This window comes from Rhodococcus opacus B4 (assembly GCF_000010805.1).
GTDB classification, from domain to species: Bacteria; Actinomycetota; Actinomycetes; order Mycobacteriales; family Mycobacteriaceae; genus Rhodococcus_F; species Rhodococcus_F opacus_C.
Genome location: NC_012522.1, coordinates 4,461,227 through 4,576,569, shown reverse-complemented (window position 1 = coordinate 4,576,569; position 115,343 = coordinate 4,461,227). Strand labels below are relative to the sequence as shown.

95 protein-coding genes, 1 tRNA gene and 1 pseudogene (2 of these 97 running past the window's edge) are annotated in these 115,343 nt (G+C 68.8%); 49 read left to right on the top strand and 48 right to left on the bottom strand.

Features of this window, described 5'->3' with window-relative positions:
• Nucleotides 1-375 carry the 3' end of an HAD-IB family hydrolase gene (locus tag ROP_RS21035; protein ID WP_012691425.1) on the top strand. The gene continues 462 nt to the left of window position 1, outside the view, so 375 of the gene's 837 nt are visible here — the last part of the coding sequence; the start codon falls outside the window, past its left edge; its stop codon occupies nt 373-375.
• A 414-nt stretch (nt 376-789) separates the two neighbouring features.
• Here ROP_RS21035 and ROP_RS21030 read toward each other — a convergent pair whose 3' ends face one another.
• From ROP_RS21030 to ROP_RS21010, 5 genes are all read right to left on the bottom strand, one after another.
• The gene (locus ROP_RS21030; protein WP_012691424.1) at nt 790-1,539 is read right to left on the bottom strand and encodes a hypothetical protein; all 750 of its coding nucleotides are present in this window, start codon (nt 1,537-1,539) and stop codon (nt 790-792) included.
• Nucleotides 1,540-1,570: 31 nt separating this feature from the next.
• Complete coding sequence (locus ROP_RS21025; RefSeq protein ID WP_012691423.1) at nt 1,571-3,307, bottom strand: dipeptide ABC transporter ATP-binding protein; 1,737 nt, start codon at nt 3,305-3,307, stop codon at nt 1,571-1,573.
• A 5-nt stretch (nt 3,308-3,312) separates the two neighbouring features.
• The gene (locus tag ROP_RS21020) at nt 3,313-4,287 is read right to left on the bottom strand and encodes an ABC transporter permease (protein ID WP_012691422.1); all 975 of its coding nucleotides are present in this window, start codon (nt 4,285-4,287) and stop codon (nt 3,313-3,315) included.
• Nucleotides 4,280-5,206, bottom strand: coding sequence for an ABC transporter permease (locus tag ROP_RS21015; RefSeq protein ID WP_012691421.1), 927 nt, complete (start codon nt 5,204-5,206; stop codon nt 4,280-4,282). Before ROP_RS21015 ends, ROP_RS21020 begins: the two co-directional genes overlap by 8 nt.
• A gap of 123 nt (nt 5,207-5,329) precedes the next feature.
• Nucleotides 5,330-6,946, bottom strand: a complete 1,617-nt coding sequence (locus ROP_RS21010) for a peptide ABC transporter substrate-binding protein (protein ID WP_012691420.1) — start codon at nt 6,944-6,946, stop codon at nt 5,330-5,332.
• Between the two features lie 316 nt (nt 6,947-7,262).
• Here ROP_RS21010 and acs point away from each other — a divergent pair, with 316 nt between their 5' ends.
• Nucleotides 7,263-9,227, top strand: coding sequence for an acetate--CoA ligase (gene acs / locus ROP_RS21005; RefSeq protein WP_012691419.1), 1,965 nt, complete (start codon nt 7,263-7,265; stop codon nt 9,225-9,227).
• 51 nt (nt 9,228-9,278) lie between these two features.
• Here acs and ROP_RS21000 read toward each other — a convergent pair whose 3' ends face one another.
• Together ROP_RS21000 and ROP_RS20995 are read right to left on the bottom strand one after the other, a co-directional pair.
• Nucleotides 9,279-11,096, bottom strand: coding sequence for an adenylate/guanylate cyclase domain-containing protein (locus ROP_RS21000; protein ID WP_012691418.1), 1,818 nt, complete (start codon nt 11,094-11,096; stop codon nt 9,279-9,281).
• A gap of 74 nt (nt 11,097-11,170) precedes the next feature.
• The gene (locus ROP_RS20995) at nt 11,171-12,556 is read right to left on the bottom strand and encodes an MFS transporter (RefSeq protein WP_012691417.1); all 1,386 of its coding nucleotides are present in this window, start codon (nt 12,554-12,556) and stop codon (nt 11,171-11,173) included.
• Nucleotides 12,557-12,733: 177 nt separating this feature from the next.
• Between ROP_RS20995 and nhaA the strand changes: the two genes are divergently transcribed.
• Genes nhaA through ROP_RS20980 form a run of 3 tightly spaced genes read left to right on the top strand, consistent with a single transcriptional unit; the run spans nt 12,734 to nt 15,441 of the window.
• Nucleotides 12,734-13,969: a Na+/H+ antiporter NhaA gene (gene nhaA, locus ROP_RS20990; protein ID WP_043826726.1), complete on the top strand. Its 1,236-nt coding sequence runs from the start codon at nt 12,734-12,736 to the stop codon at nt 13,967-13,969.
• Nucleotides 13,966-14,493, top strand: coding sequence for a phage holin family protein (locus ROP_RS20985; RefSeq protein ID WP_012691415.1), 528 nt, complete (start codon nt 13,966-13,968; stop codon nt 14,491-14,493). Before nhaA ends, ROP_RS20985 begins: the two co-directional genes overlap by 4 nt.
• 9 nt (nt 14,494-14,502) lie before the next feature.
• A complete protein-coding gene (locus tag ROP_RS20980) occupies nt 14,503-15,441 on the top strand; it encodes an alpha/beta fold hydrolase (protein WP_012691414.1) in 939 nt (312 codons plus the stop codon).
• A 3-nt stretch (nt 15,442-15,444) separates the two neighbouring features.
• On the opposite strand, the gene marP is transcribed toward ROP_RS20980, so the two are convergent.
• From marP to nth, 4 genes are read right to left on the bottom strand one after another with little or no spacing between them, the layout of a single operon-like run.
• Nucleotides 15,445-16,635, bottom strand: coding sequence for an acid resistance serine protease MarP (marP, locus tag ROP_RS20975; protein WP_012691413.1), 1,191 nt, complete (start codon nt 16,633-16,635; stop codon nt 15,445-15,447).
• Nucleotides 16,632-17,393 carry an NUDIX hydrolase gene (locus ROP_RS20970; RefSeq protein WP_012691412.1) on the bottom strand — a complete coding sequence of 254 codons (762 nt, stop codon included), beginning with the start codon at nt 17,391-17,393 and terminating at the stop codon, nt 16,632-16,634. Before ROP_RS20970 ends, marP begins: the two co-directional genes overlap by 4 nt.
• A complete protein-coding gene (locus tag ROP_RS20965) occupies nt 17,390-18,046 on the bottom strand; it encodes a TlpA family protein disulfide reductase (RefSeq protein ID WP_012691411.1) in 657 nt (218 codons plus the stop codon). Before ROP_RS20965 ends, ROP_RS20970 begins: the two co-directional genes overlap by 4 nt.
• 12 nt (nt 18,047-18,058) lie before the next feature.
• Complete coding sequence (gene nth / locus ROP_RS20960; RefSeq protein WP_050785115.1) at nt 18,059-18,904, bottom strand: endonuclease III; 846 nt, start codon at nt 18,902-18,904, stop codon at nt 18,059-18,061.
• A gap of 21 nt (nt 18,905-18,925) precedes the next feature.
• Here nth and ROP_RS20955 point away from each other — a divergent pair, with 21 nt between their 5' ends.
• Together ROP_RS20955 and ROP_RS20950 are read left to right on the top strand one after the other, a co-directional pair.
• The gene (locus ROP_RS20955) at nt 18,926-19,198 is read left to right on the top strand and encodes a hypothetical protein (protein ID WP_012691409.1); all 273 of its coding nucleotides are present in this window, start codon (nt 18,926-18,928) and stop codon (nt 19,196-19,198) included.
• A gap of 219 nt (nt 19,199-19,417) precedes the next feature.
• The gene (locus ROP_RS20950; protein WP_005256089.1) at nt 19,418-20,092 is read left to right on the top strand and encodes a Crp/Fnr family transcriptional regulator; all 675 of its coding nucleotides are present in this window, start codon (nt 19,418-19,420) and stop codon (nt 20,090-20,092) included.
• Between the two features lie 64 nt (nt 20,093-20,156).
• On the opposite strand, the gene ROP_RS20945 is transcribed toward ROP_RS20950, so the two are convergent.
• From ROP_RS20945 to ROP_RS42710, 3 genes are read right to left on the bottom strand one after another with little or no spacing between them, the layout of a single operon-like run.
• On the bottom strand, nt 20,157-20,948 hold the full coding sequence (locus ROP_RS20945; protein WP_012691408.1) for an MBL fold metallo-hydrolase: 792 nt from the start codon (nt 20,946-20,948) through the stop codon (nt 20,157-20,159).
• A 4-nt stretch (nt 20,949-20,952) separates the two neighbouring features.
• Complete coding sequence (locus tag ROP_RS20940; protein WP_012691407.1) at nt 20,953-21,429, bottom strand: RidA family protein; 477 nt, start codon at nt 21,427-21,429, stop codon at nt 20,953-20,955.
• Nucleotides 21,430-21,434: 5 nt separating this feature from the next.
• Complete coding sequence (locus tag ROP_RS42710) at nt 21,435-21,599, bottom strand: DUF4177 domain-containing protein (RefSeq protein ID WP_012691406.1); 165 nt, start codon at nt 21,597-21,599, stop codon at nt 21,435-21,437.
• Nucleotides 21,600-21,654: 55 nt separating this feature from the next.
• Here ROP_RS42710 and ROP_RS20935 point away from each other — a divergent pair, with 55 nt between their 5' ends.
• The gene (locus ROP_RS20935) at nt 21,655-22,671 is read left to right on the top strand and encodes an ArsA family ATPase (protein WP_012691405.1); all 1,017 of its coding nucleotides are present in this window, start codon (nt 21,655-21,657) and stop codon (nt 22,669-22,671) included.
• The gene (locus ROP_RS20930; RefSeq protein WP_012691404.1) at nt 22,668-23,807 is read left to right on the top strand and encodes an ArsA family ATPase; all 1,140 of its coding nucleotides are present in this window, start codon (nt 22,668-22,670) and stop codon (nt 23,805-23,807) included. Before ROP_RS20935 ends, ROP_RS20930 begins: the two co-directional genes overlap by 4 nt.
• 67 nt (nt 23,808-23,874) lie before the next feature.
• Here ROP_RS20930 and ROP_RS20925 read toward each other — a convergent pair whose 3' ends face one another.
• Complete coding sequence (locus tag ROP_RS20925; protein WP_005248496.1) at nt 23,875-24,198, bottom strand: WhiB family transcriptional regulator; 324 nt, start codon at nt 24,196-24,198, stop codon at nt 23,875-23,877.
• A 259-nt stretch (nt 24,199-24,457) separates the two neighbouring features.
• On the opposite strand from ROP_RS20925, the gene ROP_RS20920 reads away from it, so the two are divergent.
• Nucleotides 24,458-26,803: a penicillin-binding protein gene (locus ROP_RS20920; protein ID WP_043825084.1), complete on the top strand. Its 2,346-nt coding sequence runs from the start codon at nt 24,458-24,460 to the stop codon at nt 26,801-26,803.
• A 57-nt stretch (nt 26,804-26,860) separates the two neighbouring features.
• On the opposite strand, the gene ROP_RS20915 is transcribed toward ROP_RS20920, so the two are convergent.
• On the bottom strand, nt 26,861-27,328 hold the full coding sequence (locus tag ROP_RS20915; protein WP_005248498.1) for a GatB/YqeY domain-containing protein: 468 nt from the start codon (nt 27,326-27,328) through the stop codon (nt 26,861-26,863).
• Between the two features lie 67 nt (nt 27,329-27,395).
• On the opposite strand from ROP_RS20915, the gene ROP_RS20910 reads away from it, so the two are divergent.
• The 3 genes from ROP_RS20910 to ROP_RS20900 all read left to right on the top strand — a co-directional run bounded on the left by ROP_RS20910 (nt 27,396) and on the right by ROP_RS20900 (nt 29,628).
• Nucleotides 27,396-28,367 (top strand): metallophosphoesterase, encoded by a 972-nt coding sequence (locus tag ROP_RS20910; protein ID WP_012691402.1) that lies wholly within the window; start codon nt 27,396-27,398, stop codon nt 28,365-28,367.
• A 54-nt stretch (nt 28,368-28,421) separates the two neighbouring features.
• Nucleotides 28,422-28,495: transfer RNA gene (locus ROP_RS20905), tRNA-Pro, on the top strand.
• 125 nt (nt 28,496-28,620) lie between these two features.
• Entirely contained in the window at nt 28,621-29,628 is a 1,008-nt protein-coding gene (locus tag ROP_RS20900; RefSeq protein WP_012691401.1) for an ABC transporter substrate-binding protein, read from the top strand.
• 1 nt (nt 29,629) lies between these two features.
• On the opposite strand, the gene ROP_RS20895 is transcribed toward ROP_RS20900, so the two are convergent.
• From ROP_RS20895 to ROP_RS20885, 3 genes are all read right to left on the bottom strand, one after another.
• Nucleotides 29,630-30,433 carry a metal-dependent hydrolase gene (locus tag ROP_RS20895; RefSeq protein ID WP_012691400.1) on the bottom strand — a complete coding sequence of 268 codons (804 nt, stop codon included), beginning with the start codon at nt 30,431-30,433 and terminating at the stop codon, nt 29,630-29,632.
• A gap of 292 nt (nt 30,434-30,725) precedes the next feature.
• The gene (locus tag ROP_RS20890) at nt 30,726-32,195 is read right to left on the bottom strand and encodes a catalase (RefSeq protein ID WP_012691399.1); all 1,470 of its coding nucleotides are present in this window, start codon (nt 32,193-32,195) and stop codon (nt 30,726-30,728) included.
• A 53-nt stretch (nt 32,196-32,248) separates the two neighbouring features.
• A complete protein-coding gene (locus tag ROP_RS20885; protein WP_012691398.1) occupies nt 32,249-32,752 on the bottom strand; it encodes a Fur family transcriptional regulator in 504 nt (167 codons plus the stop codon).
• An 85-nt stretch (nt 32,753-32,837) separates the two neighbouring features.
• Between ROP_RS20885 and ROP_RS20880 the strand changes: the two genes are divergently transcribed.
• Both ROP_RS20880 and ROP_RS20875 read left to right on the top strand, forming a co-directional pair.
• On the top strand, nt 32,838-33,149 hold the full coding sequence (locus ROP_RS20880; protein ID WP_012691397.1) for an ArsR/SmtB family transcription factor: 312 nt from the start codon (nt 32,838-32,840) through the stop codon (nt 33,147-33,149).
• Nucleotides 33,146-33,556 (top strand): SRPBCC family protein, encoded by a 411-nt coding sequence (locus ROP_RS20875; RefSeq protein ID WP_012691396.1) that lies wholly within the window; start codon nt 33,146-33,148, stop codon nt 33,554-33,556. Before ROP_RS20880 ends, ROP_RS20875 begins: the two co-directional genes overlap by 4 nt.
• 12 nt (nt 33,557-33,568) lie before the next feature.
• Here ROP_RS20875 and ROP_RS20870 read toward each other — a convergent pair whose 3' ends face one another.
• From ROP_RS20870 to ROP_RS20850, 5 genes and pseudogenes are all read right to left on the bottom strand, one after another.
• The gene (locus ROP_RS20870) at nt 33,569-34,219 is read right to left on the bottom strand and encodes a hypothetical protein (RefSeq protein ID WP_043825081.1); all 651 of its coding nucleotides are present in this window, start codon (nt 34,217-34,219) and stop codon (nt 33,569-33,571) included.
• Entirely contained in the window at nt 34,203-35,915 is a 1,713-nt protein-coding gene (locus ROP_RS20865; RefSeq protein ID WP_012691394.1) for an FAD-dependent oxidoreductase, read from the bottom strand. Before ROP_RS20865 ends, ROP_RS20870 begins: the two co-directional genes overlap by 17 nt.
• Nucleotides 35,912-37,402: a flavin-containing monooxygenase gene (locus ROP_RS20860; RefSeq protein ID WP_012691393.1), complete on the bottom strand. Its 1,491-nt coding sequence runs from the start codon at nt 37,400-37,402 to the stop codon at nt 35,912-35,914. Before ROP_RS20860 ends, ROP_RS20865 begins: the two co-directional genes overlap by 4 nt.
• The gene (locus tag ROP_RS20855; RefSeq protein ID WP_080512508.1) at nt 37,399-37,992 is read right to left on the bottom strand and encodes a TetR/AcrR family transcriptional regulator; all 594 of its coding nucleotides are present in this window, start codon (nt 37,990-37,992) and stop codon (nt 37,399-37,401) included. The genes ROP_RS20860 and ROP_RS20855 overlap by 4 nt, the downstream gene beginning before the upstream one ends.
• A 135-nt stretch (nt 37,993-38,127) precedes the next feature.
• Nucleotides 38,128-38,823, bottom strand: a pseudogene (locus tag ROP_RS20850) (multicopper oxidase domain-containing protein); the annotation flags it as partial.
• Nucleotides 38,824-38,939: 116 nt separating this feature from the next.
• On the opposite strand from ROP_RS20850, the gene ROP_RS20845 reads away from it, so the two are divergent.
• Together ROP_RS20845 and ROP_RS20840 are read left to right on the top strand one after the other, a co-directional pair.
• Nucleotides 38,940-39,878: a formylglycine-generating enzyme family protein gene (locus ROP_RS20845; RefSeq protein WP_012691390.1), complete on the top strand. Its 939-nt coding sequence runs from the start codon at nt 38,940-38,942 to the stop codon at nt 39,876-39,878.
• An 82-nt stretch (nt 39,879-39,960) separates the two neighbouring features.
• Nucleotides 39,961-40,866, top strand: a complete 906-nt coding sequence (locus tag ROP_RS20840) for a hypothetical protein (RefSeq protein WP_012691389.1) — start codon at nt 39,961-39,963, stop codon at nt 40,864-40,866.
• Here ROP_RS20840 and ROP_RS20835 read toward each other — a convergent pair.
• The 7 genes from ROP_RS20835 to ROP_RS20805 form a co-directional block, all read right to left on the bottom strand.
• Nucleotides 40,813-41,478, bottom strand: coding sequence for a GAP family protein (locus ROP_RS20835; RefSeq protein WP_012691388.1), 666 nt, complete (start codon nt 41,476-41,478; stop codon nt 40,813-40,815). The two genes, ROP_RS20840 and ROP_RS20835, sit on opposite strands and share 54 nt — an antisense overlap.
• A gap of 94 nt (nt 41,479-41,572) precedes the next feature.
• Nucleotides 41,573-42,694, bottom strand: coding sequence for an alpha/beta hydrolase family protein (locus ROP_RS20830; protein WP_012691387.1), 1,122 nt, complete (start codon nt 42,692-42,694; stop codon nt 41,573-41,575).
• An 80-nt stretch (nt 42,695-42,774) separates the two neighbouring features.
• On the bottom strand, nt 42,775-43,806 hold the full coding sequence (locus ROP_RS20825; protein ID WP_012691386.1) for an aspartate-semialdehyde dehydrogenase: 1,032 nt from the start codon (nt 43,804-43,806) through the stop codon (nt 42,775-42,777).
• Between the two features lie 2 nt (nt 43,807-43,808).
• On the bottom strand, nt 43,809-45,074 hold the full coding sequence (locus ROP_RS20820) for an aspartate kinase (protein ID WP_012691385.1): 1,266 nt from the start codon (nt 45,072-45,074) through the stop codon (nt 43,809-43,811).
• A 95-nt stretch (nt 45,075-45,169) separates the two neighbouring features.
• Nucleotides 45,170-46,141: a hypothetical protein gene (locus tag ROP_RS20815; RefSeq protein WP_012691384.1), complete on the bottom strand. Its 972-nt coding sequence runs from the start codon at nt 46,139-46,141 to the stop codon at nt 45,170-45,172.
• Nucleotides 46,142-46,180: 39 nt separating this feature from the next.
• On the bottom strand, nt 46,181-46,447 hold the full coding sequence (locus ROP_RS42705) for a hypothetical protein (protein ID WP_148222501.1): 267 nt from the start codon (nt 46,445-46,447) through the stop codon (nt 46,181-46,183).
• Between the two features lie 104 nt (nt 46,448-46,551).
• Nucleotides 46,552-47,889, bottom strand: coding sequence for a DUF1254 domain-containing protein (locus ROP_RS20805; protein WP_043825073.1), 1,338 nt, complete (start codon nt 47,887-47,889; stop codon nt 46,552-46,554).
• Nucleotides 47,890-48,030: 141 nt separating this feature from the next.
• Between ROP_RS20805 and ROP_RS20800 the strand changes: the two genes are divergently transcribed.
• Entirely contained in the window at nt 48,031-50,382 is a 2,352-nt protein-coding gene (locus ROP_RS20800) for an arylsulfatase (protein ID WP_012691381.1), read from the top strand.
• 51 nt (nt 50,383-50,433) lie between these two features.
• Here ROP_RS20800 and ROP_RS20795 read toward each other — a convergent pair whose 3' ends face one another.
• The 3 genes from ROP_RS20795 to ROP_RS20785 are packed head-to-tail and all read right to left on the bottom strand — an operon-like array spanning nt 50,434 to nt 54,253.
• Complete coding sequence (locus tag ROP_RS20795; RefSeq protein ID WP_012691380.1) at nt 50,434-52,101, bottom strand: SulP family inorganic anion transporter; 1,668 nt, start codon at nt 52,099-52,101, stop codon at nt 50,434-50,436.
• Between the two features lie 10 nt (nt 52,102-52,111).
• Nucleotides 52,112-53,818: a SulP family inorganic anion transporter gene (locus ROP_RS20790; RefSeq protein ID WP_012691379.1), complete on the bottom strand. Its 1,707-nt coding sequence runs from the start codon at nt 53,816-53,818 to the stop codon at nt 52,112-52,114.
• Between the two features lie 12 nt (nt 53,819-53,830).
• Nucleotides 53,831-54,253 (bottom strand): DUF7144 family membrane protein, encoded by a 423-nt coding sequence (locus ROP_RS20785; RefSeq protein WP_080512507.1) that lies wholly within the window; start codon nt 54,251-54,253, stop codon nt 53,831-53,833.
• A gap of 173 nt (nt 54,254-54,426) precedes the next feature.
• Here ROP_RS20785 and ROP_RS20780 point away from each other — a divergent pair, with 173 nt between their 5' ends.
• From ROP_RS20780 to ROP_RS20760, 5 genes are all read left to right on the top strand, one after another.
• Entirely contained in the window at nt 54,427-55,551 is a 1,125-nt protein-coding gene (locus tag ROP_RS20780) for an AI-2E family transporter (RefSeq protein WP_012691377.1), read from the top strand.
• Nucleotides 55,548-57,356, top strand: coding sequence for an alkyl/aryl-sulfatase (locus ROP_RS20775; protein WP_012691376.1), 1,809 nt, complete (start codon nt 55,548-55,550; stop codon nt 57,354-57,356). Before ROP_RS20780 ends, ROP_RS20775 begins: the two co-directional genes overlap by 4 nt.
• Before the next feature lie 159 nt (nt 57,357-57,515).
• Nucleotides 57,516-60,182, top strand: a complete 2,667-nt coding sequence (locus tag ROP_RS20770) for a LuxR C-terminal-related transcriptional regulator (protein WP_231868959.1) — start codon at nt 57,516-57,518, stop codon at nt 60,180-60,182.
• Nucleotides 60,183-60,272: 90 nt separating this feature from the next.
• Nucleotides 60,273-60,521 (top strand): hypothetical protein, encoded by a 249-nt coding sequence (locus ROP_RS20765; protein ID WP_005253439.1) that lies wholly within the window; start codon nt 60,273-60,275, stop codon nt 60,519-60,521.
• A 51-nt stretch (nt 60,522-60,572) separates the two neighbouring features.
• The gene (locus tag ROP_RS20760) at nt 60,573-62,372 is read left to right on the top strand and encodes a serine/threonine-protein kinase PknD (RefSeq protein ID WP_012691373.1); all 1,800 of its coding nucleotides are present in this window, start codon (nt 60,573-60,575) and stop codon (nt 62,370-62,372) included.
• A gap of 4 nt (nt 62,373-62,376) precedes the next feature.
• On the opposite strand, the gene ROP_RS20755 is transcribed toward ROP_RS20760, so the two are convergent.
• Nucleotides 62,377-62,712: a WhiB family transcriptional regulator gene (locus ROP_RS20755; RefSeq protein ID WP_012691372.1), complete on the bottom strand. Its 336-nt coding sequence runs from the start codon at nt 62,710-62,712 to the stop codon at nt 62,377-62,379.
• Nucleotides 62,697-63,701 (bottom strand): ROK family glucokinase, encoded by a 1,005-nt coding sequence (locus tag ROP_RS20750; RefSeq protein WP_012691371.1) that lies wholly within the window; start codon nt 63,699-63,701, stop codon nt 62,697-62,699. Before ROP_RS20750 ends, ROP_RS20755 begins: the two co-directional genes overlap by 16 nt.
• A 328-nt stretch (nt 63,702-64,029) precedes the next feature.
• On the opposite strand from ROP_RS20750, the gene ROP_RS20745 reads away from it, so the two are divergent.
• The gene (locus ROP_RS20745) at nt 64,030-65,109 is read left to right on the top strand and encodes an ABC transporter ATP-binding protein (RefSeq protein ID WP_012691370.1); all 1,080 of its coding nucleotides are present in this window, start codon (nt 64,030-64,032) and stop codon (nt 65,107-65,109) included.
• A gap of 2 nt (nt 65,110-65,111) precedes the next feature.
• Here ROP_RS20745 and ROP_RS20740 read toward each other — a convergent pair whose 3' ends face one another.
• Entirely contained in the window at nt 65,112-66,128 is a 1,017-nt protein-coding gene (locus ROP_RS20740; RefSeq protein ID WP_012691369.1) for a LacI family DNA-binding transcriptional regulator, read from the bottom strand.
• A 188-nt stretch (nt 66,129-66,316) separates the two neighbouring features.
• Here ROP_RS20740 and ROP_RS20735 point away from each other — a divergent pair, with 188 nt between their 5' ends.
• The 4 genes from ROP_RS20735 to ROP_RS20720 are packed head-to-tail and all read left to right on the top strand — an operon-like array spanning nt 66,317 to nt 71,194.
• Nucleotides 66,317-68,002, top strand: a complete 1,686-nt coding sequence (locus ROP_RS20735; RefSeq protein WP_012691368.1) for a glycoside hydrolase family 13 protein — start codon at nt 66,317-66,319, stop codon at nt 68,000-68,002.
• Nucleotides 67,999-69,264 (top strand): ABC transporter substrate-binding protein, encoded by a 1,266-nt coding sequence (locus ROP_RS20730; RefSeq protein WP_012691367.1) that lies wholly within the window; start codon nt 67,999-68,001, stop codon nt 69,262-69,264. Before ROP_RS20735 ends, ROP_RS20730 begins: the two co-directional genes overlap by 4 nt.
• 13 nt (nt 69,265-69,277) lie before the next feature.
• A complete protein-coding gene (locus tag ROP_RS20725) occupies nt 69,278-70,303 on the top strand; it encodes a carbohydrate ABC transporter permease (protein ID WP_012691366.1) in 1,026 nt (341 codons plus the stop codon).
• Between the two features lie 3 nt (nt 70,304-70,306).
• Nucleotides 70,307-71,194, top strand: a complete 888-nt coding sequence (locus ROP_RS20720) for a carbohydrate ABC transporter permease (RefSeq protein WP_043825069.1) — start codon at nt 70,307-70,309, stop codon at nt 71,192-71,194.
• 41 nt (nt 71,195-71,235) lie between these two features.
• Here ROP_RS20720 and ROP_RS20715 read toward each other — a convergent pair whose 3' ends face one another.
• Nucleotides 71,236-72,195, bottom strand: a complete 960-nt coding sequence (locus tag ROP_RS20715; protein WP_231869060.1) for an AraC family transcriptional regulator — start codon at nt 72,193-72,195, stop codon at nt 71,236-71,238.
• 192 nt (nt 72,196-72,387) lie between these two features.
• Between ROP_RS20715 and ROP_RS20710 the strand changes: the two genes are divergently transcribed.
• The 8 genes from ROP_RS20710 (at nt 72,388) to ROP_RS20675 (ending at nt 81,149) form a co-directional block, all read left to right on the top strand.
• Nucleotides 72,388-73,848 carry a flavin-containing monooxygenase gene (locus tag ROP_RS20710; RefSeq protein ID WP_012691363.1) on the top strand — a complete coding sequence of 487 codons (1,461 nt, stop codon included), beginning with the start codon at nt 72,388-72,390 and terminating at the stop codon, nt 73,846-73,848.
• Complete coding sequence (locus tag ROP_RS20705) at nt 73,845-74,771, top strand: alpha/beta hydrolase (RefSeq protein WP_012691362.1); 927 nt, start codon at nt 73,845-73,847, stop codon at nt 74,769-74,771. The genes ROP_RS20710 and ROP_RS20705 overlap by 4 nt, the downstream gene beginning before the upstream one ends.
• Before the next feature lie 198 nt (nt 74,772-74,969).
• Complete coding sequence (locus ROP_RS20700) at nt 74,970-76,616, top strand: MFS transporter (RefSeq protein WP_012691361.1); 1,647 nt, start codon at nt 74,970-74,972, stop codon at nt 76,614-76,616.
• 39 nt (nt 76,617-76,655) lie between these two features.
• Complete coding sequence (locus tag ROP_RS20695) at nt 76,656-77,861, top strand: low temperature requirement protein A (protein WP_043826722.1); 1,206 nt, start codon at nt 76,656-76,658, stop codon at nt 77,859-77,861.
• A 110-nt stretch (nt 77,862-77,971) separates the two neighbouring features.
• A complete protein-coding gene (locus ROP_RS20690; protein ID WP_012691359.1) occupies nt 77,972-79,222 on the top strand; it encodes a molybdopterin-dependent oxidoreductase in 1,251 nt (416 codons plus the stop codon).
• A 1-nt stretch (nt 79,223) separates the two neighbouring features.
• Nucleotides 79,224-79,736 (top strand): hypothetical protein, encoded by a 513-nt coding sequence (locus ROP_RS20685; RefSeq protein ID WP_012691358.1) that lies wholly within the window; start codon nt 79,224-79,226, stop codon nt 79,734-79,736.
• An 11-nt stretch (nt 79,737-79,747) separates the two neighbouring features.
• Entirely contained in the window at nt 79,748-80,392 is a 645-nt protein-coding gene (locus ROP_RS20680; RefSeq protein WP_043826721.1) for a class I SAM-dependent methyltransferase, read from the top strand.
• A gap of 88 nt (nt 80,393-80,480) precedes the next feature.
• Nucleotides 80,481-81,149, top strand: coding sequence for a hypothetical protein (locus tag ROP_RS20675; RefSeq protein WP_043826720.1), 669 nt, complete (start codon nt 80,481-80,483; stop codon nt 81,147-81,149).
• Between the two features lie 38 nt (nt 81,150-81,187).
• Here ROP_RS20675 and ROP_RS20670 read toward each other — a convergent pair whose 3' ends face one another.
• Nucleotides 81,188-82,600 carry a hypothetical protein gene (locus tag ROP_RS20670; RefSeq protein WP_012691355.1) on the bottom strand — a complete coding sequence of 471 codons (1,413 nt, stop codon included), beginning with the start codon at nt 82,598-82,600 and terminating at the stop codon, nt 81,188-81,190.
• A 20-nt stretch (nt 82,601-82,620) separates the two neighbouring features.
• Between ROP_RS20670 and ROP_RS20665 the strand changes: the two genes are divergently transcribed.
• From ROP_RS20665 to ROP_RS20645, 5 genes are read left to right on the top strand one after another with little or no spacing between them, the layout of a single operon-like run.
• Nucleotides 82,621-83,427, top strand: coding sequence for an S-methyl-5'-thioadenosine phosphorylase (locus ROP_RS20665; RefSeq protein WP_012691354.1), 807 nt, complete (start codon nt 82,621-82,623; stop codon nt 83,425-83,427).
• A complete protein-coding gene (locus ROP_RS20660) occupies nt 83,424-84,491 on the top strand; it encodes an NAD-dependent epimerase/dehydratase family protein (protein ID WP_012691353.1) in 1,068 nt (355 codons plus the stop codon). The genes ROP_RS20665 and ROP_RS20660 overlap by 4 nt, the downstream gene beginning before the upstream one ends.
• Nucleotides 84,484-85,146 (top strand): glycosyltransferase family 2 protein, encoded by a 663-nt coding sequence (locus tag ROP_RS20655; protein ID WP_012691352.1) that lies wholly within the window; start codon nt 84,484-84,486, stop codon nt 85,144-85,146. Before ROP_RS20660 ends, ROP_RS20655 begins: the two co-directional genes overlap by 8 nt.
• On the top strand, nt 85,143-85,817 hold the full coding sequence (locus ROP_RS20650; RefSeq protein ID WP_012691351.1) for a TIGR04282 family arsenosugar biosynthesis glycosyltransferase: 675 nt from the start codon (nt 85,143-85,145) through the stop codon (nt 85,815-85,817). Before ROP_RS20655 ends, ROP_RS20650 begins: the two co-directional genes overlap by 4 nt.
• Before the next feature lie 46 nt (nt 85,818-85,863).
• Complete coding sequence (locus ROP_RS20645; protein WP_012691350.1) at nt 85,864-87,033, top strand: alpha/beta fold hydrolase; 1,170 nt, start codon at nt 85,864-85,866, stop codon at nt 87,031-87,033.
• Here ROP_RS20645 and ROP_RS20640 read toward each other — a convergent pair.
• Nucleotides 87,002-87,931, bottom strand: a complete 930-nt coding sequence (locus ROP_RS20640) for a phosphatase PAP2 family protein (protein ID WP_012691349.1) — start codon at nt 87,929-87,931, stop codon at nt 87,002-87,004. The genes ROP_RS20645 and ROP_RS20640 overlap by 32 nt on opposite strands.
• Nucleotides 87,932-87,948: 17 nt before the next feature.
• A complete protein-coding gene (locus tag ROP_RS20635) occupies nt 87,949-88,734 on the bottom strand; it encodes a crotonase/enoyl-CoA hydratase family protein (RefSeq protein ID WP_012691348.1) in 786 nt (261 codons plus the stop codon).
• Nucleotides 88,735-88,824: 90 nt separating this feature from the next.
• Here ROP_RS20635 and ROP_RS20630 point away from each other — a divergent pair, with 90 nt between their 5' ends.
• The 3 genes from ROP_RS20630 to ROP_RS20620 are packed head-to-tail and all read left to right on the top strand — an operon-like array spanning nt 88,825 to nt 92,969.
• The gene (locus ROP_RS20630; protein ID WP_012691347.1) at nt 88,825-89,436 is read left to right on the top strand and encodes a TetR/AcrR family transcriptional regulator; all 612 of its coding nucleotides are present in this window, start codon (nt 88,825-88,827) and stop codon (nt 89,434-89,436) included.
• On the top strand, nt 89,433-91,118 hold the full coding sequence (locus ROP_RS20625; RefSeq protein WP_012691346.1) for an acyl-CoA dehydrogenase family protein: 1,686 nt from the start codon (nt 89,433-89,435) through the stop codon (nt 91,116-91,118). Before ROP_RS20630 ends, ROP_RS20625 begins: the two co-directional genes overlap by 4 nt.
• Nucleotides 91,119-91,145: 27 nt before the next feature.
• The gene (locus ROP_RS20620) at nt 91,146-92,969 is read left to right on the top strand and encodes a flavin-containing monooxygenase (RefSeq protein ID WP_012691345.1); all 1,824 of its coding nucleotides are present in this window, start codon (nt 91,146-91,148) and stop codon (nt 92,967-92,969) included.
• A 69-nt stretch (nt 92,970-93,038) separates the two neighbouring features.
• On the opposite strand, the gene ROP_RS20615 is transcribed toward ROP_RS20620, so the two are convergent.
• Together ROP_RS20615 and ROP_RS20610 are read right to left on the bottom strand one after the other, a co-directional pair.
• Nucleotides 93,039-93,473, bottom strand: coding sequence for an SRPBCC family protein (locus tag ROP_RS20615; protein ID WP_012691344.1), 435 nt, complete (start codon nt 93,471-93,473; stop codon nt 93,039-93,041).
• A gap of 9 nt (nt 93,474-93,482) precedes the next feature.
• Complete coding sequence (locus ROP_RS20610; RefSeq protein ID WP_005248611.1) at nt 93,483-93,782, bottom strand: DUF4193 domain-containing protein; 300 nt, start codon at nt 93,780-93,782, stop codon at nt 93,483-93,485.
• A 466-nt stretch (nt 93,783-94,248) separates the two neighbouring features.
• Between ROP_RS20610 and ROP_RS20605 the strand changes: the two genes are divergently transcribed.
• Nucleotides 94,249-95,265: an iron-siderophore ABC transporter substrate-binding protein gene (locus ROP_RS20605; protein ID WP_063721424.1), complete on the top strand. Its 1,017-nt coding sequence runs from the start codon at nt 94,249-94,251 to the stop codon at nt 95,263-95,265.
• A gap of 8 nt (nt 95,266-95,273) precedes the next feature.
• Here ROP_RS20605 and ROP_RS20600 read toward each other — a convergent pair whose 3' ends face one another.
• From ROP_RS20600 to ROP_RS20585, 4 genes are all read right to left on the bottom strand, one after another.
• A complete protein-coding gene (locus tag ROP_RS20600; protein WP_012691342.1) occupies nt 95,274-97,658 on the bottom strand; it encodes a glutamate--cysteine ligase in 2,385 nt (794 codons plus the stop codon).
• Nucleotides 97,659-97,795: 137 nt separating this feature from the next.
• Nucleotides 97,796-99,766 carry a gamma-glutamyltransferase gene (gene ggt / locus ROP_RS20595; RefSeq protein WP_043825067.1) on the bottom strand — a complete coding sequence of 657 codons (1,971 nt, stop codon included), beginning with the start codon at nt 99,764-99,766 and terminating at the stop codon, nt 97,796-97,798.
• Between the two features lie 37 nt (nt 99,767-99,803).
• Nucleotides 99,804-101,369 (bottom strand): FUSC family protein, encoded by a 1,566-nt coding sequence (locus ROP_RS20590; RefSeq protein WP_043826716.1) that lies wholly within the window; start codon nt 101,367-101,369, stop codon nt 99,804-99,806.
• Nucleotides 101,370-101,494: 125 nt separating this feature from the next.
• Complete coding sequence (locus tag ROP_RS20585; RefSeq protein ID WP_012691339.1) at nt 101,495-101,932, bottom strand: DoxX family membrane protein; 438 nt, start codon at nt 101,930-101,932, stop codon at nt 101,495-101,497.
• A gap of 85 nt (nt 101,933-102,017) precedes the next feature.
• On the opposite strand from ROP_RS20585, the gene ROP_RS20580 reads away from it, so the two are divergent.
• Nucleotides 102,018-102,692 carry a helix-turn-helix transcriptional regulator gene (locus ROP_RS20580; RefSeq protein ID WP_012691338.1) on the top strand — a complete coding sequence of 225 codons (675 nt, stop codon included), beginning with the start codon at nt 102,018-102,020 and terminating at the stop codon, nt 102,690-102,692.
• 76 nt (nt 102,693-102,768) lie between these two features.
• On the opposite strand, the gene ROP_RS20575 is transcribed toward ROP_RS20580, so the two are convergent.
• Nucleotides 102,769-103,551, bottom strand: a complete 783-nt coding sequence (locus ROP_RS20575; RefSeq protein WP_012691337.1) for a putative protein N(5)-glutamine methyltransferase — start codon at nt 103,549-103,551, stop codon at nt 102,769-102,771.
• Between the two features lie 347 nt (nt 103,552-103,898).
• On the opposite strand from ROP_RS20575, the gene ROP_RS20570 reads away from it, so the two are divergent.
• The 3 genes from ROP_RS20570 to ROP_RS20560 all read left to right on the top strand — a co-directional run.
• The gene (locus tag ROP_RS20570) at nt 103,899-114,482 is read left to right on the top strand and encodes a type I polyketide synthase (protein WP_012691336.1); all 10,584 of its coding nucleotides are present in this window, start codon (nt 103,899-103,901) and stop codon (nt 114,480-114,482) included.
• Nucleotides 114,483-114,576: 94 nt separating this feature from the next.
• Nucleotides 114,577-114,990, top strand: coding sequence for a DUF732 domain-containing protein (locus ROP_RS20565; protein WP_012691335.1), 414 nt, complete (start codon nt 114,577-114,579; stop codon nt 114,988-114,990).
• A 136-nt stretch (nt 114,991-115,126) separates the two neighbouring features.
• Nucleotides 115,127-115,343, top strand: the 5' portion of a protein-coding gene (locus tag ROP_RS20560; protein WP_012691334.1) for a pirin family protein. 749 nt of this gene lie beyond the right edge of the window; 217 of the gene's 966 nt are visible here — the first part of the coding sequence; it begins with the start codon at nt 115,127-115,129; the stop codon falls past the right edge of the window.

The following is a 115,343-nucleotide window of genomic DNA, read 5'->3' as shown; positions in this document are numbered from 1 at the left end:
ATGGCGGTCGCGGACGGGCTCTACACGGGCGAGGTGGAGTTCTACTGCTACGGCGAGGGCAAGGTCGAGGCGATGCGGCAACTGGCCGAAAAATTCCACTACGACCTGTCGGCATGTTACGCCTACTCCGACTCCGTGACCGATCTGCCGATGCTGACCGCGGTCGGCCATCCGACGGCCGTCAACCCGGACCGGGCGCTCCGGAAGGCCGCGGCCGGAAATGGTTGGCCCATATTGACTTTCTCGAATCCAGTCTCCCTCCGGGCGCGCCTCCAGGCGCCGTCCGCCACGACCGTCGCGACCACCGCCGCAGTGAGTATCGGGGCCCTCGTGGCGGGCGCATTCACCTATGGAGTGTTGCGCCGCAAGCGCTGACCGCCGCAACCCGCGACACGGTCACAAACCTAATTTGATACTTGCTGTGAGGGGGGTCACGGGGTACAAAGGAGTTACGGAAGAACGGAAGGCCAAGGTCGACCCAGAAGAGAAGGATCGATCTCCCGACCAGGATTCCCAGCACGGGCACTAGGTACCCACGCGAAGCATAAGCCACTATAAGGGCAAAAGCGTTGTGGGCCTGCGAGACTCGAGTCTTCACCGGCAAGGACCCTGCACCGGTTGCAAGGACGACCCGATGATATTCGGACTCTCGCCGAGGCCACCCACACAACCCACCATTGCACGCTTGGTAACCGGTTGTCCGTGCTAACGGGCGGCGAAGTCGACACCAGTCGGCAGCGCCGCCCGTTTCACATGTTCGGGAACGTGTTGCAGCGCAACGGCTTCGAGTTAACTCGCCGCGGCTTCCGCGATCGACGTTGCCTCGCGGGCGCCCGCCTCCAGGGCACCGCAGCAGAGGACGACCCAGCTCCCGACCCCCTCCGGCTCGCCCGAGGCGAAGGCGGCGGCCCCGTTGCGGTACGCCTGCTGCCGGCGTAGCCAGCTGACCTCCGGAACTCCGAGATTGTGGGGATCGAGCCCGCTCGACACCGAGACCAGACGGGACGCGGCGCGTGCGACGATACCGTCGCCCACCCCGAACGGCCTCAGCGTCAACAATTCCCCGTGCACCACGGCCGCAAGCACCGGCGCGGGCGCGGCCGTCCCTCCGGTCACCAGCTGAGCCAGACCGTCCAGGCGCTCCGCGACGCCGGACCCTGCTCGCGGCCTGCCGAGCAATTCCTGATCCTCCACGAGGTCGGCCGCCGCCAGCAGATGCAGCCGGGCGAGGGCCTGGAGTGGCGCACGCTGCCAGGTGGACTGCAGAAGCGTGAGAGCGTCACCGTCGAGAGCCTGCCCGACGCGCAGGGCACCCGACAGAATGGGGTCGCCGGCCTCGCCGGGGGCGGGCAGTTCGGTGCTGCCCCCGTCCAGCGACGCGGAGGCGCGGGCCGCCCGGACCGCCGCCTCGGCCGCCGTGGTCGGCCAGCCGCGCCGGTTGGTCTTGTGGCGGTGAACCGCGCCGAGCGCGTCGCGCGCACGGTCCGCGGCTTCGCGGACACCGGGAAGGTCGACGAGGGGCTGCAACGGGTCGCTCACGTATCGGAACGCTACCCGGCGCCGCCGCGGGTCAGGCGCCGAGCCGGATCGATCCGCCGGGAATCGCGTCCAGCAGCTTGCGCGTGTACTCCTCCTTCGGCGACGTGAAGACCTCGTCGGTGGTGGCTTTCTCCACGATCGCGCCCGCGGACATGACGAGCACGTCGTCCGCGATCTGCCGCACCACCGCCAGGTCGTGCGTGATGAACAGGTACGTCAGCCCCAGCTCCGCCTGCAGGTCGTTCAGCAGCGTGAGGATCTGATCCTGGACCAGCACGTCCAGCGCAGACACCGCCTCGTCGCACACCACCATCTCGGGCTGCAGCGCCAGCGCCCGGGCGATCGCCACCCGCTGCCGCTGGCCACCGGACAGCTCGTTCGGGAACCTCCGCATCACCGACGCAGGCAACGCCACCTTGTCCAGCAGGTCGCGAACCCGCGCTTCCCGCTCCGCCTTCGTCCCCACCTTGTGGGTACGCAGGGGCTCCTCGACGGTGCGGAAAATCGAGTACATCGGGTCGAGCGTGCCGTACGGGTTCTGGAAGATCGGCTGCACGCGCCGACGGAACGCGAGCGTCTCCCGACGGTCCAGCGTCGCGACGTCCTTGCCGTCGAACACGACCTTCCCCGCCGTCGGAGCGAGAAGTCCGAGCACCATCTGCGCGACCGTCGACTTTCCCGACCCGGACTCGCCGACGATGGCCGTGGTCGTCCCGCGTCGGACCGCGAACGAGGCGTCGTCGACGGCGGTGAAGTCGGTGGACTTCCGCAGCCCGTGGCGGATCTTGAAGACTTTGGTCAGCCCGGTGGCCACGACCACGTCGTCGGTGGCCTTGCCGAACTCGACGCCGATCTGCCCGTGCTGCTCGGCCTCGCCCACCACCTCGAGCGCGTGCTCCCGGATGTCCGCCCGGGCCAGCGAAGAACTCCGGCGTTGCGACGCCAGCGACGGCGCCGCCGCCACCAGTTTCCGGGTGTACGGGTGACGCGGCCGCTGGAGGATCTCCAGCGCGGGCCCCGCCTCGACCACCCGTCCCTTGCTCATGACGACCAGATGCTCGGCCCGCTCGGCGGCCAGACCGAGGTCGTGGGTGATGAGCAGGACCGCAGTGCCGAGTTCGTCGGTGAGCCCGTCGAGGTGATCGAGGATCTGACGTTGGACCGTGACGTCGAGGGCGGACGTGGGCTCGTCCGCGATCAGCAGTTGCGGGCGGGCCGACAGCCCGATGGCGATCAGCGCGCGCTGGCGCATGCCCCCGGAGAACTCGTGCGGATACTGGCCCAGCCGATTCTCGGCGTCGGCGAGCCCGGCCTCCTCGAGGAGTTCGGCGGCACGCGTCTTCGCGGCCTTGCCCTTCGCGATCCCGTTGGCCTCCAACGCCTCCTCGATCTGGAACCCGACCTTCCACACCGGGTTGAGATTGGACATCGGGTCCTGCGGGACGAGGCCGATCTTCTTACCGCGCAGTGCGACGAACTCCCGCTCGGACGCTTCCGCCAGGTCCTGCCCCTCGAACAGGATCTGGCCACCCGTCACCTTTCCGGTGCCGGGTAGCAGGTTGATGATCGCGTGGGCGGTGGTGGACTTGCCCGAACCGGACTCACCGACGATCGCCACCGTCTGCCCCGGATACACCGTGAGGCTGACCCCACGCACCGCGGGCACGAGCCCGGAATGGGACTGGAAAGACACCTCCAGGTCCCGGATCTCGAGCAGCGGCACCTCGTCGGCCGAATTCTGTGGCCCGGCCGGATCGTTCGCGGTCATCGCGTTCACCTCGTCCGGGCCCTGGGGTCGAGCGCGTCCCGGAGAGCGTCGCCCATCATGATGAAACCGAGGACCGTGATCGCCAGCGCGGTCGCCGGGTAGAACAGGATCGGCGACCCCTGACGCAGGGTCACCTGGGCGGTGCTGATGTCCCCACCCCACGAGATCTCGGTGGACGGCAGCCCGATGCCGAGGAACGACAGCGTCGCCTCGGCCACGATGTAGATGCCCAGGGAGATGGTCGCGATCACGATGATCGGGGCCAGCGAGTTCGGCAGCACGTGCCGGACGAGGGTGCGCACGTTCGAGACGCCGAGCGCCCGCGACGCCATCACGTAGTCGTTGCTCTTCGCCGAGATCACCGCGCCACGAGCGATTCTCGCCATCTGCGGCCACCCGAACAGGGCGAGGACGACGATCAGCGTCCAGATGGTGCGGTTGGTGAACAGCTGCATCAGGACGATCGCGGCGAGGATGAGCGGGATGCCGAAGAAGATGTCGGCGACCCGGGACAGCAGCGAATCCACCGCGCCGCCGTAGAACCCTGCGACCGAACCGAACACCACGCCCACCACCAGCACGATCGACGTGACGCCGACACCCACCAGCACCGACGCCCGCGCCCCGTGGATAGTGCGGGAGTAGATGTCGCAGCCCTGCTTGTCGAATCCGAACCAGTGCCCCGCCGACGGTCCCTGCATGCTGAACGCGAGATCGCAGAACCGGGGGTCGGTGCTGGTGAACAGGTCGGGAAACGCCGCCACCGCGACAACCACGACGATGATCACCGACGCGACCAGGAACAACGGACGCTTGCGCAGATCGCGCCACGCATCCGACCACATGCTCGTCGGCGGCTGATCGATGTGGACGGCATCGGTCTCCCCGGGCGCCGCCACTTCCTCGGGTGCCACGAAATGCGCCTGCCGGGTCTTCCGGTCACCCGTTCCGGCGGACTCGTTCTCCACTTTCTCAGACATAGCGAATCCTCGGGTCGAGCGCGGCGTACAGGAGGTCGACGATCAGGTTGGCGAGCAGATAGATGACGATCAGCACCGTCACGAAGGACACCACCGTGGGCGCCTCGCCGCGGGTGACCGCCTGATAGATCGTGCCGCCGACACCGTTGATGTTGAAGATGCCCTCGGTGACGATCGCGCCGCCCATCAGGGTGGCCAGATCGGCGCCGAGGAAGGTGACCACCGGGATCAGCGAGTTCCGCAGCACGTGCACCTGCACCACCCGGCGCCGTGAAAGACCCTTGGCCGTCGCGGTTCTCACGTAGTCGGCGGTGAGGTTCTCGGCGACCGACGTTCGCGTCAGCCGGAGCACGTACGCGAACGACACCGACCCGAGGACGAAGGCGGGCAGCAGCAGATTCTTGAAGCTGGTGTTACCCCCGACCGTCGGCGGCACCAGACCCCACTTCACGCCGATGAAGAACTGGGCGAGGAAACCGATGACGAAGATCGGGATCGCGATGATCACCAGGCTCACGAGGAGGACGGAACTGTCGAAGATGCCGCCCTTACGGAGTCCGGCGAACAGGCCGAAGCCGATCCCGAAGATCCCCTCGATCGCGAGCGCCATCAGGGACAGCTTGATGGTTATCGGAAATGCTTGCGCCAGAACCTCGCTGACGGGGCGACCGGAGAAGGACGTACCGAAGTCGAGCGTGAAGATGCCCTTCAGGTACAGGAAGTACTGCATCAGGAACGGCTGGTCGAGGTGGTACCGGGCGCGGAGCTGCGCCGCCACCGCCGGGCTGAGGGCCTTGTCGCCCGCCAACGCGGCGATCGGGTCTCCGGGCAACAGGAACACCATCGCGTAGATCAGGAACGTGGCCCCGAGGAACACGGGAATCATCTGAAGCAAACGGCGACCGACGTACCACAGCATCGGATCACCTCCTATTCGTCGGGGGCCGTGACGTCGGGAACCTGCGAGCCTCGGCTCGAATTCCCGAACGGGGCCGCGAACTGACAGCTCGCGGCCCCACCCGTCGGAGAAAACTCCCGTGCGTCAGTTCTTCTCGATGTCCGAATACATCGGGATGCCCTTCCAGTCGATGACCACGTTCGACACGTTCTCGGACCAGCCGCTCGCGGCGTTGCGGTACCACGTCGGGACCGCGGGCAGGTCGCGCAGGAGAACCTCCTGCGCCTGGTTCAGCAGGTCCTGGGCCTTGCCGGGATCGACTTCACCCGCCGAGGCGCGCAGCAGCCGGTCGAACTCGGGGTTCGAGTAGTCGCCGTCGTTGGAACTGCCGCCGGTCTGGTAGTTCTGCGCGAGGAAGCCGTACTGCTGCGGGTAGTCGCCCTGCCACCCCGAACGGAATGCGCTGGGGATGGTCCGGTTGGTGGCCTCCGTGCGGATCTGCGCGAACGTCGGATACTCCTTACCCTTGGCGTCGATGCCGAGGGTGTTGCGGATGTTGTTGGCGGTGGCGTCGACCCACTCCTTGTGGCCGCCGTCGCCGTTGTAGGCGATCTCGAAACTGCCCGACCACGGGGCGATGGCGTCGGCCTGGGCCCACAGCCTCTTCGCCGCCTCCGGGTCGTACTTCAGGTTCCCGTTGCCCACGAGCGAATCCGACCAGCCCTCGATGGCGGGACTGGTGAAGTCGAGCGCAGGGGTGCGGGTGTTGTTGTAGATCTGCTGGGTGATCTGGTCGCGGTTGATCGCCATCGAGATGGCCTGCCGGCGTAGCGTGCCCTCCTCGCCGCTGAAGTGCGGCAACCGGCCCGGGATCGTGAACGTCTCGATGGTCGCGGACGGCTGGTTCACGGTGCGGCCCGGCAGGTCGGTCTCGAACGTGGTGACCGCACTCGGCGGCACCTGATCGAGGACGTCGACGTTGCCCGCGAGCAGATCCGTGTACGCCGTGTCGAGGCTGTTGTACATGACGAAGTCGACGCCGGCGTTCTTCGGCTTACGGTTGCCGTTGTAGTCGGGGTTGACGACGGTGTCGATTCGCACGTTGTGCTGCCACGCCCCGGGTCCCGACATCATGTAGGGACCGTTGCCGACGGGATTCTCACCGAACGCGGCCATGTCCTGGTACGCCACCGCGGGCAGCGGGTAGTACGCGGCGAAGCCGAGCCGGTCCGGGAAGGCCGATTCGGGTTGCTTCAGTTCGATCGTGAACGTCGAATCGTCGACCACCTTCAGTCCCGACATGGTCTGCGCCGTGGGGTTCTCGGCGGCCACCTCGTCGTAGCCCTGGATCGGGTCGAAGAAGGATGCCTGGAGCTGCGCGTTCGTCGACAGGGCGCCGTAGTTCCAGGCGTCGACGAACGAGGCCGCGGTGACGGGCGTGCCGTCCGTGAACGTCCAGCCGTCCTTCAGTTTCACGGTGAAGTTCTTGCCGTCGGTCGTCTCGATCGACTCGGCGACCTCGTTCTGGACGCCACCGTCGGAGTCGTAGGAGACGAGACCCGCGAACAGCGAATCGACGACGCGGCCACCCTGATTCTCGCTGGTATTGGTGGGAATCAACGGATTCTGCGGTTCACCCGCCCAGGCGTTGACGATTCCGCTGCCACCGCCGCTCGTCGAGTCGCCGGACGAGCAGGCGGACAGCAGCCCCGCTGCCAGGCCGACCGCCAGAACGGCGGTTGCCACACGTGTGATGCGCAAGACGATCCTCCCAGATCTGCATGGTTCCGGGCAGCCGTGCCGGGCGCAGCCCGAACGATGGGATGACGATAAGTCAACGTTTCAATCTGTGTGGCCACGACGGGTGAAACTCGCGGAATCGGCATCCGATCGAAACATCGTCTGCGCGGGGGTCGCCACTCGTCGTCCGCGCTTGCCGTCCGTCGCGCCCATTCGACCGATCGTCGCAGAATATGGGCATGCAACCCTGTGCAACGGTGCGCTCGGGAGCCCTTGTGACTACCCTCACACGTGCTAGAAGTGCCGAACTCGAGACTGGAAAGAAGGCCGGCCCACAATGACCAGTGCAGCACAGGCGAGCGGAGCGACGGGGAAGTCGGAACAGTCTGACACCGTCCCGCAGGTGTACCCGCCGAGTCCCGCGTTCACCGAGACTGCCAACGCCGGTCCCGAACTGCAGGCCGCCGCAGACGAGGACCGACTCGCATTCTGGGCGACCCAGGCCGAGCGGCTGCACTGGCACACCCCCTTCTCCGAGGTCCTCGACTGGTCCGACGCCCCCGTCGCGAAGTGGTTCGTCGGCGGCGAGTTGAACGTCGCCTACAACTGCGTCGACCGCCACGTCCTGGCCGGCAACGGCGACCGCGTCGCCATCCACTTCGAAGGCGAACCGGGCGATACCCGCGACCTCACCTACAACGACCTGCTCACCGAAGTCAGCAAGGCCGCCAACACCTTCACCGACCTCGGACTCGTCGCCGGCGACCGCGTCGCCATCTACATGCCGATGATCCCCGAGGCCATCGTCACCATGCTCGCCTGCGCCCGCCTCGGCCTGACCCACTCCGTCGTCTTCGCCGGCTTCTCCGCCGCCGCGCTGCGCTCGCGGATCGACGACGCCGAAGCGAAACTCGTCGTCACCGTCGACGGACAGTGGCGCCGCGGCCAGGCCGCACCCCTCAAACCCGCCGTCGACGAAGCCGTGGACGGCGCCGCGTCCGTCGAGAACGTGCTCGTCGTCAAGCGCACCGGCATCGACGTCGACACCACCGAGGGCCGGGACCTGTGGTGGCACGAGACCGTCGACAAGGCGCCGGGCACCCATCAGGCGCAGCCGTTCGACTCCGAACACCCGCTGTTCATCCTCTACACCTCCGGGACCACCGGAAAACCCAAGGGCATCATCCACACCTCCGGCGGCTACCTCACCCAGGCCTCCTACACCCACCACAACGTCTTCGACCACAAGGCCGGCCAGGACGTGTACTGGTGCACCGCCGACATCGGCTGGGTCACCGGCCACTCCTACATCGTCTACGGACCGCTGTCCAACGGGGTCACCCAGGTGGTCTACGAGGGCACCCCCAACTCCCCCGACGAGCACCGCCACTTCCAGATCATCGAAAAGTACGGCGTCAGCATCTACTACACCGCCCCCACCCTGGTGCGCACCTTCATGAAGTGGGGCCGCGAGATCCCCGACGCCCACGACCTGTCCTCGATCCGGCTCCTCGGCTCCGTCGGCGAACCGATCAACCCCGAGGCCTGGAAATGGTTCCGCGAGGTCATCGGCGGAAACACCGCCCCCATCGTCGACACCTGGTGGCAGACCGAGACCGGCGCCATCATGATCTCCCCGCTGCCCGGCATCACCGCCACCAAACCCGGCTCCGCGATGGCCCCGCTGCCGGGTATCTCCGCGAAGATCGTCGACGACGACGCGAAAGAACTCGGTGCCGGCGGCTCCGGCTACCTCGTGCTCGACAAGCCGTGGCCGTCGATGCTCCGCGGCATCTGGGGCGACATGGACCGCTACCGCGACACCTACTGGTCCCGCTACCCCGATCAGGGCTGGTACTTCGCCGGTGACGGCGCCAAATACGACGACGACGGCGCCCTCTGGGTCCTCGGCCGCGTCGACGACGTCATGAACGTCTCCGGCCACCGCATCTCCACCTCCGAGGTCGAATCCGCCCTCGTCGGACACCACGGCGTCGCCGAGGCCGCCGTCGTCGGCGCCGCCGACGAGACCACCGGCCAGGGCATCGTCGCGTTCGTCATCCTCCGCGAGGGTGTCGAGAACACCGGCGACACCCTCATCGCCGAACTCAAGGCCGAGGTGTCCCGGGAGATCAGCCCCATCGCCAAGCCCCGCCAGATCACGATCGTCCCCGAACTCCCCAAAACGAGGTCGGGCAAGATCATGCGGCGCCTGCTCAAGGACATCGCCGAGGGCCGCGACCTCGGCGACACCTCCACCCTCGTCGACCCCAAGGTCTTCGACGCCATTCGCGGCAAGTAGGCCGCTCCGCGCATTGTGAGTGGGTGACGAGTCTCTGGACTCCTCACCCACTCACGGGCGGTGAAGCCGCCACAGCGTCTGCTCCTCGCCGATTCCCTTCAGCTCGGTGGTGAACATTTCGCACCGGTAGCCGGATGTCGCGAGCAGCCGCGCCACCCCCGGATCGTCGTGCACGGCCCGGGACAGGACGATGTCGCCGCCCCCGGCACAGCCCTGCACCCGCGCCGCCAGGTTGACCGTCGCCCCGAAATAGTCGACCCGGCCGTCGTTGTCGATCATCACCGCAGGCCCCTGGTGCAGCCCGACTTTCAGCGACACCGAGTCGTCCGCACCGAGATACTCGCGACGGAAGTCGTCCCAGCCGGACTGCATCGACGCCGCCGCCGACCAGGCCTCCCTCGCGTCGGCGAACGTCGCCATGACCGCGTCGCCCATCTGCTTGACGATTCCGCCGTTATCGCGGATCACCGCGTCACGCAGGTAACGGAAATGGCTCTGCACGAACGCGAACGCCCGGACGTCGCCGATACGCTCGTACAGGGCGGTCGAGCCGCTCAGATCCGTGAACAGCACCGCCAGGTTCGCGATCCCGATCTCGTCGCCCGGCGCCACCCCCTGGTCCGGGAACAGGTCCCGGAAACCGTCGAGCGACGTCACGAGCGCGCCGGTCGCCGCGGCGTCCTTCCACCGCTCCCGCTCCACCACCACCAGCGCCTCGCCGGGAAGTCGGTTCGCGACCTCCAGCAGGCAAGCACCGTCGGTGCCGGGCGCATCACGCACCCGGAGATCACCGGGCCCGCAGTCGACCCGCAGCGTTCCGCCCGCAGGACCGACCTCGCAGGCCACCGGGGTACCCACCTGATAGCACCGGAGCCGCAGCCATCCCGGGTCGAGTTCGAGCCGCTCGCAGCGCCACTCCCCCGGCTCGAGCCGCAACTGCGCCACCGCCGACGGTGAATTCGCCGGACCACCGATGCAGTACCGGGCCCGCTCCGCCCGGCGGACGGCCGGGTTGACGTCGAAGCGGATCTCCACCGACCGCGCGAGGTCCGTGTCGAACGCGATGTCGCAGGTGTCGCAGTGGACGCGGCTCGGCAACTGCCGAATCCGGCCGGCGTCCTCGCGGGCGGTCCGGCAGACCGGGCACAGCACGCTCCAGCTCAGGTCCAGCAGTCCGCAGTCCGCGGCGTGGAGGAAGACGTACAGCAGCTGCATCCGGTCGGCACCCCAGCGGTCCGCCAACTCGAACGGGCGCATGCCCGTCACCTCCAGATCGGACCCGGTCCGCAAGTGGGACTCCAAGCGCCCGATGAGGTTCGGAGCGTCGTGCGATCGAGACAGCTGCGCCGTCCGGAATTCCAGCCGGTCGGCGTCGAGTTGTTCCGGCGACGGCGGGGCGGGGACTGCGTGCGCCCGAGGGTCGCGGACATGTCGCTCCAGCGCGTGCGCGAGCGCCACCGTCTTCCGTATGCCCGTGCGCGCCAGCAGCGTTCGCGCCGCGATGGCGCCGAACCAGGTGCGGGGGACGATCCGGGCGAACACCTCGACCTCGGTCCCGTCGGCGGCCGGGCGGAGCCGGACACCCGTGGAGACCTCCTCGAGCGGGCCGCGGGAGAAGCGGCGAAGAACCTGATAGAAACGGCCCTCGACCCATTCGAACGGGAACTCCTCGTACCGCACCCGCCGCCCGTACGAACGTGTCTCCGCCGAATAGTGTCCCTTGCGGCGACGATCCAGCGTCGGGGCGAAACGCACCGGCGACAGGTCGATATTGCGATTGAGCCGATCGGTATCGGCGAGGAACGACCACAGATCCTGCGCCGGCAGCCGGATCCGGGCCGTCCTGGACAACAGCACGGCTTTCGCCATGCAAAGAACTATAGGCCGCTGCGCGGCTCGTGCGCCTTTCTGGCAGTTGGAACAACCAGAAAGGCGCACGGGCGCTACGCGCCTACGTCGTCGAGGGACTGGTCGCGCGTCTCGCGCATGACGAGCAGGGCGACGAACGTGAGCGCGGCGGCGATCAGCAGGTAGATGCCCACCCAGCCGACGCCGTACGTGGTGGCGAGCCAGGTCGCGATGAACGGGGCGACGGCGGCGCCGAGGATGCTGGCGGTGTTGTAGGCGATCCCCGACCCCGTGTAGCGCACGTTGGTCGGGAACAGCTCGGGCAGAACGGCGCTCATCGGCCCGAAGGTCATGCCCATCAACAACATTCCGACGGCCAGGAAGACGAGCATCCGGGCGTTGCCCATGCCGTCCTGGTTCAGCATGACGCCGAACGTGAGGCCGAACAGCATGATGAACCCGGTGATCGTGAGCAGCGTGATGCGGCGACCGTAGCGGTCGGCCAGCCACCCCGAGACGGGAACGGCGCCGGCGAAGAACAGGACCGCGATCAGCTGGAGGACCAGGAAGTCGGCGTACTGGAAGCCGGCTCCGGTGCCGCCCTGGGCCGGGGTCTTGCCGGTGCCGTAGCTGAGCACCCAGGTGGTCATGATGTAGAACAGCGTGTACGTGGCGAGCATGACGAACGTGCCGATGATCAGCTGACGCCAGCTGGTCTTGAACACCTCGGCCAGCGGGGTCTTCACCTTCTCGCCCCGCTCCACGGCGCGGGCGAACACGGGTGTCTCCTCGAGCTTGAGCCGCACGTACAGACCGATCATCACCATGATCGCGCTGAGCAGGAACGGGATCCGCCAGCCCCAGGTGAGGAACGCACCGTCCAGGTCGGGGCTGCCGTTGTCGTGGTCCAGGAACAGGGTGATGATCAGGAACAGACCGTTCGCGAGGAAGAAGCCGATCGGCGCGCCCAGCTGCGGCCACATGGCAGCCCACGCCCGCTTGCCCTTCTGGGCGGTCTCGGTCGCGAGCAATGCCGCGCCGCTCCACTCCCCACCCAGACCGAGGCCCTGGCAGAAGCGCATCAGCGCCAGCAGCGCGGGCGCGACGATGCCGATCTGGTGGTAGGTCGGCAGCAGACCGATCACGAATGTGGCGATGCCCATGGTGAGGAGGGAGCCCACGAGCGTCGTCTTGCGTCCGATGCGGTCGCCGAAGTGGCCGAACAGGATCGACCCGAGCGGCCGGGCGACGAACGCGAGACCGAATGTGGCGAGGGACGCCAGCAGGGCGGTGGTGCCATTTCCCTTGGGGAAGAACAGATGCGGGAACACCGACACCGCGGCGGTCGCATAGATGTAGAAGTCGTAGAACTCGATGGACGTTCCCACCATGCTCGCGACGACGATCCGGCTTCTGGGTACGCCGGCGACGGTGGCCCCGCCGTCCGGATCTGGTTTCGACGTATCGACGGCACTGCTCACTCGACTTACTCCTGCACGATGCTATTTCAACTATTGGGACGAGAGTCCATTCCTTAGGAATTGAACACCTCGTGTCTTTCGCTTGGCAAATTGGATAAGCTCTCCTCGGTGCGCCGGGAAGTCTGGTCGGCAGAGCATTTGCCGTACCCGGACCACATCGAAAGCGAGCACCCCCCGGTGACCCAGCCTCTCCGCTCCGAACTCTCCCGCTACCTCCGCACCGAGACGGTCGGCGGTTCGATCCTGCTCGCCGCCGCCGCGATCGCCCTCGTCTGGGCGAACTCCCCCGTCGCGGAGTCCTACTTCGCGTTGCGCGACTACCAGTTCGGCCCGGAGGCGCTCCACCTGAACCTGACGCTCGGCACGTGGGCGCAGGACGGGCTGCTGGCGGTCTTCTTCTTCGTCGCCGGCCTGGAACTGAAACGGGAACTGGTGGTGGGCGAACTCGCCGACCGCAAACGTGCGCTGCTCCCGATCATCGCGGCCTGCGGCGGCGTGGTGGTGCCCGCGATCATCGCCGCGACGATCGGCGCCGGCACACCCGGCATGGACCGCGGCTGGGCCATCCCCGTCGCCACCGACATCGCGTTCGCACTGGGTGTGCTGGCGCTGACCGGGTCCCGCATCCCGGCGAGCGCCCGCGTGTTCCTGCTCAGCCTGGCCGTCGTCGACGACCTCCTCGCGATCGTGCTCATCGCCGTCTTGTTCACCAGCTCGATCGCCCTGCTGTGGCTGCTGGGCGCCGCCGGGTGTCTCGTCGTCTACGCCGTCGCCCAGCACCGGCGCATCACCACCCCACTGCTCTACGTTCCGCTCGCCCTGCTCACCTGGTACTGCATGCACGACGCCGGAATCCACGCCACGCTGGCCGGCGTCGCCCTCGGCCTCCTCACCCGGGTGCGGCGCGACCCCGGCGAACGCGAATCCCCGGCCTCCCGCCTCGAGCACCGCATCCAGCCGCTGTCGGCGGGTGTCTGCGTCCCGCTGTTCGCCCTGTTCGCGTCCGGGGTCGCCCTCAGCAGCGAGCTCCTCGGGCAGCTGTTCACCAACCCCGTCTCGCAGTCCGTGATCGCCGGGCTCCTCGTCGGCAAGACCGTCGGCATCTTCGGTGTCTCCTGGCTCGCGATCCGCCTGGGTATCGCGAAGAAACCGCGTGCACTGGGGTTCCGGGACATGTTTGCCCTCTCAGTGCTCGGTGCGATCGGGTTCACCGTTAGCCTTCTCGTAGCGGATCTCGCGCTTGCGGGAATCGGTGACGGCAGCGCGGCCGAAATAGCTAAGGTCGCGGTGCTCGTGACATCGTTGACAGCGTCGCTGATCGGATCAGCGTTACTGTGGCGACGCGGTCGGGCCCATGCGGCCCGGCAGGATGACTCGGACGTGCAAGAGCTACCTGGAGGGGTCGACAAGTGAGCATCACTCACGGCAAGGGAGACAGCCCGCGTTACACGGGAGACGGGGTGCCGAACACGGTGTCGTCGATCCCGCTCACGGACGTGGACGCTCAGACACCCGGCGAGGCGAGCCTCGGCACGCTGGTCAAGCACGCGACCGCGCAGGTGTCCACCCTGGTCCGCGCCGAGGTCGAGCTCGCGAAGGCCGAGGTCACCGGTGAGGTCAAGAAGGGCCTGCAGGGCAGCCTGTTCTTCATCCTCGCGTTCACCGTGCTGCTGTTCAGTTCGTTCTTCTTCTTCTTCTTCCTCGCCGAACTCCTCGACGTGTGGATCGCCCGCTGGCTGGCATTCCTGATCGTCTTCCTGATCATGGTCGTGGTGACGGCGATCCTCGCCCTGCTCGGCTATCTGCGGGTTCGCAAACTCCGTGCCCCCGAGAAGACCATCGACTCCCTGAAGCAGGCCAAGACGGTCCTGCCCACGTCGTACTCGGATGCGGAAGCCCATCTCGCATCGTCCTCCACCGGACGTCACGCGCGGTAACTCGCTCCTGTGGCACCACCCGATCCGTCCACCGTCCGTTTCGACGGCCCCTGGATTCATCGCGACATCCATGCCAACGGAATCCGATTCCACACCGTCGAGGTCGGCGCATCCACACCGGATGCGCCGCTCGTCGTCCTGCTGCACGGGTTCGCGGACTTCTGGTGGTCGTGGCGCCACCAGCTGACCGCGCTGTCCGCGCAGGGGTACCGGGCCGTCGCCGTCGACCTCCGCGGCTACGGCGATTCCGACAAACCGCCGCGCGGCTACGACGGGTGGACGCTGGCCGGCGACATCGCCGGCCTGATCCGGGCGATGGGCTACGGCGAGGCCACGCTGGTCGGGCACGCCGACGGCGGCCTCGTCTGCTGGGCCACCGCGGTCCTCCACGCTCGGCTCGTCCGGTCGATCGCACTGGTCAGCTCACCGCATCCCCTCGCCCTCAAGCAGGCGGTCCTCCACGACCGCTACCAGCGCAAGGCCCTGCTGCCCTCGTTCGTCTCCTGCCAGGTGCCGTGGCGCCCCGAACGTCGCCTCACCCGGGACGACGGGTCGGAGGTCGAGCGGTTGATCCGCGAGCGCTCCGGACCCGGCTGGACGGAGAATCCCGAATTCGACGACGTGGTGTCACGGATGCGGTCGGCGATTCAGATCCCCGGCACCGCGCACTGCACCCTGGAGTACCAGCGGTGGGCGTTCCGCAGTCAGTTCCGGCCGGACGGCAGCCGGTTCATGGCGTCGATGGATCAGACGCTGCGGATCCCCGTCCTGCATCTGCACGGCGACCTCGACCCGTACGTGCTCGCGGACACCGTGCGCCGCAGCCACCGCTTCGCACCCACCCAGCAGATGCACACCGTCACCGGTGTCGGTCACTACGCGCACTGGGAAGCCCCGGAACGCGTCAACGCCGCCCTGCTCGACCTCGTCGCGCCCCGCACGGCCTGACCGTCAGAGAATGCACGCGCCGGTGTCCACGGCGACCGACGCCCCGGACGCCGCCTGCAACTGACGCGACACCTCGGCGGCGGTGAGGACGAACCCGGTGTCACTGTTGTCGACGGCTGCGCCGAACACCACCCCGAGCACTCGGCCGTCGCTGTCGACGAGCGGCCCGCCCGAGTTGCCCTGCCGGATGGAACCGCGGACCGTGTACACCTCACGCTGCACGGTTCCCGCCCGGTAGATGTCGGGGCCGCTGAGGTCCAGGATCTCCCGGACCCGCGCGGCGCTGGCCGTGTACGGCCCGCCGCCCGGGTAGCCGAGCACCAGCGCGTTGTCGCCGGTCTGCGCAGGCTCGGGCGCGAAGTTCAGGACGGGGGCGTCCAGCCCGGGCACCTCGAGGACCGCGACGTCGGCGGACGGGTCGAACAGCACGACCTCGGCGTCCATCGGCCCGTTCGCGGTGTCGACGACGATGCCCGCCGTTCCCGCGACCACGTGCGCGTTGGTCATCACCCGGTCGGATGCCACCACGAACCCGGACCCCTCCAGCGCCCGCTGGCAACTCGGGGCCACGCCCCGGATCCTCAGCACGCTCGACTGCAGCGAGGACGCGACGGGGCTCTCCAGGACACTGGCGTCCGGCGGGTCGACGGTCGTGATGGGGGTGCGCCCGAACGGCCCGATGACGTCGGGAAGCCCGGACGTGTCGAGCAGGGCGGTGAACTCGGTGGGCAGTTGCCGCATCCAGGCGGGCGCGATGTTGTCGACCGTCTCGAGGACGCTCGACCCGCGCACCGCCGCCGCGAGCTGGGGCTGGGACGAGGACGTGAGCGGAATCGCCAGCAGCCACGCCGCGATGAACACCGCGACAGCCTGCACGCAGGCGCCGATCACGCTGTCGACGGACCGCGCTACCGGGCTGTGCATGCTTCCCCGCGCGGCCCGGCCGAGGACCATGCCCGCGACCTCGCCGACGATCACCAGCACCACGATCAGGGCGATGCCGACCAGCACGCGACCGCGACCCTCGTCCACGTGCACCAGCACGTGCGGGGCGATCAGGATGCCCGCGACCGCACCCAGCACCACGCCGATGAAGGCGAGCACCGACGCCACGGCACCCTGACGCCAGCCCGACGTCGCGGCGACGAAGGCGATCAGGACGATGGCGAGATCGATCCAGTGCGACCCGGTCATCGCTCGGCCGCCGGGCGGCCGTGACCGTGGGTCAGGTGGTCGTCGTCGAGGTCGTTGTCGAGTTCGGCGAGGACCGTGTCGAGGTCCCGGATGTCGCGGCGGTCCCACTCCTGTTCCCAGCCGGAGACGGCGAACAGTGCGGCGAGGATGCCGGCGGTGAAACCCCACACGAGCATGCCGTCGGCGGCGAATGCGGGGCCCTGGTACCCGGCCGGGTGGCGCACCTGGAACCGGTTCCGCGGATCGATCAGGGTGTGGACGGGTACCCGGGCGACGCGTTCGGCCTCCGCGGGATCGACCACGCCGACCGCGCTGGGCTTCTCCCAGTACGCGAGGACCGGGGTGACGTCGAATCCGGACGGCGGGATGAAGATCTCCTCGAGCACGGCGAGCGGGCGGACACCGGACGGGTCGAGTCCCGTCTCCTCCTGGGCCTCCCGCAGCGCGGTGGCGATGGGTCCCTCGTCGCCGGGATCGCTGGCGCCACCGGGGAACGCCACCTGGCCACTGTGCTGCCGCATCGTGGACGCACGCTGGGTGAGCAGGATGTCGGCGTCGGCGGGCAGGCCCCCCGACATCAGCGGGTCCGCCGCGGCGGGGCCGCCGAACAACACGAGCACCGCCGCCTCACGGGTAGTCGCGCCGCGGGGCGCGCGCCGATCGAGGACGGGATTGATCCTGTGCGGGTCGGCCGGGGTCCGGTGCGCGACCCGGCGCAGCCAGGGCGGAACGGCGACGCCGTCCACGGAAGACGTCATGCCGCCACCCCCAGGTTCTGTTCGACGGCGTCCGCGATCTCGTCGACGCTGCGGAACGGCTGCGGCAGAACCTTCGCCACTGTGCCGTCGGGCCGGATCAGCACCGAGACGGGCAGGACAGGCGGGGCTCCGACCGCGGCGCGGACACGACCGTCGCCGTCCTGCACACCGGGCAGGGTGACGGAGTAATCGATGAGCCGCGACAGCGCGCTGGACTCGTTGGGATCGGTGTGCACCGTAAGCACGGTAACCGCGTCACCCGCACGATCCGAAAACTGCTGCATATAGGGCAGCTCCTCGGCGCAGGGGCCACACCAGTACGCCCACAGGTTCAGCATCGCCGGTTTACCACCGAGCGCGGCCGCCAGATCCACCTGACTGCCGTCGCCCACACATTCCAGTGTGATGCCGGCCAGCACCGGATCCGCCGGAGGCGCGGCCGCCGGCGGAGGACACGGAGCCAGGCGGGCCTGCGTCCTCAGCGCCGCGAGCGCGTCCGGATCGGCGGCCACCGACGTGGGGGCGGCGCCGCCCGCACCGAACCGGTCCTCGTACGACGGCGCCTCCACGTCGTCGCCCCGCGGCCAGATCGCGACCACGAGAGCCACCACGACCACGAGGGCGGCCAGACTCCACCGCGCTGCGCTAGACACTCGTATCTACCCTCACCTGCCGGCCAGACGCAGCAGATGCTCCGTCTCCGGTCCACGAACCAGTCCGGCGGCGACATCGGGGTCGATCGGGCCGAGCCCGTACGACGGACAGTCGCCTGCGAGCACACACACCCCGCAGGCGGGCTTGCGTGCATGGCAGACGCGTCTGCCGTGGAAGATCACCCGGTGCGAGAGCAGCGTCCACTCCTTGCGCTCGATCAGGGCGCCGATGGCGTGCTCGACCTTGACCGGGTCTTCCTCCTCGGTCCATTTCCACCGCCGGACGAGCCGCCCGAAGTGGGTGTCGACCGTGATTCCGGGCACATCGAACGCGTTGCCGAGAATCACGTTGGCCGTCTTCCGGCCGATCCCGGGCAGCGTCACGAGATCCTTCAGATTGCCGGGGACCTCGCCGTCGAATCGCTCGAGCAGAGCCTGCCCGAGCCCGATCAGAGAGTTCGTCTTGTTGCGGTAGAAACCCGTGGACCGGATGTACTCCTCGAGTTCGGTGCGCTCCGCCTCCGCATACGCCTTCGCGTCGGGGTAGCGGGCGAACAGTGCCGGCGTCACCATGTTGACCCGCACGTCAGTGCACTGCGCGGACAGGATCGTCGCGACGGCGAGGTCCAGGGGGGTGGTGAAGTCGAGTTCGCAATAGACGTGAGGGAAGGCCTCGGCGAGCCTGCGGTTCATCCGCCGGGCGCGCCGGACGAGTCCGAGCCGGGTCTCTTCCTGCTTCGCGGCCCGCGAACGGGTGCGTCCACGCACTTTGGAGCCGTCGCTGGGGGTCGCATGCACGGGATCAACTCTACGGATACCCGACCGATCCGAATTGCTGCTGTGTCGCTTCTGAGACATTTGCAGTGTTTACTTCCCGGTATGCAAGGTCTCGCTGTGGTCCTCTTCCCAGTGCTGCTGATGCTGTTTGCGCTGGCAATGGAGCGGGTGGAGTTCAGACTCCGCCGGCTCACGGTTCGTCAGCAAGAGGTGGAAGAGTTCCTCGACCAGGCAAGTCACGACGAAGTGGCCACCCTGGCCCACGAAGGTTTCCCCCACGCATTGGCACGCTTCCATCGACGTCGCAAGGGGCGGTCGGGCTTCGAATCCGACGACGCCGACATCACCGAAGTGGGCTCACGCCGCGCCAGCTGACCCGCGGGAAACCCCCGGAAAGACGCACCACCGGACGCATCATCCGGTTAACTTTTGCGACTTCCGTGGTATCGGTCACTCAGACCGAGCCGTCTCAACGTAGACTTCAGAGCCGTACCTGTTGCACAGCGACACGCCGCGGATCACCGGGGCATCGTCGACATGCAGCAAATCGCGCACAATATGCATACAGACGAACAATATTCCCAAGGAGCGCACGTGGACGACGTCCTGGCAAGAGCCGGCATCTTCCAAGGAGTCGAGCCCTCAGCGGTAGCGGCGCTGACCAAGCAGCTGCAGCCTGTCGACTTCCCCCGCGGACATGTCATCTTCAACGAAGGTGAGCCCGGTGACCGCCTGTACATCATCGTTTCCGGCAAGGTGAAGATCGGCCGCCGCTCGCCGGACGGCCGTGAGAACCTGCTGACGATCATGGGCCCGTCCGACATGTTCGGTGAGCTGTCCATCTTCGACCCGGGTCCGCGTACGTCCACCGCGACCACGGTCACCGAGGTCCGCGCCGTGAGCATGGACCGCGAAGCGCTCAAGGCGTGGATCGACCACCGCCCCGAGATCGCCGAACAGCTGCTGCGGGTTCTCGCGCGCCGTCTGCGTCGTACCAACAACAACCTGGCCGACCTCATCTTCACGGACGTCCCCGGTCGTGTCGCGAAGGCGCTGCTGCAGCTCGCACAGCGGTTCGGCACCCAGGAGGCGGGCTCACTGCGCGTCACCCACGACCTCACGCAGGAAGAGATCGCCCAGCTCGTCGGCGCGTCCCGCGAGACCGTCAACAAGGCGCTCGCCGACTTCGCGCACCGCGGATGGCTGCGCCTCGAAGGCAAGAGCGTGCTGATCTCCGACTCCGAGCGCCTGGCACGTCGCGCACGGTAGTTCCCCGCATCTACGAATTCGGCCACCCCCTCACGGCGAGGGGGTGGCCGAATTCGTTCGGTTGCTAGGCGCGGCTGCGCAGGTACGCGAGCTGCACGTTGACGGACTTCTCCGCCACCGGCCACAACTTCGGGTCGACGTCGGAGTAGACGTGCTCGACCACCTCGCGGACCGTCGGGGTGCCCCCGAGCGCACCGAGCGCGGCCCGCACCTGGTCGAGACGCTCCTCGCGGTGATCGAGGTACTGCTGCGCGACGACGTTCAGCTCGGGCAGTTCGGGTCCGTGGCCGGGCATCACCCGGTGGCCGGTCCCGAGGTCGAGCAGCCGGCGCAGCGACGACAGGTAGTCGCCGAGGTCGCCGTCCGAGTCGTCGAGCACCGTGGTGCCGCGTCCGAGGATCGTGTCGCCGGTGAGGACGGCGCCCTCACCGTCCACGGTGAAGGACACCGAGTCCTTCGTGTGCCCGGGCGTGGCGATCACCGTGAGGGTGAGCCCCGCGACGTCGATGGTCTCGCCGTCCACGAGGGGTTCGCCGCCGCCGCGGAGGAACTCGGGGTCCACCGAACGCACGGGTGCGCCGGTCAGTTCGAAGAACCGCTGCACTCCCCCGGTGTGGTCGAAGTGACGGTGTGTGATCAGCGTCAGGGCGACCGGTCCGAGTGCCGCGACGCGGGCGAGATGCTCCTCGTCGGCGTCACCCGGGTCGACCACCACACACTCGCCCCGGCCCGGCGCACGCAGAATCCACGTGTTGGTGCCGTCGAGCGTCATCATGCCGGGATTGTCCTCGAGCATCACCGAGACGATCGGGGTGACCTCCCGCACCTGGGCGTAGGTCGGATGGGCAAGCGTCATGGCACTACGACTCCGGTTGCACTTCGGCGATGAGTTCCACCTCGACGGGGGCGCCGAGCGGCAGCTCCGCGACACCGACCGCCGACCGGGCGTGGGCGCCGGCGTCCCCGAACACCTCGCCGAGGAACTCGGACGCACCGTTCACGACACCGGGCTGCCCGGTGAATCCCTCGGCGGAGGCGACGAATCCGACGACCTTGACGATCCGCACCACCGAGTCGATGCCGACGAGCGCGTCGACCGCGGCCAGGGCGTTGAGCGCGCAGGTGCGGGCCGCGGCCTTGGCGTCTTCGTCCGATACCCCGGCGCCGAGCTTGCCGGCGTGTGTCAGCTTGCCCTCGACGATCGGCAGCTGCCCGGACGTGTAGACGTAGTTACCGGTGCGCACGGCGGGCACGTAGGCGGCCACCGGGGGAACGACGGACGGCAGCGTGATGCCGAGTTCGGTCAGGCGGGTGGTCCAGTTCTGTGTCTGCGCCACTGCCCTCAGCCCTTCGGACGCTTCAGGTACGCGACGTGCTGCTCACCGGTGGGTCCGGGCAGAACCGTCACCAGTTCCCAGCCGTCGGTGCCCCACTGGTCGAGGATCTGCTTGGTCGCATGTGTGAGCAGCGGAACGGTGGCGTACTCCCACGTAGTCAATTCACTCATGCCGGTGAGCCTATCCCCCGCACATCCCGGCTCCCAGACTTATAGGCTCGACCCCGTGGTTGCATCCCCAGACCAGCTCACCCCGACGTGGCCCGAAAAGGCCGCGCGGGCCCGGCTGCACTTCGTCTCCGGAAAGGGCGGCACCGGAAAGTCCACGGTGGCCGCCGCGTTGGCGCTTGCCCTGGCCGAGGGTGGGCGCCGCGTGCTATTGGTGGAAGTCGAGGGCAGGCAGGGGATCGCTCAGCTCTTCGACGTGCCCCCGCTGCCGCCGCAGGAGACGAAGGTCGCGGCCGCCGAGGGCGGCGGGGAGGTCATGGCGCTGGCCATCGACATCGAGACCGCGTTCCTCGAATACCTCGAGATGTTCTACAACCTCGGTTTCGCGGGCCGCGCGATGCGCAAGTTCGGCGCCATCGAGTTCGCGACCACCATCGCACCGGGCCTCCGGGACGTGCTGCTGACCGGCAAGATCAAGGAATGTGTGGTGCGCTCCGACAAGTCGGGTAAGCGGGTGTACGACGCCGTCGTCGTGGACGCCCCGCCGACCGGGCGGATCGGCAACTTCCTCGACGTGACGAAGGCGATGGCCGACCTCGCGAAGGGTGGGCCGGTGCGCTCGCAGAGCGAGGGCGTGGTGCGCCTGCTGCATTCCGACGAGACCGTCGTCCACCTCGTGACGCTGCTCGAGGCGCTGCCGGTGCAGGAGACCACGGACGCCGCAGAGGAACTGGCCCGCGCCGACCTGCGGCTGGGCACCGTCGTCGTCAACCGCACCAGCCCGCAGTTCCTGCCCGCCGAGACCCTCGCCGACGTCGCGAAGGGCCGCATCGACGCCGAGGCCGTCCGGGCCGGACTGCACAAGACCGGGATCACCCTGGACGAAGCGGATTTCGCCGGGTTGCTCACCGAGACGATCGAACACGCGTCCGTCCTCGAAGCGCAGGAAGAGAGCGCCGGACAACTCAGCGAAGTGGACGGGGCGCGGCTGCATCTGCCGTCCCTCGCCGACGGTGTGGACCTGGGCGGGCTGTACGAGCTCGCGGAATATCTGACGGAACAGGGTGTCCGATGACCCAGACAGCTGAACACGAGCGTCGCCGCACCGCCTCCGCACTCGACGTCGCGGGGATTCTGGAGAACAGGGCCACGCGGATCGTCGTCTGCTGCGGCGCCGGTGGCGTCGGCAAGACCACCACGGCGGCGTCGCTGGCACTGCGCGCGGCGGAGCAGGGACGCAAGGTGGTCGTGCTGACCATCGACCCGGCACGCCGGCTCGCGCAGGCTCTCGGGGTGGCGGAACTCGACAACACGCCGCAGCCCGTGCAGCTCGGACCGGATGCGACGGGCGAACTGCACGCCATGATGCTCAACATGCGCCGCACGTTCGACGAGATGGTGATCGAGCACTCCACGCCGGAGAAGGCGGAGCAGATTCTCGCGAACCCCTTCTATCAGACCGTCGCGAGCTCGTTCTCCGGCACGCAGGAGTACATGGCGATGGAGAAGCTGGGGCAACTCGCCTCCAGCGACGAATGGGATCTGGTGGTCGTCGACACGCCACCGTCGCGCAACGCCCTGGACTTCCTCGACGCACCCCAGCGTCTGGGCGCCTTCCTCGACGGCCGCATGATCCGGTTGCTCACCGCGCCCGGCCGCGGCCTCACCCGGCTCGTCACCGGCGCGATGGGCCTGGCGCTGCGCGGCGTGTCCACCATCGTCGGCAGCCAGATGCTGTCGGACGCCTCGAGTTTCGTGCAGTCGCTGGACTCGATGTTCGGCGGCTTCCGGGAAAGGGCAACGCGCACTTACGAACTACTCCGGCAGCCGGGCACGAAGTTTCTGGTGATCGCCGCGGCGGAACCGGATGCGCTGCGCGAGGCGGCATTCTTCGTCGACCGGCTCGCAGGCGACGAGATGCCGCTCGCGGGCCTCGTCCTGAATCGGACGCACCCCACTCTCAGTTCCCTGCCGGCCGATCACGCGGCCACTGCCGCCGACCAACTCGGGGACCAAGACCCCCTCACCGCCGCCGTGCTGCGAATCCACGCCCATCGCGCGGTGATCGCCAAGCGTGAGGTCCAACTGCTGAGCCGGTTCACGGCCGCCCACCCTCGGGTGCCGATCGTCGGCGTGCCCTCGCTGCCGTTCGAGGTGTCGGACCTCGAGGCCTTGAGAGCGGTAGGCGACCAGCTCACCCGGACGAGCTGATCAGCTCGCTACCGGAGAACCGGTCACCCGCCTGTGTCCTGCCTGACTGCGAATCCGATCCCGATTCTCAGACAGCGGACTGGTGCTGCCGCTGAGCTTCGAAGAAATCGGACCATGATTCCACCTCGGGGTGCTGCTTGAGCAACGCCCGGCGCTGACGTTCCGTCATGCCACCCCACACGCCGAACTCGACACGATTGTCGAGTGCATCGGCCCCGCACTGCATCAATACCGGGCAATGCCGGCAAATGGTTGCGGCCTTGCGCTGTGCTGCGCCGCGTACAAAGAGTTGATCGGGATCGACTTCCCGGCAACGGGCCTGGGTGACCCAGGCGATTCGCGCTTCTGCTTGCTCGACGTCCAGACGGCTGGTTGGGGTGGTCATGTGCATTCGTTTCCCCTCTTCGAGTCTGCGCAAACCCAGCGCGTAGCACGCCGAGGCTGCACCACATAAGCGATGGGGTGTTATCTCCATCACACTGTTCCAACAATTTAGGTAAAGAAACCGCCACGCGCAAGACGAAGAACACGCTTTTTTGGTACGCCCGTCCATACCCCGTGCTCAGGGCTTTTTCCCGGCCGAAATCTGCGCCCAACCAGCGCACCCTCAGACCCCACGTAGTCTGTAGATCGTGTCGATTGCAAAAACAGTGGGGAAGCTCGCAGGATCCTCCGCCTTGGCAGGAGTGCTCCTCGCCGGCGTGATGTTTCCGCTCGCCGGAGGGTTCGGTTACGCCTCCAACCGGGCGGCTGACACCGTCGACAACGTCTCCGCCGAACTCGTCGAAGGAACGGTTCCCGCGGTCTCGACGATGGTCGACTCCGCGGGCAATCCCATCGCGTGGCTGTACGACCAGCGCCGCTTCGAAGTCCCCAGCGACAAGATCTCCAACGAGATGAAACTCGCCATCGTCTCCGTCGAGGACCGACGATTCCCGGAGCACAAGGGCGTCGACTGGCAGGGCACCATGCGCGCCTTCCTGACCAACACCACGAGCGGTGAGGTGCAGCAGGGCGCGTCGACACTCGACCAGCAGTACGTGAAGAACTACCAGCTGCTCGTCGTCGCCAAGACCGACGCCGAACGCCGGGCCGCGATCGAGACGACGCCCGCCCGCAAGATCCGTGAGATCCGGATGGCGTTGACGCTCGACAAGGAACTCACCAAGGACGAGATCCTCACCCGCTACCTCAACCTGGTTCCGTTCGGCAACGCCTCGTTCGGCATCCAGGACGCCGCGCAGACGTACTTCGGCATCGACGCGTCCGAACTGAACACCCAGCAGTCCGCGATGCTCGCGGGCATGGTGCAGTCCAGTTCCGCACTGAACCCGTACACGAACCCCGAGGGCGTCCTCGAACGCCGCAACGTGGTTCTCGACACGATGATCTCGAACATCCCCGAGCGCGCGGCCGAACTGCGGGAGCTCAAGGAGACACCCCTCGGCGTGCTGCCCGAGCCCAACCGGCTCCCGCGCGGGTGCATCGCCGCCGGCGACCGCGGCTTCTTCTGCGACTACGCCCTGCAGTACCTGGCGAACGCCGGCATCAGCCGGGAGCAGATCGACAAGGGCGGTTACCTGATCAAGACGACGCTCGACCCCGCGGTGCAGGCGTCCACCAAGGCGGCGCTCAGTGCGAAGGCCAGCCCCGGACTCGACGGCATCGCGAACGTCATGAACGTGGTCCAGCCCGGACAGGATTCACACCGCATCCTCGCGATGGGCAGTAGCCGCACCTACGGACTCGACGCGAACGCCAACGAAACCGTGCAGGCGCAGCCGTACTCGCTGGCCGGTCACGGGGCCGGGTCGATCTTCAAGATCTTCACGACGGCCGCCGCCATGGAGAAGGGCCTCGGCACCAACGCCGTCCTGGACGTCCCCGGACGGTTCGAGGCGAAGGGCATGGGTAGCGGTGGTGCCCGCGGATGCCCGGCATCGACGTACTGCGTCGAGAACGCGGGCAAGTACCCGGCGTCGCTGTCGGTGACGGACGCGCTCGCACAGTCGCCGAACACGGCGTTCGTCAAGCTCATCCAGGCCACCGGCGTCGCCCCCACCGTCGACATGGCGGTTCGGCTGGGGCTGCGCTCGTACGCCGACCCCGGCACGTCCGGATTCGACGACCGCAGCATGGCGGACTTCCAGAAGGATCAGAACCTCGGGTCGTTCACCCTCGGGCCGACCTGGGTCAACCCGCTGGAACTGTCGAATGTCGCGGCAACGCTCGCGTCACACGGCAAGTGGTGCCCGCCCACCCCCATCGATTCGGTCTTCGACCGTGAGGGCAAGCCCGTCTCGGTCACGCAGCAGGCCTGCGAGCAGGTGGTCGAACCCGGGCTCGCGGACACGCTCACCAATGCCATGAGCAAGGACGACAAGCCCGGCGGCACGTCCGCCGGGGCCGCGGGCAGCGTCGGCTGGACGCTCCCCATGGCAGGCAAGACCGGAACCACCGAGTCCCACATGTCCTCGGGCTTCCTCGGGTTCACCAACAACTTCGCCGCCGCCGTCTACGTGTTCGGCGACTCGCCGACACCCGGTGAGATCTGCTCGGGCCCGCTGCGGCCCTGTGGTGACGGAAATCTCTACGGCGGTAACGAGCCCGCCCAGACGTGGTTCGCCGCGATGAACCCCGTCGCCGGCAACTTCGGGCCGACGACACTGCCGCCGATCGACCAGAAGTACGCGCGGGGTTCGCAGAACGGTCAGGTCCCGGACGTCACCGGACTGAGCCAATCGGCCGCGACGTCGCGTCTGCAGGGCGCCGGATTCACCGTGAACGCGATCACCACCGCGTCGCAGGCCGCCAAGGGGACGGTCACGAGCTCGGCGCCGTCCGGTTCGGCGATTCCGGGGTCGACGATCACGATCTACGTCAGCGACGGATCGGTGAAGGCCGCTCCCCCGCAGGCCCCGGCTCAGGGGATCCCCGTTCCGCCCATCCAGCTGCCCGGCCTGCCGCCGATCCAGCTGCCGCCCATACCCCGGTAACCCGCAGGTGAGTGGGAAAGTGTGCGGGCGCACGCTTTCCCACTCACCTGCTGGGGGTCAGAGGCGGGACTTCACGGCGTGCGAGAGCCGCGAACCGTCCGCCTTGCCGCCGGCGAGTGCGCCGGCGGCCTTCATGACCTGACCCATCTGACGCATGCCGGGACGCTCACCGATCTCCTCCGCCACCTGGGCGATGGCGGTGTCCACCACGTCGACGAGTTCGGCGTCGGTCAGCGGCGTCGGGAGGTACTCGTCGATGATCTGCGCCTCGGCCCGCTCCTGCGCTGCCAGCTCGCCGCGACCGTTCTCGGTGTAGATCTCGGCCGATTCGCCGCGCTTCTTCGACTCCTTCGCGAGGACCTTCAGCACCTCGTCGTCGGTGAGTTCGCGGGCTTCCTTGCCGGAGACCTCTTCGGTCTGCACGGCGGCCATCAGCATGCGGATCGTGGCGGTGCGCAGCGAATCCTTGGCCTTCATGGCGGCCGTCATGTCGGAGCGCAGTCTTGCTTTCAGTGAATCTGGCATGGGCGAAACGCTACGCGCCCCGATTCGTGCACTGCATCTCGATTGCGCTCATCAGTATCCTGGAAGAGTGTCTGACGAGTTCCGCACCAACCTGACCCGCGCCGCCCTGGGTACGGCGGGTGCCGCCGCCCTGGGCATCGGCTACGCCTCGCTCATCGAGCGCAATGCGTTCGCGCTTCGTGAGGTCACGATGCCGGTGCTCGAACCCGGGTCGTCGACGCTCCGCGTGCTGCACATCAGCGACCTGCACATGATGCCCGGACAGCGGCTGAAACAGAACTGGCTGCGGGAACTCGACAACCTCGACCCCGACCTCGTCGTGAACACCGGCGACAACCTGTCGCACCAGCGGGCGGTGCCCGCCGTGGTCCAGGCGCTGGGGAATCTGCTCGCCCGCCCCGGACTGTTCGTGTTCGGCAGCAACGACTACTTCGCGCCGAAGCCGAAGAACCCGTTCGAGTACTTCAAAAAGGATCGCAAGCGCATCCTCGGCGAGCCGCTGCCGTGGGGCGACCTGCGGGCCGCGTTCACCGAACGCGGCTGGTTCGACGTCACGCACGTGCGCCGCGACCTCGAGGTGTCGGGGGTCCGGATCGCGTCGGCCGGCGTCGACGACCCCCACCTCCAGCGCGACCGGTACGACACCATCGCCGGTCCGCCCAACCCGCTGGCCGATCTGCGACTGGGCATCACCCACTCGCCCGAGCCGCGGGTTCTCGATCGGTTCGCGGACGACGGGTACGACCTCGTGCTGGCCGGCCACACGCACGGCGGTCAGCTGTGCCTGCCGTTCTACGGCGCGCTCGTCACCAACTGCGACATCGACCGCTCGCGGGTTAAGGGGCCGTCCAAGTGGGGGGCGCACACCCAACTGCACGTGTCGGCGGGGATCGGGACGTCGCCGTGGGCACCGGCCCGCTTCTGCTGCCGACCCGAGGCGACACTCCTGACGTTGGTCCCGGCTCAGCGTGGCGACGCGGACGCCGACACCGCGCGGGCGCGCGCCGAGTCGTCGGAGAGCACCGTTTTACGTAACTGACCAGGGGATTTAATGGTGACTGGCTGGGTAATGTAAGCTAGCCGAGGTTCAACACGGGGTGTGGCGCAGCTTGGTAGCGCGCTTCGTTCGGGACGAAGAGGTCGTGGGTTCAAATCCCGCCACCCCGACAGTGTGAGACACCGAGAAGAGGCCTCGACCGGTTCGCCGGTCGAGGCCTCTTCTGCGTGGTGGGGGCGTGTCCGGAGCCGGACCCCGCGACCACGGATGCGCGACCTCAGGCTAGCCTCACCTCATGTCATCGAGGCTCTACGTACGCGCCGGGCTGGTCGCCCTGGCCAGCGTTTTTCTCGCCGCCTGCGGCACCACCGACACCGGTTCGACCGCCGGCAACACCGACGTCGCCACCGGCGGCCGCCTGTTCGCCACGGCGGACGCCGAGACCGCCAAGCTCGGCACCGACGCCGAACCGGGCGTCTTCCCCCGGACCATCACCCACGCGCTCGGGGAGACGGTCATCGAGAAGAAGCCCGAACGCGTGATCGTCCTCGACGGCGGTGAACTCGACGACGTGCTGTCCCTCGGAATCACGCCCGTCGGACTGGCCAGCCCGGAGAGCGCCGCCGGTCAGCCGTCCTACCTGGCCGACAAGCTCACCGGAGTGCCGGACGTCGGGACCACCAACAACCTGAACCTCGAGGCGATCTCCGCGCTGCAGCCCGACCTGATCCTGGGCAGCAAGCTGCGCGCCGACAAGCTGTACCCGCAGCTGTCGTCGATCGCACCGACCGTGTTCGGCATCCGCCCCGGTTTCCCGTGGAAGGAGAACTTCCTGCTCGTCGCGGACGCCCTCGGCGAGGAGACCAAGGCGGAGGACGTGCTCAACGCCTACCAGACCCGCGCGGGCGAGGTCCGGGAGTCCATCACCGGCGAGCCGACGATCTCGCTGGTCCGGTTCATGTCCGGCAAGATCCGCCTGTACGGCAACCTGTCGTTCATCGGCGTCATCCTGCAGGACGTCGGGCTCCCGCGCCCGGCGGTGCAGAACGTCGACGAACTCGCCGTCGAGGTGAGCCAGGAGACGATCGGCGAGGCGGATGCCGACCGGATCTTCTACTCCAGCTACGGCGCGCCCGAGACCACGGACGAGTCGACCGTGGTCGGCGGCCCGCTGTGGAATCAGATGCAGGCGGTGAAGGACGGCAAGTCCGTGCACGTCAGCGACGAGACCTGGTTCCTCGCGCTCGGACCGACCGGGGCGATGCTCGTCCTCGACGACCTCGAGAAGATGCTCGCCGCCTGAGTCACTTCGGCACGGGCGTGAACGCGTCGTAGATTGCCTGCGGCGCACCGTCGATGGCCCAGATGACCATGAGCCCGACGGCCACCGTCAGGGCGGGCCCGAGCACGACCTTCTCGAAGGGCCCGCCCGCCCGGATGGACATGAATGCCGGGAGCCGGAACTCCCACCACCGTTCCTTGCCGAGCGTGAGGAACGGCGCGAGGAAGGGGACGCCTTCCTTGGTGATGGCGTCCCCGAGGCAGTGGGTGGCGCAGCCGAGGGCCACGGCGACGCCGAGCCCGGTCGAACCGGCCTCGGTGGGATACGACTGCCAGGTGAGCGCGGACAGCACCGCGGCGACCGCCGAAACCGCCAGCCAGCCTTTTTCTTTGGCCAGCTCACCGGCCAGCCCGCGCAGGGCCAGACCGAGGCAGACGAACAACGTCGCGATGATGGCGGGCTTGCCGAACTGGACGACCAGCGCGGACACCCCGGCCCCGATACCCGCCGCGAACAGGGCGGTGTGGGTGAGCGTGCGGTGCCCGCCGCGCCGCTTGCCGTCGCGTTTGCCCTTGGTGATCGTGTAGAAGCCCAGCGACACCGCGTCGACGCCCTTCGCGACGACACTGCTGACCGGACCGAACGAACGCGACACCGTGGACTGGCTCGTGTCGAGGTCCGGGAGCAGCGCCGCCCCGGCGCACACCGCCGCGAACGTGAAGGTCTCGGCGGTGGACGTGGGCCCGCCCCAGTCGAGCGGCAGCAGATCTGCGACCGCCAGACCGACGGCCGCACCGGACATTGCATGGGTGGGACCCATCACCATGGAAGACAGCACCTTTCGACCCCGACTCGGGACACGGTCATCCGAGCCGGTGTCCTGACACCGCCCAACCTAGCAACAACATCCGACACACCCGTCACACACCTGTGAGTACTTGTTAACCGCCGGCGGTTAAGAAGTACTCACGGGTGCGGAGCGCATGGTGGATGATGGAACTGTGCGATCGCATGCGATCGGGCGAAGGGAGGGTCGAATATGGAAACTGTGATCGTGTTCGTTCTCGCCGTGCTGATCTATTGGTGGGGCCTGCTCTGAGCCTGCCCCACCACTGACATCAGTTCCGGCCCTGCCCTTCCCGGACACCGATTTCCACTCGCTTGCCCAGGTCGGGGTCGACGCTCTTCCAGTAGTCGAACACCCGCAGCAGAACCGGTTCGCTGACTCCGCCGAGTGCGTGACCGACGATGTTGTCCACCAGACGGTCGCGTTCGTCGTCGCTCAGGACCTCGCGGACGAGGGTGCCCGCCTGGGTGAAGTCGCCGTCCTCGGCGTGCTCGACGTAGCCGGCGCGCACGGACTCACCGTCGAACGCCCAGAGACCTTCGTCGCCCGCGAGCGACGCGTCGGCGTGCGGTCCGCCATACGAGTTCGGCGCGTACACCGGGGTCTCGGGTGAATTGGTGGCGTACCGCATCGCGCCGTCCTGCGAGTACGAGTTCACCTGGTTCTTCGGGGCGTTGACCGGCAGTTGCGCGTAGTTGGCGCCGATGCGGTACCGGTGCGCGTCCGCGTAGGAGAAGACCCGCCCCAGCAGCATCTTGTCGGGCGAGAAGCCGATTCCGGGAACGACATTCGACGGTTCGAACGACGCCTGCTCGATCTGGGCGAAGAAGTTCTCGGGGTTCCGGTTGAGGGTCCACTTGCCGACCTCGATCAGCGGGTAGTCCTTCTGCGACCACACCTTGGTGAGGTCGAACGGGTTGAACCGGTAGCCCTCGGCCTCGTCGACGGGCATGACCTGGACCTTCAGCGTCCAGCTCGGGAACTCACCGCGGGCGATCGTGTCGTACAGGTCGGCGCGGTGATGGTCGGGGTCGGTGCCCGCGAGGGTGTCGGCCTCGTCCTGGGTGAGGAACTCGATGCCCTGGTCGGTCTTGAAGTGGTACTTCACCCAGAACCGCTCGCCTTCGGCGTTGACCCACTGGTACGTGTGCGAGCCGAAACCGTCCATGTGCCGCCACGTCTTCGGGATGCCGCGGTCACCCATCAGCCAGGTCACCTGGTGCGCGGACTCGGGCCGCAGCGTCCAGAAGTCCCACTGCATGTTGTGGTCGCGCAGACCGGAGCCGGGCAGCCGCTTCTGCGAGTGGATGAAGTCGGGGAACTTGATCGGGTCCTTGATGAAGAAGACGGGCGTGTTGTTGCCGACGAGGTCGTAGTTGCCGTCCTCGGTGTAAAACTTCACCGCGAATCCGCGCGGGTCGCGCCAGGTGTCGGGGCTGCCCTGCTCGCCGGCGACGGTGGAGAAGCGCACCAGCGATTCGGTCTTCGCGCCGGGCTGGAACAGCTTGGCCTTCGTGTACCGGCTCACGTCGTGGGTGACGACCAGTTCGCCGAATGCGCCGGCGCCCTTGGCGTGCACGACACGCTCCGGGACCCGCTCGCGGTTGAACTGCGCGAGCTTCTCGACGAGGTAGTGGTCGTGCAGCAGGATGGGACCCTGAGGCCCGGCGGTGAGCGACTCGTTGTCGCTGGCGACGGGAATTCCGGCGTTCGTGGTGGTCGCGCGCTGTGTTTCAGGCATGGCAAACCCTCCAGGTTGCAATCGGGTGAGGTGAATAGGCGCGGACGGACGGGTCAGGACAGGGCTGCTGCCGACCCGGTTCCGCTGTGCGCGTCGGTCTGGCCCTGCGAGCTCGTCTGGCCCTGCGAGCTCTGCGAGCCCGTCTGACACTGCGCGCAGAGGCCCCAGAAGACGACCTCGGCCTCGTCGATCTCGAAACCGTGGGCCTGCGAGGGGTCGAGGCAGGGTGCCTCACCGACGGCGCAGTCCACGTCCACGACGGTCCCGCAGCTGCGGCACACGAGGTGGTGGTGGTTGTCTCCGGTACGGGTCTCGAACCGTGCGGGCGATCCCGCGGGTTCGATGCGTCTGAGCAGACCGGCGGCGGTGCACGCCTTGAGGACGTCGTACACCGCCTGGGTGGAGACCGATCCGAGCTCGCCGCGTACCACGGCTGCAATGTCGTCGACGTCTGAATGCGGCCGTGCGGCAACCGCATTCAACACTGCAACGCGTGGTGCAGTGACACGTAGGCCCACGCCGCGCAGCTGCGCTTTGGGATCCGTGTCGTGTCGCATGCCTTCAAGTATCGCGCTTATTTGGAATTAGTCAAGAAAAGCGAGGATCTTGACGTGTCGGAATCCTCCGACATATTGTCGGGTCGTGTCCGACGACGACGTCTTCCTCGCCCTCGCGAACCCCGTGCGCCGGCGTCTACTGGAAATCCTGGCCGACGGACCGCTCACAGCCGGGGACCTCGCGGGCCGGTTCGACCTCAGCCGCCCCGCCGTCGCCGAACACCTACAGGTCCTGCGCAGGGCAGGACTCGTCCGCGACGAACCGTCCGGACGGCAACGGCACTACCACCTGACCGCCGAGCCGCTCGCCGACGTCGGCGACTGGCTGCACCCGTTCGAGCGGTTCTGGCGACACCGCTTGCGCACACTCGCCGACTTCCTCGAGGAGGACTCGTGACCGACCGCACCACCACCCAGATCTCCGTCGACCAGTTCGTCGCCGCGCCGCCCGCCAAGGTGTGGCGCGCCCTCACGGAGCCGGACCTGCTGGCCCGCTGGTGGGCCGCCGGCGACATCGCCGCCACGGTCGGGCACCGGTTCCACCTCGACATGCCCGGCTGGGGATCCGTGCCGTGCGAAGTTATCGAGGTCGAGCCCGAGCGGCGCTTCGTCTACACGTTCACCGAGAACTGGACGCTGGTGTGGCGCCTCGTTCCCGAGGGTGCGGGCACACGCCTGTTTCTCGACCACTCGGGCTTCGACCTCGACGACAAGCGCAGCCGCGACGCGTTCGAGCGGATGGGCCCGGGCTGGCGCGACACCGTGCTGCCGCGCCTCGCCGGCGTCGCCGCGGAGATCGCGTAGCCCGCCGGGCCGTCAGCGCTGTCGCGCGGGTCCGGTGGTCATCCGGCCGTCCGTGATCACGAGGCCGTGATGGGTTCCCGGGGTCAGCCAGTCGGCGAGGGTCGGCCCCTCGGCCACCACCTCCACGCGGGCGTACCGGAAGTGGCCCCGGAGCCGCGCGGACGCCGTCACGAGACCCCGTCCGTTCTCGGCCGGTTGCGCGAACCCGAGCGCTCCGGCGATCGGTAGCCGCGGTCCGCGCGGGCGTGTGCTCGTGGTGACGCGCCATGTCCCGGACGACACCCCGAAGTCGCGGTGCACGTCGCCGTCGAACTCGGCCGGCACCTTGGGCAGGCTCCAGTGCGCGCGTCCACCGTGCACGGACGGTTCCGAATCCACGGCGATGAACGGGACCGCCATGCGCGGCAGGACGCCGATGCGACGACCGGGCGCGCGGAGCACCGGGCTGGCGAGGATTTCGCGGTAGGGGCCGACGGGCGAGTCGAGATAGTCGACCATCATCGCGAGGGTCATCGGCACGGCGGCGCCGTCCGGTCCGAGGGCGCGGGCGGCCGCGGTGCTGCGGTGCCACCACAGTGTCGCGCGGACGGTCGCCGGCCACGGGGGCGGCGAGCTCTCGGGCCAGTCGGCGCGTTCGGTGGCCGATTCAGGCACGCTCCACATCGGTTGTCTCCCTTCGGTTCACGACCGTCAGTGGAAGCCGCAGCGCGCCGGGCGCGCCGGCGGGCACCACCGGACTCCGGGGCGGCGACGGTGCGATACGTACGTATGGCTTGCCGGGCTCGGGCCGAGTGTCCTTCTCGCCCTTGTTGGGCCACAGCGCGAATGCGCGCTCGGCCTGAGCGGTGATGGTGAGCGACGGGTTGACGCCGAGGTTCGCGCTCACCACCGACCCGTCGGCCACGTGCAGCCCATCGTGCCCGTATGCACGCAGGTAGGGGTCGACGACACCGGTGTCCGGCGAGTCCCCGATGGCGCATCCCCCGAGGAAATGCGCGGTCATCGGAATGTTGACGACGTCGGCGAACGAACCGCCCGGGTCTCCCCCGATCCGATCGGCCACCTTCCTGATCGCCGTGTGACCCTGCGGGATCCATTCGGGCGGCGGATCCCCGGGCCCCGGACGGCTGGTGACCGCGCGCCCGAACCGACCCTTCCCCTTGGCGAGTTCGAGCGAATTGTCGTCCGTCTGCATCACGAGCGCGATAACGGTGCGCTCCGACCAGTGCCGCACCGACAGGCTGCGGGCGAACGCCCCGGGGCGGCGCAGCGCGACGCCGACCGTTTTCAGCAACCGCGGCGTCCGGCCGCCGCCGTCGCTGAGGACGGTCTGCAACAGTCCGATCGCGTTGCTGCCCTTGCCGTACCGCACCGGCTCGATGTGGGTGTGATCATCCGGGTGGAACGAGGACGTGATGGCCACGCCCTTTGTGAAGTCGGTGTCGCGGTTCCTGGCCGTGGCCGCGAGCACCGCCTCCGAGTTGGTGCGCACCACCGACCCCAGCCGCGGCGACAACCGTGGCAGCGCACCGGATTCCTTCATCGCCAGCAGCAGCCGGGCGGTACCGTACGTGCCGGCAGCGACCACCACCTGGTCGGCGGTGAACGTGTGCTCCCGCTTGCGGATTCCGTCGGTGCGGCGGGTCCACAACTCGTAGCCGCCGCCAGGCCGGGGTCGCAATTCCTTCACCGTCGTCAGCGGATGGACCCGGGCGCCCGCCTTCTCCGCGAGATGGAGGTAATTCTTGACGAGCGTGTTCTTCGCTCCCACACGGCAACCCGTCATACAACTGCCGCACTCGGTGCACCCCGTCCGGTCGGGACCCTGCCCGCCGAAGAACGGGTCGGCCACCCGCGCCCCCGGTTCGCCGAAGAAGACACCCACCGGTGTGGACGTGAACGTCGCACCGGCGCCCATCTCCTCGGCGACCTCGCGCATGACGGCGTCGGCGGGGGTGAACGACGGATTGGTCGTCACCCCCAGCATCCGCTTCGCCTGCTCGTAGTACGGGGCCAGCTCCGCCTGCCAGTCGGTGATGTGCGCCCACTGCCGGTCCTCGAAGAATCGGCGCGGCGGCTGGTACAGCGTGTTCGCGTAGTTGAGCGAACCGCCGCCGACCCCGGCCCCGGCCATGACCAGGACGTCGGGGAGGAGGTGGATTCGCTGCACGCCGTAACAGCCCAGCCACGGCGCCCACAGGTAGCGCCGCAACCTCCAGCTCGTTTCGGGCAGTTCGTCGTCGGCGAAGCGCCTGCCTGCCTCGAGAACGCCGACCCGGTAGCCCTTCTCGGTGAGCCGGAGTGCCGCGACGCTGCCGCCGAAACCGGAGCCGACGACGACCACGTCGTAGTGCGTCATGCGACGCTCTCCCGCGCCGCCTTGCGCCGGGATACGTAGTTCTCCCGGTCGAAGCGCTGCAACTGCGAGCGGAACCTCCAGGTGAACGTCGGCCACTGGACGGAGTTCCGTCCCTCGGAGTCGTAGTACCAGCTCGAGCAGCCGCCCTTGTTCCAGACGGTGGTCCGCAGTTCGGACTGGATCCGGGTGTTGTATCGGCGCTGCGCCTCCTCGGTGACCTCGAACGTGGCGATTCCGCTGTGGCGCATCGCTGTCAACGCGTCGGCGATGTACGCCGACTGCGATTCGAGCATGTAGACGATGGAACTGTGGCCGAGATTGGTGTTGGGCCCGTACATCAGGAACAGATTGGGGAATCCGGCGACGGTGGTCCCCTTGTACGCACTCGGGCTTCCGCTCCAGTGCTCGGCGAGGGTGCGGCCGTTTGCACCGCGCAACGCATGCGCCACAGGCGGTTCCGTCGGTGTGAAGCCGGTCGCGAAGATGATGGTGTCGACCTTGTGCTCGTTGCCCACCGCATCGACGACGCCGTCCGGTGTGACCCCGGCGAGTCCGGCGTCGACGAGCGTGACGTCGGGACGGTCGAGGGTCCGGAGCCAGTCGTTCGACAGCAGCATCCGCTTGCAGCCGATCGTGAAATTCGGCGTGAGCCTCCGGCGCAAATCGGGATCCCGCACCTGCCTGCGCAGGTGCGCCCTGGCCACCATCTCGAATACCGGCAGCAGCCCGGTGGCGTGCGCGAGCACCCCGCCCAGTGCTTCCCGGAAGCTGTACACCGACCCGCGGACAGCCTTCTGCACCAGCGGAAATCGCCGGTAGAGAGCCTTTTCCGAGTCCGGCAACTCGCGGTCGAGCCGCGGGATCACCCACGCGGGGGTGCGCTGGAACACGGTGAGGTGCCCGGCGGCCGGTGCGATCTCCGGCACGAACTGCACCGCCGACGCGCCGGTGCCGATGACGGCCACGCGCTTCCCGGCGAGGTCGTGGTCGTGGTTCCACGTCGCCGAATGGAACGTGGTGCCGCCGAAGGTCTCGAGCCCGGGCATGTCCGGGACGCTGGGCGTCGACAGCGCACCGGTCGCGGCCACCACGACGTCGGCCGTCAGCGTCCCGCGGCTCGTCCGGACGGTCCACACGGCTTCGCCGTCGTCCCAGTGCGCTTCCTGCAGTTCGCAATCGGTGACCACGCGGGACCGGACACCGGTGTCGGCCGCGACCTTCTTCAGATAGCGATGGATCTCGGGCTGGCGGGCGAACGTGTGACTCCAATCGGCGCTGGGCGCGAACGAGTACGAGTACAGCGACGTCGGGACGTCGCACGCGCACCCCGGGTACGTGTTGTCGCGCCACGTGCCGCCGACGTCGTCGCCGCGCTCGATGATCAGGACGTCGGCCTGCGGCTGCGTCTGCAGGATGCGCGCCGCCAGTCCCATTCCGGCGAAACCCGCCCCCACGATGAGGGTGTGTACGTGCTGCGGAAGATTCACGACTTCTCCACCTTCGATTCCCACACGGGCAACAGCCGCGCGCGTAGTGACTGTTCGGCCTCGGGGGTGCGGAACAGCGCCGACACCGCCAGACCGCGAACCAATTCGATACTGAGCTCGATGGCGTCGGAGTCGAACCGATCGCCGAACACCTCCGCCGACCCGCGACGCAGCGCGTCGGTGACCTTCCGCTCCAGCGGGACCGTCGCCTCGAACAGGACCGGGTCGGTGCGGGCAGCCACCCACAGTTCGAGGGCGGCGTAGAACAGCGGGCCGGAGAACGCGTCGGCGAGCACCTCGACGCCGCGGCCGGCATCCACTTCGGCGGCGAGGATCTCCTCCATCCGCTTGTCCACGAGATGTTCCACCGCGGCCACCACCAGCGACTCCTTCGTCGGGAAATGGTGCAGCTGCGCTCCGCGCGACACCCCGGCCCGCCGCGCGATGCCCTGCGTCGTGGTGCGGGCGTATCCGAGCTCGACCAGGGAGTCGACGGCCGCGTCGAGCAGCTTCGTGCGCATCGCCGCGGTCCGCTCGGCCTGCGTGCGGGTCGGTTTGACTACTGCTGTGTCAGGTGTCACACCCAGCACTGTATGCGGAAAAAAGAAAACAGTCCAGACTGCTTTTAAGTTGCTGTGAGTACTTATCAACGTCGGGGGGTTAATAAGCACTCACGGGCCTACGGCACGTGTGGCAGTGCCACACGTGCCCTGCAGGGGATGCGCACGCAATACCAGCGGCAGCTCGAACTCGCCCGAGGGCAGCCCGAGCGGGTTGCCGGCCTGACCGGTGTCGCACTCGTCGCGCAGCAGGTACATCCCGGCCAGCCCGGCGTCGATGTTGAGCCGGGTGACGCCCATGGCGTGGTCGTGGTACCAGAGCGCGCAGGCGTCCTGCCGGTTGGGGAACTCGTGCACCATCCCCTGCCCCGGCCGCATGATGTCCTCGGGGTGTCCGTCGAACTCGGGTGGCGTCCGGCCGCCGTGCAGGTGCAGCGACGTCGGGACCTGGGTGCGGTCCTGCTCGCTCACGCCGTGGATCCGCGTGTCGACGTCGGCGGCCAGGGGGTTGCTCGTGATGTCGTTGCGATAGGTGAGCGTCGTCCGCTGTCCGACGTGCGCTTCGATGGTCGGACCCAGGTAGTCCATGCCGCCGGAGCCGAGGGCCGGCGAGGCGGGGAGGTCGGGATGGAACACGTGCATCGTGCTGCTCGCGTGCACCTCGACGGCGGTCCCGCCCAGCACCGGCAGCGGCGGCAATTGTTCCCGGAACGGCTGCAGCGGCGGTGAGGAGAAGACGACCGGCCGCAGCGGATCGATCCCGAACGGGTAGGCGCTCGCCGATCCCGCTCCGACGGCGCCCAGCCCGGCCGTCAACGCCAGACCACGCACGAACGACCTACGCGGAATTCGTCCATCCATACGGTGGAGCCCCCTGCACGATGCGAGTAGCCGAGGTACCCCTACCGTCGCCGTCCGCACCCGGTTTACGGGGGCGCACCGTCGCACCGCGGTCGCCGTCGTGCCAGTCTGACCCCATGACGCGTGCAGTTCCGAAGAACATGGCATGGATTCCCGGGGGCACCTTCTGGATGGGTTCGGAGGACTTCTACCCCGAGGAACGCCCCGTCCACCAGGTGACGGTCGACGGGTTCTGGATGGACTCACACCAGGTCACCGTCGCCGAGTTCCGGCGGTTCGTGAAGGACACCGGGCACGTCACGACCGCCGAGATCGCCCCCGACCCCGCCCAGTACCCGGGTGCGGATCCGGCTCTGCTCGTGCCCGGTTCGCTGGTGTTCACCCCGACCCCCGGCCCCGTGCCGCTCGACGACTTCACCCGCTGGTGGTCGTTCACGCCGGGCGCGGACTGGCGGCACCCGGAGGGTCCGGGCAGCAACGTCGGCGGACGCGAACGTCATCCCGTCACGCACGTGTCGTGGTTCGACGCCCGCGCCTACGCGGAGTGGGCGGGCAAGGACCTGCCGACCGAGGCCGAATGGGAGTTCGCGGCCCGCGGCGGCCTGGACCGGAAGCCGTTCGTGTGGGGCGACGAACACGAACCGGGTGGCAGGCCCGGCGGAAACGTGTGGCAGGGGCAGTTCCCGTGGGAGAACCTGCTCGAGGACGGCTTCGCCGGGACGTCGCCCGTCGGCCATTTCCGGTCCAACGGTTACGGACTCGGCGACATGGCCGGCAACGTGTGGGAATGGACCACTGACTACTTCACCGCCGACCACTCCGCGGGCGGCAAGAACGTGGCGCCGGCGAGTTCGTGCTGCATTCCGGCGAACCCCCGCATCGACACCGCGGCCGCCCCGGACCCGCACGAACCCTATGCGCGCCGCGTGATCAAGGGCGGCTCGCATCTCTGCGCGCCCAACTACTGCCTCCGCTACCGGCCCGCGGCCCGGCAGGGTGACACCGAGGAGACGTCGACCTGTCACATCGGGTTCCGGTGCATCGTCCGCCCGTGACGGTCTTTCTCACCTCACGGGGATGAAGACGCGCCGCGCCGGCTGGGGTTGAGTCGGTGGTGTGCGGTCCACCAAATTGTCTGTGGCGCTGGCCCGGGAAGCGCTGATCGCGCGGACCGAAACGGCCAACGGCTGGTTGCAGGGCACACCTCCCGGCCGCACGGTCCGGCGCGTCATCGACGGGCTGATCGACATCGAGCTCGTCGACCGGTCGATGACGCTCGCCGCGAGGATCTTCACGTCCGTCCTGCCCGTCATGATCGCTGCCTCGACGCTGAGCAGTTGGAACGTGACCGCCAGCACCATCAAGACCCAGTTCGGGTTCGACCCCACGGAGTTGTCGTCCACGTCCGGCACCGTCGACACCACCGACCCCTCCTTCGCGGCGTTCGGTGTGGTGGGTCTGCTGATGATCGCGATCAGCGGCACGTCGTTCGCCCGGGCCCTCGCCCGCATCTACGGAAAGATCTGGAACATCCCGTCGATCAACATCCGGGACGCCTGGCGGTGGCTGGTGGTCCTGTTCGCCGTTGCGATGTCCGGCACCGCGATCGGCTTGACCGGCGAGCTCACGAACGTCCGGTTCATCGGACCGCCCCTCGCACTCGCAGGGGAGTTCGCGGTGTGGATGGCCGTGTGGACACTCAGCCCGTACCTGTTGACGATGGGCACCCTCAGGGGCCGCGTGCTCTGGGCTACCGGGGCGCTGACCGCCGCCGCCCTGACCATCCTGCACACCGGTGGACGGCTCGTTCTGCCCCGGATCACCGCTGCCGCACAACACCAGTTCGGGTCGCTCGGCCTGGTGTTCACCGCGATCAGCTGGCTGTTCGTCCTGTCCGTCGTGATCGTGGGATCCGCGGTGATCGTCAAGGCCGTCGCGCTCGACGAAGGCTATGTCGGACGCTACCTCCGCGGACCGGACGCGGTCGCGTCAGAAAACGCCGCCGAAACCCTTCCCGAGAACGACGGCGCCCATCACGAGTAGCAGCACGCTCATCACCGCGGCGTTGTTGGCCTGCAGCCAGACCTTGAGGCTGTCGAGGGTCCCGCGCATTCTGTCGGCGGCGACGGCGTACGCGACCACCGGAACGAGGACGGTCGATCCGGCCAGCACGACATACACGACCAGGGCCACCACCTGCTCGCCGGCGCTCACCCCGGCGGTGCCGATCCCGACGCCCGCGGACACGCAGAGCAGCAGGTTCTTGGGGTTGATCGCCGCCAGCGCGAATCCGAGTCCCGTGGACTTCACGAAGTTGAGGTCGTCGATCGCCTGCATCCACTTCGGGGGTTCCGCGTCGGCATTGCGGCTGCGCCACTGCCGCCCCGCAAGCACGAGCAGCAGCACACCGAGAACGACTTTCACCCACGAGACCGTCGCGGACGGACCGTCGGAGCCGGAGGTGTCGACGCTGCCGGCGAGGAGCACGAAGATGCCGGTCGCGACGACGATGCCCAGGATCCAGCCGACACCGAAGCCCGCGCTCGCCCCGCCCGCACGCTTCGACAGCAACATCAGGATGACGGCGATGATCGGTATCGGCGAGATCGCGACACCCACGGCGAGCGGTAACAGTTCTCCGATGACTGAGCCCATGTTCGAACCGTAGGGTCGGGTGCCCGTGTCCGCCTCGCACGTGCCGGGTGAACCGCACGTGAGCGGCAAAGCGTGCCCGGGGACGCTTTGCCGCTCACCTGGGGGACAGCACGCGCGCCGCGAAGGCGAGGGACTCCGGCATCGAGGCCATCAGCGACCCGCGATGGTCCTCGCCGACGAGTTGCTGGAATTCGACGTTCACCCCGTGCTGCCGCATCTCGGCGAGCTGGGCCCACGTCAGCGGAATCGGCACCGACGCGTCGGACAGACTGTGCACCACCCGCAGGGGACGGTCGAATCCGTCGACGGGCACCTGCTGCATCTCCCGGAACAGCTCCCGGAACTGGTCGTTCCACAGAGGCGCGACGAACAGGTCCCCGACCGAAGTGGGATGGGCGAGCAGGTACCGGCCGATTTCCCGGCTGCACGTCACCTTCGCCAGTTCCATCAATTCGATCCCCTTCGGCGACAGGTACCGCCGAATGCCGACCTCGGGACGCTGGTCGTCGATACCGGCGAGAGTCAGCAACGCATAGTTCACGATTCCGCTGGTCGGCAGAGCCGGTATGGCCGGACCCGCGGCCGGGAAGAGCCGCTCGAGGTGCGTCGGCGCGGCCACGGCCACGGCGCCGCGAAAGTCGAGCGCGGGTGCCCGCGCGGTGGCCTCGCGGGCGGCGAAGTAGGTCGCCTGCCCGCCCTGCGACAGTCCGGCGACGATCCACCGGTCGGCGAGCACGTCGCCGTACACCTCGTGCGCGGCCAGGACGACGTCGACGGCGTTCGCGGCGGCCGCGGGACCGTCCAGGTACGCGTTGACGCCAGCTGTGCCGATGCCCGCGTAATCCGTTGCGGCGACGGCATACCCGGCCGCAAGCCACTGCTCGATCGCGGGCAGTTCGACGTAGTTGAACCCGGCGACGGACGGTGCGCACTGGTCGGCGACCCCGACCGTGCCGTGGGCGTAGGACACCACCGGCCAGCCGCCGGCGGGCGGGTCGCCGCGGGGAAGGAAGATCGATCCCGTGGACTCACCGGTCGCGGTCGCGGTGCGCAGGGTGGAGTACCGCACCCGGACGCTGTCGCCCGCCTGGGCGGGAACCGTGGCGACGGGCAGATCGTCCTGCGACAGCAGGATTCCGGGCGGCTGCGCGGAGACTTCGCTCGCGCCCGCGAGCAGCAGCAGGACCGCCGTCACCGCGACCCCGACCACTCTCATCGGCCCAGTATCCACCCGCAACCGACACGTGAGTGGCAAAGCGTGCGCGAGCACACTTTGCCACTCACGTGGGGAGGAGGTCAGACCAGCAGTTCGGCGATCTGAATGGTGTTGAGGGCGGCGCCCTTACGCAGGTTGTCGCCGGACACGAACAGCGCGAGGCCGCGGCCCTCCGGCACACCCGGATCCTGCCGGATGCGGCCGACCAGCGACGGGTCGCTGCCCGCGGCCTGGAGCGGGGTGGGGACGTCCACCAGCTGCACCCCGGGAGCCTTCGCCAGGATTTCCTGCGCGCGTTCCACCGACAGCGGTCGCTCGAACTCGGCGTTGATCGACAGCGAGTGCCCGGTGATGACGGGGACGCGCACGCACGTGCCCGACACCAGAAGGTCGGGCAGGCCGAGGATCTTGCGGCTCTCGTTGCGGAGCTTCTGGTCCTCGTCCGTCTCACCGCTGCCGTCGTCGACGATCGAGCCGGCCAGCGGCAGGACGTTGAACGCGATCGGTGCGACGTACTTGTTCGGGGCCGGGAAGTCGACGGCGCCGCCGTCGTGCACCAGCTTCTCCGCGTCGCCGATGACGGCGCGGGCCTGGCCCACCAGCTCCTCGACACCGGCGATGCCGCTGCCGGACACGGCCTGGTAGCTCGACACGATGAGGCGCTGCAGACCGGCCTCGTCGTGCAGGACCTTCAGCACCGGCATCGCGGCCATCGTGGTGCAGTTGGGGTTGGCGATGATGCCCTTCGGTGGGTTCTTCGCCTGCTCCGGGTTGACCTCGCTGACGACCAGCGGAACGTCGGGGTCCTTGCGGAACGCCGAAGAGTTGTCGACCACGGTGGCGCCGGCCGCCGCGAACCGCGGGGCCTGCTCACGGGACAGCGTCGCACCGGCCGAGAACAAGGCGATGTCGATGCCCTTCAGGTCTTCGTCGGACGTCGCGGACGCGTCCTCGACGACGATCTCCTCGCCGCGGAACGGCAGCTTCTTGCCCGCCGACCGCGCGGAGGCGAAGAACCGCACCTTGTCCGCGGGGAAATTGCGTTCCTCGAGGAGGGTGCGCATGACGATGCCGACCTGTCCGGTCGCACCGACGACAGCGATGGTGGTCATGATTACCGTCCCGTTCCTGCGTGCACGACAGCTTCTTCGTCGCCGCCGAGCTCGAATGCATCGTGGATCGCCTTCACGGCCTTGTCCAGCTCCACGTCCTTGACGAGCACCGAGATGCGGATCTCCGACGTGGAGATGAGGTCGATGTTGACGCCGGCCTTCGCGAGCGCCTCACAGAACGTCGCGGTGACGCCCGGGTGGCTCTTCATGCCTGCGCCGACGAGCGACACCTTGCCGATGTGGTCGTCGAACAGCACCTGTGTGAAGCCGATGTCGCCCTGCAGCTTGGTCAGCTTCTCGACCGCCCGCGGGCCGTCGGCCGTCGGCAGGGTGAACGTGATGTCCGTCTTGCCGGTCTCGACCTTCGAGATGTTCTGCAGCACCATGTCGATGTTGATCTCCGCCTCGGCGACCGCGCGGAAGACCTGCGCGGCGTAACCCGGGGTGTCGGGCAGGCCGACGACGGTGATCTTGGACTCGCCGCGATCGTGCGCGACTCCGGTGATGATTGCCTCTTCCACGGGGATGTCCTCCATCGATCCGGACACGATGGTGCCCGGCTTGGTCGTGTATGACGAACGGACGTGCACAGGCACGTTGTATCGGCGGGCGTACTCGACGCAGCGGAGCATGAGCACCTTCGCGCCGCACGCCGCGAGTTCGAGCATCTCCTCGAACGACACCGTCTCGAGCCGCTGCGCGTCGGGAACGATGCGCGGGTCGGCAGTGAAGATGCCGTCGACGTCGGTGTAGATCTCGCAGACGTCGGCCTCGAGGGCCGCTGCAAGGGCCACCGCGGTGGTGTCCGAACCGCCGCGCCCGAGGGTCGTCACGTCCTTGCTGTCCTGGCTGACGCCCTGGAACCCGGCGACGAGGACGATCGAGCCCTCGTCGAGCGCATCCCGGACGCGGCCCGGTGTGACGTCGATGATCTTGGCGTTGCCGTGAGCACCGGTGGTGATGACGCCCGCCTGCGAGCCCGTGAACGAACGGGCCTCCGCACCGAGCGAATGAATTGCCATTGCGACGAGAGAATTGGAAATGCGCTCACCGGAGGTCAGCAGCATGTCCATTTCGCGGGCGGGTGGGGCTGGGCACACCTGCTGAGCCAGATCTAGCAGCTCATCGGTGGTGTCCCCCATCGCTGAAACCACGACGACGACATCGTTGCCGGCCTTCTTGGTCTCGACGATCCGTTCAGCCACTCGTCGGATTCTCTCGGCGGTTGCCACCGAGGATCCGCCGTACTTCTGGACGACGAGAGCCACGCGTTTCTACCTCCAGGTCGATGAATCTGTACTGGTCCAGCTGTCGAGCTTACCGGCGGAGTCCAATCTGATCCCGGGTGAGTCCGTTCGGCGGCCTATCCGAACGCCGTGTTCGCGGCGTCCGCGACCCTCGCCACTGCGGCGCAGTTCGGGCCGTGAACAGTGACGACTGCGCCCGCGTGACCGAGCCTGCGGGTGAACTCGTCGACGCCCGCCCGAGGCCGTGTGATGTCGATCGGTTCGCCCATCGGGCTCGTCCACCGGCATCGGTCGCCGACCGTCTCCGGCTCGGCGGGAACGGGTGGTCTGTTTTCCTTGACGGGCGACATCGTGAACGACACGGTCACCTCACTCCCCGGCACCCGGCTCGGGTTCGGAAACAGGACGCAGTCGAACGGGGTGGGCGGCGACTGCGGGTCGACGACGCGTCCGCCGGCGGTGGTCCCCAGTACGTCGAGGACTTCGCACGGGTCGTGGAGCGCGATCGCCACCTGAGTCGAGGCCGCGGCGTCGCGGGCGGGCAGTCCCGACCGCATGCTGTCGATCGCGGAGTTCAGCACCGCGTCGGCCAGCGGGCAGGCGTCCTCGCCGGCGACGGTTCCGGCGCGAACGGTCGCGAGTCGCGGGTCCACGTGGTCCTGGAGTGTTCCGAGGTTCAGCCGGAAGACGCGTTCGCACGTCCCGCGGGCGAGGTCGGCACCCGGGCCGCGGTAGACGGTCACCCCGTCGACCGTCTCGGGCCCGGTCAGCGCCGTGTCGGACAGCAGCGACGGCAGCACGGACAGCTCCACGTAGGTGGTGGCGCCGTCGGGCCGGGCCACCAGCGCCGAGCACACCGGCAACTGGACGGCCGACCCGTACTGCTGAACCGTCCCGGCGGCGCGCACCACCGACTCGTCGAGCAGGCCGCACGGATCGGCGGCGCGCAGCGCGGCCTCGACGTGGACGTGCCGTTGCTGCTCCGGACTCAGTTCCTGCAGCGGGGACGCACCCGCGGTCCCAGACACGCTGTGCGCACACCCGGACGTGATGACGGCGCACAGCAGCGCCGCGGCTACCTTCTTCACCCGATCCCCCCTCGAATCGGCCCGAACACTACCGCTGATTCACACGAGCGCGAGCAGTCCCCGTAGCGCGAAGAGTGTGCCGAAACCGAAGAACACCGCGACCCCGAGCGCCCGGTTGTGCCGCGCCACCCAGGCGTGGTCGTTCGAGCTCGAGATTATGGCCATCCCGGACAGCACGATGAAGATGCTGGGATTGATCACGCCGGGGGCCAACGCTGCCGCGAACGCGATCCGCGGTGTAGCTGTCTCGGGTGTCGTCAGCCGTTTCGGCATCACACCCGCCGGTGCCGGTTTCCTCGTAAGCATGATCAAGGACACGACGAGGAACAGCACACCGGCGATCAACCCGACCCAGTCCGATCATCTCCGGGACGAGAAGTCAGATCAGATCGCCCATCGGTTCACCCCGGTCAGCCGACCTTGACGATCGGCGGTAGCGCGAACGTCCCGTCGAACACCTCCGGTTTCGGGCTGTACATCCGGAGCATCGGCCGGAATCCGGCTTGCGGCGTCGGCAGCCAGTTGGCGCGCGCGACCGGATCGGCCGGGGCGGTGGCGCCGAGCGTGATGGTCAGGGAACCGTCGCCGTCGAACACCAGTCCCGGGGTGCGGTCACCGATCGAGTAGCGATCGAGGGGATTGCCGGCGAGGAAGAACTCGGGGAGGTCGTACATGGTGATCGACCAGAACGCGTCCACCGGCGGGGTCGGCGCGAACGTGAGGGTATAGGTGTGTTCGCCGGAGAGTTCGTTGCCGTCGCTGTCGTGGTAGATCGGCGCGTACGCCGCCTCGTAGCCGTGGTTCCCCCACAGCCCCGCCATCGCGGCGGCGGCCCGCAGGCCCAGCGCCTTCGAACGGTCGTCGATCCGCCACTCGGGTGAGTTCACGGTGCCGACCTCGAAGAAGTCGTCGTTGTAGTCGAAGGCATGGTACATCAGCTGCCAGCCGTTGACGACAGCGGCGCCGGCACCCGATTTCAGTGCGGCGGTGAGCGATTGACGCCCCGACTCGGCCCCGGCCGTGAGCACGGACGCAAGGTCCGGCGGCGCCTCGAGGTACGGTGACGGCCCCGTCTCGAGCAATCCCAGTGGGGCGAACGCCTGTTGCGCGACGAGGTCCTGCGCGGCGGGCGGGTACGCCTGCGAGTACACCCGCAGCTTCTCCCAGAACCGCAGCTCCTCGGGGACGTTCGGGTCGGGTACAGGCAGCCCCTCCGCCGGTTCCTGGTCGCCGAAAGGCTCCAGCGTCAGAGCCGATTGCAAGCCTTTCACCCGTTCCAGGTCGTCCTCGCCGTCGCACGCCCAACGGCCGACGATGGTGCCGACCGCGGTCGGGAATGCGATCTGCGTCGCCCCGTCGGGGACCTCACCGGACCACCCCGGGCCGGTCAGCAGAAAACGACCGGCGGCCGTTCCCGTCGCGCGTTTGCCGACATACGCGAAATTGTCGGTCCATGCGTCGACGAATTGCAGGACGTAGTACGCCCCCTCGGCGTCGGGCACACTCAGCAACTGCGGTCCGTGACCGAGGTCGATCTGGGCGATCGAATAGATCGTGTCGTTGTTGACCGAGACGAAGGTGTCGCGCGGCCCGGCCAGGGAACGGGCGTGACTGAAACAGTTGAACGGTGCAGCCTCCAGGCTCCCCATCCCCTCCGCCACGAAGCGGTTCACCTGGTCGAGGTCGAAGACCAGCGGAAAACCGTACACCCACGCCTTGGCGGCGAGTTCCTGCAGTTGTATGCCCACGACTCTCTCCTGTCCCGCGGTCTCGGTCCATGCGACCACGCCGAGACCGGCCGGGGCTTCACCCGAAGCGTGTGAGCCGAAATTCTTCTCACCGTCCTAGCGTCAGCGGGGACTGTTTTGTCCAGCGAAAGGACGTACGACATGCCTGAGGAGCTTCCCGGGTCGATCCTCCCCGTCCCCGATCAGCAGTACCAGGGGCCGATCTACTTCGACGCCAGACACGCCACCGAGAAACTCCCGGCGATCACCGCGAAACGTCCCCCGGCCGGTGCCCCGAACGTGCTGCTGATCCTTCTCGACGACGTCGGGTTCGGGGCCTCGAGCGCCTTCGGCGGTCCCGTGAACACCCCCACCGCCGAACGACTCGCGGGCGGCGGACTGAAATACACCCGCTTCCACACCACCTCGCTGTGCTCGCCGACCCGGGCGGCGATGCTGACCGGCCGGAACCATCACGCGGTCGGGATGGGGCACATCACCGAGACCGCCACGCCGGCCCCCGGATACCGGTCGACGCGGCCGAACTCGTGCACACCGCTGGCCGAGATTCTCCGCCAGAGTGGTTACAACACAGCACAGTTCGGGAAATGCCACGAGGTCCCGGTGTGGGAGTCGGGGCCGACGGGACCATTCGACCACTGGCCGGCGTTCAGCGGGTTCGAACGCTTCTACGGATTCATCGGCGGCGAGACCAACCAGTGGCAGCCTGCGCTCGTCGACGGGGTGACCACCGTCCTCCCGCCCGACAACCCCGACTACCACCTCATGCCCGACTTGGCCGACAAGGCCATCGACTACATCAAGCAGCAGAAGGCGCTGACCCCCGACAAGCCGTTCTTCACCTACTTCGCGCCGGGTGCCACGCACACCCCGCACCACGTGCCGAAGGAATGGATCGCCAAGTACCAGGGCAAGTTCGACCGGGGCTGGGACGCCGTCCGCGACGAAACGTTCCGGAAGCAACTGCAACTCGGCGTCATCGGACCCGACTCCGATCTCACCGCACGCCCCGACGGCATCATGGCGTGGGACGACATCCCGGAGGAGCGGAAACCGATTCTCCGGCACCAGATGGAGGTGTACGCGGCCTTCCTGGAGTACGCGGACTTCCACGTCGGGCGCGTCGTCGACGCCGTCGAGGAGATCGGCGAACTGGACAACACGCTGATCCTCTACATCATCGGCGACAACGGCGCCTCCGCGGAAGGCGGCCTCGAGGGCACGTACATGATCACCACCGCGTCCAACGGTGGCGGCGAATACGAGACCGTCGAGTTCTGGAACGAGCACCTCGACAAGATCGGCGGCCCCGAGGCCTACAACCACTACGCCGTCGGCTGGGCGCACGCCATGTGCACGCCGTATCAGTGGACGAAGCAGGTCGCCTCGCACTACGGGGGCACCCGCAACGGCACGATCATGCACTGGCCCGGCGGAATCGAGGCCCGAGGCGAGATCCGGCACCAGTGGCATCACGTCATCGATGTCGCCCCGACCATTCTCGAACTGGCGGGACTTGCGCAGCCGCACACCGTCAACGGGGTCACCCAGGTGCCGATGCACGGTACGTCGTTCGCGTACACGTTCGACGACGAGAACGCCGACGAGCGGCACCGCACGCAGTATTTCGAGCTGATGGGCAATCGTGGCGTCTACCACGACGGCTGGACCGCCGTCACCAAGCACCGCACTCCCTGGGACGTGGTCGCCCAGGCCCCCGACTTCTCACTGGACGTGTGGGAGTTGTACGACACCACCACGGACTGGACGCAGGCCCACGACATCGCGGCCGACAATCCCGAGAAGCTGGCCGAGTTGCAGCAGCTCTTCCTGATCGAGGCTGTGCGGCACAACGTCCTCCCGCTCGACGACCGCGCCGCCGAACGCATGAATCCCGTGATCGCCGGGCGTCCGACTCTCGTCCGGGGCGACAAGCTCCGGCTCTTCCCCGGCATGACCAGGCTCGGGGAGAACGTCGCGATCAACATCAAGAACCGCAGCTACTCGGTGACGGCGCAGATCCAGGTCCCGGATTCGGGGGCCGAGGGGGCGATCGTCGTCCAGGGAGGTCGCACCGGCGGATGGGGATTGCTCACCGTCGGTGGCAAGCTGGCGTACCACTACAACTACTGCGGCCTCCGGCGTACCACCGTCACGTCGTCGACCACGCTGTCCCCGGGCGAGCACCAGGTGCGCGTCGAGTTCGCCTACGACGGCGGCGGCATCGGCAAGGGCGGCGACGCCACCCTGTACATCGACGGCGACGAGGCGGGCAAGGATCATGTCGAACGGACCCACCCGCTGTACTTCTCGTTCGACGAAGGGCTCGACGTCGGGGTCGACACCGGCATGCCGGTGTTCGAGGGTTACAAGACCGCCCGCGGACGGTTCACCGGCACGATCGACTGGGCCGACATCGAACTGGGCGACGACGACCACAACCACCTGATCGACCCCGAGGACGCGCTCGCCGCGGCCTTGCGCCACCAGTAGGCGGCTCCGCCACCCGTGAGTGGTTGACGAGTGCAGGGACTCGTCAACCACTCACGGGCGCACAGCGCCTACGGCGTCGTCGACGGTGGGATAAAACCGGCCCTTGCTGTCGAACTCGCGGCCCGGATCCGTGCGGAGCACCGTGTCGCGATTGGCGCGGGGCAGTTCCGCGAAGAGCACGGTGACACTGGCGTCCGTGAGCTCGCGGTGCAGGTCGAGGAAGCTGCGCATCACGGTCAGCGACACCTTCTGCAGGCGTGAGCAATCGAGAATCAGCGTGTGTGGCACCGTCGACGTGTCGTGGCCCTCGGCCACTCCCACGCGGGTGCGGATCGCCACCGTGTTCGCCCGCACGTTCGCGGTGTAGAGACCGACGTTCAGCCGGAGCACGAGAGGGTCGGCAGGGACGGTCGGCGCGTCCTCCTCCCCCGCCCGCCACTGGCCGTGGGCGTCCTTCTGCAGTTGGACGATGTGCGGTCGATTCAGCTCGCGCAGAACCAGATACAGTGTGAACACCACACCGACTCCGACCGCGGGCAGCAGTCCGGCGACGAGCCCGATGAGCGCCGTCGCCAGCGCCACCCAGAATTCGGTGCGATCGATCCGCCAGAACCTCACGAAGGAACCGAGGTCGACCAACCCCAACGTCGCGACCACCACCATCGCGCCGAGGGTGGCCTGCGGCAGATCGCTCAGCACCGGCGCGAGCAACAATGCCACGAGCACGGCGAGAGCGGCGGTGACGAGACCGGCCAGCTGTGTCCGCGCGCCCGACCTCAGCGCGACCGCGGTCTGGGAGAATCCGCCCGCCGGAGGCAGGGTGTGGAAGAAGGCACCGGTGACCGACGCCGCTCCGTTGGCGAGGAGTTCGCGATCGCTGTCGATCGGAGGTTCGGTTGGCCGGCGCACACCTCGCCCGACGGACACCGTCTCGAGAAAAGCCATGATCGCGATCGCCAGTGCGCCCGGCAGCAGCGCGGCGACGTCCGACAGCGGCGGGATCCCGGGAATCGGAATGCCGCGGGGCACTTCGGCGATCAGCGCGACCCCACGACCGTCGATGCCCGCAAGCGCGACGAGGAGGATCCCCGCGACCGCGACGATCAGCGGTCCCGGCACGCGGGGAACGATTTTCGCCATCGCGTACAGCGCCGCGATCGATCCGGCGGCCAGCAGCACGGTCGCGGAGTTCGCGTCACCGACCTGCCGGAGCGCCGACCACACGAGGCGGAAGAATCCGGTGGCGTCCGGATCGGACGGCACGCCGAGCAGTTTCGGCAGCTGGCTCGCGGCCACCGTCAGCCCGACTCCGGCCTTGATCCCGGACAGTGTTGCCTCGCTGATGTTCTCGATGATCGCGCCGAGCCGCAGTAACCTCGCCGACAGCAGGATCACGCCCACCAGCAGCGTCAGCGTCATCAGCGACGCCTGGGCGTCGTCGGAGCCGGCGGCGATGCCCGCGCCGATCAGGGTGGAGGCGGTGAGGGTCGCGATGGTGGAGGTGGTACTCACACTGGCGGTGCGGGATCCGCCGAGCATCGCGTAGACGACCATCGGCACCATGCAGGTGTACAGACCGATCTGCACGGGCATGTTCGCGATGGTGGCGTACGCCATGGCCTGCGGAATCACGACCGCTCCGGCGCCGAGGCCCGCGACGACGTCCAGACGGAGCCATCGCTTGTCGTAGCCGACGAGCGTCGGCGCGAAGACGGTCATTGCGGCTGCGTCACGCCCCCTCGCCGGGGCGATCGGATTCCGCGAGCGCCTCGCGGACGGTGGAATACAGGGCGACGGGTGTGGCGTCGGTGCCGGAGTGGCGGAGCGTGTCCCGGAACTGCCCGATGTCGCGTGCGACCCGCAGTTCGATGTCCCGCCGGGCGAGCGCGTCCCGTAGTTGCAGCAGCATCTGTGCGGCGCTGACGTCGACGAACGGTGATGTCTCGGCGTCGAGGACCACCACTCTCGTGTCCTCGGTGCACAACTCTTCGATGCGGTCCTTGACGTGGTCGGCGTTGGCGAAGAACAGTCCCGCCTCGACCCGGACGACGAGCACGTGCGGGGTGGCCGGCAGGTCGGGGTGGCGTTCGGCGTCCACCCACAGCGTTCCCTGCCTGGCGAGGGTCGCGACGTGGGGGCGCGAGGCCCGGTACAGCAGCAGCAGCATGGAGACGCCGATGCCGATGACCAGTCCGGGCAGGGTGTCGAAGAGCAGGACACCGGCCATGGCAGCGAGCGCGGCGGCGAAATCGGCGCGGGCGGCGTGCCCGTAGATGCTCCCGAGCCGTTCGGTCCAGACGCCGTACAGCCGGCGCAGCGCGGAGATGTCGACGAGTTCGATGACGGCCGCGATCACCACCGCGGACAGCGTCGCCTCCGGCAGTTTCTCGAACAGACCGGTGAGGAACAGCAACGTGACGACGGTCAGCGCCGCGACGACTAGTCCGCTGACCTGCGATTTGGCACCCGCCCCTCCGTTCACCGCGGTCTTGGAGAGGCTGCCGTTGACCACCATTCCCGAGCAGAGCCCGGCGCCCAGATTTGCGGCGCCGAGGCCGAGCAACTCGCGGTTGGCGACGACCTCGTAACCCTCCTTCGCCGCGTATGTCTTCGCGGCTCCCAGTCCCTCCGCGAACCCGATCAGCAACACGCCCACGGCCGGCCCCATCAGGTCGACGAAATCGTCGAATCCGACGCCGCCGGGCAACCCGAGCGACGGCAGCCCGGAATCGATGTGCCCGACGATGTCGACGCCCTTGCCGTCGAGACCGAACAGCGAGACCGCGGCGATTCCGAGGAGGACGGCGAGCAGCGATCCGGGGACGAGCGGCAACCAGCGTTTGAGACCCAGCACCACCGCCAGACTGAGGCCGCCGACGACGAGCGTGCCCCAGTCGGTGTCCCCGAGATGCGTGATCACACCCCAGGCCTGCTCGAAGAAGTTGCCCTTCGCCTTCTCGACCCCGAAGATCGCCGGCACCTGTCCGATGATGATGGTGAGGGCGAGGCCGACGATGAACCCCTTCAGCACCGGTTCGGAGATGAACGACGCGACGAAGCCGAGGCGGAGCAGACCGGCGAGCAGGCCCACGATTCCCGTCGCGATCGCGAGGACGGCCGACAGCGCCGCATACTTCCCACCGTCGGCGCCGGCGAGGGGTGCGACGATGGCCGCCGACAGCGCGGCCGTCGCGGACATCGGCCCCACCACGAGATGCCGTGAACTGCCCGCCGCCGCATAGAGAATCAGCGCGGGTACCGCCGCATACAGTCCGACGACGGGCGGTACCCCCGCGATGGTCGCGTACGCCAGTGCCTCCGGGACCAGGACTGCCCACACGGTGAGGCCCGCGATCACATCGGGCCTGATCCACCCCCGCCGGTAATTCTGCAGCGAGCCGAAGAACGGCCACGTGCCGGTGGCGGACCTCACCATGTCGTGATCGTCCTAGTCCCTGGCGGTGTCCCAGGTGGTGACCGCCCAGATCACGACGACGTCGAGGGCGATGATCAGGATCGACCACAACGGGTAGTAAGGCAGCCACAGGAAGTTCGCGAGGATCGACAGCGCAGCGATGCACACGGCGACGACGCGGGCCCAGGTGGCACCCGTCATGAGACCGATCGCGCTGATCACGAGGACGGCACCGAGAACGATGTGAATCCAGCCCCAGGTGGTGGTGTCGAACTGGTAGGTGTACTCGACGCCGATGACCAGCAGGTTGTCGGAGGCGACCGCGGCGATTCCCTGGAAGAACGAGATCACGCCGACTGTCAGCAGAAGTATCGCCGCTGCCAGGGACGTTCCTGCTGCAAAACCCTGCTTCACAGGGCTGTCCGTCCTGGATTGGGGATTGGTCGTCATGTCCATGCCCTTCTCGTATGTGTGTTTTGCGAACAGTTGAATGGTCGGGCCTCGCCGAGCGGGCGGCATCATCCGCGCCGGGTGATCCTCATCTGCAACGGATGAGGTGCGGCCGACGGCGTGGTGCAAGAGTCGAATCGGGGCATCCCGGAGGACCTGCCGTTGCGAAGGGACACGCGATGATCGATCCGCAGGACGTATCCGGCGCGGAGCCGGACTCTCGGTGGTCGATGCCGCGCGGCCTGATCGTGATCCTCGGCCTGGCCGCGCTCGTCGTCACCGTGGCCGGGATCCAGGTGGCGGCACCGATCCTCGCACCGATCTTCCTCGCACTGATGCTGACCGTCGCGGTCCATCCGCTCCCCGTATGGCTTCACAGGAAGGGCGTGCCGCCGTGGCTCGCGACGATCGCCGCGATCGTGGTCGTCAACGGCATCCTCGTCGTCCTCGTGCTGTCGCTGGCGCTGTCGGTCGCGCAGCTCGCGACGCTCCTCCCGCAGTACGCGGACGACTTCACGTCCCTCGTCGACAGCGCCCAGAGCTTCCTGAACAGCCACGGCGTCAACTCCACCGACGCCCAGACCCTGCTCTCCCAGGTGGATTACACCAAGGTGTTCGGCGTCGTGGACGGCATCCTGCAGGCGATGCTGGGGATCTTCTCGAACCTGCTGTTCATCCTCGTCCTCCTGCTGTTCATGGCGGTCGACGGCAGTTCGTACGGATCGCGGATGCGCTTCGTCACTCAGATGCGCCCCGAGATCGCCACCGCCCTCGCAGCGTTCTCGGTCGGCACCCGCAAGTACCTGATCGTGACCACGGTCTTCGGGTTGATCGTCGCCGTCATCGACACCGGGGCACTGTGGGCGCTGGGGATTCCACTGCCGATCCTGTGGGGGCTGCTGTCGTTCATCACCAACTACATCCCGAACGTCGGCTTCGTTCTCGGCCTCGTTCCGCCGGCGCTGCTCGCGCTGCTGCAGGGCGGGCCGGGACTGATGCTGACGGTCATCGTCGTGTACAGCGTCATCAACGTCATCATCCAGTCCGTGATCCAGCCCAAGTTCGTCGGGGACGCGGTCGGCCTGTCCGTGACATTCACATTCCTGTCGCTGGTGTTCTGGACCTGGATCCTCGGGCCGCTCGGCGCGATCCTGGCCATCCCGCTGACGCTGATGGCGAAGGCCCTGCTGATCGACATCGACCCCTCCACGAGGTGGGTGAACACGATCCTCAGCAGCTCTCCCACGCCTCAGGTACCGATCACCGCCCCCGACCCGCCGCGACACGAGAAGGAAGAACCATGACACCCGACTTCTCCGACACCACCGATTTCCAGGACGCCGACCGCGGTCTCGTCGACCGTCTCGACCCCTGCACCGTCACGAACGCCGACGGTCGCACGGTGTGGGACATGCAGGCGTACGCGTTCCTCGACGCCGACTGCCCCGACACCGCCGATCCGAGCCTGTGGCGGCAGTCGCAGCTGTGCGCGAAGAACGGCCTGTACGAGGTGACGGACGGGATCTACCAGGTGCGCGGCCTCGACCTGTCCAACATGACGATCGTGGAGGGCGACACGGGTGTCCTGGTGATCGACCCGCTGGTCTCCAAGGAGACCGCGGCGGCCGGACTGGCGCTGTATCGGCGCAATCGGGGTGATCGGCCCGTGACGGGGGTGATCTACACGCACTCCCACATCGACCACTTCGGCGGCGTCACCGGAGTGCTGCCGGACGGCCGCGGCGACGTGCCGATCCTCGCGCCCGAGGGCTTCCTCGAACATGCCGTCGCCGAAAACGTGTACGCCGGCAACGCGATGGGGCGCCGCGCCACCTACATGTACGGGAACCTGCTTCCGCAGGGGCCGCGCGGGCACGTCGGCGCCGGCCTCGGCACCGTCCCGTCGTCCGGGGTGCCCGGACTGATTCCGCCGAGCGTGGACATCACCCGCACCGGCCAGGAGGAGACGGTCGACGGCATCCGGATCGTCTTCCAGGTGACCCCGGGCACCGAGGCGCCGGCCGAGATGAACTTCCTGTTCCCCGACCATCGGGCACTGTGCATGGCGGAGAACGCCACGCACAACTTGCACAACCTCCTCACGTTGCGCGGCGCCCTGGTCCGCGACCCACGCGCCTGGGCGCGGTACCTCGACCAGGCGATCGAGATGTTCGACGGCGGATACGAAGTCGCGTTCGCCTCCCACCACTGGCCGACGTGGGGCCGCGACCGCGTCGTCACCTTCCTGTCGCAGCAACGCGACCTGTATCAGTACCTGCACGATCAGACGCTGCGGATGCTCAACTCCGGGATGACGGGCATCGAGATCGCCGAGGACTTCCCGATGCCACCCGCACTCGAATCAGCTTGGCACGCACGCGGTTACTACGGTTCGGTGAGTCACAACGTCAAGGCGATCTACCAGCGGTACATGGGCTGGTTCGACGGCAACCCGACATCGCTGTGGCAGCACACGCCGGAAAACGTCGCGACGCGGTACGTCGAGTGCATGGGCGGTCAGGACGAGGTCCGGGCGAAGGCCCGGCGGTACTTCGACGACGGCGACTTCCGTTTCGCGGCGGAACTCCTCAAGCACGCGGTGTTCGCGGACCCGTCGGACGGCGACGCGAAGGAACTGCTCGCCCGCACGTACGAACAGCTCGGGTTCGGCGCGGAGAACGCGACGTGGCGCAACTTCTATCTCACGGGGGCCCTCGAACTGCGCGGCGGAATCGTGCCTCCCCCGATCACCGAGCTCGGTGCCGACATGCTGAGTGCCCTCACCATCGAGCAGATCTTCGACTCGGTCGCCCTGCGCATCAACGGTCCCCGCGCGTGGGACACGTCGCTGGTGGTCGAGTGGCGATTCACCGATCCGGAAGTGCATTACCGGACGACGCTGTCGAACGGTGCCCTGATCCAGACCGTCTCCCCGCGGACCGCGGTGCAGCCGGATGTCACCGTGACCCTGACGAAAGCGCAACTGCTCGGGCTCTTCGCCGGGCAGGGCCTCGAAGACATCGGTTTCGACGGTGACGCGTCCAAGTTGCTCGCCCTCACCGAACTGGTCGACGCGCCCGATCCGGCATTCCCGATCGTCACGCCGTAGGGCGCTCCGCGCCCCGTGCGCCTTTTTGGTAGCTGGAACAACCAGAAAGGCGCACGGGCGGCGGAGCCGCGTTCACCCACACAAATCAACACATGCTCGCTAAAATCGACACACCGCGCGGTGTGCCGGTGATTGGCGTTTGTCGAAGATCGTTTCTCGGTGCAGCGAGAATTGGGGGTCGGCGTGACGGCAGTAGATTTCGGCGAGTTTCATTCGAGTATCCGAATACCGCCCGGTGCGGTGGGCCGAACGGTCACCCGCACCAGGTTGCATACCCTCCTCACGGAGGCCCTGACCAGCGAAGATCACCCTTATCCCGTCGCGCTGGTGTGCGCTCCCGCCGGGTCGGGCAAGACGCAACTGGCCGCCGACTGGGCACGCGACGTCCTGGCGGGTGCGGACGCACCGACCATCGCCTGGATCACGATCGAGGAACGGCACAACGATCTCGGCGTCATCCACCGCGCCATTCTGCGGGCGCTGAACGAAGCCGGAAATCCTCGGCTGCGGGAGTTGTGCGACCGTCTCGACGCCGATTCCCCCGACCTGGGTGCCCGGCTGTCTGCGCAACTGAATGAACTCGGGGAGAACATCTGGCTGGTGATCGACGACGCCCACCTGCTCCGCGACACCGACATCCTCAACGATCTCGAGTCGTTCATGCGCTGGCAGCCGCCGATGCTCCGGACGATCATCTGCGGACGGTTCGAACCGCCCCTCGCGTTGCAGCGACTTCGGCTGGACGGCAAGCTCTTCACCGTCACGGCACGCGATCTCGCCTTCACTGCCGACGAGGCCGCTGCGATGCTCACCGAGCACGGCGTCCGGCTGGATCCCGGCGACCTGGACGCCCTCATGGATCGCACCGAGGGTTGGGCCGCCGGAATTCGTTTGGCTGGAATGTCTTTGGAAGGCCACACCGATCCGAGCCGGTTGATCGCCGAGTTCTCCGGTACCCGCCGAGCGGTAGCCGACTATCTCATCGAGGAAGTTCTCGCCGGCCAGACCGACGAGATGCGCGAGTTCCTCCTCCGGACGTCCGTGCCCGAATCGTTCACGACCGAGTTCGCGGAGGTCCTCACCGGATGCACCGACGCGCACGACAAGGTGGACTGGCTCGAACACCACAATTTTCTGATCAGCCGAATCGACGAATCCCCCACCCACTACCGGTACCACCCCCTGCTGCGCAGCTATCTGCGGGCGGAGATCAGCCGGATCGGACACGTCGAGGTGGAGCATCTCGAACTCACCGCCGCGCACTGGCATGCGGAGTTCGGGGATTCGCTGGTGGCGCTCGAGCACGCGGTCAACTCGGGCGACCACGATGTGATAGTCGCGCTGCTGTCCCAGAGTTCGCTGTCGCTGATCGTCGGGGGTCACGGTGAGGCGCTCGATCGTCTTCTCACGCGGGCGCCGCGCACCGCCCAGGAGCATCCGTCCGCGCGGTTGATCCGGGCGGCGGCGGCGCTGGCCGCGGGAAACCTTCCGGTCGCGCGGTCCACGCTCGACATTCTCGACCGAACCAAGGCCGGGACCGTGATCGGCGGTACCGATTCGCGACGGCACCTGCTGCTCCGCGAGTCGCTCCGCGTGCAGACCGCCATTCAGACCGGCGACATCGGCGCCGCGTTGACCCGACTGCGGTCGGTGGGGCCCGAATCGACCGGCGAATCCGACCTGGACGCGTTCGTGCTTCTCCAGGAAGGCCGGGCGCTGCTCTTCCTCGGCCGCTCCGAGGAGTCGGAGCACGTGCTCGGGGAGGCGCTGGCCCACGCACGCCTCGCCGACGCGTCGCTCACCGTCATGTACTGCCTGGGCACTCTCGCGGCCCTCGCCATGTCGAGGGGTGAGGTGGTCCGTGCCGCCGCCTTCGTCAGCGAGTCGCTGATGATCGGGGCGGAGCAGTCCGCGACGAGCGACCCGACGTTCCACCTGGTGCGCCTGGTCGATTCGTGGTGCCGCTACATCCGGCTCGACGAAGACGCCGCATCGATCGCCGCCGAATCGGCCGACGTTCTGCACCGCGTGAACGCGGAGACCGCAGCGTTCGCGGACGGCGCCGCGGTGTTGTTCGGACTGGACGGGTCGGACCGCAGGCACAGTGCGGTGACGACGCTCCATACGCACAGCCCGGTCTCGTCGACGATGCCCGTGCCGCCGGGTATCCGGGCGGTGTTGCTGCCGGCGATCCAGTACGCGTATCTCACCGCCGGCGAAGTCGGGTGGGCGCACGAACTCGCGGCCGACGCGAAGACCCTGCTCGGACCGACCGGCGACACCGCGGTCCTCGACGCCATCGTCCACCTCCACGCCCACCGTCTCGATCAGGCGCGCAAGACACTGCAACCCGTGCTGGAAGGCGCCCTCGTGTGCGCGGCGGGTACCAATCTCATCGCGGCGTGGTTGGTCGACACCGCGATCGCGCTTGCCCGCAAGCATGATTCGCGGGCACACAGCGCACTCACCGAGGCACTCCGCCTGGCCGAGCCCGACTCGCTATTGCGTCCGTTCCACGACTGCGGACCACAGGTCCGGGACCTCCTCGTGCGAAGCACCGGCCGGTTCGGGGTGCTCGAGCCGTTCGCCGAGACGCTCCGAGCGTCGTTCCCGCGGTCGGAGAGCGCGGCGTCCGACATGCTCACGCCCCGTGAACTCGAACTCCTCGTGGAGCTTCCGTCGTGGCGGACCGCCGAGCAGATCGCGGCCGACCTGTGCGTGTCGGTGAACACCGTGAAGACTCACCTGCGCGGGATCTACCGCAAACTCGGCGTCACATCCCGCCGTGACGCGATCGCCGCCGCGCAACACAACGGTTTGCTCTGAGACGGTTCACCACTTGCGGGTGAGGCGCGTCGTCGTTCCGTCGGTCACCCTGAAATCTACGGCTGACCGAGTTCTGGAACGACGATGCGAATGAAGGAGCCCGCCGTGGTGCGTCCTGAATCGAACTGGCCCGGCAAGGTCAGGTACGCCTTCCTGATCAGCGGCGCCCTGTCCGATCGGGTGCTGGCGGCCTTCCCCGAGCTGGACGTCTCGGATGTCACGACCGGGGACACGACGCTCTACGGTCCGGTCGACAGTCCGACGGATCTGCGCGGCATGCTGGCCCGCTTCGACGCGCTGGGACTGACCGTCATCGAGATGCGCAGGCTACCGGACTGACCGGGCGTCGGGGTTCAATGGTGAAAGGGTCCCGGGAGGCGGTGAAGCCGAGTGAGCGGCGAGTTCGAACCGGGCACGGTGTTTGCCGGCTACGTGATCGAACGGGTTCTGGGACGAGGCGGGATGGGCACCGTCTACCTCGCCCAGCACCCCAACCTGCCGCGCAAGGTCGCTCTCAAACTGCTCGACACGTCGTGGACGAGCGACGACTACGTCCGGTCGCGTTTCGAGTCGGAAGCCGATCACGCCGCCCATCTCGACCACCCCAACATCGTCACCGTCCACGACCGCGGCCGCGAGGGCGGGAGGTTGTGGATCGCGATGCAGTACGTTCCCGGCGTCGACGCCAGGAGAGCGCTCAACTCGGGGGCACTCGACGTGGAGCGCGCGGTGCACATCGTCCGCGAGACGGGGAAGGCGCTCGATCACGCGCACGAGGCGGGGATTCTGCACCGCGACGTGAAGCCGGCGAACATCCTGCTCGCGCCGGGCGACCCCGAACGTGTACTGCTCACCGATTTCGGCACCGCCAAGGCGCTGGACGAAACGCATCAGCTGACCCGCACCGGGATGTTGGTGGCGACGCTGCACTACGCAGCCCCCGAGCAGATCGAGGGCCAGAAACTCGACCACCGCGTCGACATCTACGCGTTGGGCTGCACCTTCTTCCATCTGCTCACCAACGAACCGCCGTATCCCGGAACCACCGCGTCCTCGGTGATGCACGGTCACCTGAACGGGCCGATTCCGAAGCCGAGCGTGGTGCGCCCCGGACTGCCCGCCGGTGTCGACGCGGTCGTCGCGCGCGCCATCGCCAAGGACCGCGAGCAGCGTTACTCGACGTGTCGTGAGTTCAGCGACGCCGTCGCCGCGATCGAGTGGGACGGGCCCGGCAGCGTCACCCGTCCGGCTGGCGTGGCCGACTCCGCTGCGACCACCCGCACGAGCCGTCCCGCCGTCACCCGGCCCGACGCCGAGCCGGGTGCGGAGCCGGCGACGGTCGCGGGCCGGTGGCGTCGGAAACGCTGGCTGCTCGCCGCCCTTCTGGTGGCTGTCCTCGTCGCCGCCGCTGTCGCCTACGCCGTCCGGCCGGGCGAGGAGTCGGCCGACGCGCAGGTCGTGCTCCCGCTGACCGGCCTGCAGGGTCCGGCCGGGCTCGCGGTCTCGGCCGCCGGGAACCTCTACATCGCGGACAGCGCGGCCAAGCAGGTTCTGGAGGTGCGCGCCGGGTCCTACGAGCAGACGGTCCTCCCCTTCACCGGACTCGAAGTTCCGCAGGGAGTCGCGGTCAGCGCGTCCGGCGACGTGTATGTCTCCGATCTCGTGACGAACACCGTGTCGATGCTGCACGGCGGCACCCAGGTGCCGATGCCGTTCGGCGGGCTGAACCAGCCGTTCGGAATCGCGCTCGGACCGGACGGATCGCTGTACGTCGCGGACACGCTGAACAACCGGGTGCTGGCCCTGCGCGACATCACTGCCGCCCCCGTCGCGGTACCGCTGACGGTGATCGGCCCGTTCGCCGTCGCCGTCGGCGAGCAGGGGGATCTGTACGTCGGCACGCCCAACAAGGTGCTCGCGTGGAACGCCGCCACCCGCGCCCAGAGCTTCCTGCCGTTCACCGACGTCCAGGGCGTCGGCGGTGTCGCGGTCGACGAGGAGGGAACGGTCTACGCGATCGACCAGAACCACAACCGCATTCTGCGGCTGCCCACCGGTTCCGACGAGCAGGAGGTTCTCCCGTTCACCGGCCTCGACCAGCCGGAAGGAATCGCCGTGTCGAGCCGGGGCGACGTGTACGTCGCGGACACCGACAACAGCCGGGTGGTCATGCTGCCTGCGGGCAGCTGACCGCTCAGGCCTGGCGCGCCAGGTCGAACCCGAACGATTCGGCGACCGCCTCGTCCACCCGGCCGTGGTGATTGGCGAGCAGTTCTTCGCGCTCGTTCGCGGAGAGTCCGCCCCAGATGCCGTACGGTTCACCGACACTGAGCGCGTGCTCCCGGCACTGCACCAGCACGGGGCAGCCGCGGCAGATCATCTTGGCGCGGAAGTCCCGCATCTCGCGTGCCCGGCCACGTTCGCGGTCGGGGTGGAAGAAGGTGGACGACTCGTAGCCGCGGCACGCGGCCTCTCGCTGCCAGTCCCACACCTCGGCGACCGGAATGGGAAGACTCAACCGATTGGACATTGCACTCCTCCAGATACTCGTGAGCCGTTGTGTGCGAACCCGAGAACTCGTTCCCGGGCCAGATCGGCGGCGCCGACGATGCCGACGTTCGCGCCGAGTTCCGCCAGTCGCACCTCGGCGACCGGTCGATGTGCGCGTCCGGTGAGACGGTTCTCGAAAGCGGCGGCGGCGGGACCGCGCAGCAGTTCACCGGCCTCACACACTCCGCCGCCGATGATGAACAGGTCGGGATCGAAGAACGCGGCGATGTCCGCCATGCCGTGCCCCAGCCAGGAACCGATCACCCGGAAACATTCGAGCGCAGCGGGGTCGCCGTCCTGTGCGGCGGCGGTGACGTGCAGGCCGGTGATGGCGTCTGCCCGTCCGCCCGCCCGGGCGAGGAGGTCGGCGGCGAAACCGGGCGACACGTTCGCGAGATCCTGCGCTTCCCGGACGAGTGCCCGCCCGCTGGCGTAACGCTCCCAGCAGCCGTGGTTGCCGCAGCCGCACCGGCGACCGTGCGGTTCGACGTTGAGGTGCCCGAACTCCGCGGCCACACCGAACTTGCCGCGGTGGAGGACGCCGTCGACGACGATGCCGCCGCCGATTCCGGTTCCCACGGTGAGCACGACGACGGTCTGTCCCGTCCGCCCGGCCCCGAAGCGCGCCTCGCCCCAGGCCGCGGCGTTGGCGTCGTTCTCCACCACCGTCGGCAGACCGCACGCCGCTTCGACCACCTCACCGAGCGGTTCGTTGCGCCAGGCGAGGTTCGGGGCGAAGAGCACGGTGCTGAGGTCCGCGGCGACGAAGCCTGCCGCGCCGATGCCTACCGCCTGCACGGGGTGCGTCGCCGCCAGTTCGCGAACGAGTTCGGCAATGGCGTTCTCCACCCCCCGTGCGTCGTGGGACGGGGTTTCCCGGCGTTCCATCCGGTGGATGACTCCGTCGCCGTCCACGACTCCGGCCGCGATCTTCGTGCCACCCACGTCGACGCCAATCGTCAGGCCCATGTTTCTGTCCTCTTCAAATCTTCGAGTGAGCGGTGTCACGCTGACACTAGAGGACCTTTGGCGCGTTATCAATACGCACTTTGGTTTTTTTGAGAACAAAGTGCGGAGTATGTCAGTTGCCGCGATCGAGTTCCGCGATCGAGCGAACGGGACGCTCGTTCGATCTGACGCAACGAGCGTCCCGTTCGTCCGGGAGAGGGGGTGGCGGGCGCCCGAGTGGACAAGGCCTGTGATCTGGGCCATAGTTTCCATCCGTCGGCACCCGCCGGCACGCCCCTGACACTCGGATCGTCCGGCACGTTCCTGCCGGTGGAGGGATTCATTTCTCATGGCAACAATCACGTACGACGGCGCGACCAGGCTCTTTCCGGGCTCGGATGTCCCCGCCGTCGATCAACTCGACCTGCACATCGAGGACGGCGAATTCCTCGTCCTCGTCGGCCCGTCCGGCTGCGGCAAGTCCACGTCGCTGCGGATGCTCGCCGGACTCGAAGAGGTCGACGGCGGTCAGATCCTGATCGGCGGCCGCGACGTCACACACGCCGAGCCCAAGGACCGCGACATCGCGATGGTCTTCCAGAACTACGCGCTCTACCCGCACATGACCGTCGCCGAGAACATGGGCTTCGCCCTCAAACTGGCGGGCACCGACAAGTCCGAGATCCGCACCCGCGTCGCGGAGGCCGCCGACATGCTCGACCTCGGCGCCTACCTCGACCGCAAGCCCAAGGCTCTCTCCGGCGGCCAGCGGCAGCGAGTTGCCATGGGCCGCGCCATCGTTCGGCAACCCCAGGTGTTCCTGATGGACGAGCCGCTGTCGAATCTGGACGCGAAACTGCGCGTGCAGACGCGCACCCAGATCGCGCAGTTGCAGCGCCGCCTCGGCACCACCACCGTCTACGTCACCCACGACCAGGTCGAGGCCATGACGATGGGCGACCGGGTGGCCGTCCTCAAGGGCGGCGTGCTGCAGCAGTGCGCGTCCCCCCGCGAGCTGTACCGGCGTCCGGCAAACGTGTTCGTCGCCGGATTCATGGGCTCACCGTCGATGAATCTGTTCACCGTTCCCGTCACCGATGGCGGCGTGCAGATCGGCGACCAGCTGGTCCCCGTCCCCCGCGACGCGCTCGCCGGGGCGGGCCGTGAGGTGATCTTCGGGATCCGTCCCGAGCACGTCGAGATCGCCGATTCCGGCGGACTCAAACTCGAGATCGACGTCGTCGAAGAACTCGGCTCCGAAGCATTCGTGTTCGGCCGCACCACCGTTCACGGACGCACCGAGAACCTGGTCGCGCGCGTCGACTGGCGCAACCCGCCCGAGAAGGGCCAGGTCGTGCACGTCCGCGTCGACGAGGCCCACGCACACCTCTTCGCGACCGACGCGGCGGGCGGGCGCCTGGTGGGCTGACGTCAGAGTTCCGCAGGACGGGCAGTCGAGCCCCGAACCACCAGGTGGGTCGGGAGCACGACCGCCCGTTCCGCCGGTTCCCGGCCCGCGAGCAGGTCCACGACCACCCGGCCCGCCGCCGCCCCCTGCTCTCCGACCGGCTGCCGGACCGTGGTCAGGTCGGCCAGTTCGGCCGTCGGGTGATCGTCGATGCCGATCACCGACATCCCGGCCGGGACGGGAATCCCCGCACGTCGCAGCGTGCGTAACGCCCCGACGGCGACCTCGTCGGAGTGACAGAACACCGCGGTGGGCACCTCGGCCCGGCTGAGCAGCAGTTCCATGCCGCGCTCGCCGCCCTCGACACCCCAGGGCACCGTCGCGGTGCAGTCGTCGTCGAGTCCGGCGTCGGCGAGCGCACCGTGGAAACCCGCGACCCGCGCGATGTCGCCCTCCCAGTACTGCCCCTCCGGGTCGACGGTGCGGATCATGCCGATCCGCGTGTGCCCGATCCTGATCAGATGCCCGACGGCCTGGCGCGCGGCCACTTCGTCGTCGATCCGGACGGACGGAAAATCGCCGGCGTGCGCGCCGATGACCACCACGGTCACGTCCATCTCCTCGAGCCGCGCCCGCTCCGGCCCCGTCAGGGGAAACGCCACGGCGATGACCGCATCGACTTTGCGGCGCAACGGAAGCCGCTCGAAGAACGATTCCCGCTGGGACGACTCCTCGAGGCAGTACAGCATCACGTCCAGGTCGGCGGCGCGGAGTTCGTGTTCGATTCCGGCGAGAATCCGTGAGTAGAACCAGGCGTCGATCCACGGCACGACGACGGCCACCCGGCCCGTCGCGCCGCCCGACAGCCTCGACGCCTCGGGTGAGACGACGTACGCCAACTCGTCGGCGACGCGCTGAATCCGCAGTCGCGTCGCGTCGGAGACCCCCTTCTCGCCGCGCAGGGCACGGGAGACGGTGGCGATCGAGACGCCGGTGCGCCGCGCGACGTCGGCCATGTTCACGGACTGCTTGGGGATCACGTTCCCACAGTAAGCGAGCAACGCAAATATTTGCGTAAATTCCTCACAGACCACAAGCCGTTGTAGTGCGAAAAAGAAATCACCCTGTTCGAGTTGACAGCCACCTGTGATGTGCCTCACGCTCATTACGCAAACGTTTACGCATCACATTCGCTCATTCCATCCCATCCCCGCACCGAGGAGATTCGATGACCCAGTCCGTGGAGTCGACCGCAACCACCGTCGCGAGCCGGCACCCCGAAGCCTGGTGGAAGACGGCCGTCGTCTACCAGGTCTACATCCGCAGCTTCGCCGACGGGAACGGCGACGGCATCGGCGACCTCACCGGGTTGCGTTCCAAGCTGCCCTACCTCGCCGACCTCGGCGTCGACGCCGTGTGGATCAATCCCTGGTACCCGTCACCGATGGCCGACGCCGGCTACGACGTCGCCGACTTCCGCGACATCGAGCCGTCCTACGGCACGCTCGCGGAGGGTGAGGCGTTCATCGCCGAGGCCCACGAGCTGGGGATCCGCGTGATCCTCGACATCGTGCCCAACCACACCTCCAGCGAGCACCGCTGGTTCGAGGCCGCGCTGCGCGACGAGCCCGGAGCACGCGAGCGCTACATCTTCCGCCCCGGCCGCGGCCCAGCGGGCGACGAGCCGCCCAACGACTGGCAGAGCGCGTTCGGCGGTCCCGCGTGGAGCCGCCTCGACTCCGGTGAGTGGTATCTGCACCTGTTCGCCCCCGCGCAGCCCGACCTGAACTGGGAGCACCCCGAGGTCCGCGCGGAGTTCGAGGACATCCTGCGCTTCTGGTTCGACAAGGGCGTCGACGGCTTCCGGATCGACGTCGCCCACGGCCTGGCCAAGGATCCCGCACTGCCCGATGCCGGTGAGCGCCTTCCCGGTTCGCAGCACACCGATCCGCACCCGGCGTGGGATCAGGATGCCGTCCACGAGGTGTACCGGGGCTGGCGGACAGTCGCCAACACCTACGCCGACCGCGTCTTCGTCGCCGAGGCCTGGGTACCCGGCAACGACCGCCTGGCCCGGTACCTGCGCCCCGACGAACTCCACACCGCGTTCCAGTTCGACTTCCTGCGTGCCCCGTGGCGTGCGGACAGCATCCGCGCCGTGATCGACGACGCGCTCGAGCAGGCGGCCACCGTCGGCGCACCCGCCACCTGGGTGCTCTCCAACCACGACGTGCCCCGCACCGTCACCCGCTACTCCCGCTCGCAGCCCGACCACCTCGTCGAAACCGACTGGGAGCGCGCCCGCTGGGCGCTCGAGGAACCGAACCACGACCTGGGCAGGCGCCGTGCCCGCGCCGCCGCGCTGCTGCAGTTGGCGTTGCCCGGCACCGCGTACATCTACCAGGGCGAGGAACTCGGCCTGGAGGAGGTCGAGGACCTTCCCGACGACGTCCGGCAGGATCCGACGTGGTTCCAGACCGGCGGCGCCGACTGCGGCCGCGACGGTTGCCGGGTGCCGATCCCGTGGTCGAACGACGCAGTGCCGTACGGATTCTCCCCGTTCGACGCGGAGGAGGACACGTGGCTCCCGCAGCCCGGGCACTGGGCCCCGCACACCGCGGAAGCGCAGGCGGGCCACCCCGAGTCGTTCCTCACGCTGTACCGCCGGGCACTGGAACTGCGACCCGAGTTCTTCGACACCCCGCACGCCGTCGAGTGGCTCGACACTCCCCCCGGCGTTCTCGCATTCGCACGCGGCGGAGTGCAGTGCTGGGTGAACACCGGAACCGAACCGGCCGCGCTTCCCACGGGATCGACCGTGATTCTCGGTTCGGCTGCCGGCATCACCGGCGGACTGCTCCCGTCCGACACCGCGGTGTGGCTGTCGGAACCGGGCGCGGGTGAATCACGATGAAGCGCGTCGCCGCCGCCGCGGTGGCCGTCGGGGTGCTGTTCGCGGCGACGTCCTGCGCCGATCAGGGCATCGACGCCGCCGCGCAGGCCGAGAAGGCGAACCTCGACGGCCGCGGACCCATCACCTACGTGCAGGGCAAGGACAACTCCAACGTCATCCGGCCACTGATCGACGAGTGGAACGCCACCCATCCCGGTGAGGAGGTGACGTTCAAGGAGCAGTCCGACCAGCCGGACCAGCAGCACGAGGACCTGGTGCAGCACTTCCAGTCCCGCGACCCCGGATACGACGTCGCCGTCGTCGACGTCGTGTGGACCGCCGAATTCGCCGCCCGCGGATGGCTGCAACCCCTCGAGGGCCCGATGGCGATCGACACGTCCGGGCTGCTTCCGGCGACGGTCGCGGGGGCCACGTACGGGGGCGTCCTGTACGCGGCACCACAGACCAGCGACGGCGCGCTGCTCTACTACCGCACCGACCTGCTCGATCACCCGCCCGCCACCTGGGACGAGCTGATCGGCGCGTGCGGGACGGCGCAGCAGGCCGGAATCGGCTGCTATGCAGGGCAGTATGCCAAGTACGAGGGCCTGACCGTCAACGCGTCCGAGGCCATCAACACGGCAGGCGGATCGATCCTCGGACCGGACGGCGTGACCCCGACGATGACCACCCCGGAAGCGAAGGCGGGACTGCAGTCGCTCGTCGACGCCTACCGTTCCGGCGCCATCCCCCGCGAATCCGTGACGTTCCAGGAAGAGCAGGCCCGGCAGGCGTTCCAGAGCGGCGACCTGCTGTTCATGCGCAACTGGCCGTACGCGTACAGCCTGATGGACGGTCAGGGCAGTTCCGCGGTGTCGGGCAAGTTCGCGGTGGCGCCGTTGCCGGGCAAGAACGGACCCGGTCACTCGACGCTCGGCGGGCACAGCGCCGCGATCAACGTGTACTCGGAGCACAAGGCCACCGCGTCCGACTTCCTGAAGTTCTTCCTGGAGAAGAAGTCGCAGGCCTTCTTCCTGTCGCAGGGATCGCTCGCGCCCGTCCGCACCGACGTCTACGACGACCCGGAACTGATCGAGCAGTACCCGTACATCCCCACGTTGAAGACGTCGATCGAGAACGCCGTGACCCGGCCGGTCACGCCGTTCTATCCCGCGGTCACCCGGGCCGTGCAGAACAACGCGTACGCCGCGATCAAGGGCGAGAAGACGGTGGACCAGGCCGCCGCCGACATCCAGTCCGCGATCGCCGCGGCCGGGTCCTAGAGGAGACACACCGATGACCGTCCACGAACTCTCGGAACCTACGACCGAGTCCGTCCCGCAACCGGATTCGCCCGCTGTGCCGCCCCGGCCCCGGAAGGGACGCAGCAAGGCGGCGATGCTCCTCGTCCTGCCGACCATGATCCTGCTGGGCATCGTCGTCCTGTACCCGGTGGTCAGCGCCATGGTGATGTCGCTGTTCAAAGACCCGACCATCGACCCCGCCACCGGCAAATTCGTCGACCAGGGCTTCGCGGGACTGTCGAACTACACGCACTGGCTGTTCCAGCGGTGCACCGACACGACCGGGTCGTCCGTGTCCTGCCCCGGCGGCACACTGGGATCGCTGTTCTGGCAATCGATGTGGGTCACCGTGTTCTTCACCGTCGTCACCGTCACCATCGAGGTGGCGCTGGGGCTGTGGTTCGCCACCATCATGAACCGGGCGTTCCGCGGCCGGGCACTGCTGCGCACCAGCATCCTCGTCGCGTGGGCCATCCCCACCGCCGTCACCGCGAAACTGTGGTACTTCGTCTTCGCCTACGACGGCATCGCCAACAAACTGCTCGGCACGGACATCCTGTGGACGGGTGACACGTGGCCGGCCCGGTTCGCCGTCGTGATCGCCGACGCCTGGAAAACCACCCCGTTCGTCGCATTGCTCATCCTCGCCGGTCTGCAGATGGTGCCCGCCGAGGTGTACGAGGCGGCGCGGATGGACGGCGCAGGCGCGTGGCAGCGGTTCCGGTCGATCACACTGCCCCTCATCAAGCCGGCGATCCTGGTGGCGGTCCTCTTCCGCGTCCTCGACGTCCTGCGGATCTACGACCTCCCGGCGATCCTCACCGGCGGAGGCGGCGGCGACGGCACCGCCACCACCACACTGTCGATCCTCGTGATCGACCAGATGCGCCAGGGATTCAACAGCGCGTCCGCCCTCTCCACGATCACCTTCCTGTTCATCTTCGCCGTCGCCTACGTGCTCGTGAAGGTGATGGGCGTCAACGTGATCGACACCCAAGAGCAGCAGCGAAAGGCCTGACCCATGTCCACAGCAGTCGTCACACCGGGAACACCCCGGCCCACGGTGGCACGCAGGCGCCGGGGACCGTCGCTCGCGTCGATCCGCACCTACCTGGGCCTCGCGGTGATCGTCGTCTGGGGTCTGGCCCCCGTCTACTGGATGGTGGCCACCGCCTTCCGGCACTCCGACTACACCTTCGACACCACCCCGTGGCCCACCCACGTCACCCTGGACAACTTCGCGAACGTGTTCTCCACGGGGGCGGGCAACCACTTCGCCAGGGCGCTCGTCAACAGCACGATCATCGGCGCGGTCACCACCGCGATCGGCCTGATCGTCGGGGTCGGCACCGCGTACGCGCTGGCGCGGTTGCAGTTCCGGGGCAAACACGCGGTCCTCGGGATCATCCTCGCCGCGTCGATGTTCCCGGGCGTCGCCGTCCTGACACCACTGTTCCAATTGTTCACGTCGATGGGCTGGTTCGGCACATACCAGGCACTGATCATCCCGAACATCTCGTTCGTGCTGCCCCTCACCATCTACACCCTCACCGCGTTCTTCAAGGAACTGCCGTGGGAACTCGAGGAGGCAGCCCGGATCGACGGGGCCAGCAGGCGGCAGGCATTTCGAATGGTGCTGCTGCCCTTGGCCGCACCGGGACTGTTCACCACCGCGATCCTCGCCTTCATCGCGTCGTGGAACGAATACCTGATCTCCAGTCAGCTGTCCAACGACATCACCCAGCCGGCCACCGTCGCCATCGCACAATTCGCGGGAAGCAAACCGCACGAGGAGCCGTTCACGTCCGTGATGGCCGCGGGAACGGTCGTGACCATTCCTCTCGTCATCATCGTGCTGCTCCTCCAGCGCCGCATCGTGTCCGGCCTCACGGCGGGCGGGGTGAAATAGCTCCCGTGAGTACTTGTTAACCGCCCGACGTTAATAAGTACTCACGGGTGCAGGTCTGCCCGGTACTGCCTCGGCGTCTTCCCGAACCACCGCCTGCAGGAACGGTTGAGGGTGCTCTGTTCGGTGTAGCCGAGCAGCCCCGCGATCTGGCCGAGATGAAATCCCGGTTCGGCGAGGTATCTCGCCGCCTGGGCGCGACGTTCCCGTTCGATGAGATCCTGGCATCGCACACCCTCCTCGGCCAGCCGCCGTTGCAGCGTGCGCGGATGCATCGACAGTTGGTCGGCGATGGCCTCGGCGCTGCAGTGACCGGTGGGCAGTAGGCGCCGGGCCAGCTCGGCCACCCGTTCGGACAGCGCCGCGGTGCTCGGCAGGTAGTGGGATTCCAGATATTTCGTGGCGATGCGCCGGGTCTCCGGATCCGCGCTGTCGATCCGACGGTCGGCCAGCGCGCGGGGCAGTTCGAACCCGCACCACGACTGTCCGAACAGAACGACGCAGTCCAGCGCATCCCGGTAGGCGGCGTCCGACCCGAGTTGGCCGTGCACGAACGACATCAGCGAGGGACGCGCGTCCGGTCCGCCCAGCAGCCGGAGGATGCGAACGCCGTTGGCCATCGCCAGCTCGTACCCTTGCGGCAGATACCGCAGCGACTGTTCCGTCATCTCGTAGACGAACCGGACGTCACCCCCTGCAGTGCGCGGCCCGACGGTCAGCTTCAGGGCGGGCGAGTGCACGTAGAAATAGCGGGCGATCGCCTCGAATGCACCCTGCACGGTCCGCGCGTTCCTCGCGATCACGGCGACGGGACCGAGGATGTCCAAGCCCTGCCAGTGCGAAAGCCGGAGCCCGAAGTCCGGGCACCCCAGGTCGACGGCGCTCGCGTCCAGCACGTGCGCGACCGACTCGAACGGCACGAACGCATCCTCCTCGTGCTCGACTCCCGGTGGGATGTGGAAGCGCGCGAGGAACGGCTCCGGGTCGGCGCCCAGCTCACGCATCAGGTCGCCGTATCCCCACAGGTTCGTGGCCCGGATCAGACTTCCCACTGCGTCAACTCCCCTCTCGCCGGGAAAGCGGTGTCGGGAAATGCTAAAAGCATGTCCGGAAGTGTCAAGACCTGTGACGTGGCCCACAGTCATTCTGGTTGTACCCCATCCTGCGAATCCAGCAGGCAGTAACGCGAGGAAGCCATGAGCACGACACATTTCGACGTTCTGATCATCGGTGCCGGACTGTCCGGCATCGGAACGGCCTGCCAGGTGACGGCCGGGTTCCCCCACAAGACCATCGCTCTGCTGGAGCGCCGCGAGCGGCTGGGCGGGACCTGGGATCTGTTCCGCTACCCCGGCATTCGTTCCGACTCCGACATGTACACGTTCGGCTACAAGTTCCGGCCGTGGCGCGACTCGAAGGTGCTCGCGGACGGTGCGTCGATCCGCCGGTACATCGCCGACACCGCGCGGGAGTTCGGCGTCGAAGACAAGATTCGTTACGGCCTGAAGATCGTCGGGGCGGACTGGTCGACGGCGGAGGAACGCTGGACGGTGACGGCCCTGCACGAGGCGACCGGCGACCTTCGCACATACACCTGCGGGTACCTGGTCAGTTGCACCGGCTATTACGACTACGACGCAGGCCACCTGCCGGACTTCCCGGGCATGGACCGATTCCGGGGCCGCTGCGTCCACCCGCAGCAGTGGCCCGAGGACCTCGACTACACCGGCAAGAAGGTCGTCGTGATCGGAAGCGGCGCCACCGCCGTCACCCTCGTCCCGTCGATGGCCGGCGACGCAGAGCACGTGACCATGCTGCAGCGCTCGCCGTCGTACATCTTCTCGATCCCCGCCTTCGACAAGATCTCCGAGACGCTCGGCCGATTCCTCCCCGCCGAATGGGTGTACAAGTTCGGCCGCAAACGCAACATCGCCCTCCAGCGCGGGGTCTACCGGGCATGCCGACGGTGGCCCCGGCAGATGCGCCGGTTCCTGCTCTGGCAGGTGCGACGACGCCTCGGCCCAGGATTCGACATGAGCCACTTCACGCCGAACTACATGCCGTGGGACGAACGCCTCTGCGCGGTGCCGGACGCCGACCTCTTCACCGCGCTGTCGTCCGGAGACGCGTCGATCGTCACCGACCACATCGACACGTTCACCGAGAAGGGCATCCTGCTGAAGTCGGGACAGGAACTGGAGGCGGACGTCGTCGTCACCGCCACCGGCCTGAAGATCCAGATGCTCGGCGGTATGGAACTGTCCGTCGACGGGCAGCCCCGCCCGCTGCACGAGCAGCTGACCTACAAGAGCGTCCTCGTCGAGGGAATCCCCAACCTGGCATGGGTTTTCGGTTACACCAACGCGCCGTGGACCCTGAAGTCCGACATCGCGGGCGCCTACCTGTGCCGACTGCTCCGATACATGGACGAGAGCGGTCACACCGTCGCGACGCCCCGCGACGTCGAGAACTCCGCGATGGACATCGGCATGCTCGACCAGCTGCAGTCCGGGTACGTGCAGCGCGGCAAGGACGTCATGCCCCGCCAGGGTTCCACGGAGCCGTGGAAGGTTCTCATGCACTACGAGAAGGACTCCACGATGCTCCTCGACGACCCCGTTCACGACGGACTGCTGCAGTTCGGGGCGCCGGCATGAGGAACATCGACCGCGGTGTCATCCGGGCCTGTCTTCGCAGTTCACGACCCCTGTTCGCGTCCCGCCACGTGCCCGTCGGGGTGAAGCGCCTGATGGTCGAGATGGTGACGGGTGCCGCGCGCCCGCCCCGGGGCACCCGGTTCGAGCGCGACACGGTCGCCGGTGTCCCCGTCGTCCGGGTGATGCCGGCGCACACCACCGGCGGAACGCTGATCTACCTCCACGGCGGCGGATACGCCCTCGGGAGCGCGAAGGGGTACCGCGGCCTGGTCGCGCACCTGGCCGCAGCCGCCGGGACGACCGCGGTGATCCCCGACTACTCGCGCTCGCCGAAGGCGCGCTACCCGATCGCGCTGGAGGAGATGGTCGCGGTCTACTCCCGGCTACTCGACGACGGGCTCGACCCGGACACCACCGTTGTCGCGGGTGATTCCGCCGGCGGCGGACTGACACTGGCGCTCACGACGGCGCTGCGCGATCGCGGGCTTCCCGCGCCGGCCGCGCTCGGCCTGATCTGCCCGTGGGCCGACCTCGCCATCGACGTCGACAGGACGCGACCGGTGCTGGGCGACCCCCTGATCCTGCCGTCCATGACCGCCGAATGGGCGCCGCGTTATGCCGGACGGCACGATCCGCGGTCGCCGGGAATCTCCCCCGTGTACGGCGACCTGTCGGGTCTGCCGCCGATCGTCGTGCACACGGCCGGCGACGATCCGATCTCCGTCGACGCCGACAAGATCGAAGCAGCCGTCGCCGCCGCTGGGGGCATCCTCGACCATCGCCGGTTCGACGGCCTCTGGCACGACTTCCACCTCCAGGTCAGCATCCTCGCCGAGGCACGCGAGGCGGTCACCGACCTCGGCGCGGCACTGCGCCGGCACGTCCAGAAGATTCACCCCGACACAAGAATTGCATCCACGTGAGCACGTTCGAAGGCAGAGCAGGCGACCGAGGGGGGCACTACGCAGATCCGTCCGGTCTTCGGTCGTCGCGCCGATTCACCCTGTTTGGATGATGGTCGGCGGATGCGTCCGTGCGACGCTGAGGACGACCTTCCCCGCAGCGGCAGCCCACGGAAGTGTTCACCGAACGAGCGTCGAAATCCCCGAGGGGTGGCGGTCATGAGTACTGGCAACGAGTCGGGAACGGTCGCGGGTTCCGGTCTGGTGCTGACGGTGCTGGCGTCCAGCCAGTTCCTGATGACGTTGGACAGTTCCGTGATGAACGTGTCCATGGCGACGGTGGCCTCCGACCTGGGCACCACGATCACCGGCATCCAGACCGCCATCACGCTGTACACGCTCGTCATGGCGACGCTGATGATCACCGGCGGCAAGGTGGGCACCATCATGGGCCGACGGCGGGCATTCGCCCTCGGCCTGGTGATCTACGGCGCCGGCTCGCTGACCACCTCACTGGCGCCCAACCTCCCGGTACTGCTGATCGGCTGGTCCCTGCTCGAGGGCATCGGCGCCGCGCTGATCATGCCGGCGATCGTCGCCCTCGTCGCAGCGAACTTCGCCGCCGAACGGCGCCCCGCGGCCTACGGCCTGGTGGCCGCGGCCGGTGCGATGGCGGTGGCAGCAGGTCCCCTCATCGGCGGGGCGGTGACCACGTTCGCGTCGTGGCGGTACGTCTTCGCCGGCGAGGTGGTGCTCGTCGTCGTCATCCTGCTGGTGCTCCGCCGCATCAACGACGTTCCCCCGTCGAAGGTGCGCCTCGACCTGGTCGGATCGGTCCTGTCGGTGGTGAGCCTCGGGATGATCGTCTTCGGCGTCCTGCGCTCGAGCGAATGGGGCTGGCTACAGCCCAAGCCCGGCGGCACCGCGATCCTCGGACTGTCGCCGGTCGTGTGGCTCGTCCTCGGCGGCCTCCTGGTGCTCTACGGGTTCGTGCGATGGGAAGCCCATCTCGCCGACACCGGCCGAGTGCCACTGATCGACCCGGGACTCCTCCACAACCGGCAACTGTCCGGCGGGCTCACCATGTTCTTCGCCCAGTTCACCGTGCAAGCAGGTGTGTTCTTCACCGTCCCCCTCTTCCTGTCCGTCGTGCTCGAACTCAACGCCCTCCAGACCGGGATCCGGCTCATCCCCCTGTCCGTCGCGCTGCTGCTGGCCGCCGCCGGAATCCCCAAACTGTGGCCCGAGGCCAACCCTCGCAGGGTTGTCCGGTTCGGTCTGGCGTCGATGATCGTCGGCATCCTGATCCTCGCGGCAGGGATGGACCCCGGGGCCAACGCCGGCGTCGTGGCCGTGCCCATGCTGCTGATGGGACTCGGACTGGGCGCGCTGGCCTCCCAGCTCGGCGCCGTCACCGTCTCGGCCGTCCCCGACTCGCAGAGCGCCGAGGTCGGCGGCCTGCAGAACACGGCGACCAACCTCGGTGCTTCCCTGGGCACGGCGCTGATCGGATCGGTGCTCATCGCGACCTTGAGTAGTTCGATCGTCGCGGGCATCCAAGCCGACCCCGACGTCCCGCCGTCGGTGCAACAGCAGGCCACCACCGAACTGGCGAGCGGTGTCCCATTCCTCTCCGACACCCAACTTGACGCGGCCCTGAACGACGCTGCGGTCCCGGAAGCGACCGCCCAGGAGATTCTCGCGATCAATTCGGACGCGCGACTCGAGGCACTTCAGGTCGCGTACGCCGTCACCGCGCTCCTCGCCGTCGCGGCGCTGTTCTTCACCGGGCGGATTCCCCGCACCCCCGTGGGAACCCCCGATCCGGCGAGTACACCCGCCCCCACCGATCGTCGCAGCTCGTAGGACTTTCCCGTGCCGCCCTCCGGTGGCAGCATTCTCCCCGTGACCTTCGCCCATCGTTTGCGCCCACGCCTCGTCGAAGAACGAGCGTCGGTGTCTCCGCTCGAGCTGTTCTTCGACCTCGTCTTCGTCTTCGCGCTCACCCGCGTCACCGATCTGATGGCCGAGGACCCCACCGGCGTCAATCTGCTGCGCGGCGCCCTGGTGATGGCCGTCCTGTGGTGGAGCTGGGTGGGGTACGCCTGGCTCTGCAACCTCGTGCGCGCCGACGAAGGCATCGTGCGGGTGGTGATGTTCGGTGCGATGGGCGCCATGTTCGTCACCGCGTTGACCATCCCCGAGGCCTTCGACGACCTCACCGGCGGACTCGACGGTCCCGTCATCTTCGCCCTGGGCTACTTCGTCGTCCGGCTCCTGCACCTGGTGATGTTCTGGGTGGTCAGCCGTGAGGACCCGCAGCTCCGCGGCCAGGTGCTCCGCTTCGCACCCAGCATGCTGACCGGCACCGTGTTCCTGCTCGTCGCATCGCAGCTGACGGGCACCGCCCAGACCGTCATGTGGATCCTGGCCCTCGCCGGCGACTACCTCGGGACACTGATCGGCGGCACCGACTGGCGGTTGCGGTCGGTCAGCCACTTCGCCGAGCGGCACGGGCTCATCATCATCGTCGCGCTGGGCGAGTCGATCGTGTCGATCGGCATCGGTGTCGCGAGCCTGCCGATCTCGTGGGCGATCATCGTCGCGTCGCTGCTGGGACTCGCGGTGTCGGGACTGCTGTGGTGGTCGTACTTCGACGTCACGTCCCTGGCGGTGGAGCACGCGTTCGAGGAAGCGACCGGTGCCCGCCAGATCAAGATCGCCCGCAACTGCTACAGCTTCATCCACCTGCCGATGGTGATCGGGATCGTGATGCTGTCGCTGGGTCTGAAGAAGATCCTGTCGTACGTCGGCGACGGCAACCATCACCGGCTGGTCGATCCGCTGTACGGCTGGCCGCTGGTGGCACTGTTCGGTGGCGCGGCGCTGTACCTGCTCGCGCTGGTCGCCTTCAAGGCGTACGCGACGAGGTCGGTGACCGTGCCGCGTGTCGTGACGGCTGTCGTGCTGGTCGCGCTGCTCCCCGTCGTCTGGCACATCCCCGCCCTCGCCACGCTCGGCGTGCTCACCGCGGTCCTGCTGGCGATGATCGGATACGAGATGGTTCGCTACGACCAGCCGAGGGACGAGATCCGGCACCGCCACCCGTGAGTACTTGTCAACGTCCGGCGGTTGACAAGTACTCACGGGCAGTCCTGCACCGGGGCGGCACCGAATCACCTCTGAGGCTCGAGTAGATCGAGCCGGAGGGATTGATCACGATGACCGACCACTCGCGCGGCCCACGGCTCCGCAGTCCACTGCGCGGACCATGGCTGACCTCCGTATTCGGCCTCGTGCTGCTGATCGGGCTGCCCGTCGTCATCGTCACGGGACTGCTCTCCTATATCGCGTACGGGCCGCAATTCGGCCAGGCCCGCCCCGGCGACGTCGGCTGGTTGCACCTCCCGTACTTCGCGTGGCCCACCCGACCGTCGTGGCTGTACCGGCTCACGCAGGGTCTGCACGTCGGTCTCGGACTGATCCTGGTGCCGATCGTGCTGGCCAAACTGTGGTCGGTGATCCCGAAACTGTTCGTGTTTCCGCCGGTGCGGTCGCCGGCGCAGGCTCTCGAACGGCTGTCGCTGATCGCCCTGGTGGGCGGTGCTCTGTTCGAGATCATCACCGGGGTCCTGAACATCCAGTACGACTACATCTTCGGTTTCGACTTCTACACGGCGCACTACTGGGGCGCGTGGGTCTTCATCGCCGGGTTCGTGACGCACACGATCCTGAAGGTGCCGTTGATGGTGCGGTCGCTGCGGTCCCGGTCGTTCCGGGAGATGCTGCGCACGTCCCGCGCCGACACGCGGCCCGAACCGGCGGACGAGAACGGACTCGTCGCCGAGGACCCCACCCCGGCCACGATCAGCCGGCGCGGCGCGCTCGCGCTGGTCGGTGGCGGCGCCGCACTCGTCGCGGTCCTGTCGGTCGGGCAGACCACCGGCGGGTTCCTGCGCAACGCCGCGCTGCTGCTGCCGCGCGGTCGCTCGTACGGCGACGGCCCCAACGACTTTCAGATCAACCGGACGGCTGCGGCAGCGCAGATCACCCCGGAGCAGACAGGTGACACCTGGCGACTGTCGGTGACCGGTGGCGCGGAACCGGTGCAGCTGAACCGAAGTCAGCTGCGCGCGATGCCGTCGCACACCGCGTCGCTCCCGATCGCGTGCGTCGAGGGGTGGTCCACCGTCGAGACGTGGACCGGCGTCCGACTGCGTGACCTCGCCGCTGCCGCCGGGGTGACGACGTTCGGTTCGGCGAAGGTGACGTCACTGGAAAGGTCCGGGGCGTTCAATTCGGCGGTGCTCACGGTCGATCAGGTGCGCGACGCCGACGCCCTGCTCGCCCTCGAGGTAAACGGCGCGGAACTGTCCCTCGACCACGGCTATCCCGCCCGCATCATCGTTCCCGCCCTGCCCGGCGTCCACAACACCAAATGGGTGCAGTCCATCGAATTCCGGGAGGCGTGAGATGCGCCGATTCGCCCGATTCTACGGCGCACACCCGCTGCATCTGCTGGCCGTGCTGTTCAGCTTCGCACTCGCCGGATACGCGGTGATGGTGGTCGGTCCGCAGAATCTGTGGAATCCGGACGTGTGGTGGAAGTCGATTGCCGTGTGGTTCCTCGGCGCGGTGATCGCCCACGACCTCGTGCTGTTTCCGCTGTACGCGCTCGCCGACCGCTCCCTGAGGTCCGGGCTGGACGCGATGCGGGGCCGGAGACGCCCGCGACCCCGGGCGGTTCCGGCGCTGAACTACATTCGCGTACCGGCGCTTGCGTCCGGGCTGACGCTGCTGCTGTTCCTGCCCGGAATCCTCGAGCAGGGCGCCGACGCATATCTGGCGGCGACGGGGTTGACGCAGGAACCGTATCTCGACCGCTGGCTGCTACTCAGCGCCGCGTTCTTCGCGCTCTCAACTCTCGCCTACGCCACGCGACTCGCGCTGTCCCGCAACGACAGCGGCGCGGTGAGCCGGCCGTGAGGAAGACCGGGATGTCCACCGACCTCCTGCTGCGGCGGGCGTCGGCGGGGCTCCCGTGCTGGGTACGCAACACACAGGGAGCACGCCGCGCCCTGCCTCTCGACCGCTGGATGGGCGGCGACTCGGCATCGCCCGCCGATCGGATCGCCGACCGGGTGATGCTCACAGGGTGTCACGGCGCGACAGTCGATCTCGGATGCGGCCCGGGCCGGCTCACCGCGGCGCTCGTGTCCGCCGGTGTCACCGCCCTGGGCGTCGACTCGTCGTTCACGGCAGTGCAACTCACGATTCGGCGCGGCGGTGTCGCGTTGCATCGGGACATCTTCGCGCCACTTCCGCGGTCGGGGAACTGGGACCGGGTACTACTCGCGGACGGCAACATCGGCATCGGCGGGGAACCCGTTCGTGTGCTCCGCAGAGCGCGAGAGCTGTTGCAACCCCGCGGAATTGTGATCGCCGAGGTGGATCCACCGACCACGGCGGGGGTCCGGCACGAACTCCTGCGCTGGGAGACGGAGCACCTCGCCGGCGACTGGTTCGCCTGGGCCAGTGTGGGAGTGGCCGCCGTGTCCGAGGTCGCGCGCGTGGCGGGACTGCGAGTGATCGATGTTCTGCAGCATGCGAATCGGCACTTCGTGCGGATGGAATGGGCGTAAGAGCTCCCATCCGATGCGGGAGTTGCGCCGAATACCTAGTGAACATCCACCCCCCACCCCCTTCCTCCGGAAAGGTTGTTTGATCATCATGTCGAACTATCGAAAAGCACTCGTAGCAGCGGCCATCGGCGCCCTGGCGCTGACTCCGCTCGCGGCGTGCTCGAGCAATGATTCGAGTGCATCCTCGAATATGAGCGCAGCAGCATCCTCCCAGCCCGCTCCCGTCGCCCAGGTGGACAACCTGACCGGAGTGAGTACCGCCGTCGCACTCGATCCCGGCTTCACGGGGGCGCTGACGACGCTCGGCCTCACACCCGGAGTGGTGGGCACGGCAACTCTCGCCGACGGATCGGTCAGCTTCCCGATCACCGGCGGCAACGTGAAGTACTGGGAGCCGGGCACGGTCGATCCCTACGTCCAGGGCGAGATCATGCACGACGGCAGCGGATTGTCGCTGGCGGCACCCGGCACCGTCGTCGAACTCACCGATTTCACGATCGATCCGGGCACGTCGCTCCTCACCGGCGACGTGAGCGTCAACGGTTCACCCGCCGCGACCGACGCGGTGTTGTTCGATCTCAACGGCCGCACGCTGAAGCCGCTGCAGACAGGACCGAACGACACGGCGATCCTGCAGGGCACCGAGGTCAAGATCTCGGCGGATGCCGCCGGCCTGCTGAACGAGACGTTCAAGACCGACGCCGTCACGCCGGGCCTGCTGGTCGGGACCGCCACCATCACGATCGCGACCAAGTGAGCGTAGGCCCTCGAACGGCAACCCGGATGCGCCGGCCGTCACCAGTTGGTGAACAGCAGATGGTTGACGGCCAGCGCACCGGCGGCCTGCACGGCGAGCCAGAACCGATGGCTTCCGCGCGGCAGGAGCGCGGGGGCGGCGAGGAGCCACCATTCGAACGGCAACCAGATCCGCTCGGTCTCCGCCTTGCTCAGCGCGCTGAGGTCGGCGATCACCACCGCGAGGAGCGCGGCGAGCACCAGGACCGGAACCGGCGACAGCGCACGCACCCGCGACCAGGCGAGCGTCCGGGACAGCGCGGCGGGCACCGCCAACCCGACCGCGCAGATCAGCGACGCGAAGTTGGCCCAGCCCCAGTAGGCGAAGGGACGGTCCGACGCGATGCCCTGGTAGTACCGTTCCTGGACCAGGTGGTAGCCGTCGAACCACCAGAATCCGCACAGCGTGAACACGGCGGCCACCGCGAGCGCGCCGGCCAGTGCGCCGGCCAGCGGCCGGGCCGTGCGCGCGATCACCAGGACGGCGACCGCGGGAATCGCCATCAGCGTGAGCCCGTAGCTGAGGTAGACGCCGAATCCGAGCAGCACTCCCGCGGCCACCGCGACGAGCGCGGGAACCGGGACGGCACGGGCCGCGGACAGCGCCAGCAGGGCGATCCCCCACGCCACCACGCCGGCGAACAGCGCGTCCGCCGACACGGCCACCCAGATTACGGCGGGTGCGAGCACGAGGAACGGGGCCGCGCGGCGGGCCGTCGCCTCGTCACCGAGCGCCCGGACGGCGACGATCACGGCGGCGCCGGCACTCGACCCGACCGCGACACACAGCGCCGACGCCCACACCCCGCCGTCCAGTCCGATCCGGTCGAGCCAGACGAACGTGAGCAGCGCACCGGGCGGGTGGCCGGACACGTGGGTGGTCCACGAATCGGGCTGGAGGTCCAGGATCCGGTCCGCGAAGCCCCGCAGCATCGCCGGGATGTCCGTGACACCGGCGACCTCGTGCAGGTACTCGTCGGTGGAGGTCAGGCGGTCGACGAACCCGCGCTGCCAGCCGTCGACCAGTGCGAGTGCCATGGCCCACAGCGCCGATCCGAGCCACATCCCGACCGTGAGGGGCCGCCACGACAGGGTCTGCGCCAGCCCGGGTCCCCACACCACGACCGCCGCCGCAATTGCTATTGCAACCGGCGTCCCCCAGCCGACGTGGACGTCGCGGAACCCGAACAGCGGCGCGGCGTCCGCGAAGTCCCGCACACTCTCCGCGGTGCGGCTGACGATCGGGGTGATCGTCTCGTTTCCCAGGTACGGGACGACGAACGCGACCACCACGAGGATCAGGGCGAGCCCGGCGCCGGCGAAGTCGCGGTAGAGGAAATTCCGCTCGCCGGTGCGCTGTGGGGATCCGATGACGTCATCTCCTTCGACGAAAGTCGCACTCGCGCCCAGCATAACGACGGAGGATGGAACGTATGACCGCAACGAGCTCACCCGGCCCGGCCCGTGCAGACGTCGCCGTGATCGGAGGTAGCGGCTTCTACTCGTTCTTCGACGAGGGAGCCACGGAAGTCACGATCGACACCCCGTACGGCAGCCCCAGCGCCCCGATCACGGTCGGCGACGTGGAGGGCAGGACGGTGGCGTTTCTCCCCCGCCACGGCGCCCGGCACGAATTCGCACCCCACACCATCCCGTACCGCGCGAACCTGTGGGCGCTGCGCACGCTGGGCGTGCAGCGGGTGTTCGCACCCTGCGCCGCAGGCAGCCTCACCCCGGACCTCGGGACGGGCTCGATGGTCGTGCCGGACCAGTTGGTCGATCGCACCAGCGGCCGCACGCAGACGTACTTCGACGGCGGCGGCGTGCACGTCCAGTTCGCCGACCCGTACTGCGCCGACCTGCGCAAGGCCGCCGCCCGGCCGGGCACCGTCGAGGGCGGTGTGCTGGTGGTGGTCGAGGGACCGCGGTTCTCGACCCGGGCCGAGAGCCTGTGGTTCGCCCGGCAGGGCTGGACCCTCGTCAACATGACGGGTCACCCCGAGGCAGTGCTCGCCCGGGAGCTCGAGATGTGCTACGCCACTATCGCTTTGGTCACCGACCTCGATGCGGGAATCGAGGCCGGCGACGGGGTGCGTGCCGTGGACGTGTTCGCCGAGTTCCAGCGCAACCTCGGATCACTGAAGACGCTGGTCCGGTCCGCGATCGCCGCGGCCCCCGAGGGACCCTGCAACGCCTGCCGGGTCCACGAGGGGGTCACCCTGCCGATCGAGCTGCCATGACGACGTGCCGCGTACTGCTCACGGGCGCCGCCGGATTCATCGGCGGTCACGTCCGCACCGCGCTCACCGAGGCCGGCCACGACGTCGTCGCCGTCGACGCGCTGCTGCCGTCCGCGCACGGAGCCGGTGCCGAACTTCCGGACGGTGTGCGGCGCGCCGACGTCCGCGACCTGCCCGCCCTGACCGAATTGCTGAGGGGTGTGGACGTCGTGTGCCATCAGGCTGCGGTCGTCGGCGCCGGGGTGGATGTGAGCGACGCCCCGGCCTACGCCAGCCACAACGATCTCGGCACCGCGACGCTGCTCGCCGCGATGCACCGATCCGGTTGCCGCCGAATGGTACTCGCGTCATCGATGGTCGTGTACGGGGCGGGCCGGTATCGCAACGGGCGGGGCGAATTCGTGGAACCGGCCGCGCGGCGGGCCGAGGACCTGGCGGCGGGAATCTTCGACGAGACGGACCCCGGCACGGGTGAGCCCCTGGAGTGGGCACTCGTGGAGGAGAATTCGCCGCTGCGGCCCCGGAGTCTCTACGCCGCGGGCAAGGTGGCCCAGGAGAATTACGCCCTCGCCTGGGCGCTGGCCACCGGCGGCTCCGTGACGGCGCTGCGCTACCACAACGTGTACGGCGACCGGATGCCGCACAACACCCCGTATTCGGGGGTGGCGGCGATGTTCCGCTCCGCACTCGAGGCCGGCGAACCACCGCGCGTGTTCGAGGACGGCAGGCAAACGCGGGACTTCGTGCACGTTCACGACGTCGCGGCGGCAAACGTGGCCGCGGTCGAGGCCGCGCTGCCGGGATTCGCGGCTTTCAATGTGTGCTCGGGACAACCGATCACGATCGGCGAGGTGGCGGCGACGCTCGCCCGCTCCCACGGCGGACCCGAACCCGTCGTCACCGGCGAGTACCGGCCCGGCGACGTCCGGCACATCGTCGCCGATCCCCGGCGGGCGCGGGAGCGGCTCGGGTTCCGGGCGAAGATCCTGCCCGACGAGGGGATTGCGGCGTTCGCACACGCACCACTGAGGGACGCGGCGCCGGCGGGACCTCCCCGTGTCTGAGCGTGCGCCGATCACTGCGCGGGACGTCACCGTCGTCATCCCGTGCCTGAACGAGGCCGGATCCCTGCCCGGGGTGCTGGCCGCGGTGCCCCGCGGATACCGAACGGTGGTGGTGGACAACAACTCCACCGACGACACCGCCGCGGTCGCGGTCACCCACGGGGCGACGGTGGTGCGGGAGCCCGTCCCGGGATACGGTTCCGCCGTGCACGCCGGGGTGCTCGCGGCGCAGACCCCGGTGGTCTGCGTGCTGGACGGCGACGGCTCGATGGATCCCGGCGAACTCCCGGGATTGGTGGCGGCATTGAACTCCGGCGCCGACCTCGCCGTGGGGCGGCGACGGGGAACGTGGCCGCTGCACAGCAGGATCGGCAACGCCGTCCTCGCCGCCCGGCTCCGGCGCCGGTACGGGCTGCCGATCCACGACCTCGGCGCGATGCGGGCCGTCCGCAGGCAGGACCTCCTCGATCTGGGTGTCGACGACCGCAGGTCCGGCTACCCGCTGCAGCTTCTCGTGCTCGCGGGCCGCGCCCACTGGCGGGTCGTGGAGCAGGACGTCACGTATCGTCCTCGCACCGCCGGCACGTCGAAGGTGTCGGGTTCGCTGAAGGGCAGCGTCGTCGCCATCCACGACTTCTGGAAGGTGATCGGGTGACCCTCGACGTCGCCGTCCTCGTGGTCGCGAAGGCGCCGGTGCCCGGCTTCGCGAAGACCCGGCTCGCGCGGGACGTCGGCAACGCCCGGGCCGCCGGCCTCGCCGCCGCCTCCCTGCTGGACACACTCGACGCCGTCGCCGGCGCCGGGGTGGCGCACCGGGTGGTGGCGATGACCGGTGACCTCGGCCACGCGGTCCGGGGCAGCGACATCGCCGCGACGCTGGGCGGGTTCACGGTGGTGCCGCAACGGGGTGAGAATTTCGCGGAGCGACTGGTGAACGCCCATGCCGACACGTTCGGCCGTTTCCGGCTGCCGATTCTCCAAATCGGAATGGACACACCACAGGTGACGGCGGAGCTGCTCGCCGAATCCGCGGACCGGCTCACCGAGCGGCGGGGCCGATGCGCCCTCGGACTGGCCGAGGACGGCGGGTGGTGGATCCTCGGTGTGCCCGATGCGGTTTCGGCGCGGGCGATACTTCCGGTTCCCACGTCGAGCCCGGACACCGGGCGCCTCACCCGGGCGGCGCTGCTCGCGGCCGGCGCCGAGGTGCTGTCGCTGCCGACGCTCCGGGACGTCGATTACGCGTCAGACGTCGCCCCGGTCGCCGCGCTCTGCCCGGAGTCCAGCCACTTCCGCCGTGAGTACTTGTCAACGTCGGGCGGTTGACAAGTACTCACGGGCGCAGCATCACCCACGCGTACCCTCGGAGTAGATGTCGGAGAGAATGACACGCCATCCGTCCACCGTGGCCGACTGGAGCAACGACCGCCGCAAGGCGCGACTGCACGCGACACGGCTCGGTCACCGGTGGCAGAAATTCGGTCGCACCAGGCGCTTCCTCGCCGCCGTCGCGCTCGGGACCGTTCCCCTGCTTCTCGCCGGCGGCCAGTACTGGGTTCACGACGTCCAGCCCGAACGCCAGCGACTCGCACTGACCCAGCCGCAGATCTCCGAGGTGTACGACGCGCGGTCGCCGGCCGACCACGACACCGCCGTCGTCGACCTCGTCGGCCTCGGCAACAAGGACGCCGCCGACACGGCCAGGACACTGTCCTCGTACGACGGCATCGGGCGGGTCTGGGCGGTCCAGTACGACAACGGCGGCATCGACACCAAGGTGATCAGCGAACTGATCGCCGCCCGCGCAGCCGAGGAGGGGATCGACAACATCGTCCTGTCCGGGCACAGCATGGGCGGCGTCGTCGCGCTGGAGGTGGCACAGCACATCTACGAGGACACCGACGCCAACCTCATCGGCGTGGTGCTCGACTGCACCCCGGTGGACCTGCACGCCGTCCGGGCCGGGAGCCGGGACAGCGGCGAAGACATGCTGCGCTGGATCGGCTGGCTGCCCGGCGCGCGGGAGAGCCGGACGATGCGCGTGCTGGTGGAGACCGCGGCCCGGCAGAGCCGGTTCCTCGACACGAAGTCGGACTGGTATCCGCACGTCGACGTCGACGAATTCCGCGACGTCCTCGACGAGGTCCTCACCGAGAAGGTCCTGTCGGAGGACGTGGCGAGCAACGGGCTGATCGAGTCGCAGTTCAAGACCATCGTCGCGTCCGGTGCCATCGACAACCTGAAGTCGCTGGCGGTGGAGTCGGACGACAAGCCGCGACCGGGGATCGTCTTCGTGCGTCCCCGCGCAGGCTGGATGGATGCGGTGGTCGACGTCGACTACACGCAGAAGATCCTCGTCGAACAGTCCGGCGGCACCGATGGCACCCTGCTGGTGGCGAAGCTCGACGGAACCGGCCACGCGAACCCGAACCAGCAACCGGTCGCGTACAACGAGGCGATCGTCAAGCGCATCCTGCCGTTCCTCCGCACCACGCTCGACGAGGTGTCGGTCACCAGCGACGCCGCGGGCGGCCGGCGGTGAGATCTCGGCCGGGCGAGGTGGCCGTGCGGGACTCCCACGCCCGCGCCAGGAGGATCGCCAGTCCCAGATACGCCCAACCCGCCAGCACGTCCACGACGTAGTGCTCGCCGCCGTAGACCAGCACGAACGCCATCGCGACCGGGTACGCGACCAGCAGCGCACGCGACCACAGATTCTTCGCGAACGGCCACAACGCGACCGCCACCAACAGGGCGAACGCGGCGTGCAGCGACGGCAGCGCGGCGACCGGATTGCTCTGCGCCTCCAGCCACCGCGTGCTGACATCCGTGGGGACGACTCCGAATCCGAACCCCGCGACACGACCCACACTGTCGGAGATCACGTCACTCTCCGCGGCCAGCCACGGCGGGACCGAGGGCAGCAGAATGTACGTGACCAGGCCGAGATACGACAGCAGCAGCACCCGTCGCATGTACCCCGACCACACGTCGCGCGAACGCACGTAGAAGACGGCCGCGACCACCCACGGCACGATGAAATGGCTGGTGTAGACGATTCCCGTGAGCAGCGTCCACCACGGCAGCGCACCCGCCGACGGCAGCAGATGCTGCTGCAGCCAAACCGTCGGGATCGTGCCGCCGAAGAGCCAGCGCTCCACCGACACCAGTTCCGCCGCCCGCACCGGCATCCCGAGGTGGTGAGCGACACCCCGGCTCAGGTCGTAGACGACGAGAGCAACGATGAGCGGCAACCAGTCCCCCACGACACGCAGATGGTCCCGCCACGGCCGGTCGATCGTGAACGCGATCAGGCCCGCGACGATCCACGTCGCCTGGTAGATGCGGTCGGTGGGCAGCCCCAGCGTGAAGATCGTGACGGCCAGCGCGAGCAGGTACGCAACCCACACCGCGCGCCGAATGCCGCCGCCCGTGAGCATTTGTCAACCGCCCGCGGTTAACAAGTACTCACGGGGGCGGCATCACCGTGCCGGCCCGCGCCTGCTGCGAAGCGTGCGGCCCCCTCGACCGTCCCGTTGGCGAGAGAGATTGCACCGTGCCGGAATTCGTTCAGCAGTGCCTGATCCTCGGTGAGGCCGGACTGCTCGAGCAGCGACAGCCGGTCCTGCCGCAGGCACACCTGGGGCAGGCCGGCGATCTCGGCGGCCATTTGCCGGGCCGCGGTGAGGGCGTCGCCCGCCGCGACTTTCCGGTTGATCAGCCCGATGCTCAGGGCCTCGTCGGCGTCGACGGGCCGCCCGGTGAGGACGAGGTCCATCGCGCGACTCTCCCCGATCAGCCGCGGCAGGCGGACGGTTCCGCCGTCGATGAGCGGCACACCCCAGCGGCGGCAGAACACACCGAGGACGGCGTCCGCGCCGGCGACCCGCAGATCGGCCCACAGCGCGAGTTCGAGCCCGCCCGCCACCGCGTGCCCGTCGATCGCGGCGATCACCGGTTTCGACAACCGCATCCGGGAGATGCCCATCGGTGCGTCGCCGTCGGGCGCCACCCGATTCCCGGTCCCGGAACTGATTGCCTTGAGATCTGCTCCGGCGCAGAATGTTCCGCCCACACCGTGCAGCACGGCGACCGACGCGTCCTCGTCGGCGTCGAAGGCACGGAAGGCGTCGGCGAGCGCCTCGGCGGTGAGCCGGTCGACGGCGTTGCGGACTGCGGGCCGGTTCAGGCTGATCGTCGTGACCGGGCCGTCTTTCCGGACAAGTACCACGTCGGAAGTCATCGAGTGCGCCTTTCCTCGCTGGTGTGGCCGACGCTAGCACTCTCGACCAGTTCTTGACGGAAGAACGGAACCGGTGTTCACTTCTTTGTTATGGCCTACCGCCGCACCCCCGCGGTCCAGGAACGCCTGGACGCTCTCCGCACCACACTCATCGACTCCGCGATCGGGCTCATCGCCCGCCACGGCTACGCCGGATGCTCGATCTCCGCGGTCGCGGCCGAAGCGGGAGTCGGGACCGGCACCGTCTACCGGCACTTCTCGAACAAGGGCGAACTGTTCGCGGAGGTCTTCCGCATCGCCTGCAGCCGGGAGGTGAGCGCCGCCGTCGAATCCGGCAACGCCGCCCGGGCCGCCGAGGGCCGTTGCGTCGCAGCGGTATCCGCCTCCGTCGGCATGTTCGCCGAACGCGCCCTCCGAGCACCAGTCCTGGCGTACGCGCTGCTCGTCGAACCCGTCGACCCGCAGGTCGACACGGAACGCCTCCTGTTCCGCGAGTCGTTCCGGGACGCGCTCGCCGTCGCGATCGCCGGCGCCGTCGAGGCCGGGGAGATCCCGGACCAGGACGCGTCGGTCACCGCCGCCTGCATCGTTGGTGCCATCGGTGAAGCACTGATCCTGCCCCTCGCCCGCGGCGCCGCCGACGCCGCGATCATCCCCGCCCTGCTCACCTTCACCCTTCGATCCCTCGGGAGCCCGACATGAGTGCCACACACGAGGTCGTCAACCAGGTCCCACCTCTGATCAACTTCGACGCCGCCGACTACGCACCGATTCTCGAAGCGCTGCAACGCGAAGGCGCACACGACGCACTCGAGGAACTGCACGACGTCGGACGCCTCGCCGGAAGCGAGGAGGCGCAGCGCTGGGGCGACCTCGCCGAGGCGCACCCGCCCGTGCTGCGCACCCACGACCGCTACGGCAACCGCATCGACGAAGTCGAGTACGACCCCGCCTACCACCGGTTGATGACCACCGCCGTCGAGATGGGCCTGCACGGCGCACCGTGGGCCGACCCGCACCCGCACGCCCACCTGGTCCGGGCCGCGAAGATGGCCGTGTGGGGCCAGGTCGACGCCGGCCACGGCTGCCCGATCTCCATGACGTACGCCGTCGTCCCCGCCCTGCGACACAATCGTGCGCTGGCGGAGCAGTACGAACCGTTGCTCACCGCCCGGGTCTACGATCCGGCGCTGCACCCTCCGCTGACGAAGGCCGGCCTGATCGCCGGAATGTCGATGACGGAGAAGCAGGGCGGCTCCGACGTCCGCGCGGGCACCACCCGCGCCGTGCCGCAGGCGGACGGAAGCTACGTGCTCACCGGCCACAAGTGGTTCACGTCGGCGCCGATGTCCGACGTGTTCCTGGTGCTCGCCCAGGCACCCGGCGGACTGTCGTGCTTCTTCCTGCCCAGAGTGCTGCCGGACGGCACCCGCAACCGGATGCACCTGCAGCGCCTGAAGGACAAACTCGGCAACCACTCCAACGCCAGCAGCGAGGTCGAGTACGACGAGGCGGTGGCCTGGCTGGTCGGCGAGGAAGGCCGCGGTGTTCCGACGATCATCGAGATGGTCAACATGACCCGCCTCGACTGCACGATCGGCACGGCCACCGGCATGCGCGTCGGCACCGCGCAGGCCGCGCACCACGCCGTGCACCGCAGTGCGTTCGGCGCCCACCTGGTGGATCAGCCGCTGATGCGGAACGTGCTCGCCGACCTCGCCGTCGAATCGGAGGCCGCCACGACCGTCGCGCTGTGGCTGGCCGCGCTCACCGACCGGGCGACCGCGGGCGACGAGCACGCGAACACCCTCCGGCGCATCTCGCTGGCGGTCAGCAAGTATTTCGTGTGTAAGCGCGGACCGATCCACGCCGCCGAGGCCCTCGAATGCCTGGGCGGCAACGGGTACGTGGAGGAATCAAGGATGCCGCGGCTGTACCGGGAGGCGCCCCTGCTGTCGGTGTGGGAAGGCTCCGGCAACGTCGCCGCCCTGGACACCCTGCGCGCGATGGCCAAACAGCCGGAGACGCTTCAGGTGTTCTTCGACGAACTCGACGCGTCCGCGGGGGCCGACACGCGACTCGACGCCGCCGTCGCGCACCTGAAGTCCAGTTTCGGCGACGTCGACACGCTCGCGCACCGGGCCCGGCGCGTCGTCGGCGACATGGCGCTCGCGCTCCAGGGTTCACTGCTCGTCCGCCACGGGCACCCCGCGGTCGCCGACGCGTTCTGCGTCAGCCGGCTCGGCGGCGACTGGGGCAGCGTGTTCGGCACGCTGCCGACCGGTGTCGACACCGCCGCCATCATCGAGCGTGCCTTCGGCACACGGGGGGATTGCAACACGATGCAACGCTTGTTGCCGACCGCGGAGAGGAGTGTGCTGTGAGTCACAACGAGAACGAAGGAGAGGCTCATGACACAGACCGTCCAGCCGCCCACGGTGCAGACGTTTTCGACGCCTCAGGAGCGGGTCGACCTGTGGTTGGCGAATTTCGAAGCCGCGCTCGCCGCCCGCGACGTCGAGCGTGCCGCGGGCATGTTCGCTGTCGACAGTTTCTGGCGGGATCTGGTGGCGTTCACCTGGAACCTCAAGACGGTCGAGGGGCGCGACGCCGTCGCCGCGATGCTGCACGCACGCCTCGACGACACCGATCCGACGAACTTCCGCACCACCGAGACACCGGACGAGACGGACGGCGTCACGTCTGCGTGGATCGAATTCGAGACGGCGACGGGCCGGGGCAAGGGGCACCTGCGGCTGAAAGACGACGAGGCGTGGACGTTCCTCACCACCATGCAGGAACTGAAGGGTCACGAGGAGCGCCGGGGACGGAACCGGGTCAAGGGCGCGGTCCACGGCTCGGGCGGTGACACCCAGAGCTGGGCGGAGAAGCAGGAGATCGAGGAACGGGAACTCGGCTACACCCGGCAGCCGTACGTTCTCGTGATCGGCGGCGGCCAGGGCGGCATCGCGCTCGGTGCCCGGCTACGCCAACTCGGGGTGCCTGCCATCGTCGTCGACAAGAACGAACGCCCCGGCGACCAGTGGCGCAACCGGTACAAGTCGCTGTGCCTGCACGACCCGGTCTGGTACGACCACCTGCCGTACATGCCGTTCCCGGACAACTGGCCGGTGTTCGCGCCGAAGGACAAGATCGGCGACTGGCTCGAGATGTACACGAAGGTGATGGAGATTCCGTACTGGGCGTCCACCACCTGCACGTCTGCGACGTTCGACGAAGAGACGAAGGAGTGGACCGTCGTCCTCGACCGCGACGGCGAGGAGGTGGTGCTGCACCCGAAGCAGTTGGTGCTCGCCACCGGGATGTCGGGCAAACCGAACGTTCCGTCATTCCCCGGTCAGGACGTCTTCCGCGGCGAGCAGCACCATTCGAGCCGGCATCCCGGTCCGGACGCCTACGTGGGCAAGCGCGTCGTCGTCGTGGGAGCGAACAACTCCGCGCACGACATCTGCAAGGCACTCTTCGAGACGGGCGCCGACGTGACGATGCTGCAACGGTCGTCCACGCACATCGTGAAGTCCGATTCGCTGATGGACCTCGGCCTCGGCGACCTCTACTCGGAGCGTGCGCTCGCGGCGGGAATGACGACGGAGAAGGCCGACCTCACGTTCGCGTCGCTGCCGTACAAGATCATGCACGAGTTCCAGATCCCGATCTATCAGAAGATCGCCGCACGGGACAGAGACTTCTACGAACGACTCGAAAAGGCCGGTTTCAAGCTCGATTTCGGTGACGACGGGTCCGGCCTGTTCATGAAGTACCTGCGTCGCGGGTCCGGCTACTACATCGACGTCGGCGCGTCCGAACTCGTCGCGGACGGCAGCATCCACCTCGTGTCCGGGCAGGTCGACCACCTCAGCGAGGACGCCGTGGTCCTCACCGACGGCACCGAGTTGCCCGCCGACCTGGTCGTCTACGCCACCGGCTACGGCTCCATGAACGGCTGGGCCGCCGACCTCATGGGCCAGGAAGTGGCCGACAAGGTCGGAAAGTGCTGGGGTCTCGGCTCCGACACCACCAAGGACCCCGGGCCGTGGGAGGGCGAACAGCGCAACATGTGGAAGCCCACCCAGCAGGAAGCGCTCTGGTTCCACGGCGGCAACCTGCACCAGTCGCGGCACTACTCGCTGTACCTCGCCCTGCAACTCAAGGCGCGGCACGAGGAGATCCCGACACCGGTCTACGGGCTGCAGGAGGTGCATCACCTCAGCTGATCGGTCCCGACGCGCGTGGGCGCCCCGCATCGTGTGGGGCGCCCGCCAAACGCGTTGTGCGGCGGACTCCTACCTCGCTTCGAGGACCCCAGTCATCTGTTTGACGGTCTTGGCCGCGAGGATCTCGAACGCGAGGCGGGCGGCGGGGTCGGCGAGTCGCGCGAGTCCGGTGAATTCGAGGTGCGCGCGGTAGGTGATCGACGTGGAGGCGTCGTCCACCTTCTCGAACGACAGGTCGTCCGACGTGACCGCGGCTCCGTTGCGACCCTCGAAGACGACGTGATCGGGGTCGTCGCGGGTCATGCGGTAGGTGAGTTCGGTGGTGCGCCCGAAGAAGGACGACACGTTGTGCCATTCGGTGCCCACCGCCACCGGACCGGGGGTGGTCTGCTCGCACTTCTCGGTCCCGGGATCCCAGGCCGTGGTGTTCGCGAAGTCGCGCAGGTATGCGACGACTTCCCCGAGCGGTGCGGCGACGATGAACGTTCTGCTGACGTCGGCCACGCGGGCCTCCTATGCGCAGTCGCGGCAGATCAGCTGCCCGCCCTCTTCGGACGCGAGACGCGAACGATGATGGACCAGGAAGCAACTGCTGCAGGTGAATTCGTCGGCCCTCTTCGGGACGACGCGGACCGTGAGTTCCTCACCGGACAGGTCGGCGCCGGGCAGTTCGAAGGACTCCGCCGTGTCGGTCTCCTCGACGTCGACGACGGACGACTGCGAGTCGTTCCTCCGTGTCTTCAGTTCTTCGAGCGAGTCCGCGGCGAGTTCGTCGTCGACGGTAACCCGTGGTGCGTCGTAGTCGGTTGCCATGACTTCCTCCCTTTGGCTCATGTTCCCCGGGTCGTGAAATTCTTCACTTGCGGGGCACGGTTGCTAGACAACGCACCGTTCCCGCATTTTGTTCCCGGGCGGCGGCAGCTGTCCCGTGATTGCGGGATGCCCGTTCCGGGTACCACTCAATCAGCCGATCGGAAGGTGGTCTGTCGATGACGAGTGCACGCGACGAGCTCGGCAATCCCGTGCCCGATCCGGAGCCGGTGCCGCCGGCGCCGGGCCCCGCTCCCGTGCCGCCGACGCCGACTCCGCCGCACCCGTTTCCGCCCGAGCCGGGCCCGGAACCTGCACCTCCCGAGCCCGGACCGCAACCGGGGCCGCCGGAACCTCCGGGACCTCCGGGACCTCCGCAGCCTCCGATTCCGGATCCGACTCCCCCGTTTCCGCCGCAGATGCACGGCCGGGACCACTCCCTGTAGGTTAGCCTCACCTACAGGGAGGTATGTGGATGCGAACGCTCGACCGCCGCAAGTTCCTGACCGTGAGTGCCGGGGTCGGCCTGGCCGTCGTCACCGCAGCGTGTTCCTCGGGAACCGCAGCGGACACCGAAGGCGCCACCCGGACGGTGACGCACAAGAAGGGAACGACCGAAGTCCCGGACAACCCCCAGCGGATCGTCACCGTCGGCTACTCCGACCAGGACATTCTCCTCGCGTTCGGACGCACGCCGGTCGGCGTCACCGACTGGTACGGCGACTACCCGGACGCCACCTGGCCGTGGGCCCAGGACGCGCTCGGCGGGGCGCACCCCGAAGTCTTCAACCGCGGTCAGTTCACCGGTAAGGCGAACTTCGCGTACGAGGAGATCGCGAAGCTCGGCCCCGACCTGATCCTCGCGTTATACATCGACGTCGACGACGACGCATATCAACGGCTCTCGGCGATCGCCCCCACCGTCACGACGTCGCCGGACTACCCCGATTTCGGCATGCCGTGGCAGGACGCCGTCCGGATCGTCGGCACCACCCTCGGCGAGGACGAGAAGGCGAACCAACTCGTCGCCGGTGTGGACGACCTGGTGGCGCAGCAACGCGCCGCCCACCCCGAATTCGAGGGCAAGACGGTCGCGGTCGCCGAACTGGGCGACGCCGGATCGTTCTACGTCCGGTCCCCGAACGACCCGCGCTCACGCCTGATGACGTCGCTCGGGTTCGTCGTCCCGGAGCAGATCGCGCAACTCGCAGGCGATCAGGACGCGTTCACCATCAGCAAGGAACAGTTCGACATCGTCGACGTCGACGTCCTCGTCTGGAACGTGGGCAGCAGTCCCGGCGCCGAAGCGAAGATCACCGCCGACCCCGTCTATCAGTCGCTACCGGTGGCGAAGGCGGGGCGGGCAGTGTTCGTCGACGACCCCACCGCCTCCGGCGCGCTCACCTGGGGCACCGTCCTCAGCCTCCCGTACGCCGTCGAGGCGCTCGTGCCGAAACTGGCGGAGGCCGCCGCCAAACCGGCCTGACGCCGCGCTCACCCGGACTGGTCTTCGAGCCGGGTGAGCGCCACCAGCGTTCGGACCCCGTGAATCATGGCGCGTTCGTCGAGGTCGAAACCCGGCTGGTGCAGCTCCTGCCGGGTGCCGGTCCCGTCCCACACTCCGAGCCTGGCCATCGCGCCCGGAACCTTCTCCAGATACCACGCGAAATCCTCGCCGCCGCTGGACTGATGTGCCTCGGCCAGGTGGTCGAAGCCGACGACCGATTCGATCGCCTCCCGGAGGTCGGCGGTGCAGTCGGGATCGTTGACGACGGGCGGGACGCCCTGCAGATAGGAGAGCTCGTACCGCACGTTGTACGGCGCGAGCAGGTGACCGATCGTGTCCGTGACCAGCGGTTCGAGCGACGCCCACGTCTCATGGGACGCGCTGCGCAGGGTGCCCACCAGTTCACCCGACTCGGGAACGGAGTTCGCGACCTGCCCGGCGGCCACCTTCCCCCAGGTGAGGACGGTCGCGGTGCGGGCGTCGATCCGGCGGTCGAGCACGGACGACAGACCGGTCACCAGGACGGCCGCGGCGTGGATCAGATCGCCGGTCAGATGGGGTCGAGCGGTATGTCCCCCCGCCGACCACAACCGCACCGTGACGGAGTCGTTGGACGAGGTGATCGGCCCGGTCCGGGTGGCCAGTTTGCCGACCTCGAGATTCGGGTCGCAGTGCAGTGCAAAGATTTTCGACACCCCGTCGAGTGCGCCCGCGGCGATCGTGTCGACCGAGCCGCCAGGGGTCGTCTCCTCCCCGGGCTGGAAGACGAGGCGGACCCGGGACGGCGGCGGGTATTTCGTCAGGACGGATGCCGTCCCCATCAACATGGTGGTGTGGGCGTCGTGACCGCACGCGTGTGACACTCCGGGCACCCTCGACTCGAACGGGAGGCCGGTCGTCTCGGCGATCGGCAGCGCGTCGAGGTCGGCGCGCAGCGCAATGCACTCGCCCGTGTCGGGACCGACGTCGCACCACAGGCCGGTGCCGCCGGGCAACACGACGGGTTCGAGCCCCAGACCGACGAGGTGGGCGCGCACGACGCCGGTGGTCCGGCGTTCCTCGAACGACAACTCCGGATGCGCGTGCAGATCCCGGCGCCACTCGATCAGCTTCTTCTCGTCGAGCTCCGTCGACTCCGTCCACGTCATGTCGGCGGTATCGCCGCGGTCCCAGAACCTCGCGCTCCAATATCTCCGGGTCCGGCCCGCACCGGTCGACTTCGGGCCGAGCTCGCGCGGCGCGGGTGGCGCCTCCACTTCGGGAAGGTGCTCGGAGCGGCCCGCCGTCTCCGCGAGCAGCAGATCGACCACGTCGGTGAGCCTGCCACGGCGACCGAGCGCCCGACGTTGCCGGGCGGCGGAGCTGCCGTGGGCGGTGGCCTCGGCGGACAGCTCCACCACTGTGTCCCAGTCCCCGGTGTCCTCGAGCTGAGGCCGCAGCGAATTCACGAAGTCGCCGACGAGGTCCGCCGCAGGGCGTGCCTGCGGAACCGTCACGTCGACGAGGTCCTCCTCCAACCCCGACCGCGCCGCCCGCCACAGTGCCGCCCTGGTCAAGGTCGGAACGACCTCGACGCCCTTCGTCCCGGCGCGCAATCCCTGCACCTCGCGTTCCACGAGCGCACGGAACAGGGCGGTGACGAGCATGACTGTGTCCAGTCGCGGGCAGCTGTCGCACACCCGCAACTCCAGGGTCGGAAGTTTCACCGACGGCCGGACGTCGAAGTACGCCATACCGGGGTCACTGATCACCCCGCTGGCGACCAGGTCGTCGATCAGCGTGCCGTATTCGGCGGCCGAGGAGACGGGCGCGGCCGGACCGGTGCTCGGCCAGCGCAACCACAGAAGCGTCCGTGCGCTGGCATAGCCGGTGTCCGCACCGTCGGACCGGAACGGGGAACTCGCGCTGAGCGCCAGGAGGACGGGCATGTGCGGAGCGACGCGGTGCGCGACCTGCACGGCCTCGTCGCGGTCGGGCAGGTCGACGTGAACCTGTGTGCCGCAGATCAGCTGCTCGCGGGCGAGCACCTGATAGTCCGCGAGCATGCGACGGTAGCGCTGCGTTCCCGTCACGTGCATCTCGGCGGGCAGCGCCAGCGGCATCGAGCCCGCGGCCGCCACGCCGATGCCAAGCCCCTCGGCCGCGTCGATCAGCACTCTCCGATGCCGCTCCAGGTCGTTCCGTAGGCCGTCGAGGTCGGCGTACACACCACTGTTGACCTCGACGACGCACTGCTGGAGTTCGTCGACGAACACCCCGTCGGGAAGTCGTGCCAGCAACTCCGGCGCGCGGGTGGTCAGGCGCCGGGTCTTGCGATCGATGAGGTGGAATTCCTCCTCGACCCCCACTTTCCGTGGGTCGCTGACGAGCACGATGTGCCTCTATTTCCCTGTGGCGCCCTCGGTGTGGTCAGAACCCACGCAGCCGTGGTCCGGAGGATTGTTCACTCCATTTTTCGCCATGGTCGATGGGTTCCCCGTGCATCGGGGTTCGAACCATCGGAGGCCGGCTAACCCGTGCCGTCACCCATCACCGCGCCCTCGCGCCGGGGATCCGCGCCGCCGACCCACCCCGAATCCTGGCGCTGCAGCGCGCTGAGCCCGCTGGACTGCGGTGCGACCGACACCTGGTGACCCATCGCCCGCAGCTGCACGATCAACGGGTCGGCGGCGCCGTCGTCGACTGCGTTTATGTTCGGATGCTCTCCGCCGACGCCGGTGACCGGGGTGTTGGCCGCCCCGAAGTCGACCGCCGACACGGCCTGCTGCGGGTTCAGGCCCCAATCCAGCATTCCCACGAGCGTTTTCACGACGAACTGGATGATCACCGACCCGCCCGGCGACCCGGTCGCGAACTGGACGTCGCCGCGTGCGCCGTCGCTGCCGCGGTCGAAGACGAGCGTCGGTGCCATCGAACTCCGCGGCCGTTTACCCGGTTCGACGCGGTTGGCCAGCGGTGCGCCGTCGGGGCCGACCGGCTGGGCCGAGAAGTCGGTGAGCTGATTGTTGAGCACGAAGCCGTCCGTCATGTGGAACGAGCCGAACGCCGATTCCACCGTCGTCGTCATCGACGCCACGTTGCCGTACTTGTCGGCGATCGAGATGTGGCTGGTGCCGTGTTCCTTGTCCTGTGGCTGCACGCCGAGCGGGACGGGCCCGAAGTTGCCGGGTTGCGCGGTGCCCATGCTCCTGCCCGGGTCGATGAGGCCGGCCCGCTGCTTCAGGTAGTCCTCGTTCAGCAGAGTGTCGAGGGAATTGCCGGGCAGCGGAACGAAATCGGAATCCGCGACGTACTTGTCCCGGTCCGCGTACGCCAGCCGCTCGGCCTCGGAGATGAGGTGCACGGCCTCCGCCGTCGGCTTGCCGCCGTTGTCGTCGAGGTTCGTCGGACCGTACTGCGACAGGTCGAAGTTCTCCAGGATGCCCAGCGTCGCCGCGACCGCCGTGCCACCGGACGACGGGTTCGGCATGCCGCAGATCTCGTGGTCCCGGTACGGCGTGCACAGCGGTGTCCGCTTCTTCGCCTGGTAGTTGGCGAGATCCTCGAGAGTCATCTCGCCGGGGGTACGGCCGCCGGACGCCGTCGCCGTCGCGTCGACGATGCCCTGGGCGATCGCCCCGGTGTAGAAGGCGTCGGCGCCGCCCGCGGCGATCGCTCCGAGCGTCTTGGCCATGGCCGGGTTCGTCAGCTTCGTCCCGGCCGGCTTCGGGCTGCCGTCGGGGTTGAGAAAGTACGCCTTCGACGCCTCGTCGACGGCCAGGTCGGGCGCGGACTCGGCGATCTGCCCGGCCATCCGCGGGCTGATCTCGAGCCCCTGGTCGGCGAGGGAGATGGCCGGGTCGAACAGTTCCCGCCACCCGTCCCGCCCGTGGTCGTTGTGCGCCATCTCGAGCATCCGCAGCACCCCGGGCACGCCGATGGACCGCCCGCTCGCGCGGGCGTCGGGCTTGGGCTCGGTGCGGTCGGTGTCGCTGATCCAGCGGAGATAGTTCTCCGTCGCGGCCATCGGCGCGACCTCCCGCCCGTCGTACGCCTCGACACTGTTCTGTCCGGCGTCGTAATAGAGCAGGAACGCGCCGCCGCCGATTCCGGAAGACTGCGGTTCGACGAGACCGAGAACCGTCTGGGCCACGATCAGCGCGTCGGCGGCCGTGCCGCCGTCCCGCAGCACCTCGCACGCGGCCTGCGTCGACACGGGATTGGCGGTGGAGACCGCATACGACGCGGTGGACACGGGCGTCATCCCGGACCGGTACACGGTGGCGATCTCGGGGTTGGTCGCGAGGTTCTGGGTGGTCGGCGCCGGGCCCGGGGGCGACGGCGCCTTGGAGACCGGGGTGCCATTGGGAACGTCCGCGCACGTGGCCGCCGGATCGCTCTGCGGTTCCTCCTCCGACGAGCACGCGGCCAGTACCCCGACGCAGAGAGCCGCGGCCAACGAGGCCCGAAATACTGTTCCGATTCCCGTCACAGGACCCATCAACGAACCCTAACAGCGACAATCCGGCGACGACCGGCTAAACGCGAGGTCCGAAGTGCCGGGTGAGGATTCGGTACCCGAGCTCGTGCAGATGGTGGTGCTCGGGCCACCGGTCGCGGGTCCACGCCGGGTCGGTGTGGGCGGCGGTGATCGCCGCGGTCGTGGATGCGTGCAGATCGAATTCGAGGTCCCGGCGGAGTTCGGCGACGACATTCGGGTCCCGGGCGTCGCCGAGCCGCCCGATCGTCCCGGCCACCTGCTCGTCCGCATCGCTCAGGATCCGCCGGTACGAACCCGGAAGCACCGTCCACAGCACCACCAGCGCCACCGCGACACCGATAACGGTCTCGAGGAGCCGGTCGCGGGAAACGGCCGCCAGGTCCACGTGCGTGCCGCGGCTGCCGAGAACCAGGGCGAGCGGGGTGATGAACACCATCGCCAGCCCGTAATTGCGGACCAGGAACGCCTCGATCCCCGCCATCAGGAGCGCCACGACGAGGACCAGCACCGCCGCCGGCAGATCGAGCGACGACAGCAGCGCGAGCACCACAAGTCCGAGCACCGTCCCGAAGAACCGGTGCAGCCCGCGGTACGTCCCCAGCACCCGGTCCGGTCCCTGGTGCAGGATCATCGCCGCGGTGATCACCGCCCAGTCGGGCCTGCCGACGCCGAACCCCAGCGCCAGGAGACCGGCCGCCGGGCACGCGACCAGCAGTCGCGCGACGATCGTCCAGGACCGTCCGCGCAGATGCGACGCCCGGCCGAGGCGGTAGCGGATCGACGGCCGCGGCAGCGGGACCTGCGGCCGCAGATCGTCGACGTCCGAGGCGTGGTCCGCGTCGACACCGTCCACCGTCGCCGCACACCGCAGGTGCGCCGCCCGCAGCGTGCGGGTCAGCGGGTGATCACGGCCGACGAGGGCGGCATCGTGGAGGCATTGCCAGGCGGCGTGCAGCGACCGCACCGCGTCCCGGCGGGACGTCGGCTTCGAAGTATCCGAGAGTGCGGCGTCGACCGCGGCGACCGCGGTCGCGACCGCGGCGCGCTCAGGGGTCCGGGGACGGAAAATCAGTCCCGACATCGACACGAGCAACGCCGACACCGCCCCGGCCGTCGCCCACGCCGTCACCTCCGCCACGGACACACCGAGCGCGGGCAGCGCGGACGCGATCTCCACGGTGAGCAGCGGAAGGAACGCGCCCGGCGCGCCCAGCCGCAGTCCGTCGACTACGAACGCGCAGACGGCGACGACGACGGTCATCGCGAGAACGAGCGCCATTCCCCATAGCGCGGACCCACCCGACGCCGTCGCATCGTGCACGAATGCGCCGACCGCGGCGCCCACCCCGGCCAGGAGCACCATCACGGCGGCGGCGATCGACACCACCCGCCACCGCACCCGGTACGCCCTGCCCTCGCCGTAGACGACGGCGAACGCTCCCAGAGTGGCGGTCGCGGCGACCGCCGAATGTCCGAGCGCGACCCCCGCCAGCGCGGGCAGGCCCACGGCCACGCCGGCGCGGACCACGCCCGGCCAGCGCCGACCCAGCTTGGGCACCCCCAGAAGCAACGACCGTGCCGGGGCCGGCGCAGGGATCGGCACACCGTGATCCCGCGATCCGGTTCCCTGATCCTGCGCACCCACCGACACGACCACTCACCCTACGAGCGGTCGCGTCACTCGAAACAGTCGATGAGGTGCATCTCACGTGCGGCGGGCGGCTCCGATCAGGTGTGCGGGCGGTGGAGTGGGCGCCCGTACTCGGCGGCGAGCAGGCCGAGGGCGACGGCACCGGCGAGCAACCCGAAGTCGCGCAGTGCGACGTCGTAGTAGCCGGACAGTGTGAGCAGATTGACGATGATCCCGGCCAGCCAGGCGGCGACGACCCAGGCGCCGATCCGCGGTGCCACGGCGACGAGGATTCCGGCGATCACTTCGATCACGCCGACGACATACATGCCCTGCTGCGCGGTCCCCGGCAGGAGGTCGTCGATCCAGGGCGCCAGGTAGTCGGGCCAGTCGGTGAGCCAGTTCGTGAACTTGTCGAGCCCGAACAGGACCGGCGCCACCGTGAATACCGTGCGCAGCAGAAGGAAGGCCTGGTAGCCGGGGTCGGACAGGGTGTGCGAACCGTGGCTGACCTGGTGGGGTGTGTTGGTAGCCATGAGAACTCCTTCTAAAAACGAGACTCTTTGACTATAGAATTCGCGGTTAGATTTAGTCAACGATTCTCGGTTTTACAATGGGTTCATGGATGCCACGCCCCGCTCGGCCGTCACGGCCATCTCCGCCCTCGGCGAGCCGGTCCGCAGGCACGTGTACGACCACGTGCGCACGCAGCCGTCCCCGGTCAGCCGCGACGACGTCGCCGAGGCTCTGGGTCTCGCCCGCTCGACGTCCGCGTTCCATCTGGAGAAGCTGGCCGACGAGGGACTGCTGGCCGTCGAATTCGCGCGGCGCGGCGGACGCTCGGGTCCGGGCGCGGGACGGCCCGCCAAGCTGTACCGGCGGTCCGACCGCGAGTTCGCGGTGCACCTCCCCGAACGCACGTACGCGCTCGCCGGCGAGTTGTTCGCGCAGGCGATCGAAGACGCCGACGCGACCGGCATCTCACCGCGCGACGCCCTGTCTGCGCGGGCGCACGACTTCGGGCGCGGCCTCGGCGCCGGCATCGGCTGCACGGAGGAGAACCTGGTCGCCGCGCTCGCCGAGAGCGGTTACGAACCGCGCCGCGACGACGGAACCATCGTCCTGGTCAACTGCCCGTTCCACGCGCTCGCCCGGCAGCACACCGACATGGTGTGCGGGATGAATCTCGCACTGCTGTCCGGACTGCTCGACGGCGCGGGCTGCGACGATCGCCGCGCGACACTGGCCCCCACCGAGGGGTACTGCTGCGTCCGGATCGACGCCCCACGTGAGTGACGAAGTGTGCCCGGGGACGCTTTCCCACTCACCTGCCGAGGTGAGTGGGAAAGCGTACGGGACCACGCTTCGCCGCTCACCTGGTGCCGACGACGACCGTGGCGCCCACCTCGTCGGAAATCTCGATCCGGGTGGTGAGACCGGCCTCTTCGAACGCCCCGGCGGTGCGCGGGGCCTGACTCTCGCTGGTCTCGATCAGGAGGTGACCGCCCGGCGCGAGCCAGTCGCGCGCCCCGGCGGTGACGCGCCGCTGGATGTCGAGTCCGTCGGCGCCGCCGTCGAGTGAAACCCGCGGCTCGTGGAACCGGGCCTCCGGCGGCATCAACCTGATCGCCTCGGTCGGCACGTAGGGGGCATTCGCCACCAGGATGTCGATGCGTCCCCTCAGCGCTGAGGGCAACGGTGCGTACAGGTCGCCCTCGAACACGAGGGCCGGTTCGGCGAGGTTGCGCCGCGCGCACCGGACCGCGGCGGGGTCGATGTCGACCGCGTACAACTCGATGCCGTCGAGTGTGTCGGCGAGCGCGGCGCCCACCGCCCCCGACCCGCAGCACAGGTCGACCACGACAGCGTGCGGGCACGCGAGGGCCGCGGCCTGCTCGACGAGGAACGCGGTGCGACGCCGCGGCACGAACACCCGCGGATCGACCTCGATCCGGAGCCCGCAGAATTCGGCCCAGCCGAGGACGTGCTCGAGGGGGACGCCCGCGACGCGGCGGTCCAGCATCGAGGCGAGTTCGTCCGACGTCCGGGCGGCGGAGACGATCAGGCGCGCCTCGTCCTCGGCGAACACACAGCCGGCGGCGCGCAGCCTCGTGACGAGGACGAACTCGAGAGACGGTGAGAGAGACACTGACATGGGAGAGCCTTTCGAAATCCCGATGGGCGCTCTCCAGTCACCCTATGTCGGTGCGACCGCGCGGTCGCGAAGTGAGAGCACCCGACCTGAACGAACGGACACGGGGTCTCACCTCCTCCACACGGATCCTGCTGGAGTCGCAACACTACCGACAGCGGTAGCTGCCGGAAGCCGAACAGCCGGAATCGGCATACACCGGAGCGCGGGTGGGTATCCCCTGGGCGTGCCGAGCTGACCAGGTAGATCGGTCGTCGGTGCGAAGCTCAGACCGCTCCATCCGCATCGTGACGGCGGATACAATCGAGGTTTCCGCGCTACCTATGGCGGAACTCGGATAGGACCTCGATATGGCCGATCAGGCGAAGCTCCTCGACTATCTGAAACGAGTCACCGCGGACCTCTATCAGGCGCGGGAGAAGCTCCGTGAGGTCGAGGGCGTGAGCCGCGAACCGATCGCCGTCATCGGCATGGGCTGCCGGTTCCCCGGCGGTGTGCGATCGCCGCGGGACCTGTGGCGGTTGGTCGAGTCGGGTTCCGACACCGTCGCCGGGTTCCCCGAGGACCGCGGCTGGGGCCTGGCGGATCTCTACGATCCGACGGCTGAGCAGGCCGGTAAGACGTACACGGTGCAGGGCAGCTTCCTCGACGACCCCGCCGGATTCGACCCCGAGGTGTTCGGCATCTCGCCGCGCGAGGCGCTGGCGATGGACCCGCAGCAGCGTCTTCTCCTCGAGACGAGCTGGGAGACGTTCGAGGATGCCGGCATCGATCCGCGGTCGGTGCACGGCCGGCAGGTCGGCGTGTTCACCGGGCTGTCCGGCATCGACTACGCCGCGCGGGCAGGCGGCATGCCGCCCGAGGATCTGGAGGGCTATTTCATCACCGGCAACGCGATGAGCGTCGCGTCGGGCCGGGTGGCGTACAGCTTCGGACTGAACGGTCCCGCGATCACCGTGGACACCGCGTGCTCGTCGTCGTTGGTGTCCATCCACCTCGCCATGCAGGCGCTGCGCAGCGGCGAGTGCGAACTGGCGCTGGCGGGCGGGGCGACGGTGATGGCGACGCCCGCGGTGTTCGTGGAGTTCAGCCGTCAGCGCGGACTGGCCCGCGACGGGCGGTGCAAGGCGTTCTCCGCCGCGGCGGACGGCACGGCGTGGGGTGAGGGCGCGGGGATGGTCGCACTGGAACGACTGTCCGACGCGGAACGCAAGGGTCGCCGGATCCTGGCCGTCATCCGGGGCAGCGCGGTGAACCAGGACGGCGCCAGCAACGGACTGACCGCGCCGAACCGGCAGGCCCAGGAGCGGGTGATCGCGCAGGCGCTGGCGAATGCGGGGCTCGGATCCGGCGACGTCGACGTGGTCGAGGCGCACGGCACGGGCACGAAACTGGGTGACCCGATCGAGGCGTCCGCGCTGCTTGCCGGCTACGGCCGAGAGCGGCCCGCCGACCGGCCGCTGTGGCTCGGCTCGGTGAAGTCGAATCTCGGTCACACCCAGGCAGCGGCGGGCGTCGCCGGGGTGATCAAGATGATCATGGCGATGCGGTACGGCGTGCTGCCGAAGACCCTGCACGTCGACCGGCCGACCCCGCACGTCGACTGGTCGGCCGGTGCGGTGTCGCTGCTCACCGAGAACCGGGAGTGGCCGGAATCCGACCGTCCTCGCCGGGCCGCGGTCTCGTCGTTCGGCATCAGCGGCACCAACGCCCACGTCGTGCTGGAGGAGGCGCCGCCGGTCGAGCCTTCGGACACCGAACCGCCACGTCCGCCTGACGAAGTCGTCGCGTGGTTCGTGTCGGGTCACACCGAACCCGCGCTGCGCGCCCAGGCCGAGCGGCTCCGCGAGTACGTCAGCGGCCACCCCGACCTGACGCCCGCCGCGGTGGCCGCCGCCCTGCTCGGGTCCCGTGCCACGTTCGACCACCGCGCCGCCGTGATCGGCGCACAGCCCCACGCCCTGCTGAACGGCCTCGATGCACTCGGCCGCGGCGCCCCCAGCGCCGACGTGATCACCGGCGTGGCGCTCGAAGCCGGCGACCGGCCGGTGTTCGTCTTCCCCGGCCAGGGTTCGCAGTGGGTGGGCATGGCCACCGAACTGCTGGACACCTCACCGGTATTCGCCGACACCGTGCGCGAATGCGCCGAAGCGCTGGCGCCGTACACGAACTTCTCGCTGCTGGACGTGCTGCGCGACCGCGATCCCGCCGCACTCGACCGCGTCGACGTGGTGCAACCGGCGCTGTTCGCGATGATGGTCGGGCTCGCCGCGCTGTGGCGTGACCACGGCGTCGAACCCGCCGCGGTGGTCGGGCATTCACAGGGCGAGATCGCGGCCGCGTATGTCGCGGGGGCACTGAGCCTTTCCGACGCGGCGCTCGTCGTGGCGGCCCGCAGCCGGGTGATCGGCGCGTCGGCCCGGCGCGGCGGCGGGATGGCGTCGGTGACGCTGCCCGCGGACCTCGTGCGGGAGAAGATTCAGCCCTGGGCCGGGGCCGTCGAGGTCGCGGCGATCAACGGTCCGTCCGCGACGGTGATCTCCGGCCCCGTCGACGCCCTCGACCTGCTGATCGGGCAGTTGCAGGGCGACGGCGTCCAGGCCAGGCGGATCGCGGTGGAATACGCGTCGCACTGCGCGGACGTGTCGGTGCTGCGGGAGCCGATTCTCGACGTCCTCGCGTCGATCACCCCCCGCCGGTCGCGGATTCCGTTCTACTCGTCGGTGACCGGTGGCGTGCTGGACGGCACCGCGCTGGACGCCGACTACTGGTACCGGAATCTGCGGCGGACCGTCCGGTTCGAGCAGGCGACGAGGTCGCTGGCCGCGGACGGGTACCGGTTGTTCGTCGAGTCGTGCAGCCACCCCGTCCTCACCGTGGCGTTGCAGGACACCCTCGACGCGGCGGGCGTCGCAGGCCGGGCCGTCGGCACCATCCGCCGCGACCGCGCGGGGCTGCGTCAGTTCACCGCCGCGCTCGCCGAGGCGCAGGTTCACGGACTGCACGTCGCCTGGGACCGGGTGGGCTGGGCTCGACGCGACGACCGCCGGCAGTGGGTGGACCTCCCGACGTACGCCTTCCAGCATCGCCGCTACTGGCTGGAGAGCCCGGTTCCGCAGGGCGATTTCGCATCCACGGGCATGGAGGCGGGTGGGCACCCGATGCTCGCCGCGTCGGTGGAACTCGGCGACGGCCGGGGCGCCGTGTTCACGGGTCTGCTGTCGCCGCAACGACTTCCCTGGCTGAGCGACCACGGCGTCGACGGCACCGTCATCCTGCCGGGCACTGCCTTCGTGGAACTCGCCCTGCACGCGGGGAACCGCGTGGGGTACGGCCGGCTCGAGGACCTCGCCATCGAGGCACCCCTGGTGATTCCCGCCGAGGGTGAGGTGGCCTTGCAGGTGAGCGTGCTCGCCGACGGCGAGGCGGGCCGTTCCACGGTGTCGGTGCACTCCCGGCCCGCGGACGCCGCGCCGGACACACCGTGGACCCGGCACGCCACCGGCACGCTCACGGTGGCCGTCGACACCGGCGGTTCCCTGGAACAGCAGTGGCCGCCCGCCGAGGTCACCCCGATCGACGTCCGGGGCCTGTACGACGTGCTCGACGATGCCGGCTACGAGTACGGCCCGGCCTTCCGGGGCCTGAAGGCGGCGTGGCGCCGCGGCGACGACCTGTACGGCGAGGTGCGCCTGGGCGGGGAGGACCCGGCCGCCGCGGTCGCGGGGTACGGGATCCATCCGGCGGTGCTCGACGCGGCGCTGCACCTGATCGCGCTCGGTGCCGCGGACACCGGCATCCGGCTGCCGTTCGCCTGGGACAAGGTGCAACTGCACGCCGTGGGCGCCACCGCTCTGCGCGTGCACGTCACCACGACCGGTCCCGAGCGTTACCGGGTCTCCGCGTACGACGCGGCGGGCAGACCGGTGCTGACCGCCGAATCGCTGGCGCTGCGGCCGCTCGGCGACGCGGGTGTGCCCGCGGCCCGGGTCCGCGACAGCCTCTACCGCGTGGAGTGGATGCCGGTGGGTGCGTCGAGCACTTCCCCGGCGGACCTGATGCCACTCGACGAGGCGCTGGCGGGCGGTGACCCGGACGGTCGCGTGCTGTGGCTCGACCGCGCACCCGGCGACGAGGCGGACGTGCCCGCCCGGTCGCACGCCGCCGCGGAATCGACGCTGCGGGCGGTCCGGGCCTGGCTCGGCGACGATTGCCTGGTCGAGACCCGACTCCTGGTCACGACGCGGCTCGCGGTCGCGGTCCGGGACGACGACCCGGTCGACGACGTGTCCGCGGCGCCCGCGTGGGGGCTGATCGGCGCGGTGCAGAACGAGCATCCGGACCGCATCACCCTGGTGGACCTGGACGCGGCGGCCGGTGAGCTGCCCGACCCTGCCGTGCTGTCGATGGCGTTGGCCTGCAACGAACCTCAGCTTGCCGTCCGGGCGGGGGTGCTGCTGGCGCCGATGCTCGCGGCGGTGACGCCCGCGACGGCTGCGCCCGACGAGGGCCCCGCGACGTTCGGCGCGGACGGCACCGTCCTGATCACCGGCGGCACCGGCACCATCGGCAGGCTGATCGCCCGGCACCTCGTCGCGCGGCACGGAGTGCGGCGGCTGGTGCTGACCGGCAGGCGTCTGCTCGACGACGAGGCCGCTTCCGAGCTGCGGGCCGAGTTCGCCGAGTCCGGAACGGACGTCGCGGCTGTCGCGTGCGACGTGGCCGACCGCGACGCGGTGGCCACGCTGCTCGCCGGCATTCCCGACCTGTCGGGCGTGATCCACGCTGCCGGCGTGCTCGAGGACGCCACCGCCGCCACCCTCAGCGCGGAGCAGTTGCACGCGGTTCTGCGCCCCAAGGTGGACGGCGCCTGGAATCTGCACGACCTCACGCGGGACCGCGACCTGTCGGCGTTCGTGCTGTTCTCCTCGGCGGCGGGCGTGCTCGGCGGTGCGGGGCAGGCGAACTACGCGGCGGCGAACGTCTTCCTCGACGCGCTCGCACAGCACCGCCGTGCCCGCGGGCTGCCCGCGACGTCCATGGCCTGGGGACTGTGGGACCGGCCCAGCGGGATGACGTCCCACCTGAACGCGGCCGACCTGGACAGGTTGCAGCGCAACGGCATCGACACGATCAGCCCGGAGGCGGGGCTGGCGCTGTTCGACGCCGCGCTCGCCGTCAACCGTCCGTTGATCGTGCCGGTCCGGCTCTCGACGCGGGCCTCCCGGTCCGAGGGCGAGTCGCTGCCGCCGATCCTGCGCCGGGTGCTCGGGGTCCGTCGTCGCCGCGCCGCTGCCGCCGATTCCCCGACCGGCCTGGCCGAGGAGTTGCGGGCGCTGGACCCCGGGGAGCGGCACAGCCGGGTGCTCGACATCGTCACCACCCACGTGGCGGCCGTGCTGGGCCACGAGGGCAAGGAGGCGATCGACCCGGAACGCGCGTTCAAGCAACTCGGTTTCGACTCGCTGACCGCGGTGCAACTGCGCAACCAGCTGGCGACCGCCACCGGTGTGCGCCTGGCCGCGACGGTCGTGTTCGACCATCCCACCGCGGACGCGCTCACCCGGGAACTGGTGGCCCGGCTGCTCGGGGACGACGCGGCTCCGCAGCCGGCCGGCCCGACGCGGGCCCGGCGGGACGACGACCCGATCGTGATCGTCGGGATGGCGTGCCGGTACCCGGGCAAGGTGTACAGCCCGGAGGACCTGTGGCGGCTCGTCCGCGACGGCCACAACGCGGTGGGCGAATATCCTCACAACCGGGGCTGGAATCTCGACGAGGTGTACGACCCCGACCCGAACCGGCCCGGCACCACGTACATGAGGGAGGGCGGATTCCTCTACGACGCAGACGAATTCGATGCCGCCTTCTTCGGAATCAGCCCGCGCGAGGCGATCGCGATGGACCCGCAGCATCGGCTGCTCCTCGAAAGCGCCTGGGAAGCCTTGGAACAGGCCGGAATCCAGCCGACCGCGCCCGGACTCACCGACACCGGTGTGTTCGTCGGGCTGATGGGCGGCGACTACGGGTTCCACCTGATGACGCAGCGCAACGTCGACGCCGAGGGTTATCTGATGACCGGAACCAGCAACAGCGTGGCCTCCGGCCGGATCTCCTACACGCTCGGCTTCACCGGTCCCGCGGTCACCGTGGACACGGCGTGCTCGTCGTCGCTGGTCGCGATGCATCTCGCCGCCCGGGCCCTGCGCGACGGTGAATGCACGCTGGCGCTGGCAGGCGGGGCGACCGTGATGGCCACACCCGGTGTGCTCGTCGAGTTCAGCCGCCAGCGCGGGCTCGCCTCGGACGGACGCTGCAAGCCGTTCTCCGACCGGGCCGACGGCACCGGTCTCAGCGAAGGCGCGGGAATGGTTGTGCTGGAACGGCTCAGCGACGCCCGGCGCAACGGGCACCGCGTGCTGGCGATCGTCCGCGGATCCGCGGTCAACCAGGACGGGGCGTCCAACGGCTTGACCGCCCCGAACGGGCCGTCCCAGGAACGCGTCATCCGCCAGGCTCTGGCCGACGCCGCGCTCGGCCCCACCGACATCGACGCCGTGGAGGCACACGGCACCGGCACCACGCTCGGCGACCCGATCGAGGCGCAGGCGCTGCTGGCCGCGTACGGGCAGGGCCGGGAGGGCCGGCCGCTGTGGCTCGGCTCCGTCAAGTCGAACATCGGCCATTCCCAGGCGGCGGCGGGCGTTGCCGGCGTGATCAAGATGGTGATGGCGATGCGGCACGGGGTGCTGCCCCCGAGCCTGCACGGCGACGTCCCCACCCGGCACGTCGACTGGACCGCGGGCGAGGTGTCCCTGCTCGGCGAATCGGTGGCCTGGCCGGACACCGGGCGGCCCCGGCGGGCGGCCGTGTCGTCGTTCGGGATCAGCGGCACCAATTCGCACATGATCCTCGAACAACCCTCGGAGGACGCGCCGCCCGAGGACGCGCCGCCGTCTGCGTCGCCGCTGGTGTGGGTGCTCTCCGGAAAGACCGGCGACGCGCTGCGCGCGCAGGCCACCCGGTTGGCGGAATTCCTCGACACCAGCGAGACCGAACTCCCGGACCCTGCCGACCTCGCCTATTCGCTGGCCACCACCCGATCCGGTTTCACCCACCGCGCCGCGGTGATCGGGGACACGCTGGACGACCTGCGCGACGGACTCGCCCGCATCGTCACGGAACGCCCCGGCGGCAACGTCGTCACCGGGACGAGCGCCCGCGGCAAGACGGCCTTCATGTTCACCGGCCAGGGCGCGCAGCGCATCGGGATGGGTCGCGGCCTCTACGACGCCTACCCGGTGTTCGCGACCGCACTGGACGAGGTCTGCGCCGTACTCGACGAGCATGTGGAAACCCCGGTGCGGCAGGTGATCTGGGACAAGGACGACGGCGCCAAGCTCGACAGCACCGAATACACGCAGCCGGCGCTGTTCGCCATCGAGGTCGCGCTGTACCGGCTGCTGCGGGAGTGGGGCATCACTCCCGACTACCTGATCGGCCATTCGATCGGCGAGATCACAGCGGCCCACGTCGCGGGCGTGTTCAGCCTGCCCGATGCGGCCGCCCTGGTCGGCGATCGTGGACGGTTGATGCAGTCGACCAAGCCCGGCCTGATGATCGCCGTCCGGGCCCGCGAGGAGGACATCCTGCCGCGGATCGACGGCCGCGTCGACCTCGCGGCCGTCAACGGCGCCGAATCCGTCGTCCTCGCCGGCGGCGAACGCGACGTGCACGCGGTCGCCGCCGAACTGTCCGCCGCCGGACTGAAGACCACGAGCCTGCGGGTCGAGCGGGCCTTCCACTCGACCCTGATGGATCCGATCCTCGACCAGTTCGCCGCCGTGCTGTCGAAGCTGACGGCGCAGCCGCCGAGGATTCCGGTCGTTTCCAACGTCACCGGACGCGTCGCCACCGCCGACGAACTCGTGTCGCCGGACTACTGGACCCGGCACATCCGGCACACGGTGCGGTTCCACGACGGCGTGCGCGCCCTCGACGAACTCGGCGTCACCCGCCTCGTCGAGGTCGGTCCCGGTGCGACCCTGGCGGCACTCGCCGCCGAGGTCGTCCCGAACACGATCGCCACACTGCCCGGGCGTGACGACGAGGCGTACGGGATCATCGAGGCGGTCGCCGCCGCCTACGTGCAGGGCGCCACCGTCGACTGGGATCGGGTGCTGCCCGGCCGACGCCGAGTGGCCCTGCCCACGTATGCATTCCAGCGCCGCTCCTACTGGCCGACGGCGGCCGTCCGGAACACCGGCGATCCGACCGAACTGGGACTGACCCCGTCCGATCATCCGCTGCTCGGTGCCGCGGTGACCCTCGACGACGACGCGACCCTGTTCACGGGACAGCTGTCGCTGCACCGGGACCCCTGGCTCGTGTCACCGTCGGTCGACGACGGCGACTCCCCGGCACCCGACAACGGAGAGGCCAAGACGGTGCTGCCCGCGGTACCGGTCGAACTCGCCCTGCACGCGGCCCACCACGTCGGTCTCGACCACATCGACGAACTCACCCTGCAGCACCCGCTCGTCCTCCCGACGTCGGGGCTGGCGTCGATCCGGGTGCTCGTGTCGCCGCCGGGGACCACCGGGGCCCGCACCGTCACCGTCTCGTCGAGGTCGGGTGACACCGACAGCCCGGACAGCTGGGTCCGGAACGCGTCGGCCACGATCGACGACGTCGTCGGCTCGTCCGCCGCAGTGCCACAAGAGAATCCGAACGACACCGAAACGGAGGTGCGGCTCGGGGACGGTGTCGACACGACCGGATTCGGCATCCACCCCGAGCTGCTGCAGGCCGCGATCGAACCCCTCCTCGGGTGGGACGGCTGGCCGCAGACCTGGTCGGGGATCCGGCTGCACACCGTCGGTGCGGACGCGGTGACCGCGCGGTTCACGCCCGGCGACGACGGGCGGCATCGCATCGCCGCCGTCGACCCCGCCGGTGAGCCGGTGCTGACCGTCGATGCGCTGGGCGTGGCGCAGAGGACGACAGACGGGGGCCGTCCGGCACCCCTGCGGCTGCACCGGACCGCCTGGATCAGGGTGGAGGTCGCGCCGTCCGAGCCTCGCGGACCGGTGGTCGTCCTCGGCGCCGACGGGTTCGGCGACCCGGGCATCGGTTCGACGTTCCCGGGGTGTCCCGACCTGGAGGCGTTGCGGATCGCGATGGAGTCCGGACCCGAGGAAGGCGACCGGCGCCCGTGGACGGTGCTGGCCGGGTGCGCGACCGACGGCGACCACGGCCCGGACGCGACCCACGAACTGTGCGCGCGGGTGCTGCGACTGCTGCAGGAGTGGCTGGACGACGACACGTTCGCCGACAACCCGCTCGTGATCGTGACCCGCAACGCCGTGGTCACCGACGACGGCCAGGACCGCGACGCTCGTCCCGACCTCGCGGCCGCGGCGGTGTGGGGTCTGGTGGGCTCCGCGCAGAACGAGAACCCGGACCGGTTCGTGCTGATCGACCTCGACGACACGTCGGACGCCGAGGCCGCGATCATGTCGGCACTGGCGAGCGGGGAACCGCAGGTGGCGGCCCGGAACGGCACCCTGTGCGCACCGCGGTTGCGGCGTATGGCCGTCGTCGACGAACCGACGCCGTTCGATCCCGGCGGCACCGTGCTGATCACCGGCGGCACCGGCACGGTCGGGTCGCTGGTCGCCCGCCACCTGGTGACCGGGCACGGGGCCCGGCACCTGCTGCTGACCAGCAGACGCGGGCCCGGCGCCGAGGGCAGCGACCGCCTGCGGCGCGAACTGAGCGATCTGGGTGCCGAGGTCGGCATCGTCGCCTGCGACACCGCGGACGCGTCGGCGGTCGCCGGGTTGCTGGCAGGGATACCGTCCGAGCATCCGCTGACGGCGGTGATCCACGCGGCGGGCGTCATCGACGACGGCACCCTGGCGTCGCTCACGCCCGAGCGGCTCGACACCGTCCTGCGGCCGAAGGTCGACGCCGCCTGGCACCTGCACCGGCTGACCGCGGACAGCGACGTGCGGGCGTTCGTCGTGTTCTCCTCGCTCGCCGGCGTCCTCGGGGCTCCCGGGCAGGCGAACTACGCCGCCGCCAACATGTTCCTCGACGCCCTCGCCCATCACCGGCACGCACTCGGGCTGCCCGGGCTCTCGATCGCGTGGGGCATGTGGGCGACGCCGAGCGCCATGACCGACAACCTCGGCGCCATCGACCTCGCCCGCGCCCGCCTCAGCGGGATGGTCCCGATGCCCGCAGCCGACGGCCTGGCCCTTTTCGACAGCGCGCTGGCCGCCGGCGCACCCACCGTCGCGGCCGCGCGGTTCGACCACTCCGGTTCGGCCGCACCCTACGTTCCCGCCCCGCTGCGGGGCCTCATCCGGGAGTCGCGCCCGCACGCCGCGGGATCGGACTCGGTCGTGACCGGACCGAACGGGTCGGGACCGTCGGACTGGGCGCAGCGACTCGCCGACCTGTCGATCCCCGAACAGCGGCACCTGATGCTCGACCTCGTGCGGGGCGGGGCCGCCACCGTGCTCGGCTACGACGCGTCGGACTCGGTGGACCCCGACCAGGCGTTCAAGGAACTCGGCTTCGACTCACTCGCGGCCGTCGCGCTCCGCAACCATCTCGGTGCGGCCACGGGGCTGCGGTTGCCGCCGACCATGGTGTTCGACCACCCGAATCCGCGGGCCGTCGCCGAGTTCCTGCGCTCGGAACTCGTTCCGGATCCGATGTCGGTGGCGCTCGCCGACGTCGACCGCCTCCGCGCCACCATCGCCGAACTCGGCGACGACGCCGAGGCGCGGTCGGCCATCGCGCAACGCCTCGGAAGCCTGCTGGCCGAGGTCGGAACGTCCGACGACGCGCATGCCGCCGCGGTCGACAAGATTCACGCGGCCACGAGCGAGGAGATCCTGGACCTGATCGATCGCGGTCTCTGACCGGGAACAGTGTGGGTGATCGCCGCCGGGAACACCGGCCCGGCAGGCGATACGATCGTCGCCGTCACAGGCCTCGAAAGGAATCACACGCCCCATGCGCCGCACCCTTGCTCTGACCGCCCTCACCGTCTGCTCCGCGGCATTCCTCACCGCCTGCGGTGGTGGCGACACCGACACCGCAGCATCCGAGACGACGGCCGCCTCGGCGTCCGTGGCGGCGCGGACGACCGCCGCCACCGCCCCCGGCAGCCGAGTGTTCTCGGTCGCCGACGATCCGAAGACGGCCGCCGACTACCTGGCCTACCTGCGCGCGAACAACCAGACCGTCACCGACGACGACCTGGCGGTGCATCAGGCCGGCGAGATCTGCACCGCCCTCGACGCGGGCAAGCCCCTCGACCAGGTGCGTGAGGAGTGGACACCGATGCTCACCGCCGACGGCGTCTACCCGTACATCATCGGCGCGATCACGCGGTACTGCCCGGACCACGAGAACGTCCTCAACTAGGAGGCGCTCCGCGCCCGTGCGCCTTTCTGGTAGCTCCAGCAACCAGAAAGGCGCACAGGGAATTTTTTTCCCAGTCGGGTGTTACACACCATGAAGTAGTTGAACAATCAATTACCTGAGTACGAGGAGACACCCCATGCCAGCCGTGACGGTCGACAACATCCTTGCCCTGCCGCGTATCGACGCACCTGCTCCCGGCGCCGTCGACCGCCCGGTCCGTTCGCTCACCACCGCACCCGTCGGGTACGAGGGCGAAGGCTTCCCGGTGCGCCGCGCGTTCGCCGGCATCGACCTGCCGGCCCTCGACCCGTTCATCCACATGGATCAGATGGGCGAGGTCGACTACGCACCCG

What these genes read in the sequence shown, in the direction of transcription:
- ROP_RS21025 (WP_012691423.1), bottom strand. Translation starts at nt 3,307, where the DNA reads ATGACCGCGAACGATCCGGCCGGGCCACAGAATTCGGCCGACGAGGTG.
- ROP_RS21020 (WP_012691422.1), bottom strand. Translation starts at nt 4,287, where the DNA reads ATGTCTGAGAAAGTGGAGAACGAGTCCGCCGGAACGGGTGACCGGAAG.
- ROP_RS21015 (WP_012691421.1), bottom strand. Translation starts at nt 5,206, where the DNA reads ATGCTGTGGTACGTCGGTCGCCGTTTGCTTCAGATGATTCCCGTGTTC.
- acs (WP_012691419.1), top strand. Translation starts at nt 7,263, where the DNA reads ATGACCAGTGCAGCACAGGCGAGCGGAGCGACGGGGAAGTCGGAACAG.
- ROP_RS21000 (WP_012691418.1), bottom strand. Translation starts at nt 11,096, where the DNA reads ATGGCGAAAGCCGTGCTGTTGTCCAGGACGGCCCGGATCCGGCTGCCG.
- marP (WP_012691413.1), bottom strand. Translation starts at nt 16,635, where the DNA reads ATGACCGGGTCGCACTGGATCGATCTCGCCATCGTCCTGATCGCCTTC.
- ROP_RS20970 (WP_012691412.1), bottom strand. Translation starts at nt 17,393, where the DNA reads ATGACGTCTTCCGTGGACGGCGTCGCCGTTCCGCCCTGGCTGCGCCGG.
- nth (WP_050785115.1), bottom strand. Translation starts at nt 18,904, where the DNA reads ATGTCTCAGAAGCGACACAGCAGCAATTCGGATCGGTCGGGTATCCGT.
- ROP_RS20955 (WP_012691409.1), top strand. Translation starts at nt 18,926, where the DNA reads ATGCAAGGTCTCGCTGTGGTCCTCTTCCCAGTGCTGCTGATGCTGTTT.
- ROP_RS20945 (WP_012691408.1), bottom strand. Translation starts at nt 20,948, where the DNA reads ATGACGCTTGCCCATCCGACCTACGCCCAGGTGCGGGAGGTCACCCCG.
- ROP_RS42710 (WP_012691406.1), bottom strand. Translation starts at nt 21,599, where the DNA reads ATGAGTGAATTGACTACGTGGGAGTACGCCACCGTTCCGCTGCTCACA.
- ROP_RS20930 (WP_012691404.1), top strand. Translation starts at nt 22,668, where the DNA reads ATGACCCAGACAGCTGAACACGAGCGTCGCCGCACCGCCTCCGCACTC.
- ROP_RS20925 (WP_005248496.1), bottom strand. Translation starts at nt 24,198, where the DNA reads ATGCACATGACCACCCCAACCAGCCGTCTGGACGTCGAGCAAGCAGAA.
- ROP_RS20915 (WP_005248498.1), bottom strand. Translation starts at nt 27,328, where the DNA reads ATGCCAGATTCACTGAAAGCAAGACTGCGCTCCGACATGACGGCCGCC.
- ROP_RS20900 (WP_012691401.1), top strand. Translation starts at nt 28,621, where the DNA reads ATGTCATCGAGGCTCTACGTACGCGCCGGGCTGGTCGCCCTGGCCAGC.
- ROP_RS20895 (WP_012691400.1), bottom strand. Translation starts at nt 30,433, where the DNA reads ATGGTGATGGGTCCCACCCATGCAATGTCCGGTGCGGCCGTCGGTCTG.
- ROP_RS20890 (WP_012691399.1), bottom strand. Translation starts at nt 32,195, where the DNA reads ATGCCTGAAACACAGCGCGCGACCACCACGAACGCCGGAATTCCCGTC.
- ROP_RS20885 (WP_012691398.1), bottom strand. Translation starts at nt 32,752, where the DNA reads ATGCGACACGACACGGATCCCAAAGCGCAGCTGCGCGGCGTGGGCCTA.
- ROP_RS20870 (WP_043825081.1), bottom strand. Translation starts at nt 34,219, where the DNA reads ATGTGGAGCGTGCCTGAATCGGCCACCGAACGCGCCGACTGGCCCGAG.
- ROP_RS20865 (WP_012691394.1), bottom strand. Translation starts at nt 35,915, where the DNA reads ATGACGCACTACGACGTGGTCGTCGTCGGCTCCGGTTTCGGCGGCAGC.
- ROP_RS20845 (WP_012691390.1), top strand. Translation starts at nt 38,940, where the DNA reads ATGACGCGTGCAGTTCCGAAGAACATGGCATGGATTCCCGGGGGCACC.
- ROP_RS20835 (WP_012691388.1), bottom strand. Translation starts at nt 41,478, where the DNA reads ATGGGCTCAGTCATCGGAGAACTGTTACCGCTCGCCGTGGGTGTCGCG.
- ROP_RS20830 (WP_012691387.1), bottom strand. Translation starts at nt 42,694, where the DNA reads ATGAGAGTGGTCGGGGTCGCGGTGACGGCGGTCCTGCTGCTGCTCGCG.
- ROP_RS20825 (WP_012691386.1), bottom strand. Translation starts at nt 43,806, where the DNA reads ATGACCACCATCGCTGTCGTCGGTGCGACCGGACAGGTCGGCATCGTC.
- ROP_RS42705 (WP_148222501.1), bottom strand. Translation starts at nt 46,447, where the DNA reads ATGCTTACGAGGAAACCGGCACCGGCGGGTGTGATGCCGAAACGGCTG.
- ROP_RS20800 (WP_012691381.1), top strand. Translation starts at nt 48,031, where the DNA reads ATGCCTGAGGAGCTTCCCGGGTCGATCCTCCCCGTCCCCGATCAGCAG.
- ROP_RS20795 (WP_012691380.1), bottom strand. Translation starts at nt 52,101, where the DNA reads ATGACCGTCTTCGCGCCGACGCTCGTCGGCTACGACAAGCGATGGCTC.
- ROP_RS20790 (WP_012691379.1), bottom strand. Translation starts at nt 53,818, where the DNA reads ATGGTGAGGTCCGCCACCGGCACGTGGCCGTTCTTCGGCTCGCTGCAG.
- ROP_RS20785 (WP_080512507.1), bottom strand. Translation starts at nt 54,253, where the DNA reads ATGGACATGACGACCAATCCCCAATCCAGGACGGACAGCCCTGTGAAG.
- ROP_RS20780 (WP_012691377.1), top strand. Translation starts at nt 54,427, where the DNA reads ATGATCGATCCGCAGGACGTATCCGGCGCGGAGCCGGACTCTCGGTGG.
- ROP_RS20775 (WP_012691376.1), top strand. Translation starts at nt 55,548, where the DNA reads ATGACACCCGACTTCTCCGACACCACCGATTTCCAGGACGCCGACCGC.
- ROP_RS20765 (WP_005253439.1), top strand. Translation starts at nt 60,273, where the DNA reads ATGAAGGAGCCCGCCGTGGTGCGTCCTGAATCGAACTGGCCCGGCAAG.
- ROP_RS20755 (WP_012691372.1), bottom strand. Translation starts at nt 62,712, where the DNA reads ATGTCCAATCGGTTGAGTCTTCCCATTCCGGTCGCCGAGGTGTGGGAC.
- ROP_RS20750 (WP_012691371.1), bottom strand. Translation starts at nt 63,701, where the DNA reads ATGGGCCTGACGATTGGCGTCGACGTGGGTGGCACGAAGATCGCGGCC.
- ROP_RS20745 (WP_012691370.1), top strand. Translation starts at nt 64,030, where the DNA reads ATGGCAACAATCACGTACGACGGCGCGACCAGGCTCTTTCCGGGCTCG.
- ROP_RS20735 (WP_012691368.1), top strand. Translation starts at nt 66,317, where the DNA reads ATGACCCAGTCCGTGGAGTCGACCGCAACCACCGTCGCGAGCCGGCAC.
- ROP_RS20730 (WP_012691367.1), top strand. Translation starts at nt 67,999, where the DNA reads ATGAAGCGCGTCGCCGCCGCCGCGGTGGCCGTCGGGGTGCTGTTCGCG.
- ROP_RS20725 (WP_012691366.1), top strand. Translation starts at nt 69,278, where the DNA reads ATGACCGTCCACGAACTCTCGGAACCTACGACCGAGTCCGTCCCGCAA.
- ROP_RS20720 (WP_043825069.1), top strand. Translation starts at nt 70,307, where the DNA reads ATGTCCACAGCAGTCGTCACACCGGGAACACCCCGGCCCACGGTGGCA.
- ROP_RS20715 (WP_231869060.1), bottom strand. Translation starts at nt 72,195, where the DNA reads ATGCGTGAGCTGGGCGCCGACCCGGAGCCGTTCCTCGCGCGCTTCCAC.
- ROP_RS20710 (WP_012691363.1), top strand. Translation starts at nt 72,388, where the DNA reads ATGAGCACGACACATTTCGACGTTCTGATCATCGGTGCCGGACTGTCC.
- ROP_RS20705 (WP_012691362.1), top strand. Translation starts at nt 73,845, where the DNA reads ATGAGGAACATCGACCGCGGTGTCATCCGGGCCTGTCTTCGCAGTTCA.
- ROP_RS20700 (WP_012691361.1), top strand. Translation starts at nt 74,970, where the DNA reads ATGAGTACTGGCAACGAGTCGGGAACGGTCGCGGGTTCCGGTCTGGTG.
- ROP_RS20690 (WP_012691359.1), top strand. Translation starts at nt 77,972, where the DNA reads ATGACCGACCACTCGCGCGGCCCACGGCTCCGCAGTCCACTGCGCGGA.
- ROP_RS20685 (WP_012691358.1), top strand. Translation starts at nt 79,224, where the DNA reads ATGCGCCGATTCGCCCGATTCTACGGCGCACACCCGCTGCATCTGCTG.
- ROP_RS20680 (WP_043826721.1), top strand. Translation starts at nt 79,748, where the DNA reads ATGTCCACCGACCTCCTGCTGCGGCGGGCGTCGGCGGGGCTCCCGTGC.
- ROP_RS20675 (WP_043826720.1), top strand. Translation starts at nt 80,481, where the DNA reads ATGTCGAACTATCGAAAAGCACTCGTAGCAGCGGCCATCGGCGCCCTG.
- ROP_RS20670 (WP_012691355.1), bottom strand. Translation starts at nt 82,600, where the DNA reads ATGCTGGGCGCGAGTGCGACTTTCGTCGAAGGAGATGACGTCATCGGA.
- ROP_RS20665 (WP_012691354.1), top strand. Translation starts at nt 82,621, where the DNA reads ATGACCGCAACGAGCTCACCCGGCCCGGCCCGTGCAGACGTCGCCGTG.
- ROP_RS20660 (WP_012691353.1), top strand. Translation starts at nt 83,424, where the DNA reads ATGACGACGTGCCGCGTACTGCTCACGGGCGCCGCCGGATTCATCGGC.
- ROP_RS20645 (WP_012691350.1), top strand. Translation starts at nt 85,864, where the DNA reads ATGTCGGAGAGAATGACACGCCATCCGTCCACCGTGGCCGACTGGAGC.
- ROP_RS20640 (WP_012691349.1), bottom strand. Translation starts at nt 87,931, where the DNA reads ATGCTCACGGGCGGCGGCATTCGGCGCGCGGTGTGGGTTGCGTACCTG.
- ROP_RS20635 (WP_012691348.1), bottom strand. Translation starts at nt 88,734, where the DNA reads ATGACTTCCGACGTGGTACTTGTCCGGAAAGACGGCCCGGTCACGACG.
- ROP_RS20630 (WP_012691347.1), top strand. Translation starts at nt 88,825, where the DNA reads ATGGCCTACCGCCGCACCCCCGCGGTCCAGGAACGCCTGGACGCTCTC.
- ROP_RS20625 (WP_012691346.1), top strand. Translation starts at nt 89,433, where the DNA reads ATGAGTGCCACACACGAGGTCGTCAACCAGGTCCCACCTCTGATCAAC.
- ROP_RS20620 (WP_012691345.1), top strand. Translation starts at nt 91,146, where the DNA reads ATGACACAGACCGTCCAGCCGCCCACGGTGCAGACGTTTTCGACGCCT.
- ROP_RS20610 (WP_005248611.1), bottom strand. Translation starts at nt 93,782, where the DNA reads ATGGCAACCGACTACGACGCACCACGGGTTACCGTCGACGACGAACTC.
- ROP_RS20605 (WP_063721424.1), top strand. Translation starts at nt 94,249, where the DNA reads ATGTGGATGCGAACGCTCGACCGCCGCAAGTTCCTGACCGTGAGTGCC.
- ggt (WP_043825067.1), bottom strand. Translation starts at nt 99,766, where the DNA reads ATGGGTCCTGTGACGGGAATCGGAACAGTATTTCGGGCCTCGTTGGCC.
- ROP_RS20585 (WP_012691339.1), bottom strand. Translation starts at nt 101,932, where the DNA reads ATGGCTACCAACACACCCCACCAGGTCAGCCACGGTTCGCACACCCTG.
- ROP_RS20580 (WP_012691338.1), top strand. Translation starts at nt 102,018, where the DNA reads ATGGATGCCACGCCCCGCTCGGCCGTCACGGCCATCTCCGCCCTCGGC.
- ROP_RS20575 (WP_012691337.1), bottom strand. Translation starts at nt 103,551, where the DNA reads ATGTCAGTGTCTCTCTCACCGTCTCTCGAGTTCGTCCTCGTCACGAGG.
- ROP_RS20570 (WP_012691336.1), top strand. Translation starts at nt 103,899, where the DNA reads ATGGCCGATCAGGCGAAGCTCCTCGACTATCTGAAACGAGTCACCGCG.
- ROP_RS20565 (WP_012691335.1), top strand. Translation starts at nt 114,577, where the DNA reads ATGCGCCGCACCCTTGCTCTGACCGCCCTCACCGTCTGCTCCGCGGCA.